The 112,942-nt window shown below is 70.4% G+C and carries 101 protein-coding genes and 2 pseudogenes (2 of these 103 only partly in view); 48 read left to right on the top strand and 55 right to left on the bottom strand.

What is annotated here, in order from left to right; all coding sequences use genetic code 11:
• From LRS14_RS27475 to pqqA, 7 genes are all read right to left on the bottom strand, one after another.
• On the bottom strand, window positions 1–3,897 hold the 5' portion of the coding sequence (locus tag LRS14_RS27475; RefSeq protein WP_257801857.1) for a PAS domain-containing protein. 855 nt of this gene lie to the left of the window's left edge; only the first 3,897 of its 4,752 coding nucleotides appear in the window; it begins with the start codon at window positions 3,895–3,897; the stop codon falls past the left edge of the window.
• Window positions 3,894–5,018, bottom strand: coding sequence for a two-component system response regulator (locus LRS14_RS27470; protein ID WP_257801856.1), 1,125 nt, complete (start codon window positions 5,016–5,018; stop codon window positions 3,894–3,896). Before LRS14_RS27470 ends, LRS14_RS27475 begins: the two co-directional genes overlap by 4 nt.
• Window positions 5,019–5,080: 62 nt before the next feature.
• A complete protein-coding gene (gene pqqE, locus LRS14_RS27465) occupies window positions 5,081–6,235 on the bottom strand; it encodes a pyrroloquinoline quinone biosynthesis protein PqqE (RefSeq protein ID WP_257801855.1) in 1,155 nt (384 codons plus the stop codon).
• On the bottom strand, window positions 6,232–6,504 hold the full coding sequence (pqqD, locus tag LRS14_RS27460; RefSeq protein WP_257801854.1) for a pyrroloquinoline quinone biosynthesis peptide chaperone PqqD: 273 nt from the start codon (window positions 6,502–6,504) through the stop codon (window positions 6,232–6,234). The genes pqqE and pqqD overlap by 4 nt, the downstream gene beginning before the upstream one ends.
• Window positions 6,501–7,223 (bottom strand): pyrroloquinoline-quinone synthase PqqC, encoded by a 723-nt coding sequence (gene pqqC, locus LRS14_RS27455; RefSeq protein ID WP_257801853.1) that lies wholly within the window; start codon window positions 7,221–7,223, stop codon window positions 6,501–6,503. Before pqqC ends, pqqD begins: the two co-directional genes overlap by 4 nt.
• Window positions 7,224–7,231: 8 nt before the next feature.
• Window positions 7,232–8,200: a pyrroloquinoline quinone biosynthesis protein PqqB gene (gene pqqB, locus LRS14_RS27450; protein ID WP_257801852.1), complete on the bottom strand. Its 969-nt coding sequence runs from the start codon at window positions 8,198–8,200 to the stop codon at window positions 7,232–7,234.
• A gap of 71 nt (window positions 8,201–8,271) precedes the next feature.
• Window positions 8,272–8,346 (bottom strand): pyrroloquinoline quinone precursor peptide PqqA, encoded by a 75-nt coding sequence (gene pqqA / locus LRS14_RS30835; protein WP_157039866.1) that lies wholly within the window; start codon window positions 8,344–8,346, stop codon window positions 8,272–8,274.
• Window positions 8,347–8,525: 179 nt separating this feature from the next.
• On the opposite strand from pqqA, the gene LRS14_RS27445 reads away from it, so the two are divergent.
• The 5 genes and pseudogenes from LRS14_RS27445 to LRS14_RS27425 all read left to right on the top strand — a co-directional run bounded on the left by LRS14_RS27445 (window position 8,526) and on the right by LRS14_RS27425 (window position 12,443).
• Window positions 8,526–9,386, top strand: a complete 861-nt coding sequence (locus LRS14_RS27445; protein ID WP_257801851.1) for an alpha/beta hydrolase — start codon at window positions 8,526–8,528, stop codon at window positions 9,384–9,386.
• Window positions 9,387–9,627: 241 nt separating this feature from the next.
• Complete coding sequence (locus LRS14_RS27440; protein ID WP_046116194.1) at window positions 9,628–10,983, top strand: ATP-binding protein; 1,356 nt, start codon at window positions 9,628–9,630, stop codon at window positions 10,981–10,983.
• Entirely contained in the window at window positions 10,983–11,621 is a 639-nt protein-coding gene (locus tag LRS14_RS27435; RefSeq protein WP_046116195.1) for a response regulator transcription factor, read from the top strand. The genes LRS14_RS27440 and LRS14_RS27435 overlap by 1 nt, the downstream gene beginning before the upstream one ends.
• 231 nt (window positions 11,622–11,852) lie before the next feature.
• Window positions 11,853–12,169 (top strand): annotated as a pseudogene (locus LRS14_RS27430) (EthD family reductase).
• A gap of 73 nt (window positions 12,170–12,242) precedes the next feature.
• Complete coding sequence (locus LRS14_RS27425; RefSeq protein WP_046116196.1) at window positions 12,243–12,443, top strand: DUF3606 domain-containing protein; 201 nt, start codon at window positions 12,243–12,245, stop codon at window positions 12,441–12,443.
• 24 nt (window positions 12,444–12,467) lie between these two features.
• Here LRS14_RS27425 and LRS14_RS27420 read toward each other — a convergent pair whose 3' ends face one another.
• The 9 genes from LRS14_RS27420 to LRS14_RS27380 form a co-directional block, all read right to left on the bottom strand.
• Complete coding sequence (locus LRS14_RS27420) at window positions 12,468–14,456, bottom strand: methyl-accepting chemotaxis protein (protein WP_257801849.1); 1,989 nt, start codon at window positions 14,454–14,456, stop codon at window positions 12,468–12,470.
• Window positions 14,457–14,541: 85 nt separating this feature from the next.
• Entirely contained in the window at window positions 14,542–15,228 is a 687-nt protein-coding gene (locus LRS14_RS27415; protein WP_257801848.1) for an HAD family phosphatase, read from the bottom strand.
• A gap of 2 nt (window positions 15,229–15,230) precedes the next feature.
• Entirely contained in the window at window positions 15,231–17,117 is a 1,887-nt protein-coding gene (locus tag LRS14_RS27410) for a chorismate-binding protein (RefSeq protein WP_257801847.1), read from the bottom strand.
• Window positions 17,118–17,202: 85 nt separating this feature from the next.
• Complete coding sequence (gene fae, locus LRS14_RS27405; RefSeq protein ID WP_046116199.1) at window positions 17,203–17,736, bottom strand: formaldehyde-activating enzyme; 534 nt, start codon at window positions 17,734–17,736, stop codon at window positions 17,203–17,205.
• Window positions 17,737–17,761: 25 nt separating this feature from the next.
• Entirely contained in the window at window positions 17,762–18,601 is an 840-nt protein-coding gene (locus tag LRS14_RS27400; RefSeq protein ID WP_257801846.1) for a formylmethanofuran dehydrogenase subunit C, read from the bottom strand.
• Window positions 18,598–19,515 carry a formylmethanofuran--tetrahydromethanopterin N-formyltransferase gene (gene fhcD, locus LRS14_RS27395; RefSeq protein ID WP_257801845.1) on the bottom strand — a complete coding sequence of 306 codons (918 nt, stop codon included), beginning with the start codon at window positions 19,513–19,515 and terminating at the stop codon, window positions 18,598–18,600. Before fhcD ends, LRS14_RS27400 begins: the two co-directional genes overlap by 4 nt.
• Window positions 19,515–21,194, bottom strand: coding sequence for a formylmethanofuran dehydrogenase subunit A (locus LRS14_RS27390; protein WP_046116201.1), 1,680 nt, complete (start codon window positions 21,192–21,194; stop codon window positions 19,515–19,517). The genes fhcD and LRS14_RS27390 overlap by 1 nt, the downstream gene beginning before the upstream one ends.
• Entirely contained in the window at window positions 21,191–22,411 is a 1,221-nt protein-coding gene (locus tag LRS14_RS27385; protein WP_257801844.1) for a formylmethanofuran dehydrogenase, read from the bottom strand. Before LRS14_RS27385 ends, LRS14_RS27390 begins: the two co-directional genes overlap by 4 nt.
• A 284-nt stretch (window positions 22,412–22,695) precedes the next feature.
• A complete protein-coding gene (locus tag LRS14_RS27380) occupies window positions 22,696–23,436 on the bottom strand; it encodes a HisA/HisF-related TIM barrel protein (RefSeq protein ID WP_046116203.1) in 741 nt (246 codons plus the stop codon).
• Between the two features lie 12 nt (window positions 23,437–23,448).
• Here LRS14_RS27380 and LRS14_RS27375 point away from each other — a divergent pair, with 12 nt between their 5' ends.
• The 4 genes from LRS14_RS27375 to LRS14_RS27360 all read left to right on the top strand — a co-directional run bounded on the left by LRS14_RS27375 (window position 23,449) and on the right by LRS14_RS27360 (window position 26,491).
• The gene (locus tag LRS14_RS27375) at window positions 23,449–24,384 is read left to right on the top strand and encodes an ATP-grasp domain-containing protein (protein ID WP_257801843.1); all 936 of its coding nucleotides are present in this window, start codon (window positions 23,449–23,451) and stop codon (window positions 24,382–24,384) included.
• A complete protein-coding gene (locus LRS14_RS27370) occupies window positions 24,377–25,435 on the top strand; it encodes a hydantoinase/oxoprolinase family protein (RefSeq protein WP_257801842.1) in 1,059 nt (352 codons plus the stop codon). The genes LRS14_RS27375 and LRS14_RS27370 overlap by 8 nt, the downstream gene beginning before the upstream one ends.
• Window positions 25,436–26,035, top strand: coding sequence for an aspartate kinase (locus tag LRS14_RS27365; protein WP_046116206.1), 600 nt, complete (start codon window positions 25,436–25,438; stop codon window positions 26,033–26,035).
• Between the two features lie 72 nt (window positions 26,036–26,107).
• Window positions 26,108–26,491, top strand: a complete 384-nt coding sequence (locus LRS14_RS27360; RefSeq protein WP_310740885.1) for a HipA domain-containing protein — start codon at window positions 26,108–26,110, stop codon at window positions 26,489–26,491.
• Here LRS14_RS27360 and zwf read toward each other — a convergent pair.
• The gene (zwf, locus tag LRS14_RS27355) at window positions 26,421–27,884 is read right to left on the bottom strand and encodes a glucose-6-phosphate dehydrogenase (RefSeq protein WP_046116207.1); all 1,464 of its coding nucleotides are present in this window, start codon (window positions 27,882–27,884) and stop codon (window positions 26,421–26,423) included. The two genes, LRS14_RS27360 and zwf, sit on opposite strands and share 71 nt — an antisense overlap.
• A gap of 199 nt (window positions 27,885–28,083) precedes the next feature.
• Between zwf and fusA the strand changes: the two genes are divergently transcribed.
• From fusA to LRS14_RS27340, 3 genes are all read left to right on the top strand, one after another.
• Window positions 28,084–30,186, top strand: a complete 2,103-nt coding sequence (gene fusA / locus LRS14_RS27350; protein WP_257801841.1) for an elongation factor G — start codon at window positions 28,084–28,086, stop codon at window positions 30,184–30,186.
• A gap of 78 nt (window positions 30,187–30,264) precedes the next feature.
• Complete coding sequence (locus LRS14_RS27345) at window positions 30,265–30,993, top strand: methyltransferase (protein ID WP_257801840.1); 729 nt, start codon at window positions 30,265–30,267, stop codon at window positions 30,991–30,993.
• A gap of 127 nt (window positions 30,994–31,120) precedes the next feature.
• A complete protein-coding gene (locus tag LRS14_RS27340) occupies window positions 31,121–33,529 on the top strand; it encodes a DUF3772 domain-containing protein (protein WP_257801839.1) in 2,409 nt (802 codons plus the stop codon).
• On the opposite strand, the gene fdhD is transcribed toward LRS14_RS27340, so the two are convergent.
• Window positions 33,487–34,323, bottom strand: coding sequence for a formate dehydrogenase accessory sulfurtransferase FdhD (fdhD, locus tag LRS14_RS27335; RefSeq protein WP_257801838.1), 837 nt, complete (start codon window positions 34,321–34,323; stop codon window positions 33,487–33,489). The genes LRS14_RS27340 and fdhD overlap by 43 nt on opposite strands.
• A 59-nt stretch (window positions 34,324–34,382) precedes the next feature.
• Here fdhD and LRS14_RS27330 point away from each other — a divergent pair, with 59 nt between their 5' ends.
• The 4 genes from LRS14_RS27330 (at window position 34,383) to LRS14_RS27315 (ending at window position 40,040) form a co-directional block, all read left to right on the top strand.
• Window positions 34,383–35,468, top strand: coding sequence for a helix-turn-helix transcriptional regulator (locus LRS14_RS27330; protein ID WP_257801836.1), 1,086 nt, complete (start codon window positions 34,383–34,385; stop codon window positions 35,466–35,468).
• Between the two features lie 142 nt (window positions 35,469–35,610).
• Window positions 35,611–36,699, top strand: a complete 1,089-nt coding sequence (locus LRS14_RS27325; RefSeq protein WP_404977626.1) for a type II asparaginase — start codon at window positions 35,611–35,613, stop codon at window positions 36,697–36,699.
• Window positions 36,700–36,948: 249 nt separating this feature from the next.
• Complete coding sequence (locus LRS14_RS27320; protein ID WP_257801834.1) at window positions 36,949–38,580, top strand: DUF1800 domain-containing protein; 1,632 nt, start codon at window positions 36,949–36,951, stop codon at window positions 38,578–38,580.
• Between the two features lie 8 nt (window positions 38,581–38,588).
• Complete coding sequence (locus tag LRS14_RS27315; protein ID WP_257801833.1) at window positions 38,589–40,040, top strand: DUF1501 domain-containing protein; 1,452 nt, start codon at window positions 38,589–38,591, stop codon at window positions 40,038–40,040.
• 11 nt (window positions 40,041–40,051) lie between these two features.
• On the opposite strand, the gene xrtB is transcribed toward LRS14_RS27315, so the two are convergent.
• A complete protein-coding gene (gene xrtB / locus LRS14_RS27310; protein WP_257801832.1) occupies window positions 40,052–41,683 on the bottom strand; it encodes an exosortase B in 1,632 nt (543 codons plus the stop codon).
• Between the two features lie 161 nt (window positions 41,684–41,844).
• Between xrtB and LRS14_RS27305 the strand changes: the two genes are divergently transcribed.
• Window positions 41,845–43,158 (top strand): Gfo/Idh/MocA family protein, encoded by a 1,314-nt coding sequence (locus tag LRS14_RS27305; RefSeq protein WP_257801831.1) that lies wholly within the window; start codon window positions 41,845–41,847, stop codon window positions 43,156–43,158.
• A gap of 21 nt (window positions 43,159–43,179) precedes the next feature.
• On the opposite strand, the gene LRS14_RS27300 is transcribed toward LRS14_RS27305, so the two are convergent.
• From LRS14_RS27300 to epsF, 11 genes are all read right to left on the bottom strand, one after another.
• The gene (locus LRS14_RS27300; protein ID WP_257801830.1) at window positions 43,180–44,508 is read right to left on the bottom strand and encodes a lipopolysaccharide biosynthesis protein; all 1,329 of its coding nucleotides are present in this window, start codon (window positions 44,506–44,508) and stop codon (window positions 43,180–43,182) included.
• Entirely contained in the window at window positions 44,505–45,722 is a 1,218-nt protein-coding gene (locus LRS14_RS27295) for a glycosyltransferase family 4 protein (protein ID WP_257801829.1), read from the bottom strand. Before LRS14_RS27295 ends, LRS14_RS27300 begins: the two co-directional genes overlap by 4 nt.
• A complete protein-coding gene (locus tag LRS14_RS27290) occupies window positions 45,719–46,813 on the bottom strand; it encodes an acyltransferase (RefSeq protein WP_257801828.1) in 1,095 nt (364 codons plus the stop codon). Before LRS14_RS27290 ends, LRS14_RS27295 begins: the two co-directional genes overlap by 4 nt.
• A 29-nt stretch (window positions 46,814–46,842) precedes the next feature.
• Window positions 46,843–48,081, bottom strand: a complete 1,239-nt coding sequence (locus LRS14_RS27285) for a glycosyltransferase (protein WP_257801827.1) — start codon at window positions 48,079–48,081, stop codon at window positions 46,843–46,845.
• Complete coding sequence (locus tag LRS14_RS27280; RefSeq protein ID WP_257801826.1) at window positions 48,078–49,223, bottom strand: acyltransferase; 1,146 nt, start codon at window positions 49,221–49,223, stop codon at window positions 48,078–48,080. Before LRS14_RS27280 ends, LRS14_RS27285 begins: the two co-directional genes overlap by 4 nt.
• Window positions 49,220–50,116 carry an aldo/keto reductase gene (locus tag LRS14_RS27275; RefSeq protein ID WP_257801825.1) on the bottom strand — a complete coding sequence of 299 codons (897 nt, stop codon included), beginning with the start codon at window positions 50,114–50,116 and terminating at the stop codon, window positions 49,220–49,222. The genes LRS14_RS27280 and LRS14_RS27275 overlap by 4 nt, the downstream gene beginning before the upstream one ends.
• Window positions 50,113–51,057, bottom strand: coding sequence for a glycoside hydrolase family 26 protein (locus LRS14_RS27270; RefSeq protein ID WP_257801824.1), 945 nt, complete (start codon window positions 51,055–51,057; stop codon window positions 50,113–50,115). The genes LRS14_RS27275 and LRS14_RS27270 overlap by 4 nt, the downstream gene beginning before the upstream one ends.
• A complete protein-coding gene (locus LRS14_RS27265) occupies window positions 51,054–52,364 on the bottom strand; it encodes a hypothetical protein (RefSeq protein ID WP_257801823.1) in 1,311 nt (436 codons plus the stop codon). The genes LRS14_RS27270 and LRS14_RS27265 overlap by 4 nt, the downstream gene beginning before the upstream one ends.
• Complete coding sequence (locus tag LRS14_RS27260) at window positions 52,364–53,296, bottom strand: glycosyltransferase family 2 protein (RefSeq protein ID WP_257801822.1); 933 nt, start codon at window positions 53,294–53,296, stop codon at window positions 52,364–52,366. The genes LRS14_RS27265 and LRS14_RS27260 overlap by 1 nt, the downstream gene beginning before the upstream one ends.
• Window positions 53,297–53,392: 96 nt before the next feature.
• On the bottom strand, window positions 53,393–54,301 hold the full coding sequence (locus LRS14_RS27255; protein WP_257801821.1) for a tyrosine protein kinase: 909 nt from the start codon (window positions 54,299–54,301) through the stop codon (window positions 53,393–53,395).
• Window positions 54,302–54,331: 30 nt separating this feature from the next.
• Complete coding sequence (epsF, locus tag LRS14_RS27250; RefSeq protein WP_257801820.1) at window positions 54,332–55,753, bottom strand: chain length determinant protein EpsF; 1,422 nt, start codon at window positions 55,751–55,753, stop codon at window positions 54,332–54,334.
• Window positions 55,754–55,911: 158 nt separating this feature from the next.
• Here epsF and LRS14_RS27245 point away from each other — a divergent pair, with 158 nt between their 5' ends.
• From LRS14_RS27245 to LRS14_RS27235, 3 genes are all read left to right on the top strand, one after another.
• The gene (locus LRS14_RS27245; RefSeq protein ID WP_257801819.1) at window positions 55,912–56,589 is read left to right on the top strand and encodes a sugar transferase; all 678 of its coding nucleotides are present in this window, start codon (window positions 55,912–55,914) and stop codon (window positions 56,587–56,589) included.
• Window position 56,590: 1 nt separating this feature from the next.
• Window positions 56,591–57,775: a glycosyltransferase gene (locus LRS14_RS27240; protein WP_257801818.1), complete on the top strand. Its 1,185-nt coding sequence runs from the start codon at window positions 56,591–56,593 to the stop codon at window positions 57,773–57,775.
• Window positions 57,776–57,838: 63 nt separating this feature from the next.
• The gene (locus LRS14_RS27235) at window positions 57,839–58,669 is read left to right on the top strand and encodes an urease accessory protein UreD (protein WP_257801817.1); all 831 of its coding nucleotides are present in this window, start codon (window positions 57,839–57,841) and stop codon (window positions 58,667–58,669) included.
• A gap of 22 nt (window positions 58,670–58,691) precedes the next feature.
• Here the strand turns inward: LRS14_RS27235 and glk are convergent, their stop codons facing one another.
• On the bottom strand, window positions 58,692–59,663 hold the full coding sequence (glk, locus tag LRS14_RS27230; protein WP_257801816.1) for a glucokinase: 972 nt from the start codon (window positions 59,661–59,663) through the stop codon (window positions 58,692–58,694).
• Window positions 59,664–59,852: 189 nt separating this feature from the next.
• Between glk and LRS14_RS27225 the strand changes: the two genes are divergently transcribed.
• Window positions 59,853–60,518, top strand: a complete 666-nt coding sequence (locus LRS14_RS27225) for a hypothetical protein (protein ID WP_257801815.1) — start codon at window positions 59,853–59,855, stop codon at window positions 60,516–60,518.
• Here LRS14_RS27225 and urtE read toward each other — a convergent pair.
• The 5 genes from urtE to urtA are packed head-to-tail and all read right to left on the bottom strand — an operon-like array spanning window position 60,515 to window position 66,127.
• A complete protein-coding gene (gene urtE, locus LRS14_RS27220) occupies window positions 60,515–61,207 on the bottom strand; it encodes an urea ABC transporter ATP-binding subunit UrtE (protein ID WP_046116216.1) in 693 nt (230 codons plus the stop codon). The two genes, LRS14_RS27225 and urtE, sit on opposite strands and share 4 nt — an antisense overlap.
• 5 nt (window positions 61,208–61,212) lie before the next feature.
• A complete protein-coding gene (gene urtD / locus LRS14_RS27215; RefSeq protein ID WP_257801814.1) occupies window positions 61,213–62,091 on the bottom strand; it encodes an urea ABC transporter ATP-binding protein UrtD in 879 nt (292 codons plus the stop codon).
• A complete protein-coding gene (urtC, locus tag LRS14_RS27210; protein ID WP_046116218.1) occupies window positions 62,088–63,212 on the bottom strand; it encodes an urea ABC transporter permease subunit UrtC in 1,125 nt (374 codons plus the stop codon). Before urtC ends, urtD begins: the two co-directional genes overlap by 4 nt.
• Before the next feature lie 31 nt (window positions 63,213–63,243).
• Window positions 63,244–64,830, bottom strand: coding sequence for an urea ABC transporter permease subunit UrtB (urtB, locus tag LRS14_RS27205; protein WP_046116219.1), 1,587 nt, complete (start codon window positions 64,828–64,830; stop codon window positions 63,244–63,246).
• A gap of 31 nt (window positions 64,831–64,861) precedes the next feature.
• Entirely contained in the window at window positions 64,862–66,127 is a 1,266-nt protein-coding gene (gene urtA / locus LRS14_RS27200; protein ID WP_257801813.1) for an urea ABC transporter substrate-binding protein, read from the bottom strand.
• Window positions 66,128–66,354: 227 nt separating this feature from the next.
• On the opposite strand from urtA, the gene LRS14_RS27195 reads away from it, so the two are divergent.
• The gene (locus LRS14_RS27195) at window positions 66,355–67,059 is read left to right on the top strand and encodes a hypothetical protein (protein ID WP_257801812.1); all 705 of its coding nucleotides are present in this window, start codon (window positions 66,355–66,357) and stop codon (window positions 67,057–67,059) included.
• A 94-nt stretch (window positions 67,060–67,153) separates the two neighbouring features.
• The gene (locus LRS14_RS27190; protein WP_046116222.1) at window positions 67,154–67,660 is read left to right on the top strand and encodes a hypothetical protein; all 507 of its coding nucleotides are present in this window, start codon (window positions 67,154–67,156) and stop codon (window positions 67,658–67,660) included.
• Between the two features lie 61 nt (window positions 67,661–67,721).
• Here the strand turns inward: LRS14_RS27190 and LRS14_RS27185 are convergent, their stop codons facing one another.
• Window positions 67,722–69,344 (bottom strand): hypothetical protein, encoded by a 1,623-nt coding sequence (locus LRS14_RS27185; protein ID WP_257801811.1) that lies wholly within the window; start codon window positions 69,342–69,344, stop codon window positions 67,722–67,724.
• A gap of 38 nt (window positions 69,345–69,382) precedes the next feature.
• Complete coding sequence (locus LRS14_RS27180) at window positions 69,383–70,057, bottom strand: cysteine hydrolase family protein (protein WP_046116224.1); 675 nt, start codon at window positions 70,055–70,057, stop codon at window positions 69,383–69,385.
• A 201-nt stretch (window positions 70,058–70,258) separates the two neighbouring features.
• On the opposite strand from LRS14_RS27180, the gene atzF reads away from it, so the two are divergent.
• From atzF to LRS14_RS27140, 8 genes are all read left to right on the top strand, one after another.
• Entirely contained in the window at window positions 70,259–72,070 is a 1,812-nt protein-coding gene (gene atzF / locus LRS14_RS27175) for an allophanate hydrolase (RefSeq protein WP_257801810.1), read from the top strand.
• 34 nt (window positions 72,071–72,104) lie between these two features.
• Window positions 72,105–73,112, top strand: coding sequence for an ABC transporter substrate-binding protein (locus tag LRS14_RS27170; RefSeq protein ID WP_257801809.1), 1,008 nt, complete (start codon window positions 72,105–72,107; stop codon window positions 73,110–73,112).
• A gap of 4 nt (window positions 73,113–73,116) precedes the next feature.
• Window positions 73,117–73,944, top strand: coding sequence for an ABC transporter permease (locus tag LRS14_RS27165; protein ID WP_046116227.1), 828 nt, complete (start codon window positions 73,117–73,119; stop codon window positions 73,942–73,944).
• Between the two features lie 4 nt (window positions 73,945–73,948).
• Entirely contained in the window at window positions 73,949–74,770 is an 822-nt protein-coding gene (locus LRS14_RS27160; RefSeq protein ID WP_257801808.1) for an ABC transporter ATP-binding protein, read from the top strand.
• On the top strand, window positions 74,767–74,985 hold the full coding sequence (locus LRS14_RS27155; protein WP_046116229.1) for a DUF4089 domain-containing protein: 219 nt from the start codon (window positions 74,767–74,769) through the stop codon (window positions 74,983–74,985). The genes LRS14_RS27160 and LRS14_RS27155 overlap by 4 nt, the downstream gene beginning before the upstream one ends.
• Window positions 74,982–76,394, top strand: a complete 1,413-nt coding sequence (locus LRS14_RS27150; protein WP_257801807.1) for an AtzE family amidohydrolase — start codon at window positions 74,982–74,984, stop codon at window positions 76,392–76,394. The genes LRS14_RS27155 and LRS14_RS27150 overlap by 4 nt, the downstream gene beginning before the upstream one ends.
• Before the next feature lie 74 nt (window positions 76,395–76,468).
• On the top strand, window positions 76,469–76,882 hold the full coding sequence (gene hpxZ, locus LRS14_RS27145; protein ID WP_257801806.1) for an oxalurate catabolism protein HpxZ: 414 nt from the start codon (window positions 76,469–76,471) through the stop codon (window positions 76,880–76,882).
• A gap of 10 nt (window positions 76,883–76,892) precedes the next feature.
• Complete coding sequence (locus tag LRS14_RS27140; protein ID WP_257801805.1) at window positions 76,893–77,630, top strand: GntR family transcriptional regulator; 738 nt, start codon at window positions 76,893–76,895, stop codon at window positions 77,628–77,630.
• 16 nt (window positions 77,631–77,646) lie between these two features.
• On the opposite strand, the gene LRS14_RS27135 is transcribed toward LRS14_RS27140, so the two are convergent.
• Complete coding sequence (locus LRS14_RS27135; protein ID WP_257801804.1) at window positions 77,647–78,108, bottom strand: PaaI family thioesterase; 462 nt, start codon at window positions 78,106–78,108, stop codon at window positions 77,647–77,649.
• Between the two features lie 126 nt (window positions 78,109–78,234).
• Between LRS14_RS27135 and LRS14_RS27130 the strand changes: the two genes are divergently transcribed.
• Together LRS14_RS27130 and LRS14_RS27125 are read left to right on the top strand one after the other, a co-directional pair.
• On the top strand, window positions 78,235–79,329 hold the full coding sequence (locus LRS14_RS27130) for a phosphotransferase (protein ID WP_257801803.1): 1,095 nt from the start codon (window positions 78,235–78,237) through the stop codon (window positions 79,327–79,329).
• Window positions 79,326–81,050, top strand: a complete 1,725-nt coding sequence (locus tag LRS14_RS27125) for a long-chain fatty acid--CoA ligase (protein ID WP_257801802.1) — start codon at window positions 79,326–79,328, stop codon at window positions 81,048–81,050. The genes LRS14_RS27130 and LRS14_RS27125 overlap by 4 nt, the downstream gene beginning before the upstream one ends.
• Here the strand turns inward: LRS14_RS27125 and LRS14_RS27120 are convergent.
• Window positions 81,023–81,448 (bottom strand): hypothetical protein, encoded by a 426-nt coding sequence (locus tag LRS14_RS27120; protein ID WP_257801801.1) that lies wholly within the window; start codon window positions 81,446–81,448, stop codon window positions 81,023–81,025. The two genes, LRS14_RS27125 and LRS14_RS27120, sit on opposite strands and share 28 nt — an antisense overlap.
• A 29-nt stretch (window positions 81,449–81,477) precedes the next feature.
• Window positions 81,478–82,218, bottom strand: a complete 741-nt coding sequence (locus tag LRS14_RS27115; RefSeq protein ID WP_257801800.1) for a hypothetical protein — start codon at window positions 82,216–82,218, stop codon at window positions 81,478–81,480.
• 104 nt (window positions 82,219–82,322) lie between these two features.
• Between LRS14_RS27115 and LRS14_RS27110 the strand changes: the two genes are divergently transcribed.
• From LRS14_RS27110 to LRS14_RS27100, 3 genes are read left to right on the top strand one after another with little or no spacing between them, the layout of a single operon-like run.
• Window positions 82,323–82,484 (top strand): hypothetical protein, encoded by a 162-nt coding sequence (locus LRS14_RS27110; protein WP_257801799.1) that lies wholly within the window; start codon window positions 82,323–82,325, stop codon window positions 82,482–82,484.
• A gap of 36 nt (window positions 82,485–82,520) precedes the next feature.
• Complete coding sequence (locus LRS14_RS27105; RefSeq protein ID WP_257801798.1) at window positions 82,521–82,739, top strand: hypothetical protein; 219 nt, start codon at window positions 82,521–82,523, stop codon at window positions 82,737–82,739.
• Between the two features lie 54 nt (window positions 82,740–82,793).
• A complete protein-coding gene (locus tag LRS14_RS27100) occupies window positions 82,794–83,867 on the top strand; it encodes a Gfo/Idh/MocA family protein (protein ID WP_257801797.1) in 1,074 nt (357 codons plus the stop codon).
• 10 nt (window positions 83,868–83,877) lie between these two features.
• Here LRS14_RS27100 and LRS14_RS27095 read toward each other — a convergent pair whose 3' ends face one another.
• On the bottom strand, window positions 83,878–84,348 hold the full coding sequence (locus LRS14_RS27095) for a lysozyme inhibitor LprI family protein (protein ID WP_052736695.1): 471 nt from the start codon (window positions 84,346–84,348) through the stop codon (window positions 83,878–83,880).
• A 131-nt stretch (window positions 84,349–84,479) separates the two neighbouring features.
• On the opposite strand from LRS14_RS27095, the gene LRS14_RS27090 reads away from it, so the two are divergent.
• Complete coding sequence (locus tag LRS14_RS27090) at window positions 84,480–85,073, top strand: lipocalin family protein (protein ID WP_257801796.1); 594 nt, start codon at window positions 84,480–84,482, stop codon at window positions 85,071–85,073.
• A gap of 2 nt (window positions 85,074–85,075) precedes the next feature.
• Here the strand turns inward: LRS14_RS27090 and LRS14_RS27085 are convergent.
• The 5 genes and pseudogenes from LRS14_RS27085 to LRS14_RS27065 form a co-directional block, all read right to left on the bottom strand.
• A pseudogene (locus tag LRS14_RS27085) lies at window positions 85,076–86,243 on the bottom strand (ABC transporter substrate-binding protein).
• 147 nt (window positions 86,244–86,390) lie between these two features.
• The gene (locus tag LRS14_RS27080) at window positions 86,391–87,128 is read right to left on the bottom strand and encodes an ABC transporter ATP-binding protein (protein ID WP_046116237.1); all 738 of its coding nucleotides are present in this window, start codon (window positions 87,126–87,128) and stop codon (window positions 86,391–86,393) included.
• Window positions 87,121–87,915, bottom strand: coding sequence for an ABC transporter ATP-binding protein (locus tag LRS14_RS27075; protein ID WP_257801795.1), 795 nt, complete (start codon window positions 87,913–87,915; stop codon window positions 87,121–87,123). The genes LRS14_RS27080 and LRS14_RS27075 overlap by 8 nt, the downstream gene beginning before the upstream one ends.
• Window positions 87,916–87,925: 10 nt before the next feature.
• Window positions 87,926–88,954, bottom strand: coding sequence for a branched-chain amino acid ABC transporter permease (locus LRS14_RS27070; RefSeq protein WP_046116239.1), 1,029 nt, complete (start codon window positions 88,952–88,954; stop codon window positions 87,926–87,928).
• Window positions 88,954–89,817 carry a branched-chain amino acid ABC transporter permease gene (locus tag LRS14_RS27065; protein ID WP_046116240.1) on the bottom strand — a complete coding sequence of 288 codons (864 nt, stop codon included), beginning with the start codon at window positions 89,815–89,817 and terminating at the stop codon, window positions 88,954–88,956. The genes LRS14_RS27070 and LRS14_RS27065 overlap by 1 nt, the downstream gene beginning before the upstream one ends.
• A gap of 234 nt (window positions 89,818–90,051) precedes the next feature.
• Between LRS14_RS27065 and LRS14_RS27060 the strand changes: the two genes are divergently transcribed.
• Window positions 90,052–90,981 carry a glyoxylate/hydroxypyruvate reductase A gene (locus LRS14_RS27060; RefSeq protein WP_257801794.1) on the top strand — a complete coding sequence of 310 codons (930 nt, stop codon included), beginning with the start codon at window positions 90,052–90,054 and terminating at the stop codon, window positions 90,979–90,981.
• Window positions 90,982–91,001: 20 nt separating this feature from the next.
• Window positions 91,002–92,558, top strand: coding sequence for a class I adenylate-forming enzyme family protein (locus tag LRS14_RS27055; protein ID WP_257801793.1), 1,557 nt, complete (start codon window positions 91,002–91,004; stop codon window positions 92,556–92,558).
• On the opposite strand, the gene LRS14_RS27050 is transcribed toward LRS14_RS27055, so the two are convergent.
• Window positions 92,534–93,865, bottom strand: a complete 1,332-nt coding sequence (locus LRS14_RS27050) for a TetR/AcrR family transcriptional regulator (protein WP_046116243.1) — start codon at window positions 93,863–93,865, stop codon at window positions 92,534–92,536. The two genes, LRS14_RS27055 and LRS14_RS27050, sit on opposite strands and share 25 nt — an antisense overlap.
• A gap of 196 nt (window positions 93,866–94,061) precedes the next feature.
• On the opposite strand from LRS14_RS27050, the gene LRS14_RS27045 reads away from it, so the two are divergent.
• Window positions 94,062–94,826, top strand: coding sequence for an SDR family NAD(P)-dependent oxidoreductase (locus LRS14_RS27045; RefSeq protein WP_046116244.1), 765 nt, complete (start codon window positions 94,062–94,064; stop codon window positions 94,824–94,826).
• Here LRS14_RS27045 and LRS14_RS30485 read toward each other — a convergent pair.
• Window positions 94,764–95,990, bottom strand: a complete 1,227-nt coding sequence (locus LRS14_RS30485; RefSeq protein ID WP_257801792.1) for a chemotaxis protein CheW — start codon at window positions 95,988–95,990, stop codon at window positions 94,764–94,766. The genes LRS14_RS27045 and LRS14_RS30485 overlap by 63 nt on opposite strands.
• Window positions 95,991–96,075: 85 nt before the next feature.
• Here LRS14_RS30485 and LRS14_RS27035 point away from each other — a divergent pair, with 85 nt between their 5' ends.
• Complete coding sequence (locus tag LRS14_RS27035; RefSeq protein ID WP_257801791.1) at window positions 96,076–97,293, top strand: hypothetical protein; 1,218 nt, start codon at window positions 96,076–96,078, stop codon at window positions 97,291–97,293.
• A 122-nt stretch (window positions 97,294–97,415) separates the two neighbouring features.
• Here the strand turns inward: LRS14_RS27035 and LRS14_RS27030 are convergent, their stop codons facing one another.
• Window positions 97,416–98,996: a glycine betaine ABC transporter substrate-binding protein gene (locus tag LRS14_RS27030; protein WP_257801790.1), complete on the bottom strand. Its 1,581-nt coding sequence runs from the start codon at window positions 98,994–98,996 to the stop codon at window positions 97,416–97,418.
• 80 nt (window positions 98,997–99,076) lie between these two features.
• Here LRS14_RS27030 and LRS14_RS27025 point away from each other — a divergent pair, with 80 nt between their 5' ends.
• From LRS14_RS27025 to LRS14_RS27015, 3 genes are read left to right on the top strand one after another with little or no spacing between them, the layout of a single operon-like run.
• Entirely contained in the window at window positions 99,077–100,048 is a 972-nt protein-coding gene (locus LRS14_RS27025; RefSeq protein ID WP_046116245.1) for an MBL fold metallo-hydrolase, read from the top strand.
• Window positions 100,049–100,092: 44 nt separating this feature from the next.
• Window positions 100,093–100,482: an FAD-dependent oxidoreductase gene (locus LRS14_RS27020; protein ID WP_257801789.1), complete on the top strand. Its 390-nt coding sequence runs from the start codon at window positions 100,093–100,095 to the stop codon at window positions 100,480–100,482.
• The gene (locus LRS14_RS27015) at window positions 100,407–101,480 is read left to right on the top strand and encodes an FAD-dependent oxidoreductase (protein WP_257801788.1); all 1,074 of its coding nucleotides are present in this window, start codon (window positions 100,407–100,409) and stop codon (window positions 101,478–101,480) included. The genes LRS14_RS27020 and LRS14_RS27015 overlap by 76 nt, the downstream gene beginning before the upstream one ends.
• Before the next feature lie 168 nt (window positions 101,481–101,648).
• Here LRS14_RS27015 and LRS14_RS27010 read toward each other — a convergent pair whose 3' ends face one another.
• From LRS14_RS27010 to LRS14_RS26990, 5 genes are all read right to left on the bottom strand, one after another.
• The gene (locus LRS14_RS27010; RefSeq protein ID WP_257801787.1) at window positions 101,649–102,632 is read right to left on the bottom strand and encodes a 2-dehydropantoate 2-reductase; all 984 of its coding nucleotides are present in this window, start codon (window positions 102,630–102,632) and stop codon (window positions 101,649–101,651) included.
• A gap of 88 nt (window positions 102,633–102,720) precedes the next feature.
• Complete coding sequence (locus LRS14_RS27005; RefSeq protein ID WP_257801786.1) at window positions 102,721–104,700, bottom strand: site-specific integrase; 1,980 nt, start codon at window positions 104,698–104,700, stop codon at window positions 102,721–102,723.
• 773 nt (window positions 104,701–105,473) lie between these two features.
• Window positions 105,474–106,112, bottom strand: coding sequence for a ParB/RepB/Spo0J family partition protein (locus LRS14_RS27000; protein WP_257801785.1), 639 nt, complete (start codon window positions 106,110–106,112; stop codon window positions 105,474–105,476).
• A complete protein-coding gene (locus tag LRS14_RS26995; protein ID WP_257801784.1) occupies window positions 106,024–106,536 on the bottom strand; it encodes a hypothetical protein in 513 nt (170 codons plus the stop codon). The genes LRS14_RS27000 and LRS14_RS26995 overlap by 89 nt, the downstream gene beginning before the upstream one ends.
• Window positions 106,536–107,762, bottom strand: a complete 1,227-nt coding sequence (locus LRS14_RS26990; RefSeq protein WP_257802233.1) for an AAA family ATPase — start codon at window positions 107,760–107,762, stop codon at window positions 106,536–106,538. Before LRS14_RS26990 ends, LRS14_RS26995 begins: the two co-directional genes overlap by 1 nt.
• Before the next feature lie 596 nt (window positions 107,763–108,358).
• Here LRS14_RS26990 and LRS14_RS26985 point away from each other — a divergent pair.
• The 4 genes from LRS14_RS26985 to LRS14_RS26970 form a co-directional block, all read left to right on the top strand.
• Window positions 108,359–109,822, top strand: a complete 1,464-nt coding sequence (locus LRS14_RS26985; RefSeq protein ID WP_083441020.1) for a replication initiation protein — start codon at window positions 108,359–108,361, stop codon at window positions 109,820–109,822.
• Window positions 109,823–110,063: 241 nt separating this feature from the next.
• Window positions 110,064–111,755 (top strand): ATP-binding protein, encoded by a 1,692-nt coding sequence (locus tag LRS14_RS30480; protein WP_257801783.1) that lies wholly within the window; start codon window positions 110,064–110,066, stop codon window positions 111,753–111,755.
• A complete protein-coding gene (locus LRS14_RS26975) occupies window positions 111,748–112,125 on the top strand; it encodes a response regulator (protein ID WP_046116342.1) in 378 nt (125 codons plus the stop codon). The genes LRS14_RS30480 and LRS14_RS26975 overlap by 8 nt, the downstream gene beginning before the upstream one ends.
• Window positions 112,115–112,942: the 5' portion of an EAL domain-containing protein gene (locus LRS14_RS26970; RefSeq protein WP_257801782.1), read on the top strand. It continues 405 nt past the right edge of the window; 828 of the gene's 1,233 nt are visible here — the first part of the coding sequence; it begins with the start codon at window positions 112,115–112,117; its stop codon lies beyond the right edge, outside the window. Before LRS14_RS26975 ends, LRS14_RS26970 begins: the two co-directional genes overlap by 11 nt.

Genomic DNA, 112,942 nt, shown 5'->3' with positions numbered 1-112,942 from the left:
CGGCATCTGCACGTCCATCAGCACCAGCGCCGGCACCGGCGGCCGGGCCAGGCGGGCCACCGCCTGCGCACCGTCGCCGGCCAGTTCCACCTGCAGGCCGGCGGCCAGCAGCAGCTCGCGGATCACGTCCTGGTTGACGGGGTTGTCCTCCACCAGCAGCACGGTGGCGCCGGTGCAGTGGCGCTGCAGCATCCGCTCGGCATCCTGCGGCCGCGGCGCCGGCCAGCGCGGGCCCGTGGCGGCCGGGTCGCCGGCCTGCAGCCGGGCGGTGAACCAGAAGCGGCTGCCCTGGCCCGGCGTGCTGTGCACGCCCACCTCGCCGTCCATCATTTCGGCCAGCCGGCGGGTGATGGCCAGGCCCAGCCCGGTGCCACCGAAGCGGCGGGTGGTGGAGGCATCGGCCTGCACGAAGGCGCCGAACAGGCCGCCCAGGTGCTCGGGCGCGATGCCGATGCCGGTGTCACGCACCTCGAAGCGCAGCCAGGGCTGGGCGGCAGTGCTGGCGGGCAGCGGGCTCACCACCACCGCGATGCCGCCCCGCTCGGTGAACTTCACCGCATTGCTCAGCAGGTTCAGCAAGGCCTGCGACAGCCGCGTGGGGTCGCCGCGCAAGGCGTCGGGCGCGGCCGAGGTGTCCACCGTCAGCAGCAGCCCGCGCGACTGCGCCCGCTGGGCCACCAGCGCGCAGGTGCTGCCCAGCAGGGCCGACAGCGAGAAGTCGGTGGCCTCCAGCTCCAGCCGGCCGGCCTCGATCTTGGACAGGTCCAGGATGTCGTTGAGCACCTGCAGCAGGTGGTCGGCCGCCTCGGACACGCGGGCCAGCCGCTCGCGCTCGCTGCGGGCGCGGGCATCGCGGCGCATCAGGTGGGTGAGCCCCAGGATGGCATTGAGCGGCGTGCGGATCTCGTGGCTCATGTTGGCCAGGAAGGCGCTCTTGGCCCGGTTGGCGGCCTCGGCCTTGTCGCGCGAGGCCACCAGCAGCGCATTCGTGTCCTGCAGCTGGCGGGTGCGTTCGTCCACCAGCTCCTGCAGCCGGTGGCGGTGGCGGTCGAGCTCCAGGCCGATGCGCTTGTGGTGGGTGATGTCCTCCACCACCAGCAGGTGGTGGGTGATGCGGCCGTCGGGCTGGCGGATGGGCGCGGCATGCACGAATTCCTCGTACGGCTCGCCATCGCGCCGGGTGTTGGCGAACTCGCCCGCCCAGGCCTGGCCGTCGGCCAGCTTCCGCCGCAGTTCGGCCATGCGCTCGGCCGGCCCGCGGCCGGGCTGCAGCCGGTGGCCGGTCTGGCCCAGGGCCTCTTCCTGCGGCCAGCCGCTGATGCGGGTGAAGGCCTCGTTCACGTATTCGATGCGGCCCTGCAGGTCGCTCACCACGATGCCCACCGGGCTCTGCGCCACCGCCATCGACAGCTTGCGCAGCTCGCCCTCGGCCACGTGGCGCTCGGTGATGTCGCTGAACGAGGCCACCACGCCGGTGAGCTCGCCGCCCTCGCCGTCGCGCACCGGCTCGGCATTGACCATCAGCCAGCGCATGCCCTGCGGCATGGCGGCGCCCACCAGCATGTTGCGGCAGGGCTGGCCGGTGCGCAGCGTGCGCGAGGGCGGCAGCTCCTCGAAGGGCAGCGGCTGGCCATCGGGGCGCAGCGGCTGCCAGCGCTGCAGGTTGCCGGGCTGCTGCATCTGCGCCAGCGTCAGGCCCATGAAGCGCTCGGCCGGCGCATTGCAGGCGGTGACCTGCATGCGGCGGTCGAACACGAGGATGCCTTCGTCCAGCACCGACACCATCGACCGGTAGCGGGCCGCGCTCTCGCGCAGCGCCTCCTCGGCCAGCCGGCGCTGGGTGGTGTCGGCATGCAGCAGCACCGCGCCGCCGGCCGCGCTGCGCAGCGGGGTGACGCTCATCTGGAACCACTGGCGGGTGCCGGACAGGCTGCACGGGTATTCCAGCGTGAAATGGCTGCGCCGGCCGGCCAGCACCGCCTCGATGCCCTGCGCCGCGGCCTGCGCCACCGGCTGCTCGTCGCCTTCCGCGGCGCGGCAGCGGGCCAGGTAGTCGGTGCCCGGGCCGGCGGTGGCCACGTGCAGGCCGGGCTGGGTGGCCGCCCGCTCGGCAAAGGCGCGCCAGGCGGCATTGACCTCCAGCACCCGGCCTTCGCGGTCCAGCACCGCCATGCGGTCCAGCACCGAGTCCTTCACCGACTGCAGCAGGTCGGTGGCATCGCGCAGCGCCTCCACGGCGCGGCTGCGCTCGGTGATGTCGCGCGAGATGCCGAACACGCCCACCACGTTGCCGGCCTCGTCGCGCAGCGGGCCCTTGGTGGCCAGGAAGGTCAGGCGGCCCTGGCCGATGTCGATGCGCTCCTCGTAGGTGTTGAGCCGGCCCTCGGCCAGCACCTGCGCATCGTTGGCCATCACCGCCTCGGCCTGCGCGGGCGGGAACAGCGCGCGGTCGTCCTGGCCCAGCACCGCCTCCAGCGGCAGCCCGATGACGCGGCAGGCCTCGCGGTTGCACAGCACGTAGCGGCCCTGCAGGTCCTTGGCGAAGATGGCATCGCTGGAGCCCTCGGCGATGGCCTGCATCAGGGCCAGGCCGCGCAGCTGTTCGGCCTGCTGCGCCTGCTGGCGCCGCGCGCTGTGCAGCGCACGCCGGTCGCGCCGCAGCCGCGCGCCGGTGACCAGCGCCAGCAGCGCCAGCGCTCCGGCCGCGACGATCCACAAGGTGTTGCGCAGCGCGGTGGCGCGCGCCTCGGCCTGCGCCACGCGGGCCACCAGGAACCAGCCGTCGTCGTCCACCGGCTGCACCACGCCCAGCACCCGGCGGCCGGTGGCGTCGGTGCCGGTGGCGACGAGGCCGGCCGGCAGGTCGCCGCGGCTCACCCGTGCAACCAGCCGGTCGGGCTGGGACAGCGGCACCGGCGGCTCGCCGGGCAGGCCGTAGAGCTGGTGGCCCAGCCGGCGCACCAGCACCGTGGCGGCGCTGGGGCTGGCCGGCAGCGGCGCCACCGCCAGCATCGGCAGCAGGAAGCCGCCGGGGTCGGCCCGCAGCACCAGCAGCGCCTGCGGCCGCGGCGGCTGCGCGGGCAGCGGCACCAGCAGGTCGAGCCAGGTGCCGCCGCCCTCGCCGCGCGCCAGGTACAGGCCGGTATGGCCGGCGCGGCCGCCCTGCAGCGCCTGCAGGGCGGATTGGCGCAGCTGCTCGGGCAGCGGCGGCTGCGGCCGCTCGCTCGCCAGCAGCTCGCCGCGGGCGTCCAGCAGCAGCGCCTCCTGGTGGCCCAGGGCCTGGCGCAGCTGCACCGCCGCGGCCAGCAGCCGGGCCAGCGAGGCCGCATCGTCCGCGGCCTGCCAGGCGCGGTAGGGCTCGGCGCCGGGGCCGGCCTCGGCACCCCGCTGCGCCTGCTGCAGCTGGGCCTGCAGCCAGCGGCCGGCCTGGCGCGCGCGGGATTCGGCCATCAGCTCCAGCTGGCGGGTCTGGCGGTGCATGCCGGCGCGGTAGTCCAGCGCCGCCGTGATGGCGGTGAGCGCGGCCACCGACAGCAGGGCCGCGGGCAGGGCCAGCCGGCGCCAGCCGCCGCCTGGCACCGGCACGCGCGACGCCTCGGCTTCGGCCCCGGCCACCGGATCGGCGGGCGCATCGGCGGTGGGCTGCGCGGGCGGCGCCGGCGCGCGGCGCAGCAGCAGGTACAGCCCCAGCGCCGTGGCGGCGATGAACAGCCAGCCCTTGAGCGCGGCCACCTGCACCAGCCAGGGGCTGTTGCCCGCCAGCAGGCCCAGCAGCCAGTCCGACACGAAGATCCACAGCCCCGCCAGCAGCCCGTACAGCCCGGCGATGCGGAAGGCGCGGCTGCGCAGGGCATCCACCGGAGCGCGCGGTGCCTGCCGCGGGGGCCGGTCGTTCACGGCGTCAACGGGGCAGGCAGGGTGGCGCCGCAGTGGTCGGCCGGCTCGTCGGGCCGGGCGCGGGCGATGTCGCAGAACCGGTCGAAGTGGCCGATGAAGGCGTCCAGCAGGTCGGGGTCGAACTGCCTGCCCCGCTGCGCGGCCATGGCCGCCGCCACGCGCTCGAAGTCGATCGGCGCCTTGTACACGCGGCGCGAGATCATCGCGTCGAACACGTCGGCCAGCGCCATCAGCCGCGCCGACAGCGGAATGGCCTCGCCGGCCAGGCCGTCCGGGTAGCCGGTGCCGTCCCAGCGCTCGTGGTGGTGCATGGCGATGTCGCTTGCATGCCGCAGGTAGGGCACCGGCGCGTCGATGTCGGCCACCGCGCGGGCGATGGCCTCGCCCCCCAGCCGGGCATGGGTCTTCATCAGCGCCCATTCGTCGTCGGTGAGCTTGCCGGGCTTGAGCAGCACCCGGTCGGGGATGCCCACCTTGCCGATGTCGTGCAGCGGCGCCGACTTGACCATCAGCTCGATGGTGTGCGGCTGCAGCTCCGCCTGGAAGCGCGGATGCCGCTGCACCAGCGTGGCCAGCAGCCGCACGTATTCCTGCGTGCGCAGGATGTGGTTGCCGGTCTCCTGGTCGCGGGTTTCGGCCAGCCGCGCCAGCGCGCGCATGCTCACGTCCTGGATCACGCGGTTCTCGAGCTCGCGGCGGTCCACCTCGGCTTCCAGCGACGCATTGCGGCGCTGCAGCTGCTCACGCGCGGCGGCCAGCTCCAGGTGGGTCTTCACCCGCGCCATCACGATGGCCGGGCGCAGCGGCTTGGTGATGTAGTCCACCGCGCCCAGGGACAGGCCGTGCTGCTCGTCCTCGGTCTCGCTCATGGCGGTGGCGAAGATCACCGGGATGGCGCGCGTGGCCTCGTCCGCCTGCAGCCGCTGCAGCACCTCGTGGCCGCTCATGCCGGGCATCATCACGTCCAGCAGGATGAGGCCGGGCCGGGGCATCCGACGCGCCAGCTCCAGCGCCCGCTGGCCGGAGGTGGCCGCCCGCACGCTGTACTGCTGGCTGAGCAATTCACCGAGCACCATCAGGTTCTCGGTGTTGTCGTCCACGATCAGGATGGTCGGCTTCAACTGCTGCTCCCGCGGCTCCTGCGGCGGGTTATACCTTGCCGCGCCAGGCCCTGGCAGCCGGATCAGCGGGTGACCAGGGGCGTGGAAAGCTTGCGCGAGGTGCCGGGATCGCGGAACACCAGCGGCCGCTCCACCACGCCGCCGCCGGGCTGCTCGGCCCGCGCCACCGCCTGGGCCACCGCGCCGTGGTGCGGGCTCTTGGGGCACACCGGATCGGCCGCGGCGGGGTCGTTGGCCAGCATGTAGGCCTGGCAGCGGCAGCCGCCGAGGTCCACCTCGCGCTGGTCGCAGCTCACGCAGGGCTCCTTCATCCAGCCGGTGCCGCGGTAGCGGTTGAAGCCCTCGGACTCGTACCAGATGTGGCCCAGCGAATGCTCGCGCACGCTGGGGAACTGCAGCCCCGGCAGCATGCGCGCGGTGTGGCAGGGCAGCGCGGTACCGTCGGGCGCCACGGTGAGGAACATGCTGCCCCAGCCGTTGACGCACTTCTTCGGCTTGCCGTCGTGGTAGTCGGGCGCCACGAAGAACAGCCGCATGCGCTCGCCCAGCTTCTCGCGCCAGGCGGCGGTGGCGGCCTCGGCCGCGCGCAGCTGCGCGGCGGTGGGCAGCAGGTGCTCCCGGTTCTCGAAGGCCCAGGAGTAGTACTGGGTGTTGGCCAGCTCCAGGTACTCGGCGCCCAGCTCGTCGGCCATGCCGATGATGCGGTCGATGTGGTCGATGTTCAGTCGGTGGATCACCACGTTCATCACCATCGGCCAGCCCTGCGACTTGATGATGCGGGCCACCTTGTGCTTGAGCTCGAAGGTCTTGGTGTGCGAGAGGAAGTCGTTCATCTCCCGCGTGGAGTCCTGGAACGACAGCTGCACATGGTCCAGCCCCGCGGCCTTGAGCGCGGCGGCGCGCTCGGCCGTCAGGCCCACGCCGCTGGTCAGCAGGTTGGTGTAGTAGCCCAGTTGGCGGGCCTCGGCCACCAGCACTTCCAGGTCGTCGCGCAGCAGCGGCTCGCCGCCCGAGAAGCCGCACTGCACCGCGCCCAGTGCACGGCCTTCGCGCAGCACGCGCAGCCAGTCGTCGGTGCCCAGCTCCTCGGGCTGGGTGGCGAAGTCCACCGGGTTGTAGCAGAACACGCAGTGCAGCGGGCAGCGGTAGGTGAGCTCGGCCAGCAGCCACAGGGGCGGCCCGGGCCGGCTGGCACCGGTGTTGAATGATGCGCTCATGTCCATGCCAGCCACCGCTGCTTGCCCGCCATCTCCACGAAGGCGATGACGTCGGGCTGCAGGCCCTGTGCGTTGAATGCCTGCTCCAGCTCGGCCACGATGGCCGCGACCGGCTTCTCGCCGTCGCAGCGCTTCATGATCTCGCCCGCGCTCTGGTTGAGCTTGACCATGCCTTCGGGGTACAGCAGCACATGGCAGTCCTGCGCCGGCTCCCACTGCAGGCGAAAGCCCGGCGCCACGCGGGGCACGGTGTAGGCGGTCACCGTCATGCGTTCACCCCGTAGCGCGTGGCCATCGCGTCGTTCATCGCCCACAGGATGTCGAGCTTGAACTGCAGCACCTCGAGCGCGCGCTGCTGCAGCGGCCGCGTGGTGAAGTGGTCGAGCGTGATGGCCAGGCCCTGCTCCACGTCGCGCCGTGCCTGGCTCACGCGGTTGCGGAAGTAGCTCAGGCCGCCGGGCTCGATCCATGTGTAGTGCTCCGGCCAGGTGGCCAGCCGCTGCTTGTGGATCTCGGGCGCGAAGAGCTCGGTGAGCGAGGAGCACACCGCCTCCTGCCACGGCGCACGCCGCGCGAAGTTCACGTAGGCGTCCACCGCGAAGCGCACCGCCGGCACCACATGGCGCAGGTCCAGCACCTCCTCGCGCTGCAGGCCGGTGGCCTCGGCCAGGCGCAGCCAGGCCTCGATGCCGCCGGCATCCCGCACCGTGCCTTCGGGGCCGCTCAGCTCGAAGCCGTCGTGGTCCAGGATGCGCTGCACCCAGCCGCGGCGCACCTCGCGGTCGGGGCAGTTGCTCATCACCGCCGCGTCCTTGATGGGAATGGCGATCTGGTAGTAGAAGCGGTTGGCCACCCAGCCGCGGATCTGCTCGGGCGTGGCGCGGCCGCGGTTGAGCATCACGTTGAACGGATGGTGGATGTGGTACGCCTTGCCCTTGGCGCGCAGCTGCGCCTCGAATTCGACGCGGTCCCAGGCGGCTTCGGTCATGGTGGGGCTCACAGCGTGATCTGCATCCCGTCCTCGCAGACCTCGACGCCCGCGCGCGCCAGCTCGGCCCGCGGTGCCGAGTCCTCGTCCAGGATCGGGTTGGTGTTGTTGATGTGGATGAGCAGCTTGCGGGTGGTGGCGGGCAGGCGCGCCAGCACTTCCAGCATGCCGCCCGGCCCGCTCTGCGGCAGGTGGCCGATGGCGCGCGCCCGCTGCGGGCCCACGCCGGTGGTGATCATCTCGTCGTCGGTCCAGAAGGTGCCGTCCACCATCACCACGTCGGCGCTGGCCATCGCGTCGAACACCGCGGGCGTGACGGCGCCCAGCCCCGGCGCATAGAACAGGCGCCGGCCGCTGGCCGTGTCGATGGCGGTGATGCCGATGTTGTCGCCGGGCTCGCCGCTGTCGCGGTGCGGCGAATAGGGCGCGGCCTTGCTGTCCAGCGGCAGCGCCTTGAACTGGATGCCCTCGGCACCCGGCACGCTGAAGGGCGCGCCGTCCAGCGAGATGGCGTGGTGCGTGGTGCCGCAGTAGTGCGTCAGCACGCGCAGCACCGGGTTGCCGTGGGTCAGGTCTTCGGCCACCGCGTCGGTGCACCACAGCGGCAGAGGGTCGGGCGCGCGGCCGCCGGGCCGCTCGGGCGCGGGCCGCGAGCGTTCGCGCAGCATGAACAGGCCGGTCACGTGGTCGATCTGGCCGTCCATCAGCACCACGCCGGCGATGGCCGAATCGCGCAGGCCGCGGCCGGGCTGCAGGTGGGCGTTGGCGCGAATCTGCGCCAGCAGGTCGGGCGAGGCGTTGAACAGCACGCCGTCGGCGCCCGAGTGCGCACCGGCATCGGGCCGGATGAAGATCGACGACTGGGTGCGGGCCTTGGCCTTGAGCGTTCCGGCCCGCAGGCCGGCGCAGTTGCGGCAGTTGCAGTTCCACTGCGGAAAGCCGCCGCCGGCGGCGGAGCCGAGCACCGTGATGCGCATGAGGGCCCTCGTCGGTCTTCAGGAATGGGGGGTCGCCGGAGCCATCGGCTGCGGCGACCGGGCACGCACCGTCAGCGGTTCGCGACGTACAGGCTGATTTCGAAGCCGAAGCGCCAGTCGATGGCCGCTGGGGTTTGCCATTGCATGTTCATAGTGAGGCTCCTTTCTCCGGTGGCACAGCGCCATGTGGCGGCTGCGGGGGAGCTGTCGCGCCCCGTGACGCATGGTGTGCCCGATGGCCGCGCAGGCCCAGCCGGGTGAGCATGAATCGGGCTTCATGATTTCCATGAACCCGTGTGCGGGTTGAGGCCGATACGATGCGGGCGTGCCCCAGCCGTTGCCGTACCCCGATCCCCCGCCGTTCCGGCAGTTCATGCTCGACGCCAGCCATGGCCACCGGCTGCATGTGGAGCAGTGGGGCACGCCCGACGCACCGCCGGTGCTGCTGCTGCACGGCGGCCCGGGCAGCGGCCTGGGGCCGGGCCTGCGGCGCTGCTTCGACCCGGCACGCTTCCACGTCATCGGGCTGGACCAGCGCGGCGCCGGCCGCAGCCTGCCGGCCGGCAGCACCGACCACAACACCACCGCGCACCTGCTGGCCGACCTGACCCTGCTGCGCCGCACGCTGGGCATCGAGCGCTGGCGCGTGGTGGGCGGCTCCTGGGGCGCCACGCTGGCGCTGCTGCATGCCGCGGCCGAGCCGCAGGCGGTGAGCGGCCTGGTGCTGCGCAGCGTGTTCCTGGCGCGGCCGCAGGACATGCAGCCCTTCATGCCGCTGGCCGAGACCTTCCAGGCCGCCGCGGCCGATGCGGACGAGCGCCGCGCCATCGCCCGCGCCTGGTGGCAGCTGGAGCTGCGCCGCGCCACCGGCGCCAGCGCACCGCCGCCTGAGGGCGATGCGCTGCAGGCGCTGGTGCAGCGCTACACGGTGCAGGCCCACTACCTGCACGCCGGCTGCTGGCTGCAGGCGCCGCCGCTGCTGGACCGGCTGGCCCCGGTGCGCCGGCTTCCGGTGCAGATCGTGCACGGCACCGCCGACCGCATCTGCCCGCCGGAAGGCGCCCGCCTGCTGGCCGCCCGCCTGCCGCAGGCCACGCTGCGCTGGGCCGAAGGCGCCGGCCACGACGCCCTGCATCCCGCCATGCTGGCGGCCATGGTCCAGGCGCTGGACGCCGGCCCCGCATGAACGCCGCCGCCCGGCCGCTCCGAAGGCGGCGTTCCATCCCTCTCGGAGGGATCCCGCGCAGCGGGAGGGTGCAGCAATCTCCCGCCGCCGCCCGGCCGCTCCGAAGGCGGCGTTCCATCCCTCCCGGAGGGATCCCGCGCAGCGGGAGGGTGCAGCAATCTCCCGCCGCCGCCCGGCCGCTCCGAAGGCGGCGTTCCATCCCTCTCGGAGGGATCCCGCGCAGCGGGAGGGTGCCCCATCGATGAGCCTGCGCCTGAAGATCAACCTGCTGGTGAGCACGCTCACGCTGCTGTTCCTGGCCGCGGTGATGGGCCTGCAGCTGCGCAACATGCGCGAATCGGTGCGCGAGGAAGTGGTGGCCGCCAACCGCGTGGCGGCGCAGCTGCTCAAGCGCACCGCCTGGCTGTACGCGGCGCAGGGCATCCCGGCGATGCGCTCCTTCCTGGAAGGCGTGGGCCGGGTGCGCTCCAACGACATCGCGCTGCTGGATGCGCAGGGCAACGAGCTCTACCGCTCGCCACCCTCGCCCTACAAGGCGGGCCGCGATGCGCCCGACTGGTTCGAGCGCCTGGTCTCGCCACCGCCCGACGAGCAGTTCATCGGCTTTCCCGATGGCCGGCTGGTGGTGCGGGCCAATGCCTCGCGCGCCGTCATCGACGCCTGGGACAGCGCCTTCGTGATGGTGCTGGCCGCGCTGGCGCTGCTGGTGGCGGTGAATGCGCTGGTGTTCTGGCTGGTGGGGCGCGCGGTGCGGCCCTTCGGCCGCATCGTGGGCGCGCTGGGCGAGCTGGAGGCCGGCCGCTTCGGCGTGCAGCTGCCGCGCCTGCCGGGCATCGAGGCGGCGGCCATCGGTGCCGCCTTCAACCGCATGGTGCTGCAATTGCAGGACCACATCGAGACCGAGCGCCGCGCGGTGCGGGCGGAGATGCAGCTGTCCGACAGCCGCGAGCTGGCCCGCTGGGTGGAGCGGCATGTGGAGCAGGAGCGCCGCATGATCGCCCGCGAGCTGCACGACGAGCTGGGCCAGTCGGTCACCGCGATGCGCAGCATGGCCGTTTCCATCGCCCAGCGCAGCAAGGACAAGGACGCCGCCACCGAGCAGGCGGCCCGCATCATCGCGGACGAATGCTCGCGGCTGTACGACGCGATGCACGGCATCATCCCGCGGCTGGCGCCGCTGGTGCTGGACCGCTTCGGCCTGGCCGAGGCGCTGGACGACCTGGCCGAGCGCACCCGCCGCGCCCAGCGCGGCGTGCAGCTGGACCTGCAGGTGGCCCTGGGCGATGCGCCGGTGCAGCCCGAAGCCGCGCTGGCCCTGTACCGCGCCGCCCAGGAGGGCGTGACCAATGCACTGCGCCACGGCCAGGCACGCCACATCGCCATCGACGTGCGGCGCGAGGGCGGGGCGCTGTGCCTGCAGGTGAGCGACGACGGCGTGGGCCTGCCGGCGCAGCTGCCCTCGGCCGCCCAGCCCGCCGGCCACCATGGCCTGCGCTGGCTGGCCGAGCGGGTGCAGGGCCTGGGCGGGCGGTTTGCCCTGCTGCCCCAGCCCGGCCGCGGCGCGCGGCTGGAAGTGCAATTGCCTGTGGAGAGTTGATGGAACCGCTGCTGCGGGTGATGCTGGTGGACGACCATGCGCTGGTGCGCATGGGCTTCCGCATGCTGCTGGCCGATGCCCGCATCGAGGTGGTGGCCGAGGCCGACACCGGCGAGGAGGCCTGCGCTGCCTATGCCCAGGCCCAGCCCGACGTGGTGGTGCTGGACCTCTCCATGCCCGGCATGGGCGGGCTGGAGGCGCTGCGACGGCTGCTGGCGCAGGATCCGAAGGCGCGGGTGCTGGTGCTCTCGGCCCATGAGGACACGGCCCATCCACGGCGGGCGCTGAAGGCCGGCGCGCTGGGCTACCTGGGCAAGCGCAGCGCGCCCGATGCGCTGATTGCCGCAGTGACCGCGGTGGGCAGCGGCCGGCCCTACGTGGATGCGGCCACCGCGCAGGCGCTGGCGTTGGCCACCGTCACTGGCGAGACCAGCCCGGCCGAGGGCCTGAGCGAGCGCGAGTTCAGTGTCTTCGTGCAGCTGGCGCGAGGCCTGAGCGTGGCCCAGATCGCCGAGAACCTGAAGCTGTCGCCCAGCACCGTGGGCACCCACCTGTACCACGTGAAGCAGAAGCTGGGCGCCAGCAACCAGAGCGAGCTGACGCTGGTGGCACTGCGCTGGGGCTTGATCGAGGCCTAGCCGGGAGGCGCCTCGCGCGCTGGTTTCGAACGATCCAGGCGCGCTTCAGATCGCCTCAAGAGGGACGGCCGGGCCGGCCAGCAGATTGCGGGCGTCGTCTTCCGGCGACGCAGGAGTCGGCATCCACCGCGCACGGCCCGCGCCAGCCGGGTAGTGCCGGATGCGCCGCGCCGCCGCATGGCCTACCTTGCGCGGGTGGCGGCCATGCCGGCCGCCCTGCAGGAGCAAACGATGATCAAGGTGACCGTGATGTACCCGCACACGCCGGGTGCGCGCTTCGACCACGACTACTACCGCGACCGCCACATGCCGATGGTGCAGGACAGGCTGGGCCCGGCCTGCCTGCGCTACACGGTGGACAAGGGCCTGTCCGGCGGCGCCCCGGGCTCCGCCCCGCCCTACGTGGGCACCTGCTCGCTGTTCTTCGACAGCGTGGAAGCCTTCCAAGCCGCCTTCGCCCCCCAAGGCCCAGGAGATCCTGGGCGACATCCTCCAACTACACCGACCTGCAGCCGGTGATGATGGTGAGCGAGGTGGTGGTGGAGTGACCTCTCCTGCCAGGCGCTTTGACGCGGGTGCCGGCACGGCCATTGCCGAAGCTCCTTGCATCAAGGAGCACCCATGACCGACATCGACGGACCGCCCGAGGATCCGATTCCCACCACGGTGGACACCGACAACCCCAGCGTCGTGAAGTACTGGTGCGGTGTGTTCGGCATCACGCTGGAGCAGCTGCAGGAAGCCGTGCTGGCCGCCGGCACCGATCCGGCCGCGGTGCGGGAGCACCTGCTGCAGCAAGGCAGCAGCGCCGGCGCGGGCTGAACGTTTCTCCCGCGCCGGTGGGCTTCAGGCCGGCAGCCTGAAGCGCGCCACGCGCGCGGCCAGGGCCATCGCCTGGTCGCGCAGCGTGCTGGCGGCGGCGGCGGTCTGCTCCACCAGCGCGGCGTTCTGCTGCGTCTGCTGGTCCAGCGTCTGCAGCGCCACGCCCACCTGCGCCACGCCGGCGCTCTGCTGCTCGGTGCCGGTGAGCACTTCCGTCATCAGCTGGCGCATGCGCACGGCAGTGTCCACCAGCTCGCCCATGCGCTCGCCGGCGTGGCCCACCACGTTGCTGCCCTCCTCCACCCGCTGCAGGCTGTCGGCGATCAGCTGCTTGATCTCGCGGGCGGCCTCGGCCGCACGCTGCGCCAGGTTGCGCACCTCGCTGGCCACCACGGCGAAGCCCTTGCCCTGCTCGCCGGCGCGCGCCGCCTCCACGGCCGCGTTCAAGGCCAGGATGTTGGTCTGGAACGCAATGCCGTCGATGGTGCCGATGATGTCGCCGATGCGGCGCGACGAGGCCTGCACGCCGCCCATGGTGCGCACCACTTCGTCGATGGTGCGTCCGCCGGCACCGGCGCTGTCGGCATTGCCCACGGCCATCTCGGTGGCGCGCTTGACGCTGTCGGCGGTGTGCTGCACGGTGGACGAAATCTGGTCCATGGCCGCGGCCGATTCCTCCAGGTTGGCGGCTGCCTGCTCGCTGCGGGCGCTGAGGTCGCTGGAGGCGGTGGCGATCTCGCCGCTGGCATGCACGATGCTGTCGGAGGCCTGGCGCACCTCGCCCACGATGCCGCGCAAGCTGGCCTGCATCTCCGACAGCGTGGTCATCAGTGCCGCCGCCTCGTCGCGGCCCCAGGGGCGCGGGCTGGTGGTCAGGTCGCCGGCGGTCATCGCCTTCAGGTGGCGTTCCACCTCGCCCAGGCCGCCGTCCATCACCAGGTAGAACGAATAGAACAGGTAGAGCACCAGGGCCAGCGAGCCCGCGGTGACGGCCAGCGTGAGGTTGCGGTTGAGCACCACCCGCGCCTCGCGCTCGCGCAGCAGGTCCTGCAGCAGCAGCGTGCCCTCGGTGCCCAGGCGGCGCAACTGGTCCACCGCGGCCTGGCCGTGGCCGTCCAGCGCCTTGGCATCGTGGCTGAAGGCATCGGCGAACCAGGGCCGCGCGGCTTCGTCCAGGAAACGGCGGGCCGCGTCGGCCGCGGCCGTGCCGTCGGCACGGGTCTTCACGCGGGGCTCGGCCTCGGCGGCGCGGTGGAGGCCGTCCAGCACCCCGTCGACCGCCTGGCGGCCGGTGTACCAGACGCCATATAGCTCGCGCACGCCGGCCGCGGTGGCGCCGGCCTGCTGCAGTGAGCCGGCCATTGCGCGACTGCGCGACACGGCCTCCACCAGGTCGGGCGCGCCCAGGGCGGCCACGCTCATCAGGTAATAGGTGGCCTGCTCCGGGTCCAGCGAGAGGCCGGACACGTCCAGCACCGAAGCGCGAGCGGAGCGCACCGCATCCACATAGGCCTGCAGGCGCTGGCCCTGCGCACCGGCGCCTTGCTGCTGCAGCGCCCGGTGGGCCTGCAGCGCGGTGGACAAGGCGGCGGACGCGTCCACGCCCTGCGGCCGGGCGGCCACCAGGGCCTGCACCGGCGCCAGCAGCGCCTCGATGGCCGGCAGGTCGGGCGCGGCCTGCTGGCCGGCGATCACCAGCCGTCGCTGCTTCTGCACTTCCACCAGCCAGGGTTCGATCTTGTGCAGCAGCTGTACGCCGGCCAGCTCCTTGCGGGTGAAGGTCAGCGACTCGTCCACCCCTTGCAGGTAGGAAACCATCAGCAGCACCAGCGGCATCAGGAAGGCCACCGACACCAGCATCGCCTTCCCGCTGAAGCCGATGCGCCTGAACAACCGCACGCCGGGCGCCCAGATGCCGTGATGTTGGAAGAACCCGGTGCGCACAGGGCGCGAGTGGGAGGTATCGCCAGGCGCGGAGCCCAGGCCGGGCGCCGCATTACTGCTGCTGGTCATGCATCTGCCTTCACATCATTTGTGACGGCTTTGTCGGCAGGTCTGAGCGACGCTTGAGGGCGAAGTGCTGCGGGCTTGCGTTACATCAAACCGGCGGCGGCACGGCGGCCCACTGGCCGATCACCGGCCAGCCCCGGGACCGCGCCTCGGACCGCAGCGCCGCATCGGGCCGCACCGCCACCGGGTGGCTGACGGCCTGCAGCAGCGGCAGGTCGCTGGCCGAATCGGAATAGAACCAGCTGTGCTCGAACGCGCCCAGCGACAAGCCGCGCCGCGCCAGCGCGGCGGCCACGTGGGCGGGCTTGTGCTCGCGGTGGCAGGGCAGGCCGTCGATGCCGCCATCGGGCAGGCCGGTGGCAGTCAGGCGAGGCCGGGTGGCCACCACCTCGTGCAGGCCGAACAGCCGGCCGAAGGGCTCGGCGACGATGGCGCTGGTGGCGGTGACCAGCAGGCACAGGTGCCCTTCGGCACGGTGGCCGGCCACCAGGGCCTTCATGTCGGGCGGCAGCCGCGTGGCCATGTCCGCTTCGAAGCGCTGCAGCCAGGCCTGCAGCTGCCGCGGCGCAAAGCCGGCCAGCGGCGCGACGGTGGCCCGGTGCAGGTCATGGATGTCGGCCTGGCCGGCGACGAAGCGCTGGCAGCAGGCCAGGTGGTCGCCGGGCGCCTCCGGCGGCAGGGCGCCCTGCCCGGCCAGGAAGCTGATCCAGGCCATGCCGCTGTCGAACGGGATCAGCGTGTGGTCCAGGTCGAACAGCGCCAGGCCCGGCGGCATGGTCAGGCGGCCTGCCGCTGCTCGGCCGCCGGCGCGGGCAGGGCCTCGGGCAGCAGCTGCGCCGGCAATGCGCCGCGCAGCGCATTGCACACCACGATGGCTTCGGCGACCTGCAGGTCGGCCAGGGTGAGCGTGCGCTCGACGGCGGCCCAGTCCGGATCGTCCAGCAGCACGCCGCGCATCACGCCGGGCAGGGCGCCATCGGCCCGCGGCGGCGTGCACCACTGGCCCGCCAGCTTCAGGAAGACCGAGCTGCGCCCGCCTTCCACCAGCCGGCCGTCCTGCGTGAGAAAGAGGCTGTCGAAGCCGCCGGCAGCCTCGGCCTGCTGCACGCCGGCGTCGTAGTGCGCGCGCAGCGTGGTCTTGAAGGCGGCCAGCGGCTGGTGGTCGGGCAGCCGGTGCGGGCTAACCAGCAGGCCCACCGGCGTGCCCGCCGGCAGCGCGGCCAGCGGTGCATGGCTGAGCTGGAGACGGCCGTCATGCGCCAGCGCCAGCCGCACGCGCGAAGGCGCGGCCAGCGCCTGCGCCGGTGCCAGCGCCGCCTGCACCGCGGCTTCGTCGTACACGAAGCCCAGCGCCTGTGCGCTGGCACGCAGGCGGGCCAGGTGGCGCGGCAGGTGGCGCAGGCCGGTGGCGGGCTCGAACAGCAATGTCTCGAACAGCTCGAAGCCCGGCGGCAGGCCGGTGAGAAAGCGAGCCTTGAGCCGGCATTCCTCGTATTCGTCGTCCGCCACGCTGTCCAGCACGATGCCGGCGCCCACGCCAAGCCGGGCCGGCCGCAGGCCCCGCCGTGGCGCCTCCAGCGTGAGCGTGCGGATGGCCACCGACAGGCAGAACTCGCCGAGCGTGGCACCGGCCGCCGGCGCATCCACCCAGCCGATGGCACCGCAGTACAGGCCGCGCGGCGTGCTTTCCAGGCCGGCGATCAGCGACATCGTGTGGTGCTTGGGCGCGCCGGTGATGCTGCCGCAGGGAAAGGTGGCGCGCAGCACGTCGGGCAGGCGCAGGCCGGCACGCGGACGGGCCTGCACCGTGGAGGTCATCTGGAACAGCGTGGTGTAGGGCTCGATGGAGAACAGCGCCGGCACCTGCACCGATCCCGTCTGCGCGATGCGGCCCAGGTCGTTGCGCAGCAGGTCCACGATCATCAGGTTCTCGGCGCGGTTCTTGATGTCCTGCTGCAGCAGCCGCGCCGTCTCGCTGTCACCCTCGGGCCCGCGCGTGGGCGCGGCGATGCGCGGGGCGGTGCCCTTCATCGGCCGCGCGGTGAACAGGCCGGCCTCGTGCCGCAGGAAGAGTTCGGGCGAGCAGCTCAGCACCACCTCGCCATCACCGGCCACCACCAGCGCGCCGTAGGACACCGGCTGCCGCTGCCGCAGCCGGCGGAACAGCGCCAGCGGGCTGCCATAGGCCTGGCCGGTGAGGCGGTAGGTGTAGTTGACCTGGTAGGTCTCGCCGGCGCGGATGGCCTCGTGGATGCGGCCGATGGCGGCCACGAAAGCCTCATGGTCCACGCTGGGCTGCAACCCCGCCACGCCGGCGGCACCGGGCTCGGCCTGGCCTTCCTGTCCGGCCAGCCAGGCGTCCACTTCGTCGCGGGAGAGCTTTTCGAGGCTGCGGAACATCAGCACCCGCAGGGCCGAGCCGTCCTCGGCCGGCAGGGCCTGGTGGCCGGCCTGCAGCAGCTTCGCACCCCATTCGTAGTCGGCCAGCAGCACCGCATGCAGCCCCGCGCGCTGGTCGGCCTCCACCTGCGCCCAGGTGGCCTCCAGCGTGGCCGGATCGCTGCAGCGATGCGTCTGCACCAGCCCTTCGTACAGCCGGCTCGTCGGCCGTTCCCGCGTCGCGTCACGGTCGTCGAGCAGGGCGAAGGCAGGCAGCAGGATCATGAAGAAACGTTAGCAGACGGCATGAAGCGATGGCGGACGGGTACCGTACCCCGGTCCGCCGCCGGGCCGCTCCCAAGGCTGACATCTAGCTCCAGTCGTCCATGTCGTGCTTGATGGTGTGCCTGTTCGCGATCAGCTCTTCCACCGACGGTTCGTTGTTCAGCGCCCGCTTCAACGCCAGCTTGGTGGCCTCGTAGTTGGTGCGGTACATGTCCTTCTTGTCCAGCTGCGGATCGTTGGCGCAGCGCGGGTCGATCCACACCAGGCTGATGATGCACAGCTCATTGGCCACCGCCTTGGGGATGATGCCTTCGATCAGGCAATCGACCACCGCATCGGCCGTGGCGCTCTGCACCACGCCGCCGAACAGGTCGATGTTGGCCATGTCCTTCAACGTGACCTTGGGCACCACGATGGTGGCCGGCCGCACGAGCTGGTTGCAGGCGCGGATGGCGAACATCGCGGTGTGGCCCTTGCTCTGCGCCATCATGTTGGCGAAGGCCTGGCCCACCGGGCCGTCGGTGCGGCCGATGAGGATCTCCGGCATCGCGTCGGTGTACTGGCCTTCCTTGGCCAGCACCGTGGCCTCGCCGGCATGGAAGAGATAGGGCTGGGTCATCGCGGTCTGCTTTCCTTCACGGGGTTCATGGTTCGACGAGCATCAGCTCGCCCTTGCCCTGGGCCGACAGGTCGCCCAGGTGGCGCACGATGCGCCGCTGCGGCAGCGTCTCGAAGGCACCGCCGTGGCGGGCCAGGCTGCGCGCCAGCAGTTGCCAGGCCACCGGCACCTCGGCGATGGCCGGCACGAAGGTGGGCACGATGGCCGGCGCCGGGCCGGCCAGCACCAGGCTGCCGCGCCGCATGCCGTAGCCCGGATGCGCGCCCACGCTGCCGGCCACGGCGATGGTGCCGGCCACCATGCGCGAGGCCAGCAGGTCGCCGGCATCGCCGCGGATCATCGCCGTGCCGCGGCGCATGCGGTCGCCGAAGCGCTGGCCGGCGTTGCCGCCGACGATGAAGCTGCCGCCGCGCATGCCGTCCATGCTGCCGGGCAGGGCCGAGGCGGCGAAGTCGCCGACGTCGCCATCCACCCGCAGCAGGCCGCCGGCCATCTCGCAGGCGGCCAGCAGGCCGGCATGGCCCTGCACATGCACTTCGCCGCCCGACATGCCGGCGCCGGCGTAGTCGCCTACCGCGCCTTCGACCACGATGCGGCCGGCCATCAGGCCGGTGCCGATGCGGTCGAAGCGGCTGCAGTCGCCCACCAGCCGCAGCTCGGCGCTGCCATCCGGCAGGTCCGCCACCTCCCGGCGCTGCACGCCGAACCACTCGGCCAGCGGCACGGCATGGCGGCCATGGCCGAAGCGCAGCTGTTCGATCCCCGCCACCGGCAGGCTGGCCAGCGCGGCCGGCAGCAGCCCGCGCAGGTCCACCCGCAGCGGTGGCCGCTGGCGCAGCGTGAGTTCAACCAGCACGCCGCTCATGCACCCACCCCCGGCAGCAGCCTGTGCAGGTGAAAGTGGTAGGGCCCCAGCTTGCCGCCATAGTTGCCCGCGGCGATGCGCACCAGCCCGCCTTCGCGGCCGATGTCGATGCCGGCCTGGAGGCCGGCACGCATGGCCGCGGCCACGTCGGCTTCGGTCAGGCCGTCGATCACCACCTCCATCACGCAGCGGGTCTCGGGCGTGATCTGGCTCTGCTCGCTCAGGCCGTGCAGCGTGGGGCAGTAGGCGTCGTTGGTGGAGGCGCTGAGCGTCGTGTACTTGCTGCCCACCTTCGAGCCCGAGCGCACGACGCCACCGGGGAACGGCATGATGACGTTGGGCAGGCGCTTCATCGCGGCCACCGCGGCTTCCGACACCGTCAGCGCGGCCTCCACGTCCGTCGCCATGAACAGCAGGTTGCCGCCGCCCACCGCCTTGGTCACCGCCGTGCTTTCCTGCGCCACGAACTCGCCGTCCATCACCGGCACGCGCCAGTAGCGCACGCCGTCGATCACCTTGCTGATCTGCCAGCCATCGCCGAAGAAGCGCAGGTTGCGGCCCAGCGCAATGGCCTCGCCTTCGGCAATGCCCGCGTACACCGCGGTGGTCGGGCAGGTGAGCACGCATTGGCCCACGCGGCGTTCCACCTGCTTGGCCAGCTCCTTGCCGCTCATCGAGAAGATCAGCACCGCCACGCCCGGCCGGCCGTCGGGCGTTTCGTCGGCGCCGAGTTCACGCTCGATGCCGGCCTCGCAGCCGCAGGCGATCACGCTGGTGGCGAAGCCGGTGGCGCTGGTGGCGGCGTTCATCGCCCACTGCATGTTGTGCGCGGTGATGAGGATGCGCGTGGCCTTCATCGGAAAGGCCTCGGCAAAGCCGTCGTCGATGGCGACGCCGTTGTGCTCGGCGGCCATCAGGTCGCCTCCGCGGCCAGGCATTCCACCGGCAGCAGCCGCCCGCCGTTGCAGCAGCTGCACAGCTCGTCGTGGCCGATCGCCGCGGCATCGAAGGGCACCGAGCCCAGCCGGTCGAAGTGGCGGCGCAGGGTCTTCTCGATGCCGCGGTCGTACTCGGGCTCGACGAACCAGGTGCCGCCCGTGGGCACCGCCAGCACGCGCCCGCGGCTGGCCACGGCCACGCCGTCCTTGAACACCCATTCGGGCTGCGCGAACATCTTCTCGCGGTCGGGCTCCTCGCGGTACACGGCGATGTCCGCCGCGGCGCCGACGCCCAGGTGGCCGCGGTCCTTCAGCCCGAGCAGCCGGGCCGGCGCGGCGCGGGTCATGATGGCGATCTCGCTGAGCGTCAGCTCCCGCGTGATGCCTTTGAGGGCCGCCTGCGCCGCCACGTCGGGGTGCAGCCTGGCCAGCTGCTCCTCGCGGAAGCTGCGGTCCATCAGCAGCTTGATGAGGTGCGGGTAGCTGGTGAACGGGCCGCCGTTGGGGTGGTCGGTGGTGAGCACCACGCGCCAAGGGTCCTTCACCAGCAGGAAGATCTCCAGCCCGATGACCCACTGCAGCGCGTTCACGTAGCTCTGCTCGCGGTAGCGGAAGGGCAGCACGCCGCATCCGGCCTCGCATTCGATGTCGGCCCCCATCCACTTGCGCGGATGGGCGAAGCCCGACTGCGCATGCTGGCGCATGGTGTCGCCCGAAGCGGTGACGGTCTGGCCGAACATGATCTGGCCGACGTCGATGCTGACGTTGGCATTGGCGTTCACCGCCTCGATCAGCGGCTGCGCGGCCGACGAGAACTTGCGCGGCCCTTCGGTGCCGTAGGCATGGAACTGGATGTGCGTCAGGTGGGCGGGCAGGCCTTCCAGCGCGTCGATGGTGGCCAGCGTGCTCTCGATGTTGCCGGCCACGCCCAGGTTGCTGCCGTGGATGTGCAGCGGGTGCGGCACGCCCAGCTCCTGCAGCGCACGGGCCAGCGTGTGCACCACGGTGCGCGGCGTCACCTGCCAGTGCACATGCGGCTCGTCCACGTCCAGCTTGCGCTGGTTGAACTTGAAGGCCGAGATGCCGCCGGGGTTCACCACCTTGATGCCCATGGCCTTGGCGGCGTTGATCGTCCAGCCCGCGTAGTCGCGGATGCGCTGGAAATCCTCGCCCCGGGCCAGCATCTCCAGGAACAGCTCGTCGTTGCCCAGCATCACGTAGGCGCCGTGGTCCAGGATGGGCATGTCGCCCATCTCCATGTGGGTGTGGCGCGCGTTGCAGGCCATCATCGCCGGCTCGAAGGCGGCGGTGTAGCCCATCTCCACATAGCGGTAGCCGGTGGCCAGCGTGCCCGGTGCGCAGCTGCCGCAGCTGGCCAGCTCCAGCGGGTTGTCGGGAAGCGCGATGGGCGAACCATCGGCGCGCCGGTGGTCCTCGGGCAGCAGCAGCCGCGCCAGGTTCACCTTGCCGCCGCCGATGTGGGTGTGCAGGTCGATGCCGCCGGCCATCACCACGCAGCCGCTGGCGTCGATGGCCTGCGCGGCAGGGTCCGGGCCGACGATGCGGCCGTCGCGCAGATACAGGTCGCGCACCTGGTCGACGCCGTTGGCGGGATCGATCACGCGGCCGCCGCGCAGCACGGTGGTGGAGGTCATGCGGTGCTTTCCTGGAAGGCGGCATGCAGTCGCTGAAGCACCGTGGCCACGGTAGGCAGGCTGTCGGCGTACAGCGGCCGCAGCGGCAGCAGCACCGAGCCGTCGGTGCGGAAGAGGTGGCCGGCCGAGCCCACGCCCGGGGTGGAGACCGGGATGAACACCGTGTCGCCCTCGGCGGCCTGATCGGGATGGCCCAGCACGATGCGCGGCAGGCCGGCGGCCGCGGTGGGCACGGGCAGCGGTCCGAAGGTGGCGATCCACAGCAGCGCATCCACCGCGCCATCGGCCAGCAGGCGCTCGGTGGCAAAGCGCAGCGGCTCATGCTCCAGCCCGCCCTGCGCAGCCCGGCTGCGCAGCGGCAGGCCGGACAGCCAGGTGAACACCTGGTTGACGGTGTACGCGCCCGCGGTGGACCCGGCCCCGCCGCCCAGGCCCAGCGCGGCCGCACGGGTGCTGCGGTTCAGCGTGGCCACCACGCGCTGCAGAGCCTCGATCAGCAGCCCGCCATGCGCGGGCAGCCGGCTGGTCTCATAGACGATGACCGCATAACGCGCGGCCTTCAGGCGCTCGGCCAGCACCCGCAGGGCCTGCGGCGCACGGGCCCGCACGGCGCCGCGCCCTTCCACCAGCGCGGCCAGCCAGGCCAGCGCATCGAAGGCATCGGCGCCTGCGCCGGCAGCCTGCTGCAGCTGGAGCACCTCGGGTGAACCCGCGGTGCAGCGTGCCAGCAGGTCGGCCATGGTGTCGGACGGCGCGGCGTCATCGTGCGGCGTGGCCAGCAGCAGCAGGTCCGCCCGTTCGGCCACCTCGGCCAGGGTGGTGGTGTAGCCGCCGCGGTCCTGCTGCACCCGCAGGCTTTCGAACATCGGCGTGCCGGCCGCCACGTCGCAGATGGCGCCGGTGGCGCAGGCCAGCGGATACAGCGCACGGGCGCCGGCCACGTCGGTGCCCAGGCCGCCGAACAGCGGCTGCATGCTGGCCCCCAGCAGCGCGGCGGCATGGGCCACCGCCTCGTCCAGCGTGGCTGGCCGGCCGGCGATGCGCGGCTGCGCGTCGGCAGGCACGTCGGCGAACCGTGCCAGGCCGGGCCCGGCATGCCGGCAAGGGCCGCTGGCGCCGGTGATCGGCCGCAGGCGCGGGCCGGGCTGCACGCCGGCCGTGGTGCACAGCAGCGGGCAGAACGGGCAGGTCCACGCGGTGGTCCAGGAGGAAGTCATCGGCCCGCGGGACGCAAGCGATGTGCCACCGCCCAGCCCCGGGGACTGCGGGCAGCGCCGGCACGCCCGACACGGCCCGCGGGGCCAGATGTGCCACAGAGTGTTCCGCTTTTGGCCGCCCGGGCCGGCCGCCAGGGGCCCCCGGCCGGTGGCACGAATCGTGATGCGGCTGCCGCAGGCGGGCAGGCAGGAGAACGGCCGGTGATCGACGGCGATGCAGGTGGTGGGTCGGAAGGGACGGCCGGGCAGCCGGCCCGTGGGTGGTGGGCCGGGCCGGCCGGCGCTCAGCGCGGCGTGCTGCCTGCTGGCGGCAGATGGCCGTCGTGCAGCGCGCTGGCCACCAGCCAGGCGTCGGCGCCGGCCTCGTGGGCATGCAGCAGGTCGTCCGGATGGCGCACGCCGCCGGCGCCGATCAGCAGCGTGCCGGGCGCACTGCGCACACGCACGGCCTGCAGCGTGTCCAGGTCGGGGCCGGCCTGGGAGCCCACGCGCTCCAGCGTCATCACGATGACGCGCTGCGGCCAGAGCTCGGGCGCCTGCCAGCAGCCGGCCGGGTCCAGCGGCTGGCCGTCGCGACGGTCCAGCGACAGCACCGCCCGCGCGCCGAGAGGATCATGGCGGTCGAAGGCCTGCGCCAGCGCCTCGCGCGACTTGAGCGACTCGCTGCCGTACACCGGCACCACATGGGCGGCGGCGAAACTGCCCAGACGGGTCATCAGCGCCTGCGCCGCGGCGGCATCGGCAAAGCCGGCGTCCAGCCACAGTTCCAGCTCGGGCAGGGCTTCCAGCAGGGTGTGCAGCACCGCGTACTGCGGCGGGCCGCCCATCAGTGCATCCAGGTCGGCCACGTACAGCCGCTGGGTGCCGCAATGGGCACAGAGAATGCGCGCCACCGTGGCGGGGTCGCTGCTGCCGCACAGCGCCGACACGATGGGCCGGTATGCCTGGCGGTCGCCCCGCACGCCACGAACCACCTGCCCGCCGAGCAGGTCCATCACGGGAATGAGCGAGGTCTCGGCAGCCATGCAGGAGCAACGATGAAGCGGGTGGTCGTGTTCGAGTATGTCACCGCGGGCGGCGATGTCGGCGGCCCGGCCGAGCGGGACGAGCTCATGCCCATGGGCCGCGCGATGCGCGACGCCCTGGTGGCCGACCTGCTGGCCGTGCCCGGCGTGCAGGTGTCCGCGGCGGTGTGCCCGCAGGCCGACGAGCTGCCCGCCCGCGCCCGCGCGCTGCGGCCGCGCAAGGGCGAGCGCACTGTGGACTTCATGGCGCGCGAGGCCGCCTCGCACGACCTGGCCTGCGTGGTGGCGCCGGAGACCGGCGGCCTGCTGCTGCACTACAGCCGCCAGGTGTCGCCCGGCCGCTGGATGGGCTGCCGGCCGCAGGCCATCGCCGTGGCCGGCAGCAAGCGCGCCACGCTGCAGCGGCTGGACGAGGCCGGCGTGTGCACGCCGCTGCGCATGGCCGAGGCGCGGCGCTGGGTGGTCAAGCCCGACGACGGCGCCGGCGCGCTGGACACCCGCGTGCACCGCAGCCATGAAGCCGCGCTGCACGACCAGCTGGCGCGGGCCCGCACCGGCCAGGTGGCCACGCTGGAGCCCTGGGTGGAAGGCGAGGCGCTGAGCCTGTCGCTGCTGTGCCGCGGCGGTGGCGAGGCCGAGGTGCTGAGCGTCAACTGCCAGGACGTGGCGGTGGACGACGCCGGCCGCGTGCACTTCCACGGCGTGCGGGTGAATGCACTGCCGGGCGCCGAATCGCTGGGCCGCATCGCCACTGCGGTGGCGCAGGCGCTGCCGGGGCTGAAGGGCTTCGTCGGCATCGACCTGGTGTGGCATCACCAGCACGGGCCGGTGGTGATCGAGATCAACCCCCGCATCACCTGCGCCTATGCCGGCCTGTCGGCCGCGCTGGACCGCAACCTGGCGGCCGAGCTGCTGACCCTGTACGCGCGGGAGCCGGCCCATGCCTGAAGGCGGCGGCGTCACCGTCGGCTGGGACATCGGCGGCGCCCATGCCAAGGCCTGCCTGGTGCAGCACGGCCAGCTCGTCGACGTGGCGCAGTGGGCCTGCCCGCTGTGGCAGGGCCTGGACCGGCTGGAGCAGGTGCTGGACCAGGCGCTGGCCCGCTGGCCACGGATGGCGGGCGCACACCATGCGCTGACCATGACCGGCGAGATGGTGGACCTGTTCGAGCACCGCGAGCAGGGCGTGCAGCGCATCGCCACGCTGGCCGCGCAGCGGCTGGGCGCAGTGCACTGCTATGCCGGCGACCACGGCTGGGTGGAGGCGCCGCAGGCCGGCGCTCAGTGGGTGCACATCGCCTCGGCCAACTGGCTGGCCACGGCCCGGCATGCGGCGCAGGCGGTGGACGAAGGCGTGCTGGTGGACATCGGCAGCACCACCACCGACCTGATCGCGTTGCGTGGCGGGCGCGTGCTCACCACCGCACGCAGCGACGTGGACCGCCTGGCCTCCGGCGAACTGGTCTACCACGGCGTGGTGCGCACGCCGCTGTGCGCGCTGGGGCCGCGCATCGCCTTCGGCGGCCGCATGCTCAACGTGATGAACGAGCTGTTCGCCACCACCGCCGACGTCTATCGCCTGACCGGCGAGCTGGACCCCGCGCACGACCAGCAGCCCGGCGCCGATGGCGGCGCCAAGGACATGGAGGCCACGCGCCGCCGCCTGGCCCGCATGATCGGGCTGGATGCCCGGGATGCCACGCCCGCCGAGTGGCTGCAGATGGCCCATGCCTGGCGTGCTGCGCAGGTGGCCGAGCTGGGCGGCCAGCTGCGCCGCGTGGTCGAGCTGCATGGCCTGGGCGAGTCCGCGGTGGCGGTGAGTGCCGGCTGCGGCAGCTTCCTGGCGCCCGACTTGCTGCAGCAGTCGCAGCGCATGCCTTCGCGCTGCATCCACTACGGCAGCCATGTGGCCCGCGCCACGCCCGAGCTGGCGCCCTGGGCCCAGGTGTGCGCACCCTGCGTGGCCGTGGCCGCGCTCTACGACAAGGAGCGGCGCTAGATGTGGATCGTCAAGCTGGGCGGCAGCGTGTGCACCGATCCGCTGCTGCCCCACTGGCTGGAGCTGCTGGCCGACCTGGGCGGCGGCCGCGTGACCGTGGTGCCGGGCGGCGGCCGCTTTGCCAACGAAGTGCGGCGGGCGCAGACCGAATGGCAGTTCGACGACCTGGCCGCGCACAACATGGCGGTGCTGGCCATGGCGCAGACGGCCTACCAGCTGCATGCGCTCAATCCCGCGCTGCGGCTGGCCACGCGCAAGAGTGACATCCATCGGGTGCTGCACACCGGCCGCACGGCGCTGTGGCTGCCGCTGGAGCTGCAGCGCGAGACGATGGACGACCGCACCAACTGGGAAGCCAGCTCCGACACCATCGCCTTCGACCTGGCGCACAGCCTGAATGCGGAGCGGCTGGTGTTCGTCAAGTCCTGCGCCATCGACCACCGCATGTCGCTGGCCGACATGAGTGCCAGCGGCGTGATCGACGCCCCGCTCGCCCGCCGGGCCCACGGCGCGGCCTTTCCCATCGAGCTGCTGCACAAGGCCGAGCTGGCCGAGATGCGGGCCATGCTGCTGGGGGACGTGCGCTACCTGGGCGTGTGAAACGGGATATCGGTGATCCCGGATAACCCGGCTTTACTGGCTTCGGTCATGTAGCCCCCACCGCGGCCGCTGGTGCCAGACCTGGCCGGCCTCGGCCTGCCGGTGGCCCGCACCGAGGTGGCCCGCTTCGGGGACCAGACGGTGCTCGTGGTGGAACGCTTCGACCGCCAGTGGATGGACGGTCGCCGTTGGATCGCGCGGCTGCCGCGGGCGGACCTGTGCCAGGCGATGCACCCAGCCAGTCGCGCGCAAGCGCGCCGGCCTGGCGATGGCCCTGCGCTCGAAGAACGCGCACGGCACGCTGGACACCATCCACGCCCGCCACTGGCATGCGCCGGCGCCGCGCCACGGCGGCTCAGGTGCAGCGGTTCCAGCAGGGCCGGCCTCAACTGCCGGTGTTGTCCGGATCCCGCCACACCCGCTCGAACGGCAGCCGCCAGGCATGCGGCGCGATGAGCTGGTGCACCGGCTTCGGTCCCCACGAACCCTGCTCGTACAGCCGCACCGGCGGCGGCTGCTCCAGCAGCGGGGTGGACACCTGCCACAGCCGCTCGATGCCCTCGGCGGTGGTGAACAGCGTGCGGTCGCCGCGCATCGCGTCGAGGATCAGCCGCTCATAGGCTTCCAGCACCTCGCCGATGAGGCCGGTGTCGCGCATCGCGAACTGCAGGCTCAGCTTGTCCAGCCGCATGCCCGGGCCGGGGCGCTTGCCGTAGAACGAGAGCGACATCTTCGACGCATCGGCCAGGTCGAAGGTGAGGTGGTCGGGCCCCTGCGAGCCCACGCCCGAGTTGGGCGGGAACATGCTCTTGGGCGGCTCGCGGAAGGCGATGGAGATGATGCGCTGGCCCTGCGCCATGCGCTTGCCGGTGCGCAGGTAGAAGGGCACGCCGGCCCAGCGCCAGTTGTCGATGTGGCACTTCAGCGCGATGAAGGTCTCGGTGTCGCTCTCGGGGTCGACGCCCTCCTCCTTGCGGTAGCCGCTGTATTGCCCGCGCACCACGTCGTGCGGCGCGATCGGCAGCATGCTGCGGAAGACCTTGTTCTTCTCCTCGCTGATGGGCACCGGCTCCAGCGAGGTGGGTGGCTCCATCGCCATGAAGGCCAGGATCTGGAACAGGTGCGTGACCACCATGTCGCGGTAGGCGCCGGTCTGCTCGTAGAAGCCGGCGCGCTTGCCCAGGCCCAGCGTCTCGGGCACGTCGATCTGCACGTGGTCGATGAAGTTGCGGTTCCAGATCGGCTCGAACAGCCCGTTGGCGAAGCGGAAGGCCAGGATGTTCTGCGCCGGCTCCTTGCCCAGGAAGTGGTCGATGCGGAAGATCTGCTCCTCCGCGAACACCTCGTGCAGGTGCGCGTTGAGCGACACCGCGCTCTGCAGGTCGGTGCCGAAGGGCTTCTCCATCACGATGCGGGCGTTTTCCACCAGGCCCGCCTCGCCCAGCATGCGCACCACCGGCAGCGCCGCGCTGGGCGGCACGCTCAGGTAGTGCAGGCGCCGCGTCTCGCGGCCCAGCGAGGCCTCGGCCCGCTGCACCGCCTCGCGCAGCGCGGGCGCACCGGCGGCCAGCGGCACGTAGTCGAGGATGGCGGCAAAGGCCTCCCAGGCTGCGGGCGACACCTTGCGGGCCGCGAACTCGTCGAGCGCGCTGCGGGCCACGTCGCGGAAGCCGTCGGCATCCAGGTCGTCCAGCGAGACGCCGATGATGCGGCAGCCCGGAATGAAGCCTGCGTTGACGAGGTGGAACAGGCCCGGCAGCAGCTTGCGCCGCGCCAGGTCGCCAGTGGCGCCAACCAGCACCACCACCTGCGGATACTGCGGTCCTACGCCTTGTTGGATCTTGGCCAAGGGGGTCTCCTCTCCCGGAGGGTTTTCGACTTCTGTGGAGGATGAACTGCAACGGAGGTCAAGCGATTTCGGTGCCAGTGGCGCGGCCGGGCCGGTGCGTTGACCCCGAAACTCGCCAGCCTACCGTGGGCCCGCTAAGCTGCGCCAGCCAACGCGGCAACCCGGGCGCCCCGCCCGAACCGCCAGGAGGATCACCGCCATGTCCCGCAAGACTCCCATCGAGCGCTACCGCAACATCGGTATCAGCGCCCACATCGACGCCGGCAAGACCACCACCACCGAGCGCATCCTGTTCTACACGGGTGTGAACCACAAGATCGGCGAGGTGCACGACGGCGCCGCCACGATGGACTGGATGGAGCAGGAGCAGGAACGCGGCATCACCATCACCTCGGCCGCCACCACCGCCTTCTGGAAGGGCATGGCCGGCAACTATCCCGAGCACCGCATCAACATCATCGACACCCCGGGCCACGTCGACTTCACCATCGAGGTGGAACGCTCGATGCGCGTGCTGGACGGCGCGGTGATGGTCTACGACTCGGTGGGCGGCGTGCAGCCGCAGAGCGAGACCGTCTGGCGCCAGGCCAACAAGTACAAGGTGCCGCGCATGGCGTTCGTCAACAAGATGGACCGCGTGGGCGCCGACTTCTTCCGCGTGCAGCGCCAGATCGGCGAGCGGCTGAAGGGCGTGGCCGTGCCGCTGCAGATCCCCATCGGTGCCGAAGATCACTTCCAGGGCGTGGTCGACCTGGTGAAGATGAAGGGCATCGTCTGGGACGAGGCCGGCCAGGGCGTGCGCTTCGAGTACATCGACATCCCGGCCGACCTGCAGGCCACCGCGCAGGAGTGGCACGACAAGATGGTCGAGGCCGCGGCCGAAGCCAGCGAGGAGCTGCTCGACAAGTACCTGGGCGGCGACACGCTGACCGAGGACGAGATCAAGGCCGCCATCCGCAAGCGCACCATCGCCGGCGAGATCGTGCCGATGCTGTGCGGCAGCGCCTTCAAGAACAAGGGCGTGCAGGCGATGCTGGATGCGGTGATCGACTACCTGCCCTCGCCGGTGGACGTGCCCGCCATCCTCGGCCACAACGAGGACGACGACACCCCCGCCGAGCGCCACCCGGCCGACGACGAGCCGTTCTCGGCGCTGGCCTTCAAGATCATGACCGACCCCTACGTGGGCCAGCTGATCTTCTTCCGCGTGTACTCGGGCGTCATCAAGGCGGGCGACTCGGTCTACAACCCGGTCAAGGGCAAGAAGGAACGCCTGGGCCGGCTGCTGCAGATGCATGCCAACGAGCGCGCCGAGATCAAGGAAGTGCGCGCCGGCGACATCGCCGCGGCGGTGGGCCTGAAGGACGCCACCACCGGCGACACGCTGTGCGACCCGGACAAGACCATCATCCTGGAACGCATGGTGTTCCCGGAGCCGGTGATCTCGCAGGCGGTGGAGCCCAAGACCAAGGCCGACCAGGAGAAGATGGGCATCGCCCTGAACCGCCTGGCACAGGAAGACCCCAGCTTCCGCGTGCGCACCGATGAGGAAAGCGGCCAGACCATCATCGCCGGCATGGGCGAGCTGCACCTGGAGATCCTGGTCGACCGCATGAAGCGCGAGTTCGGCGTGGAGGCCAACGTCGGCAAGCCGCAGGTCGCCTACCGCGAGACCATCCGCACCACCGCCGCCGACGTGGAAGGCAAGTTCGTCAAGCAGTCGGGCGGCCGCGGCCAGTACGGCCATGCGGTCATCACGCTGGAGCCGTCGGCGCAGGGCAAGGGCTACGAGTTCGTCGACGCCATCAAGGGCGGCGTGATCCCGCGCGAGTACATCCCGGCGGTGGACAAGGGCATCCAGGAAACGCTGAAGTCGGGCGTGCTGGCGGGCTTCCCGGTGGTGGACGTGAAGGTCACGCTCACCTTCGGCTCGTACCACGACGTGGACTCGAACGAGAACGCCTTCCGCATGGCCGGCTCCATGGCCTTCAAGGAAGCGATGCGCCGCGCCAAGCCGGTGCTGCTGGAGCCGATAATGGCCGTGGAGGTGGAAACGCCCGAGGACTTCATGGGCAACGTGATGGGCGACCTGTCCTCGCGGCGCGGCATGGTGCAGGGCATGGAAGACATGGCCGGCGGCGGCGGCAAGCTGGTGAAGGCCGAGGTGCCGCTGTCGGAGATGTTCGGCTACTCGACCACGCTGCGTTCGCTCAGCCAGGGCCGCGCCACCTACACGATGGAGTTCAAGCACTATGCCGAAGCGCCGCGCAACGTGGTGGAAGCGGTGATCGCCAACAAGTAGGGGCATCGGGCAGGGCGCATACTCGGCGCCCTTTCCCTTGATCGAAGCCTCTTTGCTGCCGGCTTCGCACGCCCCGCGATGCCCGGCTATGAAACCAAGCAAGAGCGCATCGCCGTGGCGGGCGTGGACGACCTGTTCATCCGCTCGCTGCTCGACCGCCAGCAGTTCAGCGACCCCCACGGGGACGCCGCCGACATCGGCATCTCGTCGGCCACCTGGCCCCTCTTCGGGCTGCTGTGGCCCTCGGGCGCGGAACTGGCCGCGCTGCTGGCGATGCGCCCGGTGCGCGGTGCGGAGCGCATCCTGGAGATGGGCTGCGGCCTCGGCCTGGCCAGCCTGGTGGGCCACCGCCGCGGCGCCGACATCACCGCCAGCGACTGCCATCCGCTGACCGGCGCCTTCCTGCAGGCCAACCTGCTGCTCAACGGCCTGGCGCCAATGAAGTACCGCTACGGCCATTGGCGCACGCCGCTGCCGCCACTGCCGCGGGAAGGCGAAGCCGCGCAGCTGGCGGTGGACGGCCCCTACGACCTGCTGATTGGCAGCGACCTGCTGTACGACCGCGACGCCGCCGACGACCTGGCCGGCTTCATCGAGCTGCATGCCGGCGCCGCCGCCGAGGTGTGGATCGTCGACCCCGACCGCGGCAACCGCGCCGCCTTCAACCGCCACATGGCCGGCCAGGGCTTCACGCTCACCGAGCAGCGGCTGGACCGCGCCGAGACCGCGGCAGTTGCGGGCTACAAGGGCCGGCTGCTCAGCTACGTGCGGCACCTGCCGCCGCAGGCCCGCACCACCCTCGCCTAACATCCTGCGCCCGCCCCGCCGGGGCGAATCGACAGGAGTGGATGTGATGCCGTTGCGCAAGACCGCGAGGCCTGCTTGCGCGGGAACGAGACCCGGGGCCGCGCCGGCCGCGCCGCAGCTGCCCCAGGTGCTGCTGGCCCTCCTGCTGGGCTTCCTGCTGGCCCTGCTGCTGGCCGCCGCGCCGCCCGCGCGCGCCGCCGATGTGGTGGACACCGCGCTGGATGCCGCGCGGCTGCAGGTGGAGCGCATCGAGAAGCGCCTGTCCGGCGAGGCGCCGGTGCCGGGCAGCGAGCTGGCCGAATCGCGCCGCCTGCTGCTGCAGGTGCAGGAGGAGGCGGACCGCATCGCCGCGGAGCAGGCGCCCGAGCTGGAAAGCGCCCGCGCCCGCTTGGCCGAGCTGGGCCCGGCGCCGCCCACGGGCGGCGAGGCCGCCGACGTGGCCGAGCAGCGCAGCGGCCTGCAGAAGACCATCGAGACGCTGGACGCCCGCATCAAGCTCGCGCGGCTGCTGGTGGTGCAGAGCCAGCAGCTGGCCGACCAGGCCGCCGGCCAGCGGCGCGACCGCTTCCGCGCGGCGCTGTTCGAGCGCACCGAATCCATTCTTTCCCCCGGCTTCTGGAGCGAGCTGCGCACCAATGCGCCTCGCGACCTGCAGCGGCTGCGCCAGCTGGCCGGCACCATGGCCGAGGCCGCCGCGCGCACGCCGGGTGGCGCCTGGGCCGGGCTGGGCGCGCTGGTGGTGGGCGTGTTCGCGCTGCGCCGCTGGCTGAGCCGGCGGCTGGTGGCCATCGCGGCCGAGCGCACGCCCTCGGGCCGCGTGCGCCGCTCGGTGTATGCGGTGGCGCAGGCGCTGCTGGCGGTGCTGGTGCCGGGCACGGTGGCCTATGCGCTGATGCGGGGCATCGGCTGGACGCTGCCCGAGACCGAGCCCGCTCGCGTGCTGCTGGGCAGCATGCTGGGGGCCATGTGCTTCTCGGCCTACGTGGCCGGCCTGGGCGCGGCGCTGCTGGCGGCCACGCGGCCTTCCTGGCGGCTGCTGCCGCTGCCCGACGAGGTGGCCACCGGCCTGCGCTGGCATCCCACGCTGATCGGCGCGCTGATCTTCGTGGGCTGGCTGGTACAGCGCCTGGCCTCGCTGGTGCAGGCCAGCCTGGCCACCGAGGTGGCCGTCAACGGCATGTATGCGCTGGCGCTGGGCGTGCTGCTGGCCCACACGGTGCGCCGCGGCGAGCGGCTGCGCCGCCGCTCCCACGAGGTGCGCGACGAGCGCGAGCACCTGCCCCGGCCCAGCTGGATGACGCTGGCGCTGTTCTTCGCGCGCACGCTGCTGGCGGCCAGCGTGCTGGCCATCCTGATCGGCTATGTGGCGCTGGGCGCCTTCGTGGTGCGGCAGGTGGCCTGGATCGCGACGCTGGCCATGACGACCTTCCTGCTGGACGCGCTGATCGACGACGTGTTCACCGCCTGGCTCGCCTCGCGCTCCGCCCCCGGCAGCGAAGCCGCCGGCAGCGCGGGCCCCGAAGGCGAGGCCGACACGCCGGGCAGCCGGCTGCGGCGCCAGGCCGCGGTGCTGGTGTCGGGCGCGCTGCGGCTGACGGTGGCGCTGGTGGCGCTGGTGCTGGTGCTGGCGCCCTTCGGCGAAGGCCCGTCCGACCTGCTGCGCCGCACCGACCAGCTGCGCGACGGCATCACCGTGGGCGAGCTGCAGCTGCGGCCCACCGCGGTGCTGCAGGCGGTGCTGGTGTTCCTGCTGGCCACGGTGGTGCTGCGGGCGGTCAAGCGCTGGTTCTCCGACCGCTTCCTGCCCACCACCTCGCTGGACGCGGGCATGCGCGCCTCGGTGGCCACGCTGCTGGGCTTCCTGGGCACGGTGGTGTCCATCGGCCTGGGGCTGTCGGCCATCGGCCTGGCGCTGGACAAGGTGGCCTGGATCGCCAGCGCGCTGTCGGTGGGCATCGGCTTCGGCCTGCAGGCGGTGGTGAGCAACTTCGTCTCCGGCCTGATCCTGCTGGCGGAGCGGCCGGTGAAGGTGGGCGACTGGGTGGCGCTGGGCGGGGTGGAGGGCGACATCCGGCGCATCAACGTGCGCGCCACCGAGATCCAGATGGGCGACCGTTCGACGGTGATCGTGCCCAACTCGGAGTTCATCACCAAGGTGGTCCGCAACGTGACGCACCAGAGCCCGCAGGGCCTGGTGCAGATCAAGCTGCCCATGCCGCTGGACACCGACACCGAGCGGGCGCGCCAGATCCTGCTGCAGGCATTCGTGGACCATCCCGACGTGCTGGACAACCCCGCGCCCAACGTGCAGCTGGATGGCATCGAGGCCGGCAACGTGGTGTTCAACGCCACCGGGTTCGTTGCCTCGCCGCGGCAGAGCTATGGCGTCAAGAGCGCGCTGCTGTTCCAGGTGCTGCAGGCGCTGCCGGCGGCCGGGCTGCCGCTGTGGAAGCCGCCTTCGATGGTGCTGCGCGAGCCGGCCGCGCCGCCGCCTCAGCCCGGCGCGCTGCCGGCACCGCCGGCCACCCCGGCATAACGCACCGCCTGCTGGCCGCGGCTGAAGCCATACAGCACCAGCCCGGCCTGCTGCGCGATGGCCACCGCCAGCGTGCTGGGCGCCGACACCGTGGCCAGCGTGCCGATGCCCACCCGCGCGCACTTGCGCACCAGCTCGTAGCTGGCACGGCTGGACATCACCACGAAGCCGGCCGTGCCCAGCAGCCGGCGCTGCGCCAGCCGGCCGATCAGCTTGTCCAGCGCGTTGTGGCGGCCCACGTCCTCCATCGCGAACTGCAGCGCGCCGTCGGGCGTGGCCCAGCCGGCGGCATGGCAGCCGCCGGTGGCGCGGTTGACCGGCTGGTGGTCCGCCAGCTGCGCCATGGCCTGCAGCACCGCGGCCACCGGCACCGGCGGCCGGGCGGGCAGGGGCTCGGGCTGCAGGTCCAGCGCGGCCAGGCTGTCCACGCCGCACAGGCCGCAGCCGCTGCGGCCTTCCATCGAGCGGCGCTTGTGCTTGAGCTGCACGAAGGCCTGCTGCGCCACCTCCAGCGCGACCTCGCAGCCCAGCCGGCCGGCGGTCACGTCGATGCCGTAGCACTGCGCCGGGCTGGCGATCAGCCCCTCGGACAGCGCGAAGCCCAGGGCCATCGCCTCCAGGTCGGTGGGCGTGGCCATCATCACCGCATGCGACAGGCCGTTGAAGGTGATGGCCACCGGCACCTCGCTCACCACCACGTCGTCGGCATCGGTGCCCGTGCCGTCGGCGCGGCAGCGGGTGACGTGCAGGGCCTCGAAGGCGGGCAGGCAGGCATCGGCGACGTCGTCGGTCATGGTGTTGGAGGCATGTGACTAAACTGGCCCGGCCAAGCATAGCCCCGGGTACCGCCAACGTGCTGCACGTATCGATCCGACCGCACTGGAACATCCGCAACGCCGAGGGCCGCGAGCTGCCTGCGCGGGTGCTGGCGCTGCTGTCGCTGGTGGAGGACCACGGCAGTCTGGCCGCGGCCAGCGAGCACGAGGGCGGGTCCTACCGCCATGCCTGGAAGTTGCTGCGCGAGGCCGAGGCCGTGCTGGGCGCGCCGCTGCTGCAGATGCAGCGCGGCAAGGGCTCGGCCCTCACGCCGCTGGCGCGCACGCTGGTGTGGGCCGACCGCCGCATCGGCGCGCGGCTCTCGCCGGTGCTGGAGAGCCTGGCCTCCGAACTGGAAGCCGAGCTGCACACCCAGCTGGCACCCAGCGGCACCGCGCTGCGGCTGTGGGCCAGCCACGGCTTCGCGGTGGAGGCGCTGGCCCACCAGCTGGAGGCGGCGCAGCTGCCGCTGGAGCTGAAGTACTGCAACAGCGAGCAGGCCGCGGCCGCGGTGCATGGCGGCGCCTGCGACGTGGCCGGGCTGCACCTGCCGGTGGGCCCGCTGGGCAGGCAGGTGCTGGCCCACCATGCGCGCTGGCTCAGCGGCGACCTGCGTGCCATCCACCTGGTGCTGCGGCGCCAGGGCCTGATGGTGGCCGCCGGCAACCCCAGGCGGGTGTACGCGGTGGACGACCTGCTGCGACCCGAGGTGCGCTTCATCAACCGCGAGCGCGGCTCCGGCACCCGGCTGCTGCTGGACCTGCTGCTGGCCCAGCGCGGGCTGGACGGCAGCCGCATCGCCGGCTACGAGCAGGGCGAGCACACCCATGCGGCGGTGGCCGCCTACGTGGCCAGCGGCATGGCCGACGTGGCCTTCGGCGTGGAGGCGGCGGCGCGCCGCTTCGGGCTGGAGTTCATCCCGGTGCAGGCCGAGCGCTACTTCCTGGCCTGCCGGCCGGGCGCGCTGCAGCAGCCGCTGGTGCAGGCCATGCTGGGTGTGGTGCGCAGCCCGGCCTACCGCGCCGCGGTGTCGCAGCTGGCCGGCTACCAGCCGGATGCCTGCGGCAGCGTGGCGCCGCTGGATGCCGGCCTGCTGGGCGAGGCCGGCGCAGCGGCTGCCTGACCAGGGGGCTGCGGCGCCCGTGCCACGCGCCATGCGTTGTTGGTGCACCGGCATGCCTGATCCGTATCAGCTGCGGGCCCGTTTCTCGCATCTACTCCGGCTGGTTTTTTCACAGCCAAGAGGAGAGCCCTTGATGAAGAACATGACCTCCGGCCTGCGGGCCACCTGCGCCGCCCTGGTGGCGTCCGCCACCCTGGCCGCGCTGCCCGCCTGGGCGCAGCAGGCCGCCACGCCTGCGGCCAAGCCCACGGTGGTGATCGTGGCCACCGGCGGCACCATCGCCGGTGCCGGTGCCTCGGCGCTCAACAGCGCCACCTACCAGGCGGCCAAGGTGCCGGTGGACAAGCTGATCGCCGGCGTGCCGGAGCTGGCCAGCGTGGCCAACGTGCGTGGCGAGCAGGCCTTCCAGATCGCCTCCGAGAGCTTCACCAACGACAAGCTGGTGGTGCTGGGCAAGCGGGTGTCGGCCCTGCTGAAGGACCCGGAGGTCAGCGGCGTGGTGGTCACCCACGGCACCGACACGCTGGAAGAAACCTCCTTCTTCCTGAACCTGGTGGTGCGTAGCGACAAGCCCATCGTGGTGGTGGGCTCCATGCGGCCGGGCAGCGCGATGTCGGCCGACGGCATGCTCAACCTGTACGACGCGGTGGTGGTGGCGGCGTCGCCCAGCGCCAAGGGCAAGGGCGTGCTGGTGACCATGGCCGACGACATCCTGTCGGGCCGCGACGCCAGCAAGCGCGTGAACATCAAGACCAGCGCCTTCAGCAGCCCCTGGGGCTCGCTGGGCATGGTGGTGGAAGGCAAGACCTACTGGTTCCGCAGCCTGGCCAAGCGGCACACGATCAACTCGGAGTTCGACATCGACGCCATCGATGCGCTGCCCGAAGTGGCCATCGTCTACGGCTCGGGCAGCATGAACCCGGCGTTGTACGACGCCGCGGTGCAAGGCGGCGCCAAGGCCATCGTGCATGCGGGCACGGGCAACGGGTCGGTGCCCAACTACGCGGTGGACAAGCTCAAGGCCATCCGCGAGAAGGGCGTGATGATCGTGCGCTCCACCCGCGTGGGCGAAGGCGGCTTCGTGCTGCGCAATGCCGAGCAGCCCGACGACCAGTACGACTGGGTGGTGGCCCACGACCTGAACCCGCAGAAGGCCAAGATCCTGGCCGCGGTGGCGCTCACCCGGCCGCGCAGCAGCGCCGAGCTGCAGCGGATCTTCTGGGAATACTGAAGCGAAGACGTAACGGCATGCGGCGCCGCATGCCGCATTTGCATGGCGTGCATCGGTTTGCAACGCCGCTTCAACGACCTCACCGCCTCGTCGATAGACCCCTGAGCGTAGCCGCCGGCTGCGCACCAGGGGACGTGCCTGAAGGGCACATCGATGGAGCGGCAATTGAACAAGCAAGCGCAAGACATGCGCAGCCACCGGCGCATGACGCGCTGGTGGCGGCAAGGGGCCACCCTTGCCGCGGTGCTGGTGGGCAGCCACGCCACTGCACAAACGTCGGCCGAGATCACCGCACAAGCCGGTGCTGCGCGCGCCGCCCAGCAGGCCACCTTCGGACCCAACGAAGCGCTGATGGCCGAGATCCGGCATCAAGGCGCCGCCAAATGGCTGAAGCAGCAGATGGGGCTGTCCGTCTCTCGCTACACCTCGGGGCGAGGGGATGCCATCCACAAGCAGACGCAGAACGTCAGCTTCTGCTCGCAGCCGGCTTACAGCAGCGCCACGTGCTGGCGCGATTGGTACAGCACCACGCCGCTGCTGTGGGACTTCTACCGCAACGCGACGCAGCAGCCCGACCAGGTGCGCCAACGCGTGGCCTATGCGCTGCAGCAGATCGTGGTGGTGAGCGAACTCGAGGTGACGGGCACCTACGGCTTCCGCTACTACTACAACACGCTGCTGGACAACGCATTGGGCAACTACCGGCAATTGCTCAAGAAGGTGGCGCTGTCTCCCTTGATGGGGGCGTACCTCGACAACGCGAACAACGACAAAGCCGCACCCAACGAGAACTTCGGCCGCGAGCTGATGCAACTGTTCTCCGTGGGCACATGCCTGCTCAACGGCGATGGCAGCCGCGTTGGAGCCAACTGCACGCCCACCTACGACAACGAGCTGGTGCGCAACTACGCCTATGCACTGACCGGCTGGACTTACCCGGCCGGCGGCACCACGCCGTGGGGCTGCTGGCCCGCAGGCACCAACTGCCCCTACTTCGAGGGCGACATGGTGCCTGCGCCTGCGCGCCACGACATGGCCGAGCGCAGGCTGCTGTCCGGCATCACCGTACCGGCAGGCAGCAGCCCGGCACAGGCACTGGAACTGGTGCTGGACAGCTTGATGGCACACCCCAACATCGCGCCTTTCATAGGCCGGCAGTTGATCCAGCACCTGGTGAGCAGCAACCCGTCGCCAGCCTATGTGCAGCGGGTTGCCGCCGCCTTCAGCAGCGGCCGCCATGCTTGGGGCAGCACCGCATTCGGCACCGGCCAGCGCGGCGATCTCGCCGCCACCGTGGCAGCCGTGCTGCTGGACGCGGAAGCCCGCACCGCCAATTCCGCCCGCACGGCCGGCAAGCTGCGTGAGCCAGCACTGATGATGGTCGCCACGCTGCGCGCGCTCAACGGGCGCACCGATGGGGACGCGCTGGGCTACCAATGGGGCGAGCCGCTGCGCCAGCACCTGTTCCGCCCGCCGTCCGTCTTCAACCATTTCCCGCCGGACTACCCCGTCCCCGGCACGGCGTTGCAAGGCCCCGCCTTTGGCATCCACAACGCCAACACGGCAATGGAGCGACTGAATTTCCTGACCTACCTGCTGTACTGGCGAGGCTCCGCGCCCAACACGGGGGTTCCGGGCGCGCTTGGCACGCGCGTCAACCTGCAGCCCTTCGAGGAGTCGGCGGGCGACGCGGCGGTCCTGGTCGAGCGGCTGTCGGTCCTGGCCGTAGGCGGTTTGCTTCCACCTGCCATGCGTGATCCGGTGGTGGCTGCCGTCAACACCTACACCCCGCAAAGCCATCCCGCGACCTGGCGCGCCGAACGCGTGACGCAGGCTGCCTTCCTCGTCTTTGCGTCGCCCGTGGCGCAGGTTCAACGCTGAGATCCACCATGAGCCGACATCCTGAACCCGGTCATCCGTCACGCCGAAGCTGGCTCAAGGCCTCCGGCCTGGCATTGGGCGGCGTGCTGTCCACCGGCACCCTGGGCAGCCTGCTGCTGCCCGGCCGTCACGCCCAGGCGGCCGACTACAAGGCGCTTGTGTGCGTGTTCCTCTACGGCGGCAACGACGGCATGAACATGGTGGTGCCCACCGACGAAGCTCGCCATGCCGAATACAGCGCCGTGCGGCAAGCACTCGCGCTGCCCCGCGCCAGCCTTCTGCCTCTGACGGGCACCAACTATGGCCTGCACCCGGCCATGGCGGCGCTGCAACCGGCATGGGCGGGCGGGCGACTTGCGCCTCTGTTCAATGTGGGGCCGCTGCGCATGCCGCTGACCAAGCAGACCTATGGCGCTGCACTTCAGCGCGGTCAAGGGGTGCCGCCCGGCCTCTTTTCGCACGCCGACCAGCAGGTGCTGTGGGAAACAGGCACGGCGAGCACGGTGGCCCGCAGCGGCTGGGGTGGGCGTGCCGCCGAGTCACTGTCGCCTGGCAGGCCTGTGATCTCGGTGGCCGGCAATGGGCGCTTCGGGCTGTCATCGTCAGCCGTGCCGCTGGTGGTGCCAGGACCGGGCCAGAACTTCGGCGCCTACGAACTGGCACCCGAACCCTGGCGCCTCAGCCAGGCGCAGGCGTCCGCCCGTGCCCAGGCGCTGCGCTCGATGTACCGGCAGATGCAGCCCACCGACCTGGCGCAGGCCTATGCCGCGATGGGCAGCCAGGCCTTCGATGTCTCCGGCCCGCTGGCGTCGGTCGTGAAAACCCAGCCAGGCGACGCCCAGGCATCGGCTCCCATCGACGCGGGCTTCGCGCCGCTGATCGCCGGTGGCAAGCTCACCACGCCGCTGGCCGCCCAGCTGTATCAGGTCGCCAAGCTGATTGCCGACAACACAGTCGTGGGCAACAGCCGTCAGATCTTCTTCGCCCAGCTGGGCGGGTTCGATACGCACGGTGCCCAGGTGGGCAACCAGCCGACGGCGGGCACGCACGCCGACCTGCTCAAGCAACTGGCCGATGCACTGGCATCGTTCGACGCCGCGATGGCCAACCTAGGAATGTCCCAAGCCGTCACGACGTTCACCCAGAGCGACTTCGGCCGCACCTTCAAGCCGAGCGGCTCCGGCGGCACCGACCACGCCTGGGGCAATCACCATCTGGTGATGGGCGGTGCCGTCAGAGGCGGCACCACCTATGGCGTTCATCCGCAACTGGTGCTTGGTGGGCCCGACGACGTAGGCACGGAATCCTGGGAGCAGCACGGGCGGTGGATTCCCACCACCTCCGTGGACCAGTACGCAGCCACCCTGCTCGGCTGGTTTGGCGCAGGTGAAGCGCAATTGGACGCGATCCTGCCGAACCTGCGCAACTTCGGCGCCGCCCGCCGCCTGGGCTTCCTCTGACGGGGCAGCGACTACCGGGCGAGAACCCGCCGTGCTTCGGGCGGCATGGCCTGAGCAAGCTGCACCAGGAATGCGGCCAGCTCCGGCCAAGCTGCCTCCGCCTCCTGCCTGCCCTGCACGGGCACGGAGGCGCGAACCAGGATGCCATCGGGCACCTGCCCCTGCATGCCAAGCGCGAGGAGGTGGCGGCGTACGGCCCAGCCTCCCTCCGCATACACCTCGCCGATGCGGATCCAGTAGCTGACGGCCTGGTCACGCTCCTGGCCCTGTGCAAACAGATGCTGGCCCTGCACCGGTCCATGCACAGTCTCCAGCCCTTCGAACACGGCTTCGCGCCGCACCGCCACATGAAATCCTGCGGCCGTGTAGCAGATCTCGGGTCGGTGCACCTTGATCTCCTGACGTTGCTCTCGCCCATAGGCCAGTGCCAGTGTGACCACCCGGCCAGCGCCATTGCGGTAGAAGCGAATCACCGTCTCATCGTAAGGCTGCCGGACGGTGCCGCGCTCATCCGTTGACAGTCGGACGGCTTCCGCGGCGCCTTGTATCCACTGCCAGTCTCCGAATGCGACGGGAACGGCCGCGTCCAGCTCAGGCAGCTCGGCAACGGTGCGCCATTGCGGTTCCAGCAAAGGTGCCACCCCAAGCCCTGCGAGCAGCGTCAGTGACACCATGAACGCGTGCGCACGACGCAGCGGAGGCCGCGCGGACGAGGCGGTGGTGTCGGGTGCCATGCGTCTTTTCGTGCCGGCCCGCATCACGTGAGCCGGAAACGCGGCTCGCAGCGCCGTGTCCGCGGATATCACGAGCACCAGGGCAGATGCGAAGAGCAACGAGCCAGACAGCGTGTGCACGAAGCCCTGCCCGACCTCGTCACCCCAATGTACGGTGATCAATGCCAGGATGACCACGCGCAGCACGTTCGACATGAACGATATGGGAACGATCAGCAGGGCGAGGCCCGCATTTCGCAAAGGCGACTGGTACCGCACGAGGTTCATGTAGCACAGCGCGAAGGCCTCGAGCATGAAGAGCGAGTGCAGCCCCGAACACGCGTCGGCCACCAGCAGCCGGTAGCTGCCGACGAGAAGGGTCACACCGCTGCGCGCCACCGGGTAGCCGGCCCAATGCAGCAGGTTCTCCACCACTGCCGAAACGCCAAGCTTCAGAGGCTGGGTCAGGGCATCAATGAATGATGCCGGCAAGGGCAACAGGAAGACCGTGAAAAACAAGGTGAAGCCGAACCGCCGCGCCACTGCCGGACCAAGTAGCACCAAGACCGTGCCAAGCACGATCAGTGGCAAAGAAGCCACATGGAGCAGCGGTAATCCTTGTGCGCGACCGGCCACGTAGCTGAGCATGCCAAGCGCCAGTGCCGCCTCACCGCGCAGCGGCGCCGGCTGCTGCGCCAGGCGATTGCGCAGCGCCTGCTTCAACGCCCGGTAGGCCAACCACAGCCACACGGCCAGCACGAGCGGACCGTGCGCGTGCTGGTCGACCTGCCAAAGGCCCTGCTGCAGTTGCCAGAACACCGGGACGTACATGGCCGCCAGGGCAAGCAGCACCGCCGCGCAAGGCAGCACGCGCGCCAGGCCGCCCGTCCTGGCGGATGCGCATGACACCAACATCGGCAGTTGCCCCATGCACCGGACTGTGCAAGGCCCATACCAATGGAAGGCGGCTGCCCCGCAATCAGGGGTGAGTGGCACGCCGCCAAGCTGGCATGACAAGTGCTCGATCCGGGTAAAGCGGCCGCAGGCGCCATCGCCGGGCACACACCAACCACACCGAGGGAGTTGTCAGTATGAAGATCGCGTTCGTGGGATGCGGGTATGTGTTCGACATCTACATGCGTACACGCTGGGCGCACCCCGAGCTGGACATCCGTGGCGTCTTCGACATCAACACCACCCGGTCCGACACGGTCTCGCGTCACTACGGCTTCCATGTGTACCCGAGCCTCGAAGCGCTGTTGGCGGACCCTGAAGTTGAGATCGTGGTCAACCTGACCAGCATCGGGTCCCACTACGAGACGATCCGGCGCGCCCTGCTGGCGGGCAAGCACGTCTACACCGAGAAGCCAACGACCACCGAACTGGCCCAGACGCAGGAGCTCTTCGCGATGGCACAGGAGAAGGGCGTGGTGCTGACCGGTGCGCCGTGCAACCTGTACACCGACTCGGTGAGCACACTCTGGAAAGCGGTGCGCGACGGCGCCATCGGCAAGCCTGTGCTCGTCTACGCCGAGCTGGACGACAACCCGGCCCACCTGATGCAACTGGAGAAGGTGCAAAGCCCGACCGGCGCGCCGTTTCCCTACGCAGAAGAGTTCCAGGAGGGCTGCACCGTGGAACACATCGGCTACCACCTGGTGTGGATCTGCGCGATGTTCGGCCCCGTGACGTCGGTGACGGCTTTTTCCAATGCGCTGGTCACGCACAAGACCGACACGCCGCTGAACCCGGCGGACACGCCCGACTTCTCGGTGGGTTGCCTGCAATTCGCCAACGGCGTGGCGGCGCGCATCACCTGCACCTGGGTATCGCCGCGCGACCACCGCATGCGCATCATCGGCGAGCAGGGCGAGATCACCGCTGACAACGCCTTCCATGACCAGGCGGCTGTGCACCTGGAGCGCTTCTCCCGCGTCAGTCTGAGCGCCCGCAAGGCGTACACGCTGCGCACGCAACCGTGGCTGGGTCGCCTGTTCGGCATCGGCGGCCGGCGACAGCCTCTGGTGCGTCGATGGAAATCACATGCCGTCGAGGCCGAGCGCGGCGTGGGGCGCTCGCTCAAGCACAAGCTGGTGAGCTGGCTTCGCCGACGCGAGGTGTATGCGCAGGACAAACTGCTGGGCATCGCCGAGATGGCGCGTGCGATCGAGGAACGGCGGCCACAGCCGATGCAGCCCGACTTCCTGATCCACATGAACGAGATCACGCTGATGATCCAACGCGCCGGCCCAGGCGGTGCCACGCTCAAGCCCACCACCACCTTCGCTCCGCTGCAGCCGCTGGCCGATGTGGCCGGCAACCCGCGCAACTACCGCAGCGGCTACCGTCCCCAGCCAATGGAACGCGTGATGGCAGGCCTGGTGGAAGCACTGCACAAGCGTTGACCGGCAACGCCCCGCACGCCCTCAGCCCTGGCGTGCAGCGGTGGTCAGGCTGCTCACCTTGCGCCAGGTGATCCAGAGCACCACCGCCTGCGAAGCGGCCTGCACCAGCGAGCAAACGAGCGCAGCCTGCAGGGGCGGCATGCCGAGCCAAGCAACCAGGCCGATGGCGCTGAACACGGCCACACTGCGCATCACGTCGAGCAAGGCGGACAACTTCTGCTGACGCAGGATCTGCAGGGTGTGCAACACCGGGTGCAGCACCGAGGTGGGAAAGTAACCGATGGCCAGGACCTGGAGATAGCGTGCCGACTCAGCCCAGCCGCTGCCGAAGGCCCAGGGGATGACCACCGGCGCGAGCAGGCCGATCGGCAGCAACCAGGCCAGCGCGATCAGCGCCTGCTTCTTCACCACACCGAGGAACAGGGCCGGGAGGCGATCCATCTCCGACAACCCGAGACGGGCCACCTCACGCGTGTAGACCGGCAGGATCGAGGAGCTGATGAGGAACAACGGCCGCATCAGCACCCTCTCGCCCAGGAACATGAAGCCGCTGATGGCCGGGCCATAGATGAACGCAAACGCGATGGTCATCACGTACGTGGAAGCAGCGCTGACCACGCCCGTCCAACTGGAGAACAGCGCAAAGTGGCGATGCCGCAGCGCCGCCGCCCGCACCGAGGCCCATCGCCAGCAGCGCAGAGGCGAGTTCTCGCCGCGCAGCAGGCGCCAGATGAGCCCGGCTGTGCCGCTGCCCTGGCCGATGACGAAGCCGACCATGAGCCCCACGGTGCCGAAGCCCAGCCACCCCAGCCCGATCTGGCTGGCAGGACCACTGAACGCCTGGAGCACACGGGTGCGTGCAATCTCCGCGAAGCGGTTGCGGCGCGAGGCCTCGTTCACCATGATCACGTAGCCACCGAACACGAACAGCGCCAGCGGCAGGAACCACCGATAAGGCGCCACGGCGGCCATGTCGCCAGGCCACTGTGTAGGCAGCGCGGCCAGTCCGGCTGTGACGGCTGCGGTGGTCAGCAGCAGGGCGATGAAGCAAGCCACGAGCAAGCTGCCCGCCTCGCGCACGGTCCGCGACAGCGGCAGCGCCATTTCCAGGCGGAGGGAAGCCATCGGCGCCAGGATCGTCATGCCAGCACTGAGCGCGGACAGGACACCTATCTCCGCAGGTGCATAGAGACGGGTGAGCACCGGATAGGCAGCGAGGGTGAGCACTTGCGCCGACGCATTGCCCGCCAGCATCCGCAGCACGTTCGCACCGGCGGGGTTGCGCGACAGCCGGTCCCTCAGGGCCACGCGCCATCGGCCAGGACCGGTGGGGTCCGGCAGGCTGCTCAAGCGCTCGCGGGCCGGGGGCCCGTCCGGCTGGCCGTCGTCCAGATCTCCGCATAACGCGCGAAGAGACTGTCCATGTTGAACTCGCGGCTCTTGGCCCGGCAGGCGTTGAAGAAGCGGCCTGCTGCCCACCCTGCAGCACGCTCACGCTCCAGGATGGCAGCCAGCGCGCTGGCGTTGCCCGCCTCGAACACGAAGCCAGTGCGCCCTTCCTCCACGATTTCCGGCATGCCGCCAGCACGCGACACCGCCGACGGTACCCCGTACTCGTAGGCCTCGTAGATGACGCGGCCCAGCGGCTCCTCCCACAGCGAAGGCACCACCAGCAGGTCGATCTGCGCAAACAGGTCGCCCGGCTTGGTGAAGCCGAGGAACACGATGTCGGCGTTCGGATAACGCGCCCGCAGCGATTGCGTGTAGGCCTCCTCGCCCTTGCCCGCCAGCATCACCGTCACCGCGCCCGGTGCCATGGCGGCGGCAGCGTCAAGCAGCACCTCGATGCCCTTCGTGCGCTCGATGCGCCCCAGATACCCCACCTTGAGGTTGCCGCCCGGGGCACGGTCCGTCCTCGGCTCAGGCTGGGCATGCACGTTGTTGGCGCCATGGGCGATGTAGCGCAACGGCACCTTGCGGAAATTGCCGGCCCCTTCGACCTTTTCGAGCGTGCGGGCACTCAGGCTGGTCACTGCGACCGGGATGTTGGAGAGCAGGCGACGGGGAGTGCAGAAGGCCCGACAGTCGCCACATTGCGTTCGGCAGTTGCTGCCATGCCGGAACATCGAGGAGTTCGGGCAGGCCAGGTAGTAGTCGTGCAACATCTGCACCACCGGAATGCGTCGCCGCGCCGCCGCGCGCCAGGCCGCCACCGAGAAGCCCAGCAGGTTGCCGGTCTGCAGCACATCGGGCTGCTCGATGTCCAGGATCGCGCCCACGCGCGCCCCCATCACGGGGTTATAGGCGTCGATGGCATGCCACAGCGCCCTGCGCAGCGCCGACGGCCTGTCTTCCAGGAAGGGCCAGTGCAGGTTGGCCAGCGGAACGTAATAGGCCTTGACCGGCCCGACCATGGCCTGCCGGGCCTGACCGTCCCAGGCCAGGCTGATGACCACCGCCTCATCGCCGTTGTGCGCTAGCGCCTCGGCCAGCACGCGGACGGTACGTTCGGCACCGCCCATCTCATTGGGTGCGTACAGGGTGGAGATGAATGCCACCTTCATGACTGCGACCTCCCGCCGCCCGCCGGCGTCGGCACAAAGACCATCAGTGCGCGTTGCACGCCGCTCAGCAGGCGATCAAGCCAAGCACGCACGCGGGACTTCTTGCGCTCGGTGATCTGCGCAAGGGCCCAGCAAGCCATCAGGGTCAGGCACAACAGCAGGACCAGGCGGATCGGCGCTGGCCAGTCGTGGGGCAGGGCCGCAGCCAGCAAAAGCATGATGGGAAGGTGACAGAGATACAGCGTAAAGGTGCAGGACGCGGCAGCCACGACGACCGACCGCAGCCGCCCCAAGCGCACGGCGCAACCGGGAAAGCTGCCGATCAATCCAGCCACGCACAAGGCCAGCGGGTAGTCGAAGGGGGAGAAGCCCACGGGAAGCCACGGACTGGACCAACGCGTGCGATACCCCAGCAGGAAGAATAACGGCAGCAATACCAAGCAACCGGCAAAGACCGCGCGCGCCATGGCTGGAGACAGGAGGAGCGGTCCACGTCGGTACATCCAGACTCCCAGCCACCAGATGGGCAGGTACAGGAGGATCTTCGGGCCGCACACGATGGCAGTACCCGCCACCGCGCACCAACGTGCACGGCCCCGCAGATGCAGCAGGCAACCCAGCAGGACGTAGTACCAGAACTCGTAGGGCAGCGACCAGAACGGCTCATTCGACATCGGGGTGATATCCAGCTTCCAGAGCTGCCCTACGAACACAAGGGCGGACAACAGTTGCCACGCCGTTGGCCAAGTCGCTGCCGACGGGTAGAGGGAGGGATCCAGCCGGCGGCCGACCGTGTCGCACAGCCAGGTGAGCAGCAGTGCCGGGATCACGACCGACCAGAGGCGAGCGAGACGGTTGAGCGCGTAATCACGCGCACCACGCTCTCTTTGCGACGCTGCGTACGCAATGACATAGCCCGAGAGAACGAAGAAGACCATGACTGCGGCGTGCCCTGGAAAATACACCAATGCGCCACCCGAGATACGCGGCCACGTGAAGTGCGAAAGCACCACGAACAAGGCAGAGACCAATCTCAGCAGATCGAGGAAGACCGAGGTGTCCGGGTCCAGGCTCCCACCGGCCACGGCCATCGACGGTGGCTGCTGCGCAGCGGCCCCGCTCATCGCAGTGCCGCTTCCAGACCGGGCGCCGGCATGGCCCGGCCTGAACGCCGGGCGCGCTGCGCCGCGATGGCCGCCAGTAGGGCTTCGCCACGGTCGCGCCAGCGGTACAGCGCCTGTGCCGCATCGAAGGCGCTGCGCTGCATGGTGTCGAGAGCCTGCACGTCATCGATCTGTTCGACGATGGCCTGAACCAGGGCCGGCAACCCTTTGCGGCAGATCATCGCCTGGCGGATGGACTCCGGCAGCCCGGCGGTGGCGTGGGTGAGGCTGGCCACCGGCACCCTGCCGAAGATGTAGTCCAGGTATTTGAGCTTGAATCCGCCGCCCATCTCTTCCGGCACCACCGCCAGACGGGCCTGCGCAAAGTGCGGTGCCACATCGTCCACAAAGCCGTGAAGGACCGTGGCACGGGTGGAGCCGCGCAGTTCGGCCGCCAGTGCCTGCGACATGGAGCCGATGACGTGCAGCGTGATGCCGCGCTGGTGGAAGGCTTCATCGGCTGCTCTGACGAACTGCCGCAGGTTCTCCGACTTCGCCACCCAGTTGTAGTTGCCCACCATCACGACATGGCGGGGTAGATCGCGATGCAGCGCAGGGCGGTTGGAAACTGCACCGCCGTAGCCAGGCGTCAACACCACGCTGGCGGTGCCGGGGGCGTCCACCGCAAAGCGTGCCGCGTCTTCCGGGGTGATGGCGGTGACGAGGTCGACGTTGCGGACGATGCGCCGCTCGATGCGCCCCGTCTTCAGCCAGTTCTGCCACAGCCCGAGGTGCCGCAGCTTGGAGCCTTTGAAGCCGCGCACGAGCGATGCGTAGACGGACGCCTCGTGGTCGTGTGCCACGTGGACCAGCACCGGCGCTCCGGCATGCGATTGCCGGCGCAAGAAGGGCGCCATGGCCCAACCCATGCCGTACTGGTCGAACACGACGAAGTCCCAGGCCTCGCTGGCAAGCGCCTCGATCTGCTGCCGATACTCGAGCGTGGCATGCGACGCCGCCACCAGCGGCATGGTGCTCAGCAGCGAACGCGCCGTGCCGTGTGGCTCACCCGGCACCCCAAGCCAGCGGATGGGCCAGTCGGAGGGTGGCATGTGGGGCGGGCGAGCCGGAAAACCGACCACGGTGAGTTGCGCACCAGCCTCCGCGACCGCCTTCATGAGCTGCCCGGTGTAGATGCGGTCCCCGGTGTCCAGCGGAAAGGGAAACGCGCGGGAAATCCAAAGCCCTCTGCTCATGCAGCAACTCCTCTTGTCACGGGCGGGCGGCGTGCGAGCATGGCCTGCACCCGCTTCTTGTGTTTCAACGCGCGGCGTTCGACGCACGTCCAGCTCAGGAAGGCCATCACCAGGGTGCCAGCGCACGTGATGGCAGCGCCCAGCAGGCCCACGATGCCGGTGGCGATCAAGGCGTTGGCGATCGGCATGTGGAACAGATAGATCCCGTACGACAGGTCGTGGCCGCGCAGGCAGCGGGCCGCCAGGCCTGGCCAGGAGTAGGCGAACGACAGGCAGGCGGCTCCCAATGTCAGTGCGTTGAGCAGCCCGATCTGGTTGCCGGGCAGGTGCAGCCAGGGCGGCAGGTCGAAAACCAGCGACAACGCGCCCACCGCCAGTGCCAGCCCGCCCCACGCCGGAAATTGATCCGCCACGAGCGGGCGCAGCCGCCGGAACACGGATTGCGCCAAGGCACCCAGCAGGAACATCCACAGCCAGGTGACAAAAGAAGCTGGAGAAACGAAGAGCACCTTGCGCAGCAGGCCCAGCGACGGATCGGACGGATCGATGCAGTTGATGACGACATGGAACACCGCAAAGGACGCCGCGGCCGCGCCAAGCAGCACGCCCCGCGGGCGACGCAGCTTCTGGCCCAGCATCATCAGCAGCGGCAACACCACGTAGAAGCTCAGTTCCACCGGGATCGTCCACAGCACCGGGTTGGCCACGCCACTGCCGTAGCCGCGAAGGAACTCAGGGTTCCACGATTGAAGGAAACTCATCTGCATCAACATCCAGGCCGCTGCGGCGGTGGCGTTGTCGCGCATCGGCCCCTGGTACAGCCACAGCAGCAGACCCAGCGTGAACAGGCATGAGACCCAGAGCGCCGGGAAGATGCGAAGCGCCCGGGCTGCGACATAGGCGGCTGCATCCTGGTTGCGAAGCCACGAGCCGCTGATCAGGAAGCCGCTGATGAAGAAGAAGATCGGCACGCCCGGGAAGAGGCTCAACGCGCGCAGCAAGGGTTCGTCGCGCAGCCCCGGCATCATCGACACGAGGTGGACGACCACCACCTGGACCGCAGCGAACAACCGTACCAGATCGAAGTTGTTGCGGCTGTGGTCGGCGCCTGCCGGCAGCGGCTGGATGGGCTGTTGACTCATGCCGTCACCTCAGCCGCCAGCGCGCGTTGCAAGGCCCCGACGTTCTCGCGAAGGTGTTGAAGGCGGGTGGTGCCGACGATCAGCCCCCCGAGCGCAGGCTCCTGCAGCAGCTGCGCCATGCGGCCGACGAGCAGGTCTTGCCGGTGGGCCTGGCCGCCAGCGCCCTGCATCAGACCGCGCAACATCGCCTGCTTGCCATTACGCGCCAACAAGGCGAGCAGCGCCAGGCCACGGGCAGATTCGTCGTAAGCCAGCTGAACGACCTGCACCGACGCCATGCTGGCCGCCGCCCAGGCGACGTCCTCCTCGTCGCAAGAAACGCCAAACGCCCGGAACAGCCCCTGGGCGCGCAGGCGCTCGATGCGATCGAGCAGTGCCTCGTCCTCCAGCACCGAAACATCCGGGCTGTGCAGGTAGAAGATGTCCAGGTGGTCGGTGCGCAGCCGCTCGAGGCTGCGGTTCAACGACCGCTCTATGAAGTCCGGCTCGAAGCACCGGGGAACCCCCTGGGCGCGCTGCGCGGCCACGCTGGTCCTGACCTGCGTCTGGCGCGCCGCGATCCAGCGGATGGGTGTCTTCAAGCTGGACAACACCGCCTGGCGCGCCGTCAGGCGCTGGCCAGCCTTGCTGGACAGGCAGACCTTGCCGCGATGGCGGTGAAGGGCCTGGCCGATGTAGCGCTCGCTGTCGCCCTGCCCGTAGATGCTGGCGGTGTCGAAGTGCCGCACGCCGAGTTCAAACGCCTGCTCCACCAGGGCCACCGAATCCCGCGGGCTGAGCGGTGTGAGTGCCGAGCCAAGCCGGGCACAGCCCAGCACCAGCGTGGATGTCTGCAGCCCGCCAGTACCCGCAATCTTCCGTCCGGGATCCAGGCCAAGCGGCCATGAGCTCATCGAGCACCTCCATATGCCTTGAGGAACACCGCTTCGGACTGTGGTTGCCGGCCGTCGGACAGCTTGCCGTCGTAGTCGCGCGCCCGGTAATCCCAGTAGATGTGATAGGCCACCGGATGCGCAGCGATCCACTCCACCATGCGGCTCATGAACAGCGGGTCGTCCCCGCCTCCGTGCCCATCCGGCCGGGTGCCGGTGCCCCATTCGGGGAACGACATCGGCTTGCCATGCGCGGCAGCGAATCGTTCGTGCCACTTGAGCCCGAACGGCGCATCGCGCAGCAGTTCCCAGCGCTGCTGCGGCGTCAGCTCGGGATTCCAGTTCCCGTTGTAGACGTCGGCGCCGATTAGATCGACCACATCATCGCCTGGGTAGGCCGGCTCCGGCGACGCGGCACCGGCCCCGACGATGGGCGACCAATCGAAGCGGAACCGGGTGTCGGGCACCTCGCGCATGGTGGCCACGATCCGGCGCCAATAGGCCACCCAAACCTGCGGCTCCTTCAGCGAGTTCCAGCGGAACCAGCGTGCATTGAACTCAAAACCGATGCGGATGATGGCGCCGCTTTGGCCCTGGTCGCGCAGGATCTGGGCCACCTGCCGGAAGTGGTCGTCGTAGTCGCCCTGCGCGCCCCCGCTCAACGTGGAACCATCGGCCGGCAGCATCGGCAAACTGATCACCAGCTGCCGACCCGTAGGCGCCCAGCAGCGGGCCAGCCAGCCCGTCGTGGCCACGAGTGACTTCCAGCTGTCCTGAGCGGGGCCGTCCAGCACCAGATCCACTGGCCGGCCCAGCCACGACTCATGCTGGACCAGCCGATCGCGACCCGTGCAGCCCGAGCCCTGGTAGGTGCCGATGAGCGCATGCGCCTGCACGCTGACGGCGGCGGTGCACACGGCCCCCGTCAGCGCCAGCAGCGCAGCTGCACGGCGCGGGCTCATCGGCCACCCCTCAACACGAAAGGATGCCGCGGTGCGTTCCAGATGAGCAGCGACAGTGCCAGGCCATGGGCGAACGGCACGTAGTTCTGGATCATCAAAGGCACGAAGATGGCGACGCGAAGAAGCAGCGGTGCGGCAGAACTGGCAAAGCAATAGACGATGAAGGCAAAGTAGAAGGCGGCACCGACGATGCCGAACTCGAACACCATCTTGAACAGCGCCATGCCATGCGCCGGGTAATGGGCCGTGAGCGAATAAGGCAGAAAGGTACCGGCACCGACACCGAACAGCGCACGCACTGCGTCCGGCCAAAGGTACTGGTCGAACATGTAGTAGCCGCCGACAAAACGGGCGAATCCGCTCGACCCCGGCGAAGTGAACTCCAGGCTGCGCTGCAGAAAGATCTTCATGAAGGGGTTGTCCGCCGCCACGCCGCTCGCGATCAGCGCTGCGAACAGCAGCGCACCAACCCCTGCTGCGGCGGCCCACTTCCACCGGCGCTCCATCACCACCCACACGGGAACGCAAGCGGCCAACGACAGCAGCCCCGTGCCCGAATAGGACACCACGATGCCGGTGAGGTGGAGCGCAATGCGCCACCAGCCGGTGTCGCCATACACCAGCTCACCGATGATCGCGATGGCCAGCACCTGGCTGAAGAACGACGGCTCCAGCATGAAAACGCCGTTCGAGCGCAAGGTGGCAGAGCCATACTCGATCCAGCCCTGGCTGTTAAAGCCGGCCACCTTCATCGAACTCGGCAGCAGGTTGTCGATCGGGTAGGCCAGCGTGGAGCCGATGGCAAACTGAAGCAGGTACTGCGCGATCCCCAGGCAGGCGAGCACCGTCGAGATGCGCCGGAAGGCCACCCAGGCCAGCAGCGTGCGGTCGCAGCCCGAACGCATGGAGAACACATAGGGCAGGTGCAGCGCGCAGAGCATCAACAGGGACGGCGCAGAAAACCCCTCAGCCATGAACAGCTGCATCAGCCACAGCACGGCGGCCATTAGCACGAACAGCTGGAAGCGGCGGGGATGCACCCGCAGCCGCCCTGACAGCGAGCCGCAAAGCACGGCCACATAGATCAAAGGTATGGCGAAGGTGAGCCCGAGCGCGCCCAGGCCGGGGATGCCGAACTTGGAGATGGTGGTGGCCGCATGCAGGGGCAGGCGGATCAGCAGGCGGTCAAGGCCACGCAGTGCCCGCAGGTGCCGCAGCGTGGCGACCGTGCGCTCGCGCTGCCAGGTGACGCCCGCCGGCCCGGGGGGCGCGCGCCACAAAGTCCCTGTACTGCTGGGCATGGTCATCAGGACCCGGTCTTGGCGCCCAGTTCGCTGCCGGCATGCACGGGCACACTCCAGCGTGGCTCACGCACCGACACGAGACCGCCCAGAAAGCCCAGGGCCCAGGCCGTGTGCATGACGCCAGCCGCCAGACCGCCGGCAAGCCCGCAGGCGGACCTGTGGCGGATGGCCAGCTGGACGGATGCCGCCGCCAGTGCGGCCAGGTAGGTCGCAGGCCAGAGGATCAGCCATGGCAACCAGACCGACAGCGCCATGCACAGCAGGCACAGGCCGATGTGGAGCGGCACCGCCAACTGCCGCAGGCGCATCGACCCCGGGTGCCGACGCACGGTGCGTGACCGGCCGCGACCATAGTTGAAGTACTGGCGCCAGAGCCGGTTCACCGTGTCCCTCGGTCGGTAGAGCAGGCGGATGTCGGCGTCAAGGTAGATGCGGCTGCCCATCGCACGCTGGCGGCAGTCAAGCTCGGCATCTTCGTTGTGCGTGAAAGTCTCGTCATAGCCGCCCGCGCGCCGATAGCTGGCCATCCGGAAAGCCGCGTGATGGCCGTGATCGACAAAGCCGCTGCGACGGCCGCCGCGGTGCGCGGAGCCCCCGGAACCCACGCGCGTGTCAGAGACCCACGCCACCGCCTTCTGGAAACAGCTCTGACCTTCGGAATCCATGGGCACCACCACCGAATCGGCACCCGTGCGGTCCAAAGTGTCGATCAGCAGGCGCACGAAGCCCCGCGGGTACTCCGCATGAGCATCGCAACGCACCAGCACATCGGCGTCCTGCCCCCACTGGCGCACGGCCAGGTTCACCGCCGCGCTCTGCAGCCGCTTTGGGTTGTGCTCGCAGCGCACCGGAACGCCTTGGTTGGACAGACGGCGCACGATGTCAGGCGTGCCGTCGGTGCTGCCGCCGTCCATCACCAGCAGGCGTACCGACACCTGCGGGGGAGGTCTTCGAGCAGGGACGAGACCACGTGCTCAATGACCGCTGCCTCGTTCAACGTGGGAATGACGACCAATGCGGAACGGATTGGCTCACTGCTCATTGATCATCACTCCAGCGGATTGCACCTGGGCCTTGGCCATCTGCGCGAGCAGCGTGCGAATGGCGGCGAGCCGGCTTCGGCCGCGACGACCCAATGTCAACGCTGCACCGCAGTGCGCGGCGATCACGCGAGCATCGGCGCCGTGGCAGGCAGCAGGCGTGTCCACCAGCACATGATCGAACTTGCCGCAAAGCTCGCGCATCAGCAGCGCGAACGCGGGGCGTTGCACCAGTTCCAACGGGTTCGGCGGCACGGTGCCCACCGGCAGAACGTAGAGGTTCGGCAGAGCCGGCACCTGGCGGATGACGCCTGCGTCCGTCCGCCCGGCAAGGATGCCGCTCAAGCCCCCGGGCCCCTCCACACCGAACAGCTGATGCAACCGCGGCGTGCGCATGTCGGCGTCGACGATCAGGGTGCGGCCTTCGAGCTGGCTGAAGGTGACACCTAGGTTGGCGACGAAGAAGGTCTTGCCGTCGCCAATGTCGGGGCTGACGATGGCCAGTGCGCGCCGCGGCGCGTCACTGGACAGCACCCCCATCACCAGCTGGCTTCGCACGTCGCGCAGCACTTCGGCCTGGTCGCTGAAGGGGTCGATGGCCGCCACCAGTTCGGCGTCGAGGCCGGCGCGTCCCTCTTCCGGCGCGTAGGGATAGTGGAACTGCTGCGACAGCGCCCACAGCACGTCGTTCTGGGTCGCGTACTTGAGCGCCACGGCAGCCTCGCCGAAGCGCACCTTGTGCTGGCGCTGGTAGGCCAGGATGCCCTGCACCTGCTCTTCGTCGAGCGAGCGCAGCTCGCGGATGAAGTCGCCAATCGAGCGATCCACAACGCGCTGCCGTGCCCTCTCGCCCAGCCCTGGTAAAGCCTGGGTCCAGTCGTTCACATCGGGGGATTTCATCGAGATCACGGCCTTGAGGAATAGCAGGGCTCAACGAAGCCGCGCGGGAGTCATGGCCGACAGAGGGCTGGTCAAACGCAGTCGGAGTCGGCCAGGGCTGGCATGCCGGGAGCGGCGAGGCAGCGCCCCCAAAACCGGCTGCCGCAGGGCGTCGGTGACGTCATGATCGTTCCGCAAGCGGGCATCGTTGAGCTCGCGCATCAGCGCCACCGAGATACCCACGAGCACGCCGACCATCACACCCACCGCCAGGTTCAGCAGCAGCTTCGGTGACGAAGGGAACGCTGGCGCAGTGGCACGCTTGAGCACGGAGACGTTGGTCTGGGTGGCTTGGCTCTCGATGCTGGTCTGCATGGCGCGCGCCATCACCGAGTCATAGGAAGCCTTCGCGTTCTCCACATCGCGCTGGAGCACCGCGGCTTCGTCGCGCTGCCCCTTGAGCAACAGCAGTTTGGATCGCTGGGCATCCACATCCGCTCGCAACTGGGCGAGGCGGGTGCGGTTGACACTGTCGTTCACCGTCACGCTGGCGGCCACGCGCGCCGTCTCTGCCTCGATCCGCGTGCGCAGGTTGACGACGCTGGCCCTCAGTTCATCCACCTGCGGGTTTCGGTCGCCGAGCCGCTGCGTCAGCTCGTTCAAGCGGCTCTCCTGGCGCGCCAGCTCGGTGGTGAGCCCGATCACCAGAGGACTGGCCAGTACCTCCTGCATATGGCCCGACTGGCTCTTGAGTTGCCGCTGCCGACTGCTGGATTCATTGGCCTGCCCTTCGAGTGCGACCAGTTGCGTCGTCAACTCCGACAGCCGCATGGTCTCCACGTCGAGGCGTTCATCGGTGGCGACGATCCCGTTCTGCTGCTGATAGGCAGACAAGCGCTGCTGCGCACGCTCCAGGTCCTCGCGAAGATGGCGGGACCGGTCGTCGAAGAAGGCGTTGTGGCGTCGTGCGGGCTCCACCCGAAGGTCGAGCGTCGTTTCGATGTAGCCGGTGACGAAGGCATTTGCCACGGCGGCGGCAAAGGCAGGATCAGACGCCGTGTATGCGACCTGGATGACGTTGGAGTCACGGGCAGGCGTCGCATCCAGCTTGCGCAGCAGCAGGTCCGAAATCCAGGACTTGAAGTCGCCGCGGCCGTCCGTGGCTGCCTGCCACTCTGCCTTTAGATTCAGGTCTTCGTCCAGCTTGAGGGCCTGGACAGCGCGCAACGCCACGCGCTCGCTCTGTACCACGTTGAGCTGCGTGCCCATGTAGCTGACAGCGGTCATGCCAGGCAGGACCATTCCTGCGATGGGATCCGGTGACTTCACATCCAGCACGACAGAAGCGGTGGCCGTGTACAGCGGTGTGCGCAGCAGGCTGACAGCAACGACCACTCCCACGATCAGCAACCATGCCGTGAAGGCACTTCGCCAACGCGCACCAACCACAGCGACTACTTGTCTCAACGTCATGCAAAGGCCAAAGCAAGCCACAGGCCATGTAAGCGCCTGTTGCCGTTGCACCAAGCGCATGCGCTAGGTGAGCGGGCGTTCACAGACGTTAGCGTGTGTATCAAGCTGGTCTGGTCCTTGCATCACGCACCACATAGAAGTTGCAGTGGAGGTGGTTCATGTTGCAAGGTCGGGCATCGTCCAGCGCCACCCATGCGCTGGCGCAATCCAGTCGCATTAGCGCATGGCAGAACGCGCTGCATCTCCGCACCAACCAGCTTGCAGCGCTGATATTGCTGGTGTTGTTCGCACCGCTGATGGGCGCTGTCGCTTTCATGATCTGGCGTCGTGACGGCGCCCCCATCTTCTTCGGTCACTACCGCGTTGGCCGAGATGCCAAGCTGTTCCGCTGCTACAAGTTCCGCACGATGTATCGGCAGTCTCAGCAGATGCTGGCCGACATCCTGGCGAACGATCCGGTCGCGAAGGCGGAGTGGGAGCGCGACCAGAAGCTGAGCAACGATCCTCGCATCACGCCGATCGGCCACTTCCTTCGACGCACCAGCCTCGATGAGCTGCCGCAGCTCTTCAATGTGCTGCGCGGGGAAATGAGCCTCGTCGGCCCGCGGCCCATCACCGTTGGTGAACTCACGCGTTATGGCCGTACGCGCTGGGACTACCTCAGCGTGCCGCCCGGCATGACCGGCCTTTGGCAGGTGAGCGGTCGCAACGACGTCACCTATGACGAGCGGGTGGCACTCGACCGCTTCTACGTGGACAACCGCTCCATTGCGCTGGACGTGAAGATCCTGCTCAAGACCTTGAAGGTGGTGCTGGTGCGGGAAGGAGCACGCTGACATGGTGCAGTACCGCATGGCGCAAGACGGCGCCCACGCATTCGGGGGGCTGAGCATGTCCGCCGTACTCCCCTTCGATGCTGCGGCGCTGCCGGCCGCTGCCGATGGCGTGATCCACCTGGTGGGCCCGGTGACTGACGTGGTGTTCAGCTTCCTGGGTCCCACCACGGCGGCGCTGGCCGAGCAGGGCATGCACCAGACCGTGATCCTGGTGGACGAGCCTGCCCATCGGCACCTCCTGCCGCTGTTCCATCCGGCGGTACGCCTGGTGCTGACGCCGGGCGGCCGTGGACCCGTAAACCGCATGATGCTGGCCTGGTCGGCCTTGCGCACCGCTGTCGATGATCAGCCGTCCGCGGTCGTGCACCTGCATGGGTTGATCCCGAGCATGGCCGGGGTCATGGCCGTCCGCCTCGGTGGCATCGCAGCACCGCTGTACTTCTCGCCCCATGGATCACGCGGGCTGGGGCCGTTGAAGCTGATGGGCACGCCACTGCTGTGGGCCTTGCGACCCTTGGCGGCAGGGCGGCAACGCAGCATCGCATCGGCATCCACGGATGCCGCGCTGCTGCGCTCCTTCTCGGGTGGTCAAGTGAAGGTCGTCGAAAGCGCCGTAGACGAGCGCTTCTTCGATGTGGCCCGCCACGAGGCGCGGCAGCCGCTGCTCGTCACCAGCAGCCGTACCCGCCATGCCGGGAATGCGGCGGCGCTGTTTGCCCAGCTGGCGGTGCTGTTGAGTGAAGAATCACTGCAGCTGGGCTGCAATTGGCTGGGCACCACCGACAGTGAATCGGCGGCCCGCCTCAGTGCGGCCGGCGTGGGCATCTATGACGCAGCAACGCCCCAGGACCGGGCCACACGCCTGGCATCAGGCTGGGTGTACGTGGCCTTTGATGGTGCGCTGGGTTTCCCCGTCTTCCTGGCCGAGGCCATGGCGGCAGGCCTGCCCTGCGTGGCCTGGGACACCCCCTATCACCGGGACGTGATCCGCCACGGCGTGACCGGCCTGCTGTGCCGGTCGCGCGAGCAGCTGCTGGCCTATGTGGCCGAGCTGATCGATTCCGCCGATTTGCGGCGCCAGCTCGGCGAAGCGGCGCGGCAGGAGGCTCGACAGCGCTTCGACGCCCATGCCCTGCGCCGCTCGATGATGGCGGCCTACGGCACGTCCACCAACGGCGTGGACTGAAGCGAGCACTTGCCGCCGCCTAAACTCTAAGGTTTCGCTCGCGGCACTCCCGCATCACCGTGCATGGGCTGGACCGGTCACCTCGATCTGCACTACACCCGCGATGGCGAACGCACCATCGCGCTCGACCGCCATGAAGGACCGCTGCGGGTGCTGCAGCGGCTGTATCCCGAAGGCCCTGGCATCTGCCACCACGTGCTGGTGCATCCGCCCGGCGGCGTGGTGGGCGGCGACGTGCTGCGCCTGGAGGCCCGGCTGGACGCCGGCACCCATGCGCTGCTGACCACCCCCGGCGCCACGCGCTTCTACCGCAGCGAGGCGGCCGCCGCACTGCAGTCCACCCACTGCACCGTGGCCGACGGCGCCCGGCTGGAATGGCTGCCGCTGGAAGCCATCGCCTACAGCGGCTGCGAGGCCGAGAACCGCATGTGCTTCGAGCTGGCACCCGGCGCCGAGATGATGGGCTGGGACGTGCTGGCCCTGGGCCTGCCGGCCACCGGCCTGGCCTTCGAGCGCGGCCGCTTCCGCACCCACCTGGAGCTGCCGGGCGTGTGGCTGGAACGGGCGACGCTGGCCGCTGCGGACACCGCGCTGCTCGATTCGCCGCTGGGCCTGGCCGGGCACCGCGTGGTGGCCACGATGTGGTTCGCCGCAGGCCAGCCGCTGGTGCCGGCCCGGCGCGAGGCCCTGCTGCAGGCCGCACGCGAGGCCTGCGAGGCCAGCCCGCTGGTGGCCACCGCCGGCGCCACCTCGCCGCATGCCGAAGCCGTGGTGCTGCGGGTGCTGGCGCCGCGGGTGGAGCCGGCGCAGCAGCTGCTGCACCGGGTGTGGGCCGCCTGGCGGGCCACTGCCTGGGACATGGCGGCGCCGCTGCCGCGCATCTGGCGCACCTGAGCCGGGCCGGCCAGGCTCCGGTTCAGGCCGCGTCCAGCGCGCGCGAAGCGCCCAGCAGCGCGGGCGATTGCTCGGCGTCGATCACCCAGCACGGGATCTCGCTCAGGTAGCCCTGGAAGCGGCCCTTGGCCTCGAAGCGCTGGCGGAAGGCCGAGCGGGCGAAGGCTTCACCCATGCGTGGAACGATGCCACCGCCGATGTACATGCCACCGCGCGCGCCCACGGTCAGCGCCAGGTTGCCGGCCACGCTGCCGAGCAGCGCGCAGAACATGTCCAGCGCAGCCGCGGCCAGCGCATCGCCGCCGTCCATCGCGGCGGCCAGCACCGCGGCCGGCTCTTCCAGCGGCGCGGGCTGCCGTCGCACCTCGGCCAATGCCACGTAGAGATTGACCAGCCCGGGGCCCGACAACGCCCGCTCGCCCGACGCATGGCCGAAGCGCCGCTGCAGGCTGTCGATCACCGCGGCTTCCTCGGCCGTGGCCGGCGCCAGGGACACATGGCCGCCCTCGCCGCCCACCGCCACGGCCTCGCCGCGCTGCGTGAACACCAGCGAGGCCACGCCCAGGCCGGTGCCCGCGCCCACCAGGCCCAGCGTGCCGCCCGGCACCGCCGTGCCGCCACCCACCGGCTTGAGTTCCTGCGGCCCCAGGGCCGGCAACGCCAGCGCCAGCGCAACGAAGTCGTTCACCACCACGAAGCGGTCGAAGCCGAACTCGCGCCGCACCGCCTCGATGGAGAAGCCCCAGGTGTGGTTGGTCATCTGCAGGTGGTCGCCGTCCACCGGGTTGGCGATGCCGATGGCACAGGCCTTGGGCACCGGGCCGCCCAGGCTGTCCAGGTAACTGCGCATGGCGGCCTGCAGCGTCGGGAACTCGTCGCCCTTGAGCGCGGCGACGCGGGTGGGCTGGGCGTCCGGGGCCTCGCAGATGGCGAAGCGGGCGTTCGTGCCGCCGATGTCTCCCACCAGGCGGGGAAACGCGGTTCTGTTCTGCATGGCTGTGTTCTTGCTCCTTGTGCCCATGGTATCGGTCACCGCGCGCCGCCGTGCGGCCGCCGAGGCCCTATGGCGGGTACGTTTGGGTTACGGCCCTTACGATGGTGTTTTGGCGACAGCCCGATGACCCACAAAGCAACCCGAACCCCTGCTCCCGCCCTGGCTCCGCTGGCGCGGCCTCGATCGCCTGTGCAGACCGGCGGTTGGCTGCGCTGGGCCGCCCTGGTGCCACCGGCCCTGGCCGTGCTGGTGTCTCTGGTCTGGGGCACCACCCTGCCGCATGACGCGGTGATCGCCCTCATCCATGAGGACGGCCCGGTGGAAAGCCTGACCGTGCTGCTCTACCTGCTGCTGGCCCTGGCCCTGTGGTGCGTGCCACGCCCGGGCGACGACACGCGCCCGCGTGCGGCCATCACCGTGCTGGTGCTGGCCCTGGCCGCGCGCGAGCTGGACCTGCACAAGCACTTCACTGGCGGCAGCGTGCTCAAGGTCAGCTTCTACCTGCACGATGCACCGCTGCTGCACAAGCTGGTGGCGCTGCCCATACTGCTGGTGATCCTGGCCACCGCGGCCTGGCTCGCACTGCGTTACGTCCGGCCGCTGTGGCGCGACCTGCGCCGTGGCCGGCCGCTGGCGGTGACGATGGCGGTGTTCTTCGCCACGCTGGTGCTCACCAAGCTGATCGACCGCTCCTTCGCCATCCTGGCGGAGGACTTCGGCATCGTCATGTCCGCCGGCCTGGACGCGGTGCTGTCCGGGATGGAGGAGGTGGGCGAATGCAGCCTGCCGCTGATCCTTGCGGTGGGGCTGGGCCAGTACCAGCATGAGCGGGCCTCGGGCTCCGCAGCCGGCTAGATCGACATCATCTCCCGCACGTTGTTGGCCTGCATCTCGCTGCCACGGCCGCGGGCGATGATCTCGCCGCGCTCCATCACCAGGTACTGGTCGGCCAGTTCCTCGGCGAAGTCGTAGTACTGCTCCACCAGCACGATGGCCATGTTGCCGCGGTCGGCCAGCATGCGGATCACGCGGCCGATGTCCTTGATGATGGACGGCTGGATGCCCTCGGTGGGCTCGTCCAGGATCAGCAGCTTGGGGCCGGCGGCCAGCGCGCGGCCGATGGCCAGCTGCTGCTGCTGCCCGCCCGACAGGTCGCCGCCGCGGCGCTGGATCATCTGCTTGAGCACCGGAAACAGCTCGAAGATCTCGGCCGGCACCGGCACGCTGCCGGGTTTGTAGGCCAGGCCCATGCGCAGGTTGTCCTCCACCGTCAGCCGGCCGAAGATCTCGCGGCCCTGCGGCACGTAGCCCACGCCGCGCTTCACGCGCTCGTACGGCTTCTCGCGGCCCATGTCCTCGCCGTCGAGCTTGATGCTGCCGGTCTTGATCGGCACCACGCCCATCAGGCTCTTGAGCAGCGTCGTCTTGCCCACGCCGTTGCGGCCGAGGATCACAGTGACCTCCCCCACCTTGGCCTCGAACGACAGGTTGCGCAGGATGTGCGAGCCGCCGTAGTACTGGTTCAGACCTTCGACTTGCAGCATGTGATTCACCGGCCCAAATAGACTTCGACGACCTTGTCGTTGGCCTGCACCTCCGACAGCAGGCCCTCGGCCAGCACGCTGCCTTCATGCAGCACCGTGACCTTCTTGCGGCCCTGCGTCAGCTCGTCGACGAACTTCATGTCGTGCTCCACCACCACCAGCGAATGCTGGCCTTCCAGCGAGAGAAACAGCTCGGCGGTGCGCTCGGTCTCCTCGTCGGTCATGCCGGCCACCGGCTCGTCCAGCAGCAGCAGCTTGGGGTCCTGCATCAGCAGCATGCCGATCTCCAGCCACTGCTTCTGGCCGTGGCTCAGCAGGCCGGCGGTGCGCTGGGCCGAATCCTTCAGGTGGATCAGCGCCAGGATCTCGCCGATGCGGTCGAGCTGCACGCCGTTCAGCCGCGAGAACACGCTGGCCCGCGCGCGGCGGTCGGCCTTCAGCGCCAGCTCCAGGTTCTCGAAGACGCTCAGTTCCTCGTACACCGTGGGCTTCTGGAACTTGCGACCGATGCCGATCTGCGCGATGTCGTTCTCGCGCAGGCGCAGCAGGTCGATGTTGGAGCCGAAGAACACCTTGCCCTTGTCGGGCCGGGTCTTGCCGGTGATGACATCCATCATCGTCGTCTTGCCGGCGCCGTTGGGGCCGATGATGCAGCGCAGCTCGCCGACGTTGATCGTCAGCGACAGCGCATTGAGCGCGCGGAAGCCGTCGAAGCTGACGGTGATGTCGTCCACGTACAGCGCCACGCCCTGGGCAAACTCGGGCACCCCGGCACGGGCCACGCGGCCGTAGCTGGCCTCGCCGCCGGAGCCACCGACGTCGTACACGCGGTGTTCGTGCGCCTCGCGCAGCGCCGCGCCCGCTTCCATCAGGTCAGGCGTCACTTGGCTTCCTTCTTCAGCTTGCGAAACAGGCCCACGATGCCCTGCGGCAGGAACAACGTGACGGCGATGAACAGGGCGCCGAGGAAGTACAGCCACACCTCGGGAAAGGCCACGGTGAACCAGCTCTTGGCGCCGTTGACGAAGAAGGCGCCGATGATCGGGCCGATCAGCGTGGCACGCCCTCCCACCGCCGCCCAGATCGCGATCTCGATGCTGGCCGCCGGCGTCATCTCGCTGGGGTTGATGATGCCCACCTGCGGCACGTAGAGCGCGCCGGCCACGCCGCACATCACGGCCGACAGCGTCCAGATGCTGAGCTTGTAGGCCAGCGGGTCGTAGCCGGTGAACATCACGCGCGTCTCGGCATCGCGGATGGCCTGCAGCACGCGGCCGTACTTGCTGTTGACGATCCAGCGCGCCATCAGGAAGAAGCCGATCAGCACCAGGCCGGTGAGCACGAACAGCGTGATGCGCATCGACGGCGTGGCGATGGGCAGGCCCAGGATGCGCTTGAAGTCGGTGAAGCCGTTGTTGCCACCGAAGCCCGTCTCGTTGCGGAAGAACAGCAGCATCGCGGCGAAGGTCATCGCCTGCGTGATGATCGAGAAGTACACGCCCTTGATGCGCGAGCGGAAGGCGAAGAAGCCGAACACGAAGGCCAGCAGGCCCGGCACCAGCAGCACCAGCAGCATCTGCGCGATGAAGGAATCACTGAGCGCCCAGTGCCACGGCAGCTCCTTCCAGTCGAGGAACACCATGAAGTCGGGCAGCTCGCTCTTGTAGTTGCCGTCGCGGCCGATCTGGCGCATGAGGTACATGCCCATGCCGTAGCCGCCGAGGGCGAAGAACAGGCCGTGGCCCAGCGACAGGATGCCGGTGTAGCCCCAGATCAGGTCCATGGCCAGCGCGCAGATGGCGTAGCACATGATCTTGCCGATGAGGCCGATGGCGTAGCCGCTGAGGTGGAACACGCTGCCCTCGGGCACCACCATGTTCAGCACCGGCGCCAGCACGCACACCACCAGCAGCGCGACGAACACGCCCGACCAGCCCTTGGGCCCCAGCAGCGTGCCGCGCTTGGGCACGGGCAGCGAAAGGGCAGAAGGCAACACAGCACTCATTCGATTTCTCCGTTCATGCAGGCAGCGCGGCTCATGCCTCGGCGCTGCGGCCCTTCATCGCGAAGAGACCCTGCGGCCGCTTCTGGATGAACACCACGATGAACACCAGCACCATGATCTTGGCCAGCACCGCACCGGACCAGCCCTCTAGCAGCTTGTTCAGCACGCCCAGGCCCAGTCCGGCCACCACGGTGCCCGCCAGCTGGCCCACGCCGCCCAGCACCACCACCATGAACGAATCGACGATGTAGCTCTGGCCCAGATCGGGACCGACGTTGCCCACCTGCGAGAGCGCGCAGCCCGCCAGCCCGGCAATGCCGGCGCCCAGCGAGAAGGCATAGGTATCCACCCGCGCGGTGTTGACGCCCACGCAGGAGGCCATGCGCCGGTTCTGCGTCACGCCGCGCACGAACAGGCCCAGCCGGGTGCGGGCGATCAGCAGCGCCACGCCGCCCAGCACCAGGAAGGCGAAGGCCAGGATGGCCAGCCGGTTGTACGGCAGCGTGAGGTTGCTCATCACCTGCACGCCGCCGCTCATCCAGGCCGGGTTTTCCACCGGCACGTTCTGCGCACCGAAGAGCGAGCGCACCGACTGCATCAGCACCAGGCTGATGCCCCATGTGGCCAGCAGCGTTTCCAGCGGCCGGCCGTACAGCCAGCGGATCACGCTGCGCTCCATCAGCGCGCCCACCAGCGCGCTGGCCAGGAAGCTCAGCGGTATGGCCGCCAGCACATACCAGTCGAAGGCGCCCGGCAGGTACTGGCGGAACAGGTTCTGCACCACGAAGGTGGCGTAGGCGCCGATCATCATCAGCTCGCCGTGGGCCATGTTGATGACGCCCATCAGCCCGTAGGTGATGGCCAGGCCCAGCGCCACCAGCAGCAGGATGCTGCCCAGGCTGGCGCCGGTGAACAGCACGCCCATCCATTCGCCGATGGCCAGTTGCCGCTCCACCGCCGACAGCGCCTTCAGCAGCGCGGCGCGCACGGCCGGATCGCTCTCGCCGCCGGTGGCCAGGCGTTCCAGCAGCAGGCTGCGGGTGTTGGGGTCGTCGCTGGCCTCCAGCAGCTTGGCTGCGGCCAGGCGCTTGTCGGTGTCGGGCGAGCTCACCAGCACCGAGGCCTTCAGCAGGTTGAGCTGCTTCTTCAGCGCGGCGTCGGGCTCGGCGGCCTCGGCCTTTTCCAGCAGCGGCATCAGGCCTTCGTCGGCCTGGTCGCGCAGCTGCGTGATGGCCGCGGCGCGCTCGGCCCGGTCCGTTGAGAACAGCTTGAGCGACGCGATCGCGGCCTGCAGCGCGCGGCGGATGCGGTTGTTGTTGACCGGGTCTTCCGCGGTCTCGGGCACGCGGGCCACCGGTTGCCCGGTGGCCGCGTCGGTGGCCTGGCCGTCCCGCACGATCAGCACCTGCTCGGGCGTGATCTTCACGGCATCGTCCAGCATGGCCTGCGCGAAGGGGCCCAGGCCCGGGTCGGCGGCGGCCAGCGCCGCCTGCATCGCCGCGATGCGGTCGTCGCTGTCGCCGGTGGCGATGGCGCGTGCCTGCTGCGGTGTGAGCGCCTGGGCACCGGCGCTGAGCAGCAGCGCGAGCAAGCCCGGCACGATCCATCGGACCTGCATCGTTTCCCCTTCTTCGCGGCGTTGGCTCAGGTCACTTCTTCTCGGGCACGTTCTTCTTGCCCTTGTTCTCGGCGATGTAGTCGCTCCACGGATCGGCCACCACCGGGCCCGGGGTCTTCCACACCACGTTGAACTGGCCGTCGGCCTTCACCTCGCCGATGAACACCGGCTTGTGCAGGTGGTGGTTCTCCTTGTCCATCGTGCTGGTGAAGCCGCCCGGTGCCTTGAAGGTCTGGCCGGCCATGGCCGCGATCACCTTGTCGGTGTCGGTGCTCTTGGCCTTGTTCACCGCCTGCGCCCACATGTGGATGCCGATGTAGGTGGCTTCCATCGGGTCGTTGGTCAGCGGCTTGTCCTTGTGGCCGGGGATGTTCTTGGCCTTGGCGTAGTCGCTCCAAGCCTTGATGAAGGCGTCGTTGGTCGGGCTCTTCACCGACATGAAGTAGTTCCAGGCGGCCAGGTGGCCCACCAGCGGCTTGGTGTCCACGCCGCGCAGCTCTTCCTCACCCACCGAGAAGGCCACCACCGGCACGTCGGTCGCCTTCAGGCCCTGGTTGCCCAGTTCCTTGTAGAAGGGCACGTTGGAGTCGCCGTTGATGGTGGACACCACTGCGGTCTTCTTGCCCTCGGACGAGAACTTCTTGATCTTGGCGATGATGCTCTGGTAGTCCGAATGGCCGAAGGGGGTGTACTCCTCCATGATGTCGGCCTCGGCCACGCCCTTGCTCTTGAGGAAGGCACGCAGGATCTTGTTGGTGGTGCGCGGGTACACGTAGTCGGTGCCCAGCAGCACGAAGCGCTTGGCGCTGCCGCCGTCCTTGCTCATCAGGTATTCCACCGCCGGGATGGCCTGCTGGTTGGGCGCGGCACCGGTGTAGAACACGTTCTTGCTCAGCTCCTCGCCCTCGTACTGCACGGGGTAGAACAGCAGGCTGTTGGTCTCCTCGAACACCGGCAGCACGCTCTTGCGGCTGACCGAGGTCCAGCAGCCGAACACCACCGCGGCCTTGTCCTTGGTGATGAGCTGGCGGGCCTTCTCGGCGAACAGCGGCCAGTTGGAGGCCGGGTCCACCACCACCGGCTCGAGCTTCTTGCCCAGCACGCCGCCCTTGGCATTGATCTCGTCGATGGTCATCAGGGCGACGTCCTTGAGCACCGTCTCCGAGATGGCCATGGTGCCGGACAGCGAATGCAGCACGCCGACCTTGATGGTCTCCTGCGCATGGGCGGCGGTGGCACCGAGGGCCGCCAGGGCCACGGCGGTGAGCGTGATCGAGAAGGAACGGCGAGTGGTCATGAGTACCCCTTTTGTGCGTTGAAGCGTGCGTTGAAGCCACGGTGGATCGGACGCTGCGCAGGTTAGGGACGACCCGGGCTGCGGGCCATACGCCGGATGGCGTACGGCTGCGCCACCCTCGGAGCGGGGACCGCTGAAGGCGCACCCCTCGGAGGGAAGCGACGCCCGGCACGGCGGCCTACCTTTGTTGCAAGCCAGCCCGCCTGGCAGCGCACGAGGAGACGACGATGAAGCTGCACACCACCTTCCAGACCCTGGCCGCGGCCCTGGTGTCGGGCACCGCCGGCTGGTGGCTTGGCAGCGCGGCCGAGGTGCCTGGCCACAGCCAGGCGGCTGCGCCGGTCGCGTCGTCCGCACCGGTTGCCCGAGCTGCCGCCAGGCCGGCGCCCGCCGCTGCGCCGCAGCCGATGGTGGCGGTGCTGGACGGCGGCAACGTGACGCTGCGCGTGGAGCGCGAGCCGCTGGAATGGGTGCTGGCCGAGATCGAACGCCAGGGAGGGCGCGCGGAGTTGCCGGCCTCTGGGACCGCCGCTAAGGCGCAGCCGGTGGCAGCGGCCGCGGTGGCGCCGGAAGCCTGCACCACGCCGGCGGTCGCTACCGGCATCGATGCCCAGAAGCTGCTGCAGGCCGTGCGCCACGGCACCGAGGCCGACCGCAGCGCCGGCTTGCTGCAGGCGCGCGAGGCCTCCCTCGCGCTGCCCGACGACGTGCTGAAGCAGCTCTACGAGACCGATGCCTCCGAGCAGGTGCGGCTGCTGGCCTTCGAGGCCTACCTGGAGGCCCGGGGCGCCGACATGCAGGCGCTGCGCAGCACGCTGCAGGCCGCGCTGTACGTGCCGCATGCCGCGATCCAGCGCGAGGCGCAACGCCGGCTGGACGAGCTGGCCGAGGCCGAACGCATCGGCGCCGCATCGCCGCAGACCGGCCCCTGACGGGCCGCATCCGCTGCCACCGCTTTTTCCCAAGGGCGGCGCCATCGGGGCGCGGCGCCGCCTCCCACCTTTGCCCCGACCACAGGAGAACGACATGACTCTGCAACGCAACTGGCGCGCTGCCGCCGCCGCGGGCGCCCTGGCACTGACCGCCGCCACCGGTGCTTCCGCGCATTCGATCGCCGCCGTGTCCAACGCGGTCAACTTCACCTTCGTCGGCGCGGCGCAGGTGGCGGTGCCGGGCATGACGTCGCCGCTGTTCGCCAATGCGGCGGGCCAGCGCATCGTGGTGACGTTCTCGTCCGAGTGCTCGGTCAATGCGCCGGCCGGCAACACCGGCGCCTGGACCGACGTCGACATCGTGGTGCTGAATGCGGCCGGCGCGGTGGTGCAGACCCTGGCACCGACCGCCGGCCCCGGCGATGCGTTCTGCGCCTCCAACGGCACCGCCGGCTTCGACGGCTGGGAGACCAACTCGGTGACGGCCTTTGGCGGCGCCGGGCTGCCCGCAGGCAACTACCGGGTGCAGGTGCGCGCCCGGCTGAACGGCGGGGCGGTCGGCGGCTGGTTCGGCGAACGTTCGATGATTGTCGAACGCTGAGCCCGCCGCGGCCTGTGCGGCGTCGCTGGCGCGGCGCAGGCCGCCGCGCTGCCGTGTCGGGTCAGGCCAGCGCCTGCGGTGCGCCGCCGTGCGCAGGCTCGGCCGGCTCGCCATGCGGCGTGGCCTGCGGTTCCACCACCGCCAGCTTGGCGCAGGCCAGCAGCACCGCCGCGAAGCCCAGGTAGCTCACCGCCACCGACAGGCTCTGGCCGATGCCGATGCGCTCGCCGTGCATGAAGCCGAAGAAGGTGAGCAGTGCGCCGGCCACCGCGAAGGCCGCGGCCTTGACCAGCTCGCGGTCGATGATGAAGACCGCGATGGCGCCCAGGATCAGCCCGCCCAGGATGGCACCGCCGCCGAGCACTTCCAGCCCGTGGTACAGCACGCCGGTCTGGCCCAGCTTGTCGAGGCCCACGGCGGCCGCATTGGTGCCGGCCGCGCCCAGCGCGTTGTCGATCTGCAGCTTGCCCCATGCCGCCAGGTGCGGCATGAAGGCCAGGATCACCGCCGGTGCGTGGCTGCGCGGTGTTTCCTGGAAGGCCTGCGCGCCGATCAGCATGCCGATGTAGAGCAGGATGGGCGCGATGGCCACCACCGGGATCAGCGAGGTCATCACCGAGATGATGCCCAGCCAGCACATCAGCAGCACCACGATGCCGGTGGCCGCCGAGTAGCCGATGCGCCCGCCCATGGCCTTCCAGCCCGGGTGGCCGATGTACACCGCGTTGATGAACGGATTGCCCATCATGCAGCCCACCAGGCTCACCACGCCGTCGGCCGTGAGCACGCGGGTGGTGGGAAAGCTGTCGCCGCTGGCGGCCGCGCTTTCCACGTTGTCCATCGCTTCCACCAGGTCGTAGATGCCGAAGGGGATGGCGGTGACGAGGATGACGCCCACGAAGTCGAAGCCCGAGAAGACGTGGCCGATGGCCGGCAGCGGCACCGAGAAGCCGAAGTTGGCGAACGAGGCGCCCAGCCCGGCCAGGCTCATGCCGCCGATGGGCATGCCCAGCGCGGTGGAGCCCCACGCGATCAGGCAACCCACCGCGATGGCCACCAGCCCCGCCGGGATGCCCTTGAACCAGCGCACGCCGCCGAACCAGCTCACCAGGATGATGGCGAAGCACACCACGCCCAGCAGCGGCGTCATGAACATCTCCAGCGCCGGGCGCAGCGCGATGAATGCGATGGACACGCCGGCCAGCGTGCCCAGCAGCGCCGCGCGCGGCGTGATACGGCGGATCACCGGCGCGATGAAGCCGCCGATCATCAGCACGAAGCTCTGCACGAAGACCCAGGTGAGGCCGGCTTCCCAGCCCTTGATGGGGTCGCCCGTGCTCAACGAGATGGGCAGCATGATGACGAACACCACCACGAACATGTGCGGCACGCTGATGCCCGAAGGTAGCGCGCACACGTCGTTGCGGCCGGTCTTCTTCGCCAGCTGCCAGGCGAGGTACGCGTAGTACAGCGTGGACAGGGCCATCATCAACCCCGCGGCCGGCAGGATGCGGCCAAAGACGATGGCATCGGGCATCTTGAGCACGTAGCGCAGCAGGCCGGTGAGCACCAGCAGGTTCACCAGGATGTTGGTGCCGAAGCCGAAGAAGGCATTCCAGTCGCCGGGCGCCCACAGGCGGGGGCCGGTGCCCGGCTGGGCCGGCGTGCGAAGGGTGGTCGTCATGGGTTCACTCCTGCAATGGAAGTGGTGAACAACACGGGTCAGCCGGCGCTGTCGAGCGCGGCCAGGAGGCGGGTCGAATCGGTGACCCAGCCGAAAATGCCGCCCTGCGCATGGATCATGCGCAGGGCGACTTCATGAAACTCCGGAAAGTACGAAGCGCAGCAGTCCGACGGCACGATGCAGCGGAAGCCGCGGTCGTTGGCCTCGCGCACGGTGGTATGCACGCAGACCTCGGTGGTCACGCCGCACACGATCAGGTCGCGGATGCCGCGGTACTGCAGAATGGCGCCCAGCTCGGTGGCATGGAACGCGCCCTTGCCGGGCTTGTCGATCACCGGCTCGCCCGGCTGCGGCGCCAGCTCCGGGATGATGTCGTGGCCAGGCTCGCCGCGGATCAGGATGCGGCCCATCGGACCCGGCGCGCCGATGCGCAGGCTGGGTGCGCCCCGCTGCACCTTGGCCGGCGGCGCGTCGCTCAGGTCGGGCCGGTGGCCCTCGCGGGTGTGGATCACCAGCAGGCCGGCCGCGCGCGCCGCCGACAGCAGCCGCTGGCAGGGCACGATGGCCGCGCGCAGCAGCGACACGTCGTTGCCCAGGCTCTCGCCGAAGCCGCCGGGCTCGATGAAGTCGCGCTGCATGTCGATCATCACCACCGCGGTGACGGCGGGGTGGAAGTCCAGCGGTGCGGGCAAGGCGGGCAGGGTCGTCGGCATGGCGGGCTCCGGTGATCCAACTTGATGCATACGAACTGGAATACCAGTTAGTGGACGGCGTCGATGCAATAAGCAAGCCACCGGGTCCGGCCTGGCCGCGCCCGCAGGGACATGCCCCGTCCACGCAGGAAGGAACCGGGCCGGCGCTGCCACTGGCACGGTCGTTGCACGTGCACCAACTGGTATACCAACGCGTGCACCATGAACGAACATCCCCCGCTCACACTGAACGACTGGCGCCGTGCCTATGCCGCCGGTGCCACGCCGTCGGTCCTGCTGGCAACACTGGCCCAGCGGCTGCAGGCCAGCCCGGCGGCGGCCTGGATCACCCGGGCGAGTGCGGCACAGCTGCAGGCGCAGGCCGATGCGCTGGAAGCCCGGCGCGCCGCCGCCGGTGGCGACCTGCAGGCGATGCCGCTGTACGGCGTGCCCTTCGCGGTGAAGGACAACATCGACATCGAGGACGTCGACACCACCGCCGCCTGCCCCGCCTTCGCCTACCGCGCCGGCAGCAGCGCGCAGGCGGTGCAGCAGCTGCTGGCGGCCGGCGCGGTGTGGGTGGGCAAGACCAACCTGGACCAGTTCGCCACCGGCCTGGTGGGCACGCGCTCGCCCTACGGCCAGCCGGCCAGCACCTTCGACGCCACCCGCGTGAGCGGCGGCAGCAGCTCGGGCTCGGCCGTGGTGGTGTCGCGGGGCGACGTGGTGTTCTCGCTGGGCACCGACACCGCCGGCTCCGGTCGGGTGCCGGCAGGCTTCAACAACATCGTGGGACTGAAGCCCACCCCCGGCCGCGTGAGCACGGCCGGCGTGGTGCCGGCCTGCCGCAGCCTGGACTGCATCTCGGTGTTCGCGCTCACGGCCGACGACACGGCCGAGGTGCTGGCCGTGATGGAAGGCCCCGACGAGGCCGATGCCTACAGCCGCTTCCAGCCCGGTGCGGCGCAGCTGCCGGCGCGGCTGCGCATCGGCGTGCCCGCGGCGGTGGTGCTGGACGCGGCTTATGACGATGCCTGGGCGCGCGCGCTGGCGCTGGCTCGCCAGCAGGGCCACGAGCTGGTGGCGCTGGACTTCGGCCCGCTGCACAAGGTGGCTGCGCTGCTGTATGGCGGGCCCTGGGTGGCCGAGCGCCATGCCGCGGTGCAGCCGCTGCTGGACAGCCACCCCGAGGCCTTCGACCCCACGGTGCGCACCGTGATAGAGCAGGCCCTGCGCATGAGCGCCACCGACGCCTTCCGCGGCCAGTACGCACTGCGCGCCGCACAGCAGCAGGCGGCCCGCCTGTGGCAGCAGGTGGACGTGCTGCTGGTGCCCACGGCGCCCGGCCATCCCACCTTCGAGCAATTGCAGGCCGACCCCATCGGCGCCAATGCAAGGCTGGGCACGTACACCAACTTCGTGAACCTGCTGGGCTGGGCCGCCATTGCGCTGCCGGCCGGCTTCACCGCGCAGGGCCTGCCCTTCGGCGTCACCTTCATCGCGCCCGGCGGCACCGATGCGGCGCTGGCCCGGCTGGGCAGCGCCTGGCAGGCGGCCACCGCATTGCCCCTGGGCGCCACCGATGCGCCCTGCCCGGCGCCCGGCACGCCACTGCGGCGGCCCGCCACCGAAGCGGTGCTGCCCATCGCCGTGGTGGGCGCGCACCTGTCGGGCATGCCGCTGAACGGCCAGCTCACCGAACGCGGCGCCACGCTGCGCGAGGCGACGCGCACCGCACCGCTGTACCGGCTGTTCGCGCTGCCCGGCACCACGCCGCCCAAGCCCGGCCTGCAGCGCGTGGCCGAAGGCGGCGCCGCCATCGCGGTGGAAGTGTGGGACATGCCGCTGCACCAGGTGGGCAGCTTCCTGGCCCTGATCCCGCCGCCGCTGGGCCTGGGCAGCCTGCAGCTGGCCGACGGCCGCGTGGTGCACGGCTTCATCTGCGAAGGCCATGCGCTGGCCGGCGCCACCGACGTCACCCGCTTCGGCGGCTGGCGTGCCTACGTCACCGACCTGAAGGCGCGCGGCGCCTGACGTGAACCCCTTGCCTGAACCGAAGGAGCACCCGATGAACGACCACGCCCGCCACCCCAACCGCCGCCGCCTGCTGGGCAGCACAGCCGCCGCGGCGGCCGCGCTGGCCCTGCCCGCGCTGTTGCCCAGCGTCGCGCGCGCGCAGTCCGGCCCCAGGATCCGCATCGGCTACTGGCCGGTGGCCGCCGGCCTGCCCTTCTTCGCCGCCGTGGGAAAGGGCTACTTCAAGGAAGCCGGCCTGGACGTGGAAGCGCAGAAATACGCCGGCGCCCAGCAGGTGATGGAAGCCATGCTGGCCGGCCGCTGCGACGGCAGCTCCAACGGCACCGGCTCGGGCAACCTGGGCGTGGGCGAGATCGCCTCGCCGGGCCTGTTCAAGATCATCGCCACCAACCCGAGCAACGCCAAGTACGTGCTGGACCAGTTCCTGGTGCCCAAGGACAGCCCGGCCAAGACCATCGCCGACCTGAAGGGCAAGCGCGTGGCCAGCGGCCCCGGCATCCAGAACAAGACGCTGGCGCTGGCGGTGCTGGAGCGTGCCGGCGCGCCCGGCACCACGGTGACCGAGCTGCCCATCGGCCAGCATGTGGCCGCGCTGGCGGCCGGCCAGGTGGATGCGGTGTACACGCTGGAGCCCACCGGCACCGTGGGCCGCATGAACGGCACCACCCGCATGCTGGAGGCCGGCGTGATCGCCCGCTACATCCTGGGCGACGCGCAGGCACCGTGGCACGGCGGCTCGGCCGCGCTGACCACCGAGTTCATCAAGAAGTACCCGGCCGAGACCAAGAAGTACATCGCCGCCTATGCCCGCGGCATCGAGCTGGTGCGCACGCAGCCGGCCGAGGCGCGGCAGTACCTCAAGGGCTACACCGCCATCGAAGGCCCGCTCACCGCCGAGGTGCCGCTGGCCTCCTACATGCTCTACAACGAGTTCAAGCCGGCCGACGTGGCGGCCTTCCAGAAGTTCTTCGACCTGTTCACCGAGAAGGGTGTGTTCGAGAAGAAGCTGGACGTGGCCTCTCTGCTCTACAAGGGCTGACACCATGGCCGACAGCCGTTCCGCCGCCGCGCCGTGGCAGGCCCCGGGCAGCCTGCCCGCAGCCGCCGCCAGGCCGCGCTTCAATGCCGCCCGCCTGCTGCCCTTCCTGGGGCCGCTGGTGCTCTTCATCGTGTGGGACCTGGTGGTGCGTGCCGGGCTCATCAAGCCCATCCTGCTGCCGCCGCCGGCCGCCACGCTCGAGACGCTGGTGGTCGGCCTGGCCGGCGGCCCGCTGCTGCTGGACTTCGCGGTCACGGTGTGGCGCACGGTGCAGGCCTTCCTCATCGCCGCGGTGATCGGCATGCCGCTGGGCGTGCTGCTGGGCAGCAACGAGAAGGCCTACCGCAGCGTGGAGTTCCTGATCGATTTCTTCCGCTCCACGCCTTCTTCCGCGCTGATTCCGCTGTTCCTGCTGATCTTCGGCGTGAGCGACATCAACAAGGTGGCCATCGCCGCCTTCGGCGCGCTGTTGATCGTCGTGTTCAACAGTGCCTATGGCGTGATCAACGCGCGCAAGCAGCGGGTGATGGCCGCCAAGGTGATGGGCGCCACGCGCTGGCAGATCTTCAAGGACGTGCTGGTGTGGGAAAGCCTGCAGCCCAGCTTCGTGGGCCTGCGCTCGGCGGTGTCGATGGCGCTGGTGATCGTGGTGGTGGCCGAGATGTTCATCGGCTCCGACAACGGCCTGGGCCACCGCATCATCGATGCGCAGCAGGTGCTCAACGTGAAGACGATGTACGCCGCCATCCTGGCCGCGGGCATCCTGGGCTACGTGCTCAACATCCTGTTCCTGCTGATGGAACGCAAGATCGTGCACTGGAGTGGGAGGTAAGCCGATGTCCGCCGTGTTGAACGCACCCGTGGTGCCCGACGTGCCGCCGCGGCCCTTCGTGCCCGGCCCCGCCGGCACCCACATCACCATCCGCGGCCTGACCAAGTACTTCGCCGGCTGGCCGCTGTACGAGCACTTCGACCTCGACATCCCCAAGGGCAAGATCACCTCGGTGTTCGGGCCCAACGGCTGCGGCAAGAGCACGCTGATCAACATGATCGCCGGGCTGATTCCCATCGACGCGGGGCAGATCCTGTTCGACGGCAAGAGCCTGAAGGACACCAAGATCGGCTACGTGTTCCAGAACTACCGCGAGGCGATGTTCCCGTGGATGCGCACCATCGACAACATCGCCTATCCGCTGAAGCTCGAAGGCCGCAGCAAGGCCGACGTGGACCGCCGCATGGCCGAGCTGGTGGCCTCGTTCGACGTCAAGTTCGACCTGAACCGCTTCCCGTACGAGCTGTCGGGCGGCCAGCAGCAGACCGCTTCCATCATGCGGGCGCTGGCGCCGAACCCGGAGGTGCTGTTCCTCGACGAGCCGTTCAGCGCGCTGGACTTCGAGATGACGCTCTTCATCCGCGAGAAGCTGCAGGAAGTGTTCATGCAGACCGGCACCACGATGCTGCTGGTCTCGCACGACCTGGAAGAAGCGGTGTACCTGGCCGACGAGGTGCTGCTGCTGACCAAGCGCCCCACCCGCGTGGCCGAGATCCTGCGCTATGGCGATGCCCGCCCGCGCACCGTGGCCACGCTGTCCGAGCCTTCATTCATCAGCACCAAGAAGCTGAGCCTGGAGATCTTCCAGCGCGAGGTGCGCCGATGAACGCAACATTGACGCCGCAGCAGGTGGAAGCCTACGTGGACGCCGCGGCCGCCGCGCTGGGCCTGCCGCTGCAGCCCGAGCACCGGCCCGGCGTGCTGCGCTATTTCGCGCTGGCCACCGAAATGGCTGATCTCGTCAACCAATTTCCGCTGGCTGTGCAGGACGAACCGGCACCCGCCTTCGTGCCGGTGTCGCCCGCGGAGCTGCCGCGATGACGTCGGCGGCCGACCTGCTGCTGCAGCCCGCCGCCCGCATCGCCCAGGCGGTGCGCAACGGCGAGGCCACCGCCACCGCCGTGGTGCAGGCCAGCCTGGCCCGCATCGCCGCCAGCGACGGCGCGGTCAATGCCTTCACCGACCTGACGGCCGAGCGGGCACTGGCCGGTGCCGCCGCGCTGGACGAGCGCCTGGCCGCCGGCGACGAAGCCACGCGCGCCCTGCCGCTGCTGGGCGTGCCCTATGCGGTGAAGAACCTGTTCGACGTGGCCGGCCTCACCACGCTGGCCGGCTCGAAGATCGAACGCGGCCGGCCGGCCGCCCAAGCCGACGGCCCGCTGCTGCGGCGCATGGACGCGGCCGGCGCGCTGCTGGTGGGCGCGCTCAACATGGACGAGTACGCCTACGGCTTCACCACCGAGAACAGCCACGAAGGCCCGACCCGCAATCCGCACGACCTGACGCGGGTGGCCGGCGGCTCATCGGGCGGATCGGCCGCGGCCGTGGCGGCGGGCCAGGTGCCGATCACGCTGGGCTCGGACACCAATGGCTCCATCCGCGTGCCCTCGTCGCTGTGCGGCGTGTTCGGCTTGAAGCCCACCTACGGCCGGCTGCCGCGCAATGGCAGCTACCCCTTCGTGGCCAGCCTCGACCATCTGGGGCCGTTCGCCCGCTCGGCGATGGACCTGGCCCTGGCATATGACCAGATGCAGGGCCATGACCCGCATGACCCCGGTTGCGTCGCCCGCGCGGTGGAGCCCACGCTGCCCACGCTGGCCAAAGGCATGGGCGGACTGCGCATCGCGATGCTGGGCGGCTGGTTCCACGACCAGGCCGGGCCCGAGGCACGGGCCGCCGTGGCACGCGTGGCCGATGTGCTGGACGGCCTGCCCACCGTGCAGCTGCCCGAAGCGGCCCGGGCCCGCGCGGCCGCCTTCGTCATCAGCAATGCCGAAGGCGCCGCGCTGCACCTGCCCGACCTGCGAAGCCGCGCGCAGGACTTCGAGCCGCTGTCGCGCGACCGCTTCCTGGCCGGTGCGCTGCTGCCGGCGGCCTGGGTGCAGCAGGCCCAGCGCATGCGCCGCTGGGTGGCGCTGCGTGCGGCCGAGCTACTGCGCGAGGTGGACGTGCTGGTCGCGCCGGCCACGCCGCTGGTGGCGCCGGCCATCGGCACCGAATGGATCGAGATCCACGGCCAGCGGCTGCCCGCGCGGCCCAGCCTGGGCCTGCTGGCGCAACCCATCTCCTGCATCGGCCTGCCGGTATGCACCGCGCCGGTGTGGGGCTGTCACCCGACGATGCCCATCGGCATCCAGCTCATCGCCGCGCCCTGGCGGGAAGACCGCGTGCTGCGCGTGGCGCATGCGCTGGAACGGCAGGGCCTCTTCCACTCACCGACCGCCCCATGAGCGCCCCCGCCCGGCCGCCCGAAGGCGGCGCTCCTCCCGCTCGGCGGGATCCCGCGCAGCGGGAGGGTGCTCCATTGACGGACGACGACATCAACATTCCCGCCGTGCTGGCCGAAGTGCAGGCCGTGTTCGCGGAGTACGAAGACGCCCTGGTCAACAATCGGGTCGAGGTGCTGGACGCGCTGTTCTGGAACTCGCCGCACACCGTGCGCTACGGCGCCACCGAGAACCTGGTGGGTTATGCGCAGATCCAGGCGTTCCGCGCCGGGCGCTCGCCGGCCGGGCTGGCCCGTACGCTGGGCCGCACCGTCATCACCACCTTCGGCCACGACATGGCCACCGCCATGACCGAATTCCAGCGCGAAGGCAGCACCGCCACCGGCCGCCAGAGCCAGACCTGGGTGCGCTTTGCCGATGGGCGCTGGCGCGTGGTGGCCGCGCATGTGAGCCTGCTGGCCGCGCCCGCGCCGCAGGGGGTCGCTCGTTAAGATCGACCGCATGCGCGCCCTCGCCCGTACCACCCCTGCCGCCACCGCCCTGGCCGCGGCCGCCGCCAGCCGGCCGAACCTGGCCGAGCAGGTGTATGCCCGCCTGAAGGCCGAGATGGTGGACTTCCAGCTGGTGCCCGGCGACCGCTTCTCCGAAGCGGAGCTGGGCCAGCGCCTGGGCGTCAGCCGCACGCCGGTGCGCGAAGCGCTGTTCCGGCTGCGCAATGAAGGCTACCTGGACGTGGAGCTGAAGTCGGGCTGGTACGTCAAGCCCATCGACTTCGGCAAGCTGGAGCAGCTGTACGACCTGCGCGTGATCCTGGAGCTGGCCAGCGTGCAGCGGCTGTGCGCCCACACCGGCACGCCGCCCGAGCCGCTGGAGCAGCTCAAGGCCATCTGGCTGGTGCCCGCGGCCGAGCGGCTGGCCGATGCCCGCGAGGTGGGCCTGCTGGACGAGCAGTTCCACGCCACGCTGGTGCGCGCCGCCGGCAACGACGAGATCGCCAGGGTGCACTGGGACGTGACCGAGCGCATCCGCATCATCCGGCACCTGGACTTCACCCGCGCCGACCGGGTGGAAGCCACCTACAACGAGCACGCCAAGATCCTGCGCGCGGTGATGCAGCGCAAGCCCGACCAGGCGCAGCTGCTGCTGAAGAGCCATGTGGAGCAGAGCAAGGCGGAAGTGCGCAAGATCACCCTGGCCACGCTGCACGAGGCGCGGCAGAAGGCGGCGCGGCGGGCCTGAGCTGGCGCGCGGTGGCTCAGGCCCGCGGCCGGGTCGGCTCGCGGCCGGTAACCGAGAACACGCCGCTGGCGCGCAGGATCACGCGCTCGTCCACCTGCAGCAGGCATTCGGCGAAGGCCAGCCGCGCGCCCTGGCGGCGCACGGTGACATGCGCCTCAAGCCAGTCGCCCGGCTTGGCCGACGAGAGGTAGTCGGTGGTCAGGCTCACCGTCACCATCGATTGCTGCGGCCGCCGCGTGAGGAACACGTTCATGCCCAACGCGCAATCCGCCACCGTGGCCAGCATGCCGCCATGGGTGACGCCCAGCACGTTGGTGTGCTTGTCCTGCACCCGCAGACCCAGCACCACCAGGCCGTCGGCGCCCGGCACCGGCTTGCCGTACACCGGGCCCAGGGCCGCGAAATAGGGGCCGCCATGGGCGATGCGCTCGAAGCCCGCGGGCACGGCGGCATCGGCGGGCATGTGTTCTTCGTTCATGGCAAAGACCATACCGCAGTTTCTGAACCTCTGGCCGGCGAAGGTACACCTGGGGAATACCAGCCATTCCAAAGCACAGCACGCTGGCAGAATTCCCAGCCTTGACCGCTGCCCAACCCTGCCCTGATGAGCGCCCCTGACACCACCTTCAACGGCACGCGGCCCGTGTCCGCCGCCCATGCCTTCGATGTCGACCGGCTCGACGCCTACCTGCGCCAGCACATCGCCGGCTATGCGGGCGGCACCCAGGTGGAGCAGTTCAATGGCGGGCAGAGCAACCCCACCTTCAAGCTCGGCACCGCCGACGGCCGGCAGTACGTGCTGCGGCGCAAGCCGCCCGGCGTGCTGCTGCCCTCGGCCCATGCGGTGGACCGCGAATATCGCGTGATCCGCGCGCTGGCCGGCACCGAGGTGCCGGTGGCGCCGGCCCACCTGCTGTGCGAGGACACCGAGGTCATCGGCTCGATGTTCTACGTGATGGACTGCGTGGACGGCCGCATCCTCTGGGACCCGCAGCTGCCCGGCATGGCGCCGGCCGAGCGGGCCGCGCTGTACGACGAACTCAACCGCGTGATGGCGGCGCTGCACCGGGTCGATCCGGCGGCGGTGGGCCTGGCCGACCACGGCAAGCCCGGCCGCTACCTCGAACGGCAGATCGACCGCTGGAGCCGGCAGTACCGCGCTTCCGAGACCGAGAAGATCGAGGCCGCCGACGCGCTGATCGACTGGCTGCCGCGCCACCTGCCGACAGCGGACGAAACGCCGCGCATCGTGCACGGCGACTTCCGCATCGACAACGTGATCTTCCATCCCACCGAGCCGCGCGTGCTGGCGGTGCTGGACTGGGAGCTGTCCACGCTGGGCGACCCGCTGGCCGACTTCGCCTACCACTGCATGACCTGGCACATGCCCGGCGGCGCCACCCGCGGCCTGGCCGGCGTGGACCTGGCCGCGCTCGGCATTCCCACCGAGGCCGACTACCTGCAGCGCTACCTGCAGCGCACCGGCCATCCGCAGGCGGTGAGCCCGGCGGTGTGGGGCTACTACCTGGTGTTCAACATGTTCCGGCTGGTGGGCATCCTGCAGGGCGTGATGGCGCGGGCGCTGCAGGGCAACGCTTCGAACACCCGCGCGCTGGAAGCCGGCCGCCGCGCCCGGCCGATGGCCGAACAGGCCTGGGCGATGGCACGGCAGCTGGACGCAGCCCGGGGCCGCCCATGAGCAGCGAGGCAGCGGCTCATCGCTTCTGGCCGCCGGGGCTGCCGCGTCACCTGACGCTGCCGCGCACCAACCTGTGGTTCAACGTGGAGGTGTCGGCCGCGCGCTACCCCGACAAGCCCTTCCTGCTGTTCTACGACACGCCGCTGAGCTTCGCGGACTTCAAGCAGGAAGCCGAGGACCTGGCCGGCCACCTGCAGCAGGTGTGCAACGTGCAGCGCGGCGACCGCGTGCTGCTGGACATGCAGAACAGCCCGCAATGGGCGCTGGCCTTCTACGCCATCCTGCGCGCCGACGCGGTGGTGGTGCCGGTGAATCCGATGAACCGCAGCGAGGAGCTGCGCCACTACGTGCACGACAGCGGCGCCCGCGTGGCCTTCGTCGCGCAGGACCTGCTGGCCGAGCTGCTGCCGCACCTGCGCAGCGGCGAGGGCAGCCTGCAGCATGTGGTGGTGGCCACCTACAGCGACCACCTGAAGCAGCCCACCGACCTGCCGGTGCCGGCCTTCGTCAGCGCCCCGCGCAGCGTGCCGGCCCTGCCCGGCGTGCACGGCTGGCAGGCGGCGGTGCAGGCGGCGCACCGGCCCGGAACGCTGCACAACGGCCCCGACGACCTGTGCGTGATGCCCTACACCTCGGGCACCACCGGCCACCCGAAGGGCTGCATGCACACCCATGCCACGGTGATGAGCACGCTGGTGGGTGGGGTGCAGTGGTTCGGCCGCACGCAGGACACGGTGTACCTCGGCGTGCTGCCCTACTTCCACGTCACCGGCATGGCCGGCGGGCTGAACAGCCCGATGTTCAGCGGCGCCACCGTGGTGGTGCTGCCGCGCTGGGACCGCGAGGCCGCGGGCCGCTGCATCGAGCGCTACCGCGTCTCGGTCTGGCAGGTGATCTCCACCATGATGATCGACTTCCTGTCGCAGCCCGACGTGGAGCGCTTCGACCTCGGCAGCCTGCAGGGCGTCCGGGGCGGCGGCGCGGCCATGCCGGCGGCCATCGTGGCCAAGCTCAAGGCCTTGACCGGCCTCGATTACGTGGAGGGCTACGGCATGTCGGAGACGATCGCCGCCACCCACATCAACCCGCCGCACCGGCCGAAGCCGCAGTGCCTGGGCATCCCGGTGTTCGACGTGGATGCGCGGCTGGTCGACCCCGCCACGCTGGCCCCGGTGGCGCCGGGCGAGGTGGGGGAGATCGTGGTGCACGGCCCGCAGGTGATGCAGGGCTACTGGAATGCGCCGCAGGCCAACGAGTCCACCTTCATCGAGATCGACGGCAAGCGCTTCCTGCGCACCGGCGACCTGGCCCGCATCGACGACGAGGGCTACTGGTTCATGGTCGACCGGCTCAAGCGCATGATCAATGCGGCCGGCTTCAAGGTGTGGCCGGCCGAGGTGGAGGCGCTGATGTACCAGCACCCCGACATCCAGGAAGCCTGCGTCATCGGCACCGTGGACGAGCGGCGCGGCGAATCGGTGAAGGCGCTGGTGGTGCTCAAGCCCGCGGCGCGCGGCCAGGTGAGCGAGCAGCAGGTGGCCGACTGGTGCCGCCAGCACATGGCGGCCTACAAGGCACCGAAGGTGGTGGCGTTCGTCGACGCGCTGCCCAAGTCGGGCACGGGCAAGGTGCAGTGGCGGGCGCTGCAGGACCAGGAGCGGGCCGACGCGGCCGCACCGGCGTCCACCTCGGCTCAGGGGCAGGGCCGCACGTCGAACTGAAGCGGCGCTTCGCCGCGCCGGCAGCGCCAGGACTTCTTCATCTCGGTGACCTGCCAGCCGCCGGCCGACGTGCGGGCAAGGGCCAGCTCCAGCCGCTGCGTGTGCACCGCATCGTCGAGCAGGCCGTCGCGGAGGATGACCACGCGCGACACCGAAGGCGATTCGGGCGTGTCATGCGTCTGCACGATCACCTGCCGCAGGCCCTCGAAGGTGCCGGCGACATGCAAGGCCGCGTCCAGCGCCGACACCATCGAAGCGGCAGGCGGCATCCGGGCCTGGTACTGCGATGCCGGCACCACCACGCTGGCCACCACCGGCAGGTCGATGAGCGCGGACGGCCCGGTTGCCCATGCGGGCGCAGCGGCCCCGAGTGCCAGGCAGATGGCGTGGCGGATCATGGTCATCACATTCGGTGCACGGGCCGCATTCAGCCGCCGGTGAGCAAGGCGTCGGGCAGCTCGTAGCGCTCGTCGCTGCCGACGCGCACGCTGGTCACGTCGCCCTGCCGGCTGACCGACAGCGGCTGCGCCGAGTCACTGGCCACCGGCTTGCCTTGCATGAAGAGCAGGGTGCGCGCCATGTCGTTGGCGGCGCCACGCAGCTCCACGGTGGCGGTGCCGTCGCGCCCGCGCCGGATCACGCCCGCCTGGCACTGCGCATCGGCGGCGGACCCCGGCATCCGGCAGGGCACGGTGGCGGTGGCATGGAAGCGGGTGCCCGGCACCAGCGCATCCTGCGCGCCGGCCAGCGGCGGCAGCGGCTGCCCGCTGACACCCAGCTGCAGCGTGAACGCCGCCCGCTCGTTGCGCCGCGCCGCGCTGCGCACCAGATAGACCTGCACCCGGTACAGCCCGTCGGCCGGCATCAGCACGCGGGCATCGGCACCCTGCACGCTGCCGATGAACAGGGCCTCCATCGCGCCCGGGGCGCTGATGTTGAAGTTGAGCGAGGCGCTCTTGGCAGACAAGGTGGCCGACAGCGTCTGGCCCGCGCGCGCATCCACCGTGAAGGTGGCATCGGCATCGCCTTGAACGCTGCCGCGCAGCTGGGTCGTGGGTTGGCCGGCTGCGAAATGCACCGCGGGGCCGGCGCCGTCGGCGGCCTGCGTGACCAGGGGCACCTGGACGCCCAGCACGACAGAGGCAGCGAAGTGGGTCAGGCGGTTCATGGGCAGAGCTCGCAGGTGGTCCACGACAGGGCGGCCGGCCGATTGTGGCGCGCAAGCGCTGCTGGCGCGCCGGTGACGGGCAGCAGAGAATCCGGCGCCCTCACATGCGCAAGAGCAAGGCCTTGGCAGTACCGCCCCCCATCTGGATCGAAGCCTCGCGCTTCGATGACGTTCACGATCCCGACTACCGGGCCGCATTGCTGGCGCAGGACGTGAATCCGCTGTCGCAGCGCGCGTCGGCGGCAGGCCCTTGTCGATGCCCTTGATGGCGCTGGCCGGGCGCCGGTGAACAGCATGTGCAGATGCCTTCGGGCGCCCGCCTGCTGAGTATTCAACTGCAGGACGGACTGCCCCAGATGTGGACGGCCTGCGACCCCGGGGCCGCCAAGGTGCTGCGCCGCACCGCCGCCTTCGGCACCGGCGACGACATGGCCCTCACGGCCAATGCGCGCTACATCGGTACCCTGCAGGTGGGCTACGCCGTGCTGCATTACTTCGACCTCGGCGAACGCCTGCGCTGAGCGGTGCGGGTCCGGCGATTGCCGGCGGCTTCCTTCCCATCCCCCGGAGCCGCCATGCCCACCCCCGACGCCGCCTCATCCGCCCCACATTCCCCACCGCCCGCGCGCCCGGCCGGCTATGCCGTCGTGGGCCTGGGCCAGCTCACGCTGGAAGAGATCCTGCCGGCCTTTGCGCTGTGCACCCATGCGCGGCCGGTGGCGCTGGTGAGCGGGGACCGGGGCAAGGCGCTGCCGGTGGCGCGTGAGCACGGCATCGACGAGGACCATGTGCTGGACTACGAGCACTTCGGCGACCTGGCCGGCCTGGCCGACGTGGACGTCGTCTACATCGTGCTGCCCAACCACCTGCATGCCGAGTACACGCTCAAGGCCTTCCAGGCGGGCAAGCATGTGCTGTGCGAAAAGCCGATGGCCGTCACGGCCGAGGAATGCCAGCGCATGATGGACGCGGCCCGCGCGGCCGACCGCCAGCTCATGATCGCCTACCGGCTGCACCACGAGCCCTTCAACCAGCGCATGGCCGCGCTGTGCCAGGAAGAAGCGCTCGGGCCGGTGAAGACCATCATGGCCAGCAACTGCCAGGTGACGAAGGCGCCGGACATCCGGCTGCAGGCCGGCAAGGGCGGCGGCCCGGTGAGCGATACCGGCATCTACTGCATCAACGCCTGCCGCATGGTCACCGGCGAGGAGCCGGAATCCGTGGTGGCCCTGGCCCACCAGCCGAAGGACAACCCCGACTTCGCCGAGGTGCCCGAAAGCGTGGCCTTCCTGCTGCGCTATCCCTCGGGCGTGATCGCGCATTGCGAGACCAGCTTCGGCGCCGCCGAAAGCCGGCACCTGCGGGTGCATTGCGCCGACGGCTTCATCGACATGGAAGCCGCCTTCTCCTACCAGGGCCAGCGACTGCAGCTGCGCCGCGGCAGCCCCACCAGCGGCCCGGCCAGCACCGAGGAACTGCTGTTGAAGCCGGTGAACCACTTCGCGGCCGAGATGGACTACTTCGCGGCCTGCGCGCTGGCCAACCAGCCGCCGCGCACCGATGGCGAGATGGGCCTGGCCGACGTGCGCATCATCGACGCCATCGAGCAGTCGCTGCGCGAAGGCGGCGTGGTGCGGCTGCAGGCCTGAAGGCGTTCGATCAGCGCGCCACCGCGGGCCGCACGCAGGCCAGGTCGCCTTCCGGGCAATTGACGGTGGCGGCCAGCGCCGCGGCACGCTCGCGCGTCATGCGGGCCGCACATTGCCACTGCAGCATGGGCTGCGCACTGCCACCGGCGGCGGCGCCGCTTTCGAAGGCACAGGCCTCGGTGCGGAACTGCAGCCAGGCCTTTTGCACCTTGCGCATTCCGTCGCGCTGCGAACCGGCCCAGCCCTGCTGCACCCGTTGCAGCGTGGCGGCCAGCTCGGCCTGCGCCAGCAGGAAGTCTTCGTACGCGCATGCATTGAGCTGAGCCTGCGTGACGGGCCGGTTGCAGTCGCCGGGCGCGGCGGCCGGTGGTGCGGGTTGCGCGAGCGCACCGCCCGCGGCCAGCAGCCAGGCGGCCGCCAGCGCGCCGGCACGGGCGGCAAGGGAAGGTGACGGGTTCATCGGCAGGGTGGCGGCATGCATGCGGCGATTGTGGGCCCGGCGCCTACACGGTTTTCGGACGGCGGCGGTTGCAGCCACGCCCGGCTGCCGCCAGCATGCGCGCAGGCGTCGGTATGGTCCGTACGCCGCGCTGCCGCTGGGATGCCGCGACGATGAAACTGCCCCGTTCCCCCTCCCCCTTCCTGCCCGTGCGCCCACCGCTGCGCAAGCGCCACATCGCTGCCGCCGGCCTGGTGCTGGGCGCCTGCGTGCTGCTGGCCGCCTGCCAGAGCACGCCCACGCGCCCGCCGCTGGCCGTTGCGCCGTCGCTGGACATCGACCGCTACATGGGCGACTGGTACGTGATCGCGGTGATTCCCACCTGGCCGGAGCGCAACGCCTACGACGCGGTGGAGCGCTACGAGCGCCGGCCCGACGGCAAGATCGCCACCACCTTCACCTTCCGCGACGGCGGCCACGACGAGCCGCTGAAGACCATGCGCCCGGTGGGCACCGTGCTGCCGGGCACAGGCAACGCCATCTGGACGATGCAGTTCCTGTGGCCCTTCGAGGCCGACTACCGGATCATGCACATCGACCCCGGGTACCAGGAGGTGGTGGTAGGCCGCGAGAAGCGGGACTACGTGTGGATCATGTCCCGCCAGCCCAGCATGCCCGCCGCCGACCTGGAGCGCCTGACGCGCCTCGTGGCGGCGCAGGGCTATGACGTGGGCAAGCTGCGGCGGGTGCCGCAGCAGCCCCGCTGAGCTCACTTCGCCGCGTTGAGCGTGCTGAGCTTCACTTCCTTGATCTTGCCGTTCTCCACCACGCCCACGCGCGTGTCGTTCACGGTGCCGCCCTTGTCGTCCACGCCGTCGAGCGTGCTGGGGTTGTTCAGCGCGGGCAAGGCCTTGACCGCCTTGTCCATCTGCGCGCGGATGGCGGTGGCGTCGGTGGTGGTGCCGGCCAGCTTCATCGCGATGGCGGTGGCGTGCACGATGGTGTAGTTGTACGAGACCTCGGAGCTGGGCGTGCGGCCGGGGTAGGTCTTGCGGAAGCGCTCGACGAAGCTCTTGGCGTCGGGGCTGGAATCCTCGGCCAGCGGCAGCACGCCGATGGCGCCTTCCAGCATGCCGTAGCCGCCGGTCACGGCCGAGATCTCGTCCATCTTGGCCTGGTCGATGATGGCGAAGCCGCCCTTGAAGCCCAGCTCGCGGGCCTGCTTGACCACCAGCCCGGTGGGCTCGCTGGCGCCGCCGATGAACATCACGTCGGGCTTGGCCGCCAGCACGCGGCTCACGCCGCTGTAGAAGTCGGCCGCGCGGTTGTAGCTCATCGGGTTCTCGGCCACGATCTTGCCGCCCGCGGCTTCCCAGGCCGGCTTGAAGGCCGCCGTCCAGGCCTTTGGCGTAGTCGTGGTCGGCATTGGCGATGGCCAGGTTCTTGCCGTACTTGCCCATGGTGTGCTTCACGAAGGGCTGCACATAGGCGGTGTATTCCGGCGGAATGCGGATGGTGAGCTTGTTGTTGCGCGCGGTGATCTGCGGCACGCTGCTGTAGGCCAGCACCATGTACTTTTGCGCCTCGTTCTGCGTCTGCAGCGCGAAGATGCCGCCCGAATGCGGCACCAGGATCGCGGGTGTCTTGCTTTCCTGCACCAGGCGCTGGGCATTGATGGCGGTCTCGCTGGGGTTGTACTTGTCGTCCAGCGCGACGATCTCCAGCTTCACCTTCTTGCCGCCCACCTCCAGCCCCGCGGCATTGATCTCGGCCGCGGCCATCTGCATGCCGTCCAGCACGTTCTTGCCGTACAGCGCCGCGCCGCCGCTCAGCGGGCCCGAAAAGCCAATCTTCACCACCTCCTGCGCCAAGGCGGAGGTGGCCGCCAGCGCCGCAGCGGCCACGGCAAGGAAGCGGAAGGTCGAGGTCTTGTGCATGCTTGTCTCCAAAAATCAGAACAGGAAAAACAGCGCCCGCCCCGCACGGCCAAAGGACCAAGCACGAGCCACGGATCCGGCTCCGCCGGTCCGTCGGCGAACGGCCCCCTTGGGGGGTAGCGAGCGCAGCGAGCTTGGGGGCTTCATCTACGCGCCGATGTAGGCGCGGCGCACTTCGTCGTTCTTCAAAAGCGTGTCGCGGTCGCCTTCCATCACGATGCGGCCGTTCTCGATGACATAGGCGCGGTCGGCGATCTTCAGCGCGGCATAGGCGTTCTGCTCGGCCAGGATCACGGTGGTGCCGCTGCGGTTGATGCGCTGGATCACCTCGAACACCTGCTTGACCACCAGCGGCGCCAAACCCAGCGAAGGCTCGTCCAGCAGCAGCGCCTGCGGCCGGCCCATCAGCGCGCGGCCGATGGCCACCATCTGCTGCTGCCCGCCGCTGAGGGAGCCGGCCGAATGGTGCTGCTTCTCCTTCAGGATGGGGAACAGCGCCATCACCTCGTCCAGCATCTTCTGGTTGCCCGCCTTGTCGCCGCGGTGCACGTAGGCGCCCAGGTTCAGGTTCTGCAGCACGCTCATCTGCGGAAACAGCTTGCGGCCCTCGGGGCACAGCACCAGCCCGCCCGCCACGATTTGCGAGGGCTTGCGGCCCACCAGCTCCTGGTTGCCGAAGCGGATGCTGCCGCCGCGGGCCTTGTGGATGCCGCTGGTGGTGAGGAAGATGCTGCTCTTGCCCGCGCCGTTGGCGCCCAGCAGCACCACCAGCTCGCCCGGCTTGGCCTGCAGGCTCACGCCGTCCAGCGCGCGGAAGCTGCCGTAGTCCAGCGTCAGGTTCTCGATGACCAGGCCGGCGCCTGCGGTGTAGATGGCCTCAGACATCGGCATGCTCCGCGCCCAGGTAGGCGTCGATCACCGCGGTGTTGTTGCGGATCTCGGCCGGGGTGCCCTCGGCGATCTTCTCGCCGTAGTTCAGCACCATGATCTTGTCGGCCAGGCTCATGATCATGTTCATCTTGTGTTCGATCAGGCACACGGTGATGCCATGCCGCACGAACTTGCGGATCAGCTCGGCCAGGCCCAGCGTCTCGTCGGGGTTCACGCCGCCAGCGGGCTCGTCCAGCAGCACCAGCTTGGGGTCGGTGGCCAGCGCCAGCGCGAAGGCCACGCGCTTGCGTTCTTCCTGCGTGATGTCGCCGGCCATGCGGTGGCCGATGTGCGACAGGCCCACGAAATCCAGCGCGTCACGCGCCTTCTCGCGGCACAGCCTCTCCTCCTGCTTCAACCGTTGGCTGCCCACGATCACGTCCCACAGGTTGGCGCGGGTGCGCAGCCGGTGGCCCACGATCAGGTTGTCCAGCACCGTGGCCATGTCGAACAGCGCGGTGGTCTGGAAGGTGCGGGAGACACCCAGCTGCGCCACCTGGTCGGTGCGCATCTGCGTGACGTCGGTGCCATCGAACAGGATTTGCCCGCTGGTCGGCTTGTGCACGCCGCTGATGAGGTTGAAGAAGGTCGTCTTGCCGGCGCCGTTGGGGCCGATGATGGCGTTGATCTTGCCGCGCTCCACCGTCGTGCTCACGTCGTTCACGGCCACCAGGCCGCCGAAGCGCTTGGTGAGGTTGCGGATCTCGAGGCAACCGCTGGCGGCGGCCGGGGTGTGAGGCATGGTGCGTTGCTCAGGCATGGCGCTGGCCTCCGGCGCTGACGTTGGGAACGGCGCGCAGGCCTTCCGCCTTGCGCGCGGCGGCGGCGGCCGGCTCCGCTGCCTGCGATGCCTTGCGTGCCCGCCAGCCCAGCCAGCTGCCCACGATGCCGTGCGGCACGAAGATCACCAGCAGGATCAGGATGGGCCCGAACACCAGGAAGCGGTACTCCTGCAGGAACTGCAGGTACTGCGTGATCCACGGCACCGAGATGCTGCCGAGCAGCGGCCCCAGCAGCGTGCCAAGGCCGCCCACCAGCATGTACATCGTCATGTCGAAGGTGTGTTCCACCGCGGCCACGCCGGGGCCCAGGAAGCGCACGAAGCCCGCATACAGGCCACCGGCCACGCCGGCATAGAACACCGACAGCACGAAGGCCAGCAGCTTGGTGCGCATCAGCCGGATGCCCAGCGCCTCGGCCAGCTCGTCGCTGTTGCGGATGGCCATGAAGCTGCGGCCCAGCAGCGAATTGACGATGCGCCGCATCACCCAGATGCCCAGCACCAGGAAGAAGAACACCAGGTAGTACAGCGTGCGCGGCGTGTCAAACACCAGCGGGCCGATGGGCGACGGGCCGGGGATGCCGATGATGCCCACGGTGCCGTGGGTCAGGCTCTCCCACTTCTCGATCACCAGGAACATGATGTAGCCCACGCACAGCGTGAAGATCGAGAAGTAGTGGCCCTTCAGCCGCAGCGACACCGCGCCCACCGCCACGCCCAGCGCCGCGGTGACGAAGCCCGACAGCGCGAAGGCGATCCAGAACGGCACCTGGTGGTCCACGGTGAGGATGCCCACCGTGTACGCACCCACGGCCATGAAGCCGCTGTGCGCCAGGTTGAACTGGCCGGTGTAGCCGGTGATGAGGTTCAGGCCGATGGTGGCGATGGCGTAGATGTAGGCCGTGGACATCACCGTGAGGTGGTAGTCGTTGCCCGCCATCAGCGGGAAGGCCAGGCCCAGCAGGAAGAGGGCGAGCCAGCCCAACGTTGCCTTGTTCATCAATGGGCTCCCTTCGCAAAGAGGCCCTGGGGACGGAACGACAGGATCAGCACCAGCAGCGCGAACGCGATGATGTCCTTGTAGTCCGTCGAGATGTAGAAGGCCCCGAAGCTCTCGGCGAAGCCGATGATCAGCCCGCCGAGGATGGCGCCCGGCACGCTGCCCATGCCGCCCAGGATGATGATGACGAAGGCCTTGGTGATCACCAGGTGGCCCATCGCCGGGTACACCAGGTTGATCGGCGCATACAGCGTGGCGGCCACCGCCGCCAGCACGCCGCTGATAGCGAAGGTCATCATCGCCACGCGGTTGGCATCGATGCCCACCAGCGAGGCGCCGTCGCGGTTCTGCGCCATCGCCACGATGGTGGAGCCGGTGACGGTGCGGCGCAGGAAGAGCTGCAGCAGCACCATCAGCGCAAAGGCCGAGGCGATGATGAGCAGCCGCTGCACAGGCGCGGTGACGCCGGCGAAATCGATGATGCCGGTGTAGGGCGTCTGCATGCGATGGAAGTCCGCGCCCCAGATGGCCTGCGCACCGGCCTCCAGGAACAGCAGCATGCCGATGGCCGCGATCATCGGATGCAGGCCCGAGGCATGGCGCAGCGGATGGAACACCAGGCGCTCGGCCACCGTGGCCAGCGCCGCCACGGCCACCGCCGAGCCGGCCATCGCGATCCAGTAGTTGGCGCCGTACTTGGACATCAGGTGGAAGCTGATGAACGCCCCCGCCATGTAGAACGCGCCGTGCGCGAAATTGGGCACGTGCAGGATGCCGTACACCAGCGTGAGGCCGAGCGCCACGAGGCTGTAGATGCCACCGAGCGTGAGGCCGTTGAGCACTTGCTGAAGGAAGAGATCCACGGGCGGACTGCTTTGCGTTGAAGGCCAGGGCCACGATGGTGGCAAGCCGCTTCCGCAACCGTCAACCGAAAGCACGGTATGCGTTTCGCCATATGCAATAACTCGGGCAAACACCGACCCGCACGGGGCTGACCCCCGGGAGAGCCCTGATACGCTGCTGTCGCCGAGGTGGCAGGCCGACTCGGGTACAGCCCTGAGTCGGCCGCTGTTTAGAATTTTGGGAATGGGAGTTTCATGGGCATCCTGCTGTTGTCTTCGCCGCTGCCCGCGGCCCCTTTTGCCGATGCGCTGCGTGCCGCGGCGCCCGACGTGCCGGTGTGGACCAGCCTGGACGAGGCCCCGCCCGAAGACGTGGAGATCGTGATGGCCTGGCGGCTGCAGCCCGGCGTGCTGCCGCGGTTGCCCAACCTGCGCGCGCTGTGTTCATTGGCCGCCGGCGTGGACAAGCTGGTGGGCGTGCCGGACCTGCCGCCCACGCTGCCGGTCACCCGCGTGGTGGACCCGATGCAGGGCGTGCAAATCGCGCAGTACGTGCTGGCCGGCGCCCTCACCTTCACCCGCGACCTGCGGCGTTATGCCGACCAGCAGGCGCGCGGCATATGGGAGCGCCACCCGGTGCGGCCGGTGCAGCAATGCCGCGTCGGCCTGCTGGGCCTGGGGGCGGTGGGCCAGGCCATTGCCCGCGCCTTCGCGCCGCTGGCCTATCCGGTGGCCGGCTGGTCGCGCCGCCCGCGCGAGCTGCCGGGCATCCAGTGCTTTGCGGGTGATGCAGCACTGCCGCAGCTGCTGGGGCGGAGCGACATCCTGGTGTGCGCGCTGCCGCTCACCGCCGGGACCCGCGGGCTGCTGAACCGTGAGCGGCTGTCGCTGCTGCCGCGCGGCGCCATCGTGGTGAACGTGGGCCGCGGCGAGCAGATGGTGGAGCCCGACCTGAAGGCATTGCTGGACGAAGGCCACCTGGCCGGCGCGGTGATGGACGTGTTCGACCGCGAACCGCCGCGCCCCGACGACTGGACCTGGACCCATCCGAAGGTGCTGGCCACGCCGCACATCGCGGCGCAGGCCTCGTTCGACACCGTGGCCGCGCAATGCGTGGACACCCTGCGCCGCCTGCGTGCCGGCCAGCCGCCGCAGTGGCTGGTGGACCGCAGCGCCGGCTACTGATGAACCCGACGGAGCCGCCGATGACCGCCGCCACCTCTCCTTTCGAAGCCGACTTCGACCTCATCACCGAGCAGATCCGCCGCCATGCGCAAGCCGCGCCGCAGCGCCGCGCGCTGGTGGACCCGCAGCACACGCTGGGCTATGGCGAGCTGGATGCGCTGATGGACCGCGTGGCCGCCAGCCTGCAGCGCGACGGCCTGCGGCCGGGCGATGCCATCGGCATCTGCGCCGCCTCGTCCACCCTGTATGCCGCGGTGTTCCTCGGCGCGCTGCGCGCCGGCGTGGTGGTGGCGCCGCTGGCCCCGGGCGTGCTGCCGGCGGCCTTCGCCAACATGCTGCGGGACGCAGGCGCGAAGCGGCTGTTCGTCGACGCCAGCGTCGCGGCCACCACGGGCCCGCTGGCCGACGGCGGCGTGCCGCGCATCGCGCTCGATGGCAGCGAGGCAGGGCAAGCCCTGCAGTCCTGGCTGGCGCCCGAAGGTGCCCGGCCGCAGCCGGTGTCACCCGAGCCGGCCTGGCCCTTCAACATCATCTATTCGTCGGGCACCACCGGCGAGCCCAAGGGCATCGTGCAGGGCCACGGCATGCGCTGGTCGCATGTGAAGCGCGGCCGGAACTACGGCTATGGTGAAGACACGGTGGCGCTGCTGTCCACGCCGCTGTACTCCAACACCACGCTGGTGGTGTTCTTCCCGTCGCTGGCCTGGGGCGGCACGGTGGTCCTGATGCCGAAATTCGATGCGGCGCGCTACCTGCAGATCGCCGAGACCGAACGCATGACGCACACGATGCTGGTGCCGGTGCAGTACCAGCGGCTGATGGCGCGGCCCGACTTCGACCGCCACAACCTGTCGGCCACGCGGGTGAAGTTCAGCACCAGCGCGCCCTTCAACGCGGCGCTCAAGGCCGATGTGCTGAAGCGCTGGCCCGGCGGCCTGGTGGAGTTCTACGGCATGACCGAAGGCGGCGGCACCTGCATCCTGGAGGCGCATGCCCACCCCACCAAGCTGCACACCGTGGGCCGGCCGTCGGAAGGCCACGACATCCGCGTGATCGACGAGGCCGGCCGCACGCTGCCGGTGGGTGAGGCCGGCGAGGTGGTGGGCCACTCGCCCGGCATGATGACCGGCTACCACAACCGCCCCGAGCAGACCCGCGCGGTGGAGTGGTTCGACGAGACCGGCAAGCGCTTCATCCGCACCGGCGACGTCGGCCGCTTCGACGAGGACGGCTTCCTCACGCTGGTGGACCGCAAGAAGGACATGATCATCAGCGGCGGCTTCAACCTCTACCCCAGCGACCTGGAAGCGGTGCTGCGCGAGCATCCGGCGGTGGCCGAGGCCTCGGTGATCGGCGTGCCTTCCGAGCAGTGGGGCGAGACGCCGGTGGCCTACGTGGTGCTGCGCGAAGGCCAGGACCTGGCCGCCGATGCGCTGCGCGAGTGGGTGAACGAGCGCGTGGGCAAGACCCAGCGCCTGAGCGACCTGCGCCTGGTTGGCGAGCTGCCGCGCAGCGCCATCGGCAAGGTGCTCAAGCGCGAGCTGCGCGACCTCTACGTGGCCAGGCCCGCCGGCTGATCCTCCGGCCGGTCTTCCTCCTGCTGCACCGCCGGCGACGCCGGCACCAGCAGGCCGAGGAACAGCGGCCGCGCGTACAGCTCGGCCACCGTGGCTTCGCGGGCGTCGTGCACCCAGCGGCGCAGCTCGGCGGTGGCATTGATGCCGCCGATGAGCACCTGCGCGGCCATCTGGGTGTCCAGCGGCCGCACCGATCCGTCCACCACGCCTTCCACCAGCAAACCCGCCATGCGCTGCGTCAGCCGGTGCAGCGTGGTGCGCACCGTGTCGCGATGCGCCTGGTCGGGCAGCGCGCTGGTGGCCGAAGCGCGCAGCAGCGGCCCTTCGGCCGACAGCTGGAAGCGCACCAGCGACCGGCCCGCCGCCGCGGCCCGCACACCGCCGCTGCCGGGCGCCTGCTCGGCCTGCTGCAGCGCGCGGCGCAGCACCGAGAAGCTGCGCTCGAAGCATTCGGTGATCAGGTCTTCCTTGTTGTCATGGTGGTGGTAGAACGAGCCCTTGGTGACGTTGAGCCGGGCCGAGATCTTGTCCACCGAGGCACCGCGGTAGCCCTGCTCGTTGACCAGCGCGGTGGCCGCGCGCAGGAAGGCATCGGCCGCATCGTCGGAGCTGTCCACCAGCCGCCAGCCTTCCTCCGGCGCGGGGGCGGCCGCAGCCGGCGCAGGCCAGGCGCCGGGCGCCATCACGCCATGCAGCAGCACCTCGGCCGCCTGCGCGGCCATGCGGCCGTAGTGCGCCGGCTCGTACTGCCACAGCCACACCCGCAGCCACAGCGCGGCCGACAGCAGCGCATGGCCGCGCGCGTTCAGCTCGCGGCGGCCGATGCCGGCGGTCTCGGGGCCCTTGAGCAGCGCCCGCACCTGTCTATACATGTCGGTGTAGCGCCGCCAGGCTTCCTCGGCCTGCGGGCTGGGCAGCGCCAGCAGGTCGTTGAACTGCATCACCGCCGGCTGCTCGCCGCGTTCCACCGCGGCCAGCGCCTCCGCATGGCCGCGCATGTAGCAGCGCACCCGGCTGGCCACGTCGGGCTGGGCAGCGGCATCGGCCACGATGGCGTCGTGCAGGTCCAGCGCGCGCAGCACGCAGGCGATGGCCAGGTCTTCCTTCTTGCGGTAGTAGTAGGTGACGCTGTTGGTCACCAGGCCCACGCGGCCGGCGATGTCGGCCAGCGTGGCGCCCTTGACGCCGCGTTCGTTGAACACCGCCACCGCCGCCTGCAGCAGGGCTTCGCGCTTTTCCTGGAAACGCAGCGTCTGGGCGGCGGTGGCGGCCGGTGCGGCGCGTTGCGACAGCGAGGGGGAGCTCATCAGGTGCGGGGCGGCGGGCAGGTGCGGGGTGCGCGGATGATACGGCCGGCCATGGCGCCGGCCTGGCTCGCAGCATCCTGCTTTTCGAAGAAGAAGTACGTCGGCATTTCCCCTTAGCGTTGTTGCGGATGCAGCGCTTCAGAAGCCCTGGTACGGTAGCCGCATCGACACCAACCGCCCCTGGGAGGGCCTGCCCATGTCTCTGTTCTCACTCGAAGGCCAGGTGGCCGTCATCACCGGATCGTCGCGCGGCATCGGCAAGGCCATCGCCGAGCGCATGGCCGAGCAAGGCGCGCGGGTGGTGATCTCCTCCCGCAAGGCCGAGCCCTGCAACGAGGTGGCCGCGGCCATCAATGCGCGCCATGGCGCGGGCCGGGCCATCGCCATCCCGGCCAACATCTCCTCCAAGCAGGAGCTGCAGCACCTGGCGGAGGAAACCGTGCGCCAGCTGGGCCCGATCACCACGCTGGTGTGCAACGCGGCCAGCAATCCCTACTACGGCCCGCTGGCCGGGATCGAGGACGACCAGTTCCGCAAGATCCTCGAGAACAACGTGATCGCCAACCACTGGCTGATCAACTTCGTGGCGCCGTCGATGATCGAGCGCCAGCAGGGCTCCATCGTCATCGTCTCCAGCATCGGCGGGCTGCGCGGCTCGCCGGTGATCGGGGCCTACAACATCTCCAAGGCGGCGGACTTCCAGCTGGCGCGCAACCTGGCGGTGGAATACGGACCGCACAACGTGCGGGTGAACTGCATCGCGCCGGGCCTGATCCGCACCGACTTCGCCCGCGCGCTGTGGGAGGACGAGGCCATGCTCAAGCAGCGCATGTCCACCACGCCGCTGCGCCGCATCGGCGAGGCCGACGAGATCGCCGGCGCCGCGGTGTTCCTGGCCTCACCGGCCAGCAGCTACATGACCGGCCAGAGCATCGTGGTCGACGGCGGCGTGACGATCTGAGGTCGCGCCCCACAGCACACGCGCATCCAGCAGCGTGAGCATGTGGCGGCCCTGGCCCTGCACCAGCTGCTCGCCGGGCCCGGGGCTGGGTTGCAGCTGGTCGGCCCCGGCATCGAACACCGGGCCCAGCGCATCCACCCGCAGCGCCAGCCGCTGGGGCGCACCGCCGGCCAGCGTGTACTGCGCCACCACCAGCGGCGCGTCCTCCGGCCGCGGGCGCTCGATGCCGCGCAGCACCGCCAGGTCCAGCACCGGCAGCAGCGCGTCGTCGTGCGACACCAGGCCCGGCAGCTGCGGCCGGGCATTGGGCAGCGCGGTGATGCGCACGCCTTCCAGCGCCTGCACCACCTGGCCGATGGGCAGGCCGAACCAGGCATCGGCCAGCCGGAAGGCGGCCACGCGCACCGCGGGCCGCGCGCCCGGGGCCAGCGGCGAAGGCTCGAAGGCCGCGACCGGCTGCGCCGGCTCCGCCAGCCGGCGGCCCAGCGGCGTGAGCACCAGCGTGCCCACGTCGTCCTCCGCACGCCGGCGTGCCACCGGGTACTCGCGGTAGCCGCCGGCCATCGCATAGCCCACCGCATGGGCCACGCCGTCGATGTCGATGACGCAGGCGCCCGCCTGGCCGGCTGCCAGCGCGGCCCAACCTGGCGGCAGCACGGCCGGGCTGCCGGGTGCCACCGATGCGTCGGTGCTGGCCACCACCAGGCCACCGCGGGTGACGATGAGTGCCTGGCCCGGCAGGTCGCGCGGCAGTGCATCGGCCAGCATGGCCGCGAACTGCGGCGCGCCGTCGAACACGATGCCGATGCCGCCCACCACCTGCTGCTGCGCATCCCGCAGCGCGGTGGCGAACACGTAGGTGGCCCGGCCGCCGTACAGCGCCGTGGCCGCATGGCGGGACACGGCATGGCCCTGGCTGTCGCGGCAGGCCAGGGCCTCGGCCACCCAGGGTTCGGCCAGCACGCGGCCGCGCCAGTCGGCCGCGGCCGGCTGCGAGACGGCCACCACCTGGCCCTGCGGATCGAACAGCACGATCAGCGCATACACCGTGTACAGCCGGTTGATGTGGCCGAGCACCGCTTCGGCCTGCGCGGCGTCGGCCTGCCCGGCCAGGGCCTGCGCGCAAGGTGTCGTCCAGCGCCCACCAGCGCACGTCGTTGGCACGCTCGTAGAGGTTGCGGTCCATGATGTCGATGGCCAGCCGAGCATGGTGGCGCACGCGGTCGAACACCGCGGCCAGGGTGGCCCGGTGCAGGTTGCCGATGGCCTCGTCGAACACGCGGCGCAGGCGTTCGCCGGTCAGGCCCACCTCGCCCAGCAGCGTGCCGGCGAAGGCGGCGCCGGCCATGCCGGCCTCGCCGCTCTGGCGCAGCCGGCCGTTCCACAGCAGCCGGGCCAGGCCGCGCTCGATCTGCTGCGCCTGCGGGCCGATGGCCTGCAGCTGGGCATCGAACAGGCCCTGGGTGTCGATGTGGCCGGCCAGCCGCTGCAGCGCCGCGGTGCTGGTGGCGGTGGCGGGCGCGTGGGTGTCGGTGGCCGGTGCCTCGAAGGCCAGATCGCTGGGCACCAGCGCCAGCGCGCTCCAGCCGGGGCCGCCATAGCCCTCGTAGCCGCTGGGCGCGGCCCAGGCGGCGATGAAGTCGCGGCCGGCGAAGCGCAGCCGGTGCTGGCGGTGGCCGGGCAGCGGCGCGCCCACCGGCAGCAGCCAGGGGTCGGAGCTGGCCACCACCGTGCCCTGGCCGTCCAGCAGCACGATGGCGCCGGCTTCCGCGGGCGCGCACAGCTGACCGAAGATGCGGCGCATCTCGTCGTCGAAGCGGAAGGAGAGGCACAGCACGCCGATCAGCGCGCCGGCCTCGCCGCGGATGGCATGGGCATACAGCAGCCCCGGTCGGCCGCCCAGCAGCGGCAGCAGGCCCGCATGCTCCACGTAGCCGCTGCCGCGCAGGGCCTCGGCCAGCCAGGGTGCTTCACCGGGGCCGGTGCTGGCCAGGCGGTGGTCCAGCCGGGCCAGCACGTCGCCCTGCGGCGACAACACGACGATGTCGTCGTAGACCGAATACTTGGCCACGTACTCGCGGAAGCGCCCTTCCAGCGCCTGCCGCCGGCCGGTGTCGAAGGAGCGTGCGGCGCACTGCTGCACATGGTGGCGCAGCACGCTGTCGGTGGCCAGGAAGCCGACGTCGGCGGTGCGCTCGAACAGGTTGCGCACCAGGATGTCGATGGCCACCTGGGCCCGCGCCTGCAGCCCGTGGCGCAGGTGGGCCAGCGTGCGGGTGGCCAGCGCGTCCAGCAGCGTGTTGCCCAGCGTCTCGAAGGCGCGTCGGGTATTGCCGATGTCGGGCACGGTGCCGCTCATCTGCCCCAGCAGGGCCAGCGTGTCCCACATGGCCTGCAGGCGCTGCAGGTTCTCGCGGTGTTCCTCCACCGTCTCCATGCGGGCCACCAGGCCGGCCACTTCGGGTGAGAACGGCAAACCGCGTCGTAGCAACTTCGTGGACATGGGGTACTGCTGGCAATACGAAACGGCCAGCGTATCGGCGGGTTCCCCGGCTGATCGCCCGAAATGCCGGCCGCCCGCCCGTCAATTCACCGCAGGTCCCTGCGCAGCCAGCGCCGCTCGCCCAGCTCGAACAGCGCCTCGAACAGCAGCGCCAGCGCGGCCGAGGGCAGCGCACCGGCGAGCATCATCTGGTTGTCGTTCAGCGCCAGGCCGGTGACGATGCGCTCGCCGAAGCCGCCCGCGCCGATGAAGGCGGCCAGCGTGGCCGTGCCCACGCAGATGACGGTGGCGGTGCGCACGCCGGCCACGATGGTGGGCAGCGCCAGCGGCAGCTCCACGTGGCGGCGCACGTCGCCGCGCACCAGGCCCAGCGCCATGCCGGCCTGCTTGAGGCCGGCCGGCACCTCGGCCAGGCCGGTGCAGGTGTTGCGCACGATGGGCAGCAGCGCATACAGCGTGAGCGCGGCCAGCGCCGGCACGGTGCCGATGCGGCCCAGCGCCCAGATCAGCACCGCCAGCATGGCCAGCGAGGGCACGGTCTGGAAGATGCCGGTCAGGCCCAGCACCCAGGACCGCGCCAGCGGGCGGGCGGCCACCGCCACGGCCAGCGGCACGCCGATGACGATGGCCGCCGCCACCGAGGCCAGCACCAGCCCCAGGTGCTGCAGCGCCAGGCGCGGCAGGTCGGGGCCGAACAGCTTGGCCGCCAGGCCGCGCGGCGCCTGGCCTGCGGTGGCGGCGCGGCCGGCCAGGTGGTCGCGCGCGATCTGCTCGAAGGGCACGCTGTCCAGCTCGGCGCGGGCATTCATCGCGATCATCTCCCGCTCGTCGATGCTGCCGGCCAGGCCCTGCAGCGCCTGCCAGGCGGCGGGAAAGCGCTGCGGCACGTCCAGCCGGTACAGCACCACCGCGTCGTAGCGCGGGAAGTAGCCGCCGTCGTCCTCCAGCACGCGCAGGCCCAGGTGGCCGATCTTGGCGTCGGTGGTGTAGATGTCCATCACGTCGATCTGGCCGCGGGCCAGGGCGTCGTAGGCCAGGCCGTGGTCGATGCCGCTGGGCCGCTGCGGCAGCCGGTAGCGCTGCTGCAGGCCGGGCCAGCCGTCCTGCCGGCCGATGAACTCGTTGGACAGGCCCAGCCGCAACGCCGGATGCGCCGCCAGGTCCGACAGCCGCCGGATGCCCAGCCGCTGCGCATCGGCCTCGCGCATCGCCAGCGCATAGCCGTCGTTGAAGCCCAGCGGGATGGCCACGCCGAAGCCCAGCGGCGCCAGCTGCCGGTTCATCGCCTCCACCGAGGTGGGTGCGGGATTCTTCAGGATCTCCTGGTCGATGGTGCCCAGGTATTCGGGGTAGAGGTCGATGCGGCCGGAGCGCAGCGCCTCGTACACGATGGCGGTGTTGCCCAGGCCGGCCAGCACCTCGGTGCGGGCATGCGGCGCGGCCGTCTGCGCCAGCACCTGGGCCAGCACGTAGGCCTCGGTGAAGCGCTTGGAGCCGATGCGCAGCGCGCCGTCGTCGGCCGCCAGCGCGGGCAGCACCACCAGCCAGGCGAGCAGCAGGCCCAGGGCTTTTTGCAGCCAGGCAGTGAACGAGTTGCGGCTGGCGCGGGTCGCAGCGCTGGGCGCGGCCCGCCGTGCAGGCGGCCGTGGTGTGGATGCGAGACTCATCGCCGCACCATAGCAGCGGCCCCGGCCGGCTGCCCTGCCCTTCCCTTTCCTTCCACTGCATCTCTCAAGGAGTTCGATCGATGCTGACCCGCCGACAACTGCTGGCCGCCGGCCTGGCCACCCCCGCGATGTATGCCGCCGGATCGTTCGTGCCGGCCTGGGCGCAGAACGCGCCCGACCTGGGCACGCCGGCCCTGCCGGCCACCGGCTTCGCCCGCATGAAGGTGGGCGAGGTGGAGGTGCTGTCGCTGCTGGACGGCATCACCCGCCGGCCGCTGGGCGCGGAGTTCGTGAAGAACGCGCCGCTGGACCAGGTGAAGGCGCTGCTGGCCTCGCAGGGGCTGCCCACCGACTACATCGACGTGCCGTACACGCCCTTCCTCATCGTGGCCGGCGGCCGCCGCATCCTGGTGGACACCGGCCTGGGCGAGTTCGGCGGCCCCACCACCGGCAAGCTGCTGCAGCAGCTGCGCGCGGCCGGCTTCCAGCCGACCGACATCGACACGGTGCTGATCTCCCACTTCCACGGCGACCACATCAACGGCATCCGCAACAAGGCCGGCGAGCTGGTGTTCGCCAATGCCAAGGTGATGGTGCCGGCGGCCGAGTACGCCTTCTGGATGGACGACGCCAGGATGGCCGCCGCGCCCGCGGGCATGAAGGGCGCCTTCGACAACGTGCGCCGCACCTTCGGCGGCATGCCGGCCGACCGGCTGCAGCGCTTCGAGGCCGACGCCGAGATCCTGCCCGGCATCCGCTCGGTGGCGGCCTACGGCCACACGCCGGGCCACACCTTGTTCGAGCTCAGCTCGGGCAGCCAGCGCTTCTTCTACGTGGCCGACCTGACCAACGTGCCCGCCCTGTTCGCCCGCAACCCCGACTGGGCCGTCACCTTCGACATGGACGCCGAGCAGGCCCGCGCCACCCGTCGCGCGGTATTCCAGCGCATCACCGCCGGCAACGCGATGATGGGCGGCTTCCACTATCCGTTCCCGGGCTTCGGCCGCATGGTGGCCGCCGGCAACGGCTACGCCTTCCAGCCCTCGGCCTGAGTGGCGCGGGTGCCTTGAGGCACCCTGTTTGCCGCATCCGAGCCATGGACACCCCTACCGCCACGCCCCTGCCCGCCGACGACCTGCAACGCCACCGCATCGTGATCGTCGGCGGCGGTGCCGGCGGGCTCGAGCTGGCGGCCCGGCTGGGCCGCCGCCTGCCGCCCGGCGGGCCGGTGGAGCTGCTGCTGATCGACGCCGCCCTCACCCACGTGTGGAAGCCGCAGCTGCATGAGCTGGCCGCCGGCACCCTGGGCGGCCCCGACCAGGAGACCGACTACCTGCAGCAGGCGCGCCGCCATGGCTTCCGCTTCCACCTGGGGCGGGTGGAGTCGATGGACCGCGCTGCCCGCCGGCTGTGGCTGGCCCCCTGGTGGACGACCAGGGCCACACCGTGGCGCCACGCCGCGCGGTGGCCTACGACACCGTGGTGATTGCGGTGGGCAGCGTGGTCAACGACTTCGGCACGCCTGGCGTGCGTGCGCATGCGGTGGCGCTGGACACCGCCGAGGACGCGCGCCGCTTCCACCGCCGGCTGCTGGCCACCTGGGCCCGCAACGAGCTGCAGCACGGTGGCGCCGGCGCCACCGCGCCGGTGAACGTGGCCATCGTCGGCGGCGGTGCCACCGGCGTGGAGCTGGCCGCCGAGCTGATGGAAAGCACCGCGGCGATGGCCGGCTTCCTGCCGCACATGTCGCGCGCCGAAGGTGGCGAGGGTGACCGCGGCGCGCGGCTGCCGGTGCGCATCCACCTGCTGGAAGCGGGCGAGCGGCTGTTGTCCGCCCTGCCTGCCGACGTGGCCGAGCAGGCGCGCGCCGACCTCCTGCGGCGCGGCGTGGTGGTGCGCACCGGCGTGAAGGTGACGGCCGTCACCGACACCCAGGTGATGCTGGGCGACGAGGCGGTGCCCGCGGACCTGACGGTGTGGGCCGCCGGCATCCGCGGCCCGGAGCTGCTCAAGCAGCTGGACGGCCTGGCCCTGTCGCGCAGCGGCCAGCTGCTGGTGGGCCCCACGCTGCAGACCACGCTGGACCCGCGGGTGCTGGCGATCGGGGACTGCGCCAGCTGCCCGCAGCCGCCCGGCCAGTCCACCGTGCCGCCGCGCGCCCAGGCGGCGCACCAGCAGGCGCAGCTGCTGGCCGAGGCGCTGCCGGGCTTCGTGCGCGGCGAACCGCTGCCTGCCTTCCGCTATGACGACCGGGGCTCGCTGGTGTCACTGGGCCGCCGCCATGCGGTGGGCCAGGTGCACACCCCCGCGCCGGGCCCCCAGTCCGGCCGCGGCTGGCGACTGGAAGGCCTGCTGGCGCGCTGGGCCTACTGGGGCCTGCAGCGCCAGCACATGGTGACGCTGCACGGCCTGCCGCGCACCGCGCTGGCCACGCTGGGCGGCTGGCTTACCGCGCGCACCATGCCGCCGGTCAAGCTGCACTGAGCCGGCTCAGAACCTGTGAATGAACCGGTCGCGACCGAGCGGCGCGACAGGGCGGCCTGGATCCAGGCGCAAAGCGCAGCCATGGCTCGGGCTATGGCGAGCATTTGCAACGACGAGCCGGGTCGTCAGGGCGCGTCGAGCGGGCGTGAGTGGTTCGTTCACAGGTTCTCAGGCCGCCGGGTACAGCCCCCGCACCCGGCCGAACAGGCGCGCCAGGCCGAACAGCGCATCCACGTTGGGCGTGGCCACGCCCACGCGCCGGCCCAGCTCACGCACCGCGCCCACGATGGCGTCCAGCTCCATCGGCCGGCCGGCCTGCACGTCCTGCAGCATGGAGGTGGAGATGGCGCCCAGCTTGCGGGTGACGGCGTGGCGGTCGTCCGGGGCCTGGCGGATGTCGCAACCGATGCGGCGGCCGATCTCGGCGGCCTCCTGCATGGCGGCGGAACAGAAGGCGCGCACCAGCGGATCGTCCAGCACCCGGTCTACCGTGGCACCGGTGACGGCCGACACCGGGTTCATCGTGAGGTTGCCCCAGAGCTTGAACCAGATGTCGTAGCGCACCTGCGGTGAGGCCGTGGCCTCGAAGCCCGCTTCGCGCAGCAGCGAGGCAATCGCGGTGGCCCGCGGCGATTCACCGCCCGCGGGCTCGCCCACGATCAGCCCCTGCCCCATGCGGTGCTCCACCAGGCCGGGCTCGCTGGTGCCGGTGGCCGCATGCACCACGCAGCCCAGCACCCGCGGCAGCGCGATGGCCGCGGCGATGCGGCCGCCAGGGTCGACGCTTTCCAGCGGGGTGTCGCCCACGCCGGGAAGGCCCTGCACGAACCACCAGGGCACGCCGTTCATCGCCGGCAGCACGGTGGTGTCGGCGCCCAGCAGCGGTGCGAGCTGGGGTGCCACATCGGCCAACGCCGGCCCCTTGACGGCGACCACGACCAGCGCCTGCGGACCCAGCTCGGCCGCATCGGCCGAGGCCGCGGCGCAGGGCGCGGTGTGCAGCACGCCGGACTCGCGCAGCCGCCAGCCATGGGTGCGCAGCGCCTGCAGCGTGGCACCGCGGGCCAGTGCACTGACCTCATGGCCGGCCGCGGCCAGCCGCGCGCCCAGGAAGCCGCCGATGGCCCCGGCGCCGACGATGGCGATCTTCATGCGGCCTCCCGGCATCGGGCGATGGCGTGGCGAGGGAGGATGCGGCGCGAGGGTGTGGTCATGGCGGGTACGGACAAAAGCATGGACTTCAGCGTGCTGGCCCTGGCGGGCTGCCGGCATTCTGGCCCGCCCGCGGCGGCGGACGCCGGTACAGCGCGGTGATGGCGGGCGAGGCATGGCCCAGCCGGTGCTGCGTGGTGGCCAGGGGCAGCCCCCGGGCCAGCGACTGCAGGCCGTGGGTATGGCGCAGCCAGTGGGTGCTGGCACGGCGCAGCGCATCGGCATCGGCCAGCGCGCCGGCGCCACGGGCATCGGCCGCGCATTGGCGGAACAGGCGCTTGAACTGGTCTGCCAGCGTGGCCGCGCCGATGCCCTGGCGCGGATCCAGCGGCCGGCCGGCGGCCAGGCCGGGCGCCCGTTCGCTGAAGTCCGCCGCCTGGCCCAGCAGCCATGCATCGGCCTGCGCCGGATGCAGCGGATCGGGCCGCAGGCCGCGGCCCGGCAGGCTGGCAACCAGCGCCTGCACCGCCGCGGGCGGCAGGCCCAGCTCGCGGTCGCGCTGGCCCGGGCCGGGGATGCGCAGCCAGAGGATGGGCGGGCTGCCGGCCGCCGCGGCGTCCAGCGTGGCCGGGTCGTCGGCCTGCAGATCGCCAAGCCGGGCCGAGACGGCTTCCGACAGGCGCAGGCCGGCGCCTTGCATCAGCTGCCAGGCCAGCCGCAGGCGCTGGTGGGCGGCGGTGTCCGGCAGCAGATGCAGCCGGCGTTCCACCCAGGCGCATTGCGCGGGCGACAGGCTGCGGCCGCTGTCCAGTGCCGGTCGTCGGCCACAACCCGCGGCCGCGCCCAGCCACGGGTTGCCGCCGAGGTGGCCTTCGCGGCCCAGGAAGTCGTACAGGTTGCGCAGGATGGTCACCGTCTGCCGGCGGGCGCCGGCCGACAACGGTCCTTCGAACGGCCGCCACAGCACCGACCAGCGCGGCTGGTGGCGCGGACCACACCAATCGGCCCGCGGCTGCGGATCGGCCACGAAGGCCAGGTAGGCCTGCACATCGGCCGCCGTCACCTGCGACAGGGCCACGCCGCGCACCAGCACCGCCCACAGCAGGAAGCGTTCGGCCTCGCGGCGGTAGGCGCGCCGGGTGTGTGCCGAGGCCTGGTCCTTGCTGGCCAGCCACGCCAGCAGCGCATCGCGGTCCGACGAGACGCCCAGCGCCGCGTCGACCACCGGCCGCCGGAGCCGCCCGTGGCGACCGTCGAGCGCGGGCGGCACCTGGAAGTGCTCGAGTGGCCGGATTGCCGAGGACGCGTGACCGCTGCGCGTGGGCATGGCGCGCGGGCCGGCGGGCACGTCCAGCCGCGCGCAGAGGTCGGCGGGCAGCGCCAGCGGCTGTTGATGGGCCGCCAGCCAGCGTTCCACCCGCAGGGCCTTGAGCGCCCCCACTGCGCGTACCGTTCGCCACCAGCGGCCGGGGGCATGCTGGACGCGATGGCACAGCTGCCGCAGCGTGGCGAGGCCGGCACTGGCAAGGCGCCCGGCAAGCTGCGGATCGAGCCAGGCATCCACCGGATCGTCCAGCTGGGGCGGCCGGGCCGACAACGACTCCAGCCAGCGCAGTGCCTCCAGCTGCCGCGCGACCAGCCGGGCGCGCCGGCCCAGGCGCTGCGCCGTGCGGCCGTGGGCGGCCTCGTAGGCCTCCATCTGCTCGGCCTCGGAGAAGTCCTCCAGCCCCTGCTCGGCGGCGAAGGCTTCCAGCGAAGGCAGCACCGCCGCGTCGTCCGGCATGCGGCTGAGATCGACGAGCACCAGCCGCGCGATGCCGTGCCGGCGCTCCCGCCGGGCTGCGGCCGCAAACGCATCGCGGATGCCCTGCACCACCTGCCGCATGTGGCCCAGGTCGGCGGCACGGCCGTCGCCTGGATGCAGGTAGCGCGACCACGCCTCCCGCAGCCCGACGCCCTGCACCAGGGCGCGCATGAAGGCGTAGTGGCTGGCGTTCAGCCGCAGGCCGGTGGAGGAAGCCGCGGAGGGCTTTCTCTCGGGGAGCGGAGAACTTTCGGGAGTGGGCATTTGGGGGAAGGCGGAAATGACGCTGGTTTTTTTGCTGGTTGATTACTTGTGCAGATGATTCTAGCCATAGCTCTGCTTTTGGTTGATTCGGCAGAGCTGGGCTGAGCTTCTTGGCCAAGTCAGCGATCTCCGCGGGTGTGCCAACAACAGCTCTCGGCATACGGCACCGGGTGCTCGGACGAGCGCCCGCAAGCGATGCTGCGGTGCATTGCTCGTGACGCTCGGTCTGCTGCGTGCAGTGCGGAGGCGGACATCGTGTCCATGGCTGAACGCCTGTGCGCGCCAGCCACTTCTCACGGAACTGCATCGACGAGGCGCCAGACTTCATCGGAGAGTTTTCGGGAATGCTTCGAGGCTGGTGCGATCAGGGTTAAACGCACTGTCCGCCATAGTCCGCTCGGGTGCGTCGACCCTATCTGCCGACCATGGGCCCTCGCCTGTGGCAGTCCTCCGCATGCCTAACGCGCCAACACGCTGCCAAACAGCGTACGAGTGGGTGCCGGCTTGCACTTACCGTTCCACGGACGCCACGCGTTGATTGCAGGGCGAGACACCTCTTTGTGCACCAAGCCGCCGTAACGCACCTGCGACCCGCCGTAACTGGTGAGTCCCCGAATTGGCCCACGCTGCGCTACTGCTGGACGAGTCCGCGAGGTCGCGCACCGTCGTCTCACGGAGAACTTTCGGGAGTCCTCTTGACGCTTTTCGGTGCCCCAAACGAAAAAGGGGTTGGACCGTCCAACCCCTCTTCGTCTGCCACGCCAGTGCTTGCCTCAGCCTCCAGGCGGAAGCCCCAGGAATGTCCGGATCGCCTCCGCGAGCGCAGCTCGCTGCGGCTCCGTCAGCTGCCGATCAAAGCGGACCACCGTCCGGCCCTGCTCATCGCTGGTCACGACGGCCACCCGCTCCCGTTCGTTCTGGATCACATGCTCTGAGCCACGCACCGCACGCGCAGGCTCGTCCAGATCCAGCAGCCGCTCCAGCACCTGCTTGGCCGACAGCGGTTCGGCCCTGGCGGCCAGCGCCTTCGCACGCGCCATCAGTCCATCCGGGTCCTTCTGCTGAGCATCGTTCAGTAGCTTGGCCCAACGAAACTGCAGATCAAGGGGCGACGAGAAGGCGTCGACCACCGCCTTGGGCAGCCGGGCCAGCGACAGCGCCTTGCCGACGTCGCCCAGGTCCCGGCCGATCGCGGCAGCCAGCTGGCGGTTGGAGGCGTACAGCCCTGCGTCGAGTGCGCGGGCATACATCATTCCCTGCTCCCAGGCGGACAGATCCTTGCGAGAGCGGTTCTCCCGCTCCATCGCCACGAACAGGTCCTGCTCATTCACCTGCTCCACCATGGCCAGCACCGGAATGCCCAGCTCCAGGCACGCACGATGGCGGCGATGACCGAAAACGATCTCGTACACCGGCTCGATGCTGCCCGGGGGGTTGGACCGTCCAACCCCCTCTTCCCCCGCTCGCGGCGGCTGCGCCGGCAGACACCGGCCGCACCTTGATCGGCTGCACGTTGCCGTTGGCCGCAGCAATCTCTTCCTTCAGTGCAGCGAAGTCCGGACCTTCGAACGAGGCCGCATGGCGGTTCGCCCACACCGACGAGCGCACCAATCGCGGGTCCAGTTTCCGCACCGGCAACGCGCCTTCATAGCGCGCCAGCTCTTCCCGCAGACTCTCCGCCTCCTTGATGGCGGTGGACTGTGCGGACATGAAATGCAGCATCGAACCCGGTGCCGTCTTTGCCCGAACCTCTTCCGCCGGCTTCGGAACAGGCTCCTTCGGGGCGGCTCCCGGGATCTGGATCAAGCCCGCCTTCTCGAACAACTTCTTCGCCATCACCTAGCTCCCCGTGCCACCGTCGCGGCGACCGGCGCAGTCACCGCCGCCTGTTCCAGCACCTGCCGACGCCACACCGACCACACCGAGCGCTCGATGTGCGAAACAAAGGTGTCGTAGGCATCGCGGGCCCGCTTGAAGGTCTTGGCACTACCGTCATAGCGTGCGATGTCGTACACGGTGCCAAATTCCGCGCTGGTGGTCGCGGCCACGGCGGTCTTCGGAATCTCTACCGGCAACACCTTCTCGGCGTACGTCTGGCCGATCCATTGCCGCACGATGTTGCTGGCCGCGTCCGATGAATCGACCCGCGCCAGCAGCACGTGGATGAAGTCGAATTCCTTGGTCAAGCCGCGCTTGGTCAGCAGCTCCGACGTGAGATCGGCGAACAGGCTCCAGAACTGCGACGCCGAGGCGAAGTCCAGTGCGTTGGGTGGCAGCGGCATGATGATGCCGTTCGAAGCCATGAACGCATTGATGGTGGTGTAGGACAGCGAGGGCGGCGTGTCGATCACGATCACGTCGTATTCGTCCCGCACGTCGTCGATCCCCAGGTCCAGCACACGCCAGAACTCGAAGCCCGGTTCCTGTGTCTGCCGCGCGGGCAGGGCGAACTCGGCGCCGAACAGCATCGGTGCAGCCGCCACCAGGTCGATGCCGTCCCAGTAGGTGGGGCGGATGGCATAGCGGATCGAGGTTTCCGAGCCCATGGTCAGCGGCAGGATGGTGTCGTCCTCCTCCACCTCGGTGTCCGGCAGGATGCCGAACAAGGTTGTCAGCGAACCCTGCGGGTCGGTGTCGATCACCAGCACCTTGTGGCCCAGCAGCGTCAGGCCCTGGGCCAGCGTCACCGCCGTGGTGGTCTTGGAGACACCGCCCTTGAAGTTACCGATGGCGATGGTCACCGCCTCGCCGCCCGCGGGCCGCAGCCACTCCTTGCGGTACTCGCGGATCCAGGTCCGGGCCTCGGCCAGGCTGAATTCACGCCGGCTGCCGGCATCGTTGAGTCGACCGGCAGGCAGGTCGCCGCGGGTAATGCGGTGGCTGAGCGAGCCCTTCTCGATGCCCAGCATCGCGGCCAGCTGACTCAGGTTAAAGACGGGCGGCGACTTGCGGGCGGTGGGCGCCAGCATGGCCGCGCGGATCTCTCCCATCATTGCGACGGCGCGGTCGGCCTGGTCGCGGATGCCTTCCAACGGAATGGGCCGTGGAGGCTTGATTGTCATGTGGTCCAACAGAACGCTCCTGGTTTCACAAACCTTGCAGGCTTGACGTTTAGCCTGCTCTGGGAGTCGATTCTGTCAACGTCCGGACCGCTTGCAAAGCAGAAACGGCTGGGCGCTCGATGGAGACTGTATGAGGGCCGCTAGGCTTCCACAACGCCATGGGTTTATTGAGTTCAACACCTTCAAGCCCTTTAATACCTTTACGGGCCAGATTTCCCAATCAAATCAATGACTTACATGACATCAGGTGAGTGGATTCGGTAGCCGGCGGAGGCTTTGCAGGAAGTTCATGGAGGGCCAACAGGAGGGCGGCGGAGAATTTTCGGGAAGCCGCGGAGCGGGCTCGGGAGGCCGGCTCAACCACGTTCCACAGGCGTTTCACGGCATTTCGGTGGCTTGCAAGAGCCGTTGTTGCCCCCGAAAACCCTCCGCGGCAGGTACGCCAGCCGGCGTGAGGTGAGCATTTTCGGGAAGCGCAGGCGCCCACGGAACCCTGCTGAGGTGAGGATTTTCGGGAAACTCTTCGATTCGCAGTGCCGAACATTCATGTGAGAAGCCGCCTCACATCAGCCGCGGGCTCCGCTACAGTCGCGGCCATGACGTCCGAGCTTGTCCTCACCTCGCCGGCGCCGGCCCCGGTGGCTGCGGCGGCCGATCCGGCGGCGCCCGCGCCTCGGCGATCGTTGCGTGCGCGGCCTGCGGTGGCCGAAATCACGGTGCCGCTGCGCAAGCCGGTCAACACGCTGGCCATCGTGCCCAAGTCCCAGCGCATCACCTCGCTGGGCCGCAAGAGCTACAACGTGCTGCTGTTCGAGGCCCAGTCCCAGGGCCTGGACAAGGACGTGTTCAGCGCACCGCTGGAACGCATCATCCGTGGCGTCGATTTCGACTCCAACGACCAGGAGCTGATCAAGAAGCACCTGCGCGCGATGGTGTCCACCACCGTGGAGTGGCAGTCGCCCACCACGGGGGAGGGCACCACCTGGAACGTCAGCGGCCTGCTGGCGCATGCGCGGCTCAGCAAGATCCGCGGGCAGGTGTGGGTGGAGTGGTCGTACGCGGTCAACCTGAAGCAGGAACTGCTGCAGCCCACCGTGTTCGCGCGGCTGTCGCTGGAAATCATCTCGCAGCTGCGCTCGCATGCCGGCATCGCGCTGTACGAGATCTGCTCGCGCTACAAGGACATCGGCCGCACCTCGCGCCAGGCCTGGGCCTGGTGGCGCCCGGTGCTCAGCGGCCGTCCGGAGAACGAGAAGACCGCCAAGCTCGAATACCGCATCTTCAAGCGCGACACGCTCAAGCCCGCCATCGCCGAGGTGTGCGCCATCACCGACATCGACGTGGAGCTGGTGGAGCACAAGGCCGGCCGCTTCGTCTCGGAGCTGCAGTTCCTGATCCGCCCCAAGGCGCGCGAGGCGCTGCCGCCGCGCCAGCCGCCCGAGCCGGTGGACCTGGCGGCGGTGAGCCAGGCGCGCGCCCTGGGCATCGACGACAACCGGGCCGAGGAGCTGATCGAGGCCTACGGCATGCAGGCCTTCACCACCGGGCTGGAGGCGCTGCGCAAGCGGCTGGAAACCGCCTTCCCCGAGCCGCTGCGCGATCCCTTCCGCTACCTGAAGGCGCTGCTGTCGGGCGAGGCCACCACCCGCGCCGCCAAGGCCGCTGCCGAGCGGCACGACGCCCCTGCCGCCGGCGCGGCCGATGGCGCCGCACCGGCCCGCACCGAGGAAGACCGCGCCGCCCAGGCGCGCCGCGAGGCCCGCTGGACCGAAGCCTGGATCCGCCACCGCCGCGAGCAGATCGTGCGCGACATCGCCAGCCTGTCGGCCGAGGAGCAGGCTCGTCTCTCGCAGGCGCTGCTGGAGGACATGGAGGCGCGCCAGGTGCACCCGTCCATCCGCAAGCGGCTGCAGACCAGCGGCTGGCAGCATGCGCTGGTGGTGGCCGAGATGGTGCGCTTCTACGCGGTGGGTGCCATCGGCGACGACTGGGACCGGCCAACGCCGCAGCAGCTGCTGGCCATTGCCGCCCAACTGGGCGACGGCAGCCCGGCGCGCTGAAGCGGCCGGGGCGCCCGCCCTGCCTCAAGTGGCGGCCGCCGGGCGCCGATAAACAGCCATCGTCCCGCCTTCCGCCGGGATGCAGGCCGGCCTCCGGCCCCCAGGCCGCCGATGCCGTCCCCCGACCACCCTGGAGCCACCGCAGCGTCGCCCGCGCCGCCGGCCGGCCCGTCCTCTCCACCCGCCGCGGCGCCTGTCCGCGCGCTGCAGGCCCTGGCTGGCCGCCCTGCGCCAGTCGGCGGTGGCCATCGGCCTGGCCGTGTTCGTGCTCAGCACGCTGTGGCTGGGCATCACCTACGAGCTGGACGAGGAACAGGCCACGGTGCGCGCCTACACCCAGCGCAACCTCACCAACCTGAGCCGCGCCTTTGCCGAGCACACGGCCAAGACGCTCGACGGCGCCGACCAGGCGGTGCGCTTCACCCGCCACGAATACCTGGACAAGGGCGCCGCGCTCGACCTCAGCAGCTACCTGGGGCTCAAGGGCATCGTCGGGCCCGAGTACCACCTGGTGTCGGTCATCGGCCCCGATGGCTACGTCAGCCATTCCACCCAGCCCTTCCAGCGGGTGGACCTGCGCGACCGCGAGCATTTCCGGGTGCACACCCAGCGCACGCGCGACGAGCTCTTCGTCAGCAAGCCGGTGCTGGGTCGCGTGTCGCAGCGCTGGTCCATCCAGCTCACGCGCCGCATCACGCTGGCCGACGGCCGCTTCGGCGGCGTGGTGGTGCTGTCGCTGTCGCCCGAGTACCTCACCCGCTTTTATGCCGACGTGGACCTGGGCCTGCACGGCGCCATCGCGCTGGTGGGCCAGGACGGCGTGGTGCGGGCCAGCGCCAGCCCGGACGAAGCCCCTGACCTGCGCAGCATCGAAGGCAGCCCGCTGTTCCGCGCCGCCATGGCCCGGCGCGAAGGCACGCTGGTGGCCCGCAGCCCCATCGACGGCATCGAGCGCCACTGGGCCTTCCGCCGGCTGGATCCGCACGGGCTCATCGTCTTCACCGGCATGGGCAGCAGCGACGTGATGGCCGCCTATGCCGAGCTGCGCCGCAATGCGATGGCCGCCGGGGCGCTGGCCACGCTGATCGTGCTCGGATTCGTGGCGGCGCTGGTGCGCCATGCCCGGCGGCAGGGCCTGCTGATGGCGCAGCTGGAAGCCAGCCGCCTGGAGGCCCAGGCCGGCAGCCAGCTGAAGACGCGCTTCCTGGCCACCGTCTCGCATGAGCTGCGCACGCCGCTCAACGGCATCCTCGGCTTTGCCGAGACCATCCGGGACACCAGCCAGGACGCCGAGTCGCGCCAGCACGGCGGCGTCATCCATGCCAGCGCCAGCCAGCTGCACGGGCTGGTCAACACCATCCTGGACCTGGTGAAGATCGAGACCGGCCGCATGACGCTGCAGCCCGCGGCGGTCACGGTGGAGGAACTGATGCGCGGCGTGCACGCCCGCCATGCGCCCGACGCCCAGGCCCGCGGCCTGCGGCTGTGGATGGCGCTGCAGCCCGGAACGCCCGCGGTGCTGCGCACCGATGCGGCGCGGCTTCGCCAGGTGCTGGACCAACTCATGGGCAATGCGCTGAAGTTCACCGCCGAAGGCGAGGTGTCGCTCATCGCCCGCGCCGATGCCGGCCTGCGGGGTGAGCCGGCATTGCTGATCGAGATCGGCGACACCGGCATCGGCATCGCGGCCGAGCGGCTGCCGCGCCTGTTCAACCGCTTCGAGACCGCCATGGCCAGCTTCGACCATGCCGGCCAGGGCGCCGGCCTCGGCCTGCCGCTGGCGCATGAACTCACTGCGCTGCTGGGCGGGCAGCTTGCGCTGGCCTCCAGCCCCGGCCAGGGCACCACCGCCACCGTGCGGCTGCCCCTGGCGCTGCCGCCCGCCCTGCCTTCCGCACCCCCTTCCGTTCCCGAGGATGCGCTCCATGCCTGAGCCCGAGAAGTCCGCTCCGCTGGCCCTGGTGGTCGACGACAACCAGCTCAACAGCCAGCTGGTGGCGATGTTCCTGCGGCGCCTGGGCTGGCAGGCCGAGGTAGTGGACGCCGGCGGCACCGCGCTGGCCCGGCTGGCCGAGCGCCACTACGACCTGGTGCTGCTGGACCTGCGCATGCCGCAGATGAGCGGCGAGCAGGTGTGCCGCCGCATCCGCGAGGAACTGAAGCTCACCGCGCTGCCGGTGGTGGCCTACACCGCCCACAGCATGCCGGAGGACAAGCAGCGCATCCTGTCCGCCGGCTTCAACGAGCTGCTGATCAAGCCCATCTCCTTCCAGGACGTGCGGCAGCTCTGCCATGTGCTCTGACCGCGTGGCCGGCGCCGCGGTGCGCGTGTGGGTGGCTGTGAACGAGCCGAAGATCGCCGCCGGCCTGGCCCAGGCCCTGCGTGAGGGCGGCGCCGAGGTGGCCGCCGTGGTGCACGACCTGCGTGGCATCAAGCGGCTGCTGGCCGGCGGCCAGCCGCTGCCGCAGGTGCTGGTCACCGGCCTGCGCTTCGTCGACGGCGACGGCTTCCAGCTGATGCGGCTGCTGGCCCGCCGGACGGATGCGCCGGCGCTGTTCGTCGTCAGCCGGCAGCAGCGCGCGGTGATCCGCGCCGCCATCAACCTGGCCGCCGCCTGCGGCCTGGCGCTGGCCGGCATGGCCGAGCTGCCCACCACCGCCGAGGAGATCACCCGGCAGGTGCTGGCCTACCGCCGGCCCGCGCCCGAGCCGATGGCGGCCGACACCGCGCCGCTGCCCGAGCTGTGCCGCGACGAGCTGCTGGCCGTGCTGGACCGCGACGTGCTGCAACCCTGGATGCAGCCCAAGCTGCGCCTGGCCACCGGCGAGATCATCGGCTTCGAGGCGCTGATGCGCGCCCACGATGCCGACGGCGGCCTGGTGATGCCGGACCGCCTGGTGGCCGCGCTGCAGCGCCACCACCTGCTGGACCAGGCCACGCTGCACATGGCCCGGCGCACGGTGGACTTCGTGGCCACCTGCCTGGGCGAGGGCATGGCCGTCAGCGCGTCCATCAACGTGTCGATGCAGTCGCTGTCCAACCTGGCCTTCTGCCAGGAGCTGGCCGCGGCGGTGGACCATGTGCAGCTGGACCCCAGCTGGATCACCATCGAGATCACC

It is taken from the genome of Aquincola sp. J276 (assembly GCF_024700035.1).
GTDB lineage: Bacteria > Pseudomonadota > Gammaproteobacteria > Burkholderiales > Burkholderiaceae_C > Aquincola > Aquincola tertiaricarbonis.
This window is presented reverse-complemented; position numbering and strand designations above follow the sequence as displayed.

Excerpts from the sequence above, each read along its gene's own strand:
- LRS14_RS27420 (WP_257801849.1), bottom strand. The coding sequence starts at position 14,456 with ATGACCAGCAGCAGTAATGCGGCGCCCGGCCTGGGCTCCGCGCCTGGC.
- LRS14_RS27155 (WP_046116229.1), top strand. The coding sequence starts at position 74,767 with ATGAACGCAACATTGACGCCGCAGCAGGTGGAAGCCTACGTGGACGCC.
- LRS14_RS27125 (WP_257801802.1), top strand. The coding sequence starts at position 79,326 with ATGAGCAGCGAGGCAGCGGCTCATCGCTTCTGGCCGCCGGGGCTGCCG.
- LRS14_RS27315 (WP_257801833.1), top strand. The coding sequence starts at position 38,589 with ATGAGCCGACATCCTGAACCCGGTCATCCGTCACGCCGAAGCTGGCTC.
- LRS14_RS27050 (WP_046116243.1), bottom strand. The coding sequence starts at position 93,865 with ATGAGCTCCCCCTCGCTGTCGCAACGCGCCGCACCGGCCGCCACCGCC.
- LRS14_RS27325 (WP_404977626.1), top strand. The coding sequence starts at position 35,611 with ATGACCTCCGGCCTGCGGGCCACCTGCGCCGCCCTGGTGGCGTCCGCC.
- LRS14_RS27135 (WP_257801804.1), bottom strand. The coding sequence starts at position 78,108 with ATGAACGAAGAACACATGCCCGCCGATGCCGCCGTGCCCGCGGGCTTC.
- LRS14_RS27045 (WP_046116244.1), top strand. The coding sequence starts at position 94,062 with ATGTCTCTGTTCTCACTCGAAGGCCAGGTGGCCGTCATCACCGGATCG.
- fdhD (WP_257801838.1), bottom strand. The coding sequence starts at position 34,323 with ATGACCGACGACGTCGCCGATGCCTGCCTGCCCGCCTTCGAGGCCCTG.
- LRS14_RS27170 (WP_257801809.1), top strand. The coding sequence starts at position 72,105 with ATGAACGACCACGCCCGCCACCCCAACCGCCGCCGCCTGCTGGGCAGC.
- LRS14_RS27025 (WP_046116245.1), top strand. The coding sequence starts at position 99,077 with ATGCTGACCCGCCGACAACTGCTGGCCGCCGGCCTGGCCACCCCCGCG.
- pqqC (WP_257801853.1), bottom strand. The coding sequence starts at position 7,223 with ATGACCGAAGCCGCCTGGGACCGCGTCGAATTCGAGGCGCAGCTGCGC.
- pqqE (WP_257801855.1), bottom strand. The coding sequence starts at position 6,235 with ATGAGCGCATCATTCAACACCGGTGCCAGCCGGCCCGGGCCGCCCCTG.
- LRS14_RS27365 (WP_046116206.1), top strand. The coding sequence starts at position 25,436 with ATGTGGATCGTCAAGCTGGGCGGCAGCGTGTGCACCGATCCGCTGCTG.
- LRS14_RS27010 (WP_257801787.1), bottom strand. The coding sequence starts at position 102,632 with ATGAAGATCGCCATCGTCGGCGCCGGGGCCATCGGCGGCTTCCTGGGC.
- LRS14_RS27375 (WP_257801843.1), top strand. The coding sequence starts at position 23,449 with ATGAAGCGGGTGGTCGTGTTCGAGTATGTCACCGCGGGCGGCGATGTC.
- pqqD (WP_257801854.1), bottom strand. The coding sequence starts at position 6,504 with ATGACGGTGACCGCCTACACCGTGCCCCGCGTGGCGCCGGGCTTTCGC.
- urtE (WP_046116216.1), bottom strand. The coding sequence starts at position 61,207 with ATGCTGCAAGTCGAAGGTCTGAACCAGTACTACGGCGGCTCGCACATC.
- LRS14_RS27370 (WP_257801842.1), top strand. The coding sequence starts at position 24,377 with ATGCCTGAAGGCGGCGGCGTCACCGTCGGCTGGGACATCGGCGGCGCC.
- LRS14_RS27070 (WP_046116239.1), bottom strand. The coding sequence starts at position 88,954 with ATGAACAAGGCAACGTTGGGCTGGCTCGCCCTCTTCCTGCTGGGCCTG.
- LRS14_RS27410 (WP_257801847.1), bottom strand. The coding sequence starts at position 17,117 with ATGATCCTGCTGCCTGCCTTCGCCCTGCTCGACGACCGTGACGCGACG.
- atzF (WP_257801810.1), top strand. The coding sequence starts at position 70,259 with ATGAACGAACATCCCCCGCTCACACTGAACGACTGGCGCCGTGCCTAT.
- LRS14_RS27075 (WP_257801795.1), bottom strand. The coding sequence starts at position 87,915 with ATGCCTCACACCCCGGCCGCCGCCAGCGGTTGCCTCGAGATCCGCAAC.
- LRS14_RS27240 (WP_257801818.1), top strand. The coding sequence starts at position 56,591 with ATGGTGCAGTACCGCATGGCGCAAGACGGCGCCCACGCATTCGGGGGG.
- LRS14_RS27020 (WP_257801789.1), top strand. The coding sequence starts at position 100,093 with ATGGACACCCCTACCGCCACGCCCCTGCCCGCCGACGACCTGCAACGC.
- LRS14_RS27270 (WP_257801824.1), bottom strand. The coding sequence starts at position 51,057 with ATGAGCCCGCGCCGTGCAGCTGCGCTGCTGGCGCTGACGGGGGCCGTG.
- LRS14_RS27415 (WP_257801848.1), bottom strand. The coding sequence starts at position 15,228 with ATGCCGCCGGGCCTGGCGCTGTTCGACCTGGACCACACGCTGATCCCG.
- LRS14_RS27115 (WP_257801800.1), bottom strand. The coding sequence starts at position 82,218 with ATGAACCGCCTGACCCACTTCGCTGCCTCTGTCGTGCTGGGCGTCCAG.
- LRS14_RS27390 (WP_046116201.1), bottom strand. The coding sequence starts at position 21,194 with ATGACCTCCACCACCGTGCTGCGCGGCGGCCGCGTGATCGATCCCGCC.
- LRS14_RS27120 (WP_257801801.1), bottom strand. The coding sequence starts at position 81,448 with ATGATCCGCCACGCCATCTGCCTGGCACTCGGGGCCGCTGCGCCCGCA.
- LRS14_RS27080 (WP_046116237.1), bottom strand. The coding sequence starts at position 87,128 with ATGTCTGAGGCCATCTACACCGCAGGCGCCGGCCTGGTCATCGAGAAC.
- LRS14_RS27005 (WP_257801786.1), bottom strand. The coding sequence starts at position 104,700 with ATGCCCACTCCCGAAAGTTCTCCGCTCCCCGAGAGAAAGCCCTCCGCG.
- LRS14_RS27030 (WP_257801790.1), bottom strand. The coding sequence starts at position 98,996 with ATGAGTCTCGCATCCACACCACGGCCGCCTGCACGGCGGGCCGCGCCC.
- LRS14_RS27275 (WP_257801825.1), bottom strand. The coding sequence starts at position 50,116 with ATGAGCTCATGGCCGCTTGGCCTGGATCCCGGACGGAAGATTGCGGGT.
- LRS14_RS27140 (WP_257801805.1), top strand. The coding sequence starts at position 76,893 with ATGCGCGCCCTCGCCCGTACCACCCCTGCCGCCACCGCCCTGGCCGCG.
- LRS14_RS27105 (WP_257801798.1), top strand. The coding sequence starts at position 82,521 with ATGCCTTCGGGCGCCCGCCTGCTGAGTATTCAACTGCAGGACGGACTG.
- epsF (WP_257801820.1), bottom strand. The coding sequence starts at position 55,753 with ATGACGTTGAGACAAGTAGTCGCTGTGGTTGGTGCGCGTTGGCGAAGT.
- fhcD (WP_257801845.1), bottom strand. The coding sequence starts at position 19,515 with ATGGCCGCCGAGCACAACGGCGTCGCCATCGACGACGGCTTTGCCGAG.
- LRS14_RS27150 (WP_257801807.1), top strand. The coding sequence starts at position 74,982 with ATGACGTCGGCGGCCGACCTGCTGCTGCAGCCCGCCGCCCGCATCGCC.
- LRS14_RS27190 (WP_046116222.1), top strand. The coding sequence starts at position 67,154 with ATGACTCTGCAACGCAACTGGCGCGCTGCCGCCGCCGCGGGCGCCCTG.
- LRS14_RS27290 (WP_257801828.1), bottom strand. The coding sequence starts at position 46,813 with ATGGCCGTGGCCGGTGGGAGCCTGGACCCGGACACCTCGGTCTTCCTC.
- LRS14_RS27185 (WP_257801811.1), bottom strand. The coding sequence starts at position 69,344 with ATGACGACCACCCTTCGCACGCCGGCCCAGCCGGGCACCGGCCCCCGC.
- LRS14_RS26985 (WP_083441020.1), top strand. The coding sequence starts at position 108,359 with ATGACGTCCGAGCTTGTCCTCACCTCGCCGGCGCCGGCCCCGGTGGCT.
- pqqB (WP_257801852.1), bottom strand. The coding sequence starts at position 8,200 with ATGCGCATCACGGTGCTCGGCTCCGCCGCCGGCGGCGGCTTTCCGCAG.
- LRS14_RS27100 (WP_257801797.1), top strand. The coding sequence starts at position 82,794 with ATGCCCACCCCCGACGCCGCCTCATCCGCCCCACATTCCCCACCGCCC.
- urtB (WP_046116219.1), bottom strand. The coding sequence starts at position 64,830 with ATGCAGGTCCGATGGATCGTGCCGGGCTTGCTCGCGCTGCTGCTCAGC.
- fae (WP_046116199.1), bottom strand. The coding sequence starts at position 17,736 with ATGACCCAGCCCTATCTCTTCCATGCCGGCGAGGCCACGGTGCTGGCC.
- urtC (WP_046116218.1), bottom strand. The coding sequence starts at position 63,212 with ATGAGTGCTGTGTTGCCTTCTGCCCTTTCGCTGCCCGTGCCCAAGCGC.
- LRS14_RS27400 (WP_257801846.1), bottom strand. The coding sequence starts at position 18,601 with ATGAGCGGCGTGCTGGTTGAACTCACGCTGCGCCAGCGGCCACCGCTG.
- LRS14_RS27385 (WP_257801844.1), bottom strand. The coding sequence starts at position 22,411 with ATGACTTCCTCCTGGACCACCGCGTGGACCTGCCCGTTCTGCCCGCTG.
- LRS14_RS27305 (WP_257801831.1), top strand. The coding sequence starts at position 41,845 with ATGAAGATCGCGTTCGTGGGATGCGGGTATGTGTTCGACATCTACATG.
- LRS14_RS27110 (WP_257801799.1), top strand. The coding sequence starts at position 82,323 with ATGCGCAAGAGCAAGGCCTTGGCAGTACCGCCCCCCATCTGGATCGAA.
- LRS14_RS27180 (WP_046116224.1), bottom strand. The coding sequence starts at position 70,057 with ATGCCGACGACCCTGCCCGCCTTGCCCGCACCGCTGGACTTCCACCCC.
- LRS14_RS26990 (WP_257802233.1), bottom strand. The coding sequence starts at position 107,762 with ATGACAATCAAGCCTCCACGGCCCATTCCGTTGGAAGGCATCCGCGAC.
- LRS14_RS27245 (WP_257801819.1), top strand. The coding sequence starts at position 55,912 with ATGTTGCAAGGTCGGGCATCGTCCAGCGCCACCCATGCGCTGGCGCAA.
- LRS14_RS27130 (WP_257801803.1), top strand. The coding sequence starts at position 78,235 with ATGAGCGCCCCTGACACCACCTTCAACGGCACGCGGCCCGTGTCCGCC.
- LRS14_RS27295 (WP_257801829.1), bottom strand. The coding sequence starts at position 45,722 with ATGAAGGTGGCATTCATCTCCACCCTGTACGCACCCAATGAGATGGGC.
- LRS14_RS27195 (WP_257801812.1), top strand. The coding sequence starts at position 66,355 with ATGAAGCTGCACACCACCTTCCAGACCCTGGCCGCGGCCCTGGTGTCG.
- LRS14_RS27285 (WP_257801827.1), bottom strand. The coding sequence starts at position 48,081 with ATGAGCAGAGGGCTTTGGATTTCCCGCGCGTTTCCCTTTCCGCTGGAC.
- LRS14_RS27440 (WP_046116194.1), top strand. The coding sequence starts at position 9,628 with ATGAGCCTGCGCCTGAAGATCAACCTGCTGGTGAGCACGCTCACGCTG.
- LRS14_RS26995 (WP_257801784.1), bottom strand. The coding sequence starts at position 106,536 with ATGGCGAAGAAGTTGTTCGAGAAGGCGGGCTTGATCCAGATCCCGGGA.
- LRS14_RS27425 (WP_046116196.1), top strand. The coding sequence starts at position 12,243 with ATGACCGACATCGACGGACCGCCCGAGGATCCGATTCCCACCACGGTG.
- LRS14_RS27280 (WP_257801826.1), bottom strand. The coding sequence starts at position 49,223 with ATGAGTCAACAGCCCATCCAGCCGCTGCCGGCAGGCGCCGACCACAGC.
- LRS14_RS27435 (WP_046116195.1), top strand. The coding sequence starts at position 10,983 with ATGGAACCGCTGCTGCGGGTGATGCTGGTGGACGACCATGCGCTGGTG.
- LRS14_RS27265 (WP_257801823.1), bottom strand. The coding sequence starts at position 52,364 with ATGACCATGCCCAGCAGTACAGGGACTTTGTGGCGCGCGCCCCCCGGG.
- LRS14_RS27235 (WP_257801817.1), top strand. The coding sequence starts at position 57,839 with ATGGGCTGGACCGGTCACCTCGATCTGCACTACACCCGCGATGGCGAA.
- LRS14_RS27090 (WP_257801796.1), top strand. The coding sequence starts at position 84,480 with ATGAAACTGCCCCGTTCCCCCTCCCCCTTCCTGCCCGTGCGCCCACCG.
- LRS14_RS27060 (WP_257801794.1), top strand. The coding sequence starts at position 90,052 with ATGGGCATCCTGCTGTTGTCTTCGCCGCTGCCCGCGGCCCCTTTTGCC.
- LRS14_RS27055 (WP_257801793.1), top strand. The coding sequence starts at position 91,002 with ATGACCGCCGCCACCTCTCCTTTCGAAGCCGACTTCGACCTCATCACC.
- LRS14_RS27165 (WP_046116227.1), top strand. The coding sequence starts at position 73,117 with ATGGCCGACAGCCGTTCCGCCGCCGCGCCGTGGCAGGCCCCGGGCAGC.
- LRS14_RS27380 (WP_046116203.1), bottom strand. The coding sequence starts at position 23,436 with ATGGCTGCCGAGACCTCGCTCATTCCCGTGATGGACCTGCTCGGCGGG.
- LRS14_RS26975 (WP_046116342.1), top strand. The coding sequence starts at position 111,748 with ATGCCTGAGCCCGAGAAGTCCGCTCCGCTGGCCCTGGTGGTCGACGAC.
- LRS14_RS27345 (WP_257801840.1), top strand. The coding sequence starts at position 30,265 with ATGCCCGGCTATGAAACCAAGCAAGAGCGCATCGCCGTGGCGGGCGTG.
- LRS14_RS27160 (WP_257801808.1), top strand. The coding sequence starts at position 73,949 with ATGTCCGCCGTGTTGAACGCACCCGTGGTGCCCGACGTGCCGCCGCGG.
- urtA (WP_257801813.1), bottom strand. The coding sequence starts at position 66,127 with ATGACCACTCGCCGTTCCTTCTCGATCACGCTCACCGCCGTGGCCCTG.
- LRS14_RS27255 (WP_257801821.1), bottom strand. The coding sequence starts at position 54,301 with ATGAAATCCCCCGATGTGAACGACTGGACCCAGGCTTTACCAGGGCTG.
- fusA (WP_257801841.1), top strand. The coding sequence starts at position 28,084 with ATGTCCCGCAAGACTCCCATCGAGCGCTACCGCAACATCGGTATCAGC.
- xrtB (WP_257801832.1), bottom strand. The coding sequence starts at position 41,683 with ATGGGGCAACTGCCGATGTTGGTGTCATGCGCATCCGCCAGGACGGGC.
- glk (WP_257801816.1), bottom strand. The coding sequence starts at position 59,663 with ATGCAGAACAGAACCGCGTTTCCCCGCCTGGTGGGAGACATCGGCGGC.
- LRS14_RS27095 (WP_052736695.1), bottom strand. The coding sequence starts at position 84,348 with ATGCATGCCGCCACCCTGCCGATGAACCCGTCACCTTCCCTTGCCGCC.